We start from the raw sequence: 112,950 nt of genomic DNA on the forward strand, positions 1-112,950 counted from the left end.
GTGGCCGACGATGGTCATCCCGCCGACAAGCGCCTTGGTCAGGATGTCATAGGGCTGCCAGCCGCGTTCCAGAAGGATGTTCACACCTTCTTCGATCTCTTCTTTCAGACCATCATAAAGGTCGTCAAACATCTGCGCGACGAGGTCTTCGTCGTTCAGCTCAGAGAGGATGATGTCGTCTTCTTCGTCAGACATTGGCAAATCTCCTATAATCCTTAGTCATTTGCGCCGGATTGACGCAGGCGGTCTGAACCGATTGCGACAAGTGGTGCCGCACGGGCGACCCGTATGCAAATGAATACTTTGCGGGATCGTTGTGAGGCTTGTTTATTTGTTCTGCATTTGTTCTATATTTGACTCATGTCTGAACTTCATGATCTGAGGCGCGGAGACGCGCGGGGCCGCGGTGCGGGGACCAATATCGTTGGCCGGTTTGAACCCTATGCCCGGGTGGCCGTCGATGACGGATGGGACACGCCGGAGGAGGCGGTGTTGCGCACCGAAGTGGCCGAAGAAGTGCCGCGCACAGTTATCTCGCGCAACACCTCACCCGATGTGCCCTTTGATCGCAGCGTGAATCCCTATCGCGGGTGCGAACACGGGTGCGTCTATTGCTTTGCGCGGCCGGGGCATGCCTGGTTGGGGCTGTCGCCGGGGCAGGATTTTGAAAGCCGTCTGGTCGCGCGCCCAAAGGCGGCGGAGGTCTTGGATCAGGAGTTGCGCAGGCGCAGTTATCGCCCCGCAACGCTTGCGATCGGGACCTATACGGATCCCTATCAGCCTATCGAGACGGACTATCGCATCATGCGCGCGCTGTTGGGGGTGTTGCGCGATTTCCGGCATCCGGTGGGCATTGTGACAAAGGGCACGTTGATCGAACGCGACATCGACATTCTGCGCGACTTGGCGTCGGACGGTTTGGTGTCTGTGGGTCTTTCCGTGACCACGCTTGATCCGGCCATCGCGCGGGTGATGGAGCCACGGGTGCCGTCACCCGCGCGACGGCTGAAGGTGATCGAACGGCTGGCTGCGGCCGGTGTGCCGGTGAAGGTCGCGGCCTCGCCGATGGTGCCCGCGCTGACGGATCATGAACTCGAAGGCATCCTGACCGCTGCGCGCGATGCCGGGGCCCAGGCGGCCTCGGCCATTATGTTGCGCCTTCCGTCTGAGGTGGCACCTCTGTTTCAAGACTGGGCAGAGACGCATTTTCCCGACCGCGCCAAACGCATTCTGAACCGGGTGCGCGAATTACACGGCGGGCAGCTGTATGAGGCAAAGTTCGGAACGCGGATGACAGGGCAGGGGATCTGGGCCAACCAGATGCGTCTGCGCCTGCGGGTTGCGCGTGAGAGGTTGGGGTTGTCGGATCGGCTGCCCGCCTTGCGCACGGATTTGTTTGAGGCCCCCTTTGCCAAAGGCGACCAGTTGGCGCTGTTTTAGGCGCGATCAGGTGGTGATCCAGACGGCCATCTCGGTGCCACCCGGTTCGGTGAACTGAAAGCGTCGGCCACCGGGAAAATCGAAGGGTTCTACGGTAATGGTGGCACCGGCCTGTTTGACGCGGGTATACATCGCCTCCAGATCATCGGTTTCGATGACGGGCAGGGGTGCGCGCAATGCGCCACGTTCAATGCCGCCGCCGATGCCTGCGCCTTGGATGTCAGTGTAGTCGGGGCCGTAGTCCACAAACGTCCAGCCAAAGGCCGCGTCCATAAAGGCGCGGGTGTCCTCGGGTTTGGGGGAGGTCACTTCGACGTAATTGAGTGCGGCTTTGGGTTGGGTCAATGCGGCCTCCTGCGGTTGCGCATCAGCCTAGGCCGGAACTGGGACTGGGGGAAGCCCTCGTGCACACGTTCGGCACCCGCTCCCCCTACGCGCCTTCGGCCGTTTTTATCCAACACGCCTCCGGCCGCTTTTATCCTGCGCGCCTCCGGCCGCTTTTATCCTGCGCGCCTCCGGCCGCGACGGGCCGCGCGGACAGGGCCCGCCCCATCGGTGCCGTCCGACACGGATGAAAACCCACCCAATGCCGCAGCGATCGTGTCCAAGGACGGCGCAGCAGCCTTGGGCCGTGTTTCAAGGGCCGCGCGCATCGCCCGCAAGTGATCGGGCGTCGTACCACAGCAGCCACCGATGATCGTTGCGCCGCTGTCGCGGGCCAGACAGGCGTAATCGGCCATCAGCTCGGGCGTGCCATCGTAATGGATGTGGCCGTCGACGTATTTGGGGATGCCGGCATTGCCCTTGGCGATGATCGGCAGTGCTGGCGAGGCCGCGCGGAACCCTGCTACGGTGCGCAGCAGGTCCGATGCACCCACGCCGCAATTTGCCCCGAAGGCCAAGGGCGCGTTGGGCAGTTTTCCGACGAGTTTCACCAATTCGGCGCTGGTCAGGCCCATCATCGTGCGCCCGGCTGTGTCAAAGCTCATCGTGCCGCACCATGGCATGTCAGCCAGCGCAAAGGCCTCAGCCGCGGCTTTGAATTCTTCACCGGCAGAAATCGTCTCAACCCAGAGAACATCTGCGCCGCCCGCTTTAAGCCCCTCGGCCTGTTCGTGAAACATCTCAACCGCGATGGCGTGGGTGAGGGACCCCATGGGCTGCATGATCTCACCGGTTGGGCCGACAGAGCCCGCAACGACGACTGTGCGCCCCGCCTTGTCTGCCACGTCGCGGCCGATTTCAGCGGCGATTTTGTTGATCTCATGCACCTGAGTTTCGCCGCCATGCAGTTTTAGCCGTGAGGCATTGCCGCCAAAGGTGTTGGTGAGAAACATGTCTGATCCCGCGTCAATCGCCCCCTGATAAAGGGCGGTGATCCGGTCGCGGTGCTCAATGTTCCAGAATTCAGGTGCGTCACCCGATTGCAATCCCATGTTGAACAGGGTTGTGCCCGTCGCACCATCGGCCAACAGCCAGTCTTGTGTCGAGAGAAGATGGGACAGCGCGTTTGTCATCGGGGGACCTTTTCAGTTGGTCCCCAGCCCCTCGCACGCGCGCGATGTGGGCTCAAATGAAAAATCCTCATCAAGATGCTGAGGTGTATTTGGAAGGGCTGGCGGGTGATGAATGCGCAGCGCCAGCGCGAGCATGGTATAGCCCAGCCGGATCGGGCCGGATGCGGCAATATAGCGGGGGTGCCAGACAGGGGCGAATGCGGTTTTGAACCGGCGCAGGCCCGCGCTGTCGCGCAGGGCCTTACGTGCGAACGGCAAATGCTGCGCGGGCGCGGGTACGGCAGCGAGCGAGAGTTCTGTAAGCCCTGCGTCTTTGGCGGCGGTGATCGCGTGGGTCACCAGCGCGTGCATCGTGCCCTTGGGGCAATCCGCTTCGTGGCGCATCAGATCGAGGGTCCAATGGTCATTGCCTGCGTGCAGGCTGATAAAGGCGATGATCTGCCCCCGCTGGCGGGCCACAAAGACGTGTTGGTGGGCCAGATATGCCGGATCAAACCGGCCCATCGACAGGCCCCGTTCGCCGCCATGACGGCGCGCCCATACCTCTGCCACAGGCCGTAAGGCCTGCAGGTCTGTTGCACGGGACACCGTAATCCCCGCGGCCTCAGCGGAATTCAGGGCGCGGCGCAGCTGACGTTTATCTGGGCCGCCCAGCGACCATTTGGCCACATCGATCAGCGCGTCTTCGGCGCAGCGCAGCACAGTCCAGCCCGCACGGCGGGCGCGGGCCGCTTGGGTGTTGGAGCATTTGTAAAGAGGTGTGGAGATGTCGTGTGGCGACAAGCCCATCGGAAGATCGCCGAATACAGGCCGGACGCCGAAGGCGGGCAGGGTCAAAACCTCACGCTTTGCGATGGTGTCAACATGGGCGTTTTGCATGGCCAGCGTCCCCTCAGGATGGGCGGCAAATGGCCCTCCGGCGCGGCGCTTGGGGCGTGCCAGCAGGGCCAGTGCAATCGCGGCGGGCAAAAGATAATAGACGATGCGAAAGGCCAGAAGGGCGCATGTCGCGGGGGCGGCATCCGTCAGCGGCAAAAGCGCCAGCAACGTCAAATCGAATGCACCGATCCCGCCGGGCGAGTTTGACACCAATCCCGCCCCCAGCGCCACAAGGTAAGCGCCAAACAGCATGCCAAACGGGGTGCCATCAGGCCATAAAACCCACAAGGCCGCAGCAGCCGCCAATGTGTCGATCGCCGTGGCCAGCAACAAGGCGGCGATGACCTGAAACCTGAGCCGCTGTTCGATCCAGCCAATCCGGTGCGCCAAGCGGCCCAACACCACAAGCCCCAACAGGGCCGCCAAACCGCCAGCGACAGCCCCCGTTGACACGGGCAGCACCCCCGACAGAGGCACCACGACCGCTGAGACGGCTGCAAGGGCTGCAAGAAATGTCACGCTGACGATGGCAGACAGCCGCGCAATGGCCATGCCGCCCAACTCGGGCATGCAGCGCCAGCGCACCAATCCGCCAGACAGCGCGCCAAACCCCACGGTTTGCGCAATGGCGATGGCCAATATGCCTGCGGTGCGGGCCTGTGGTTCCGGCTGTCCGGTGTTCAGGATGCGGTGGACGAGGACATCGTAGGTGCCAACGGCGCGAAAACTCAGCGCGGTGAACCCTGCGGCCATCGCCCATTGGCCCCATGTGATTTTTTCAAATGCGGTGCGCAGGTCAGCGACATCAAGGCTGAGCATGTGACGCGCAAACAGCGTCCCAAAAATGGCGAGGGCTAATACAGGTACGGTGCGCCATACCATCGACGCCCAACGCGTTCGCTTTGCACCTGACGGAATGATCCGTTGCACGATGGTAGACCCCTACACCTTTGCCAGCCTGTCTCAGGCCCGCCCCCAGGCCGGACCCTGACCCTTAAACCTTCAGATAAAGTAAAGGTCAGGACGGGGGTGACCATCCTGACCTATTGTCGCGGCAAATATTGGACTGCGTTCTTACGCTTCGTCCATCAGTTGGGCTTTGGCCACGGCCATCAGTTCGGTCATTTTAGCGCGAATCGTCGCCTCATTTGCCAGATGGCCCACGTCCGCAAAAAGCTTGCGGTAGACGTCTTCGTCGCCTGCCTCTTCGAAATCGGCCTTAACGACCTCTTTGGCGTAGTCTGCGGCGGCGTCGGCGTCTTTGCCCATCAGATCCGCGGCCCAAAGGCCCAGCAATTTGTTGCGACGTGCTTCAGCTTTGAATTGCATTTCAGCTTCGTGGGCGAATTTGTTTTCAAACGCGTTTTCGCGATCGTCGAAAGATGACATTAAAGGCTCCCTTTTTAAGCACGGCGGGCCTGCCGCGCGTCTTTGCACCAGATATGGCCTTCGTGACGCTTGCCCGCAAGGGGGGCTTGGATTATGAGGCGCGCAAGGGGGCTGCGGGATCGCCTTTGATCCAATGCTGACGCCCCGGGGTGCAGGAGACAGCATGGCACGTCGCAAACTGGTGTATGAAGGCAAAGCGAAGATTTTGTACGAGGGCCCCGAGCCCGGCACATTGGTGCAATACTTCAAGGATGACGCCACCGCGTTCAATGCCGAAAAGAAAGACGTCATCGACGGCAAAGGTGTGTTGAACAACCGGTTGTCCGAGTTTTTCATGACAGGCCTGCAGCGCATCGGCGTGCCCACGCATTTCATCAAACGTCTGAACATGCGCGAACAGCTGATCCGCCAGGTTGAGATCGTGCCGCTTGAGGTGATCGTGCGCAATTTTGCGGCGGGCACCATGGCGCAACGTCTGGGGCTGGAAGAGGGCACAGCGCTGCCGCGCCCGATTGTCGAGTTTTCCTACAAGGACGACAGCTTGGGTGATCCTTTGGTGCCCGAAGAATACATCATCGCCTTTGGGTGGGCCACGCAGCAGGATCTGGACGACATCGTGGCGCTGGCGCTGCGGGTCAATGATTTTATGGCCGGTGTCATGCATGGCGTGGGGATCAAGCTGGTTGATTTCAAAATCGAGGTCGGCCGCGTTTGGGAAAACGATTTCATGCGGCTGATCGTGGCGGATGAAATCAGCCCCGACAGCTGCCGTTTGTGGGATATTGAAACCGACCGCAAGTTGGACAAGGACGTGTTCCGCCGCGATCTGGGCGATCTGAACGACGCCTACACAGAGGTCGCGCGGCGTCTGGGCGTGCTGCCCAAGTCCGGCCAGCCGATCACGAAGCCCACATTGATTAACTGAACCGCTTGAACTGAAGCGCCGGAATATTGAGTTTTTCTGGTCAGATGAATAAAGGACACGATGCGATGAAAGCCCGCGTGCATGTAATGTTGAAAAATGGCGTTCTGGACCCTCAGGGGGCGGCGGTGAAACACGCGCTGGGCGCTTTGGGGTTTGAGGGCGTCGAGGGCGTCCGCCAGGGCAAGGTGATCGAGCTGGATCTGGCCGACGGCGCCACGGAGGCGCAGGTGGGTGAGATGTGTGAAAAGCTGTTGGCCAATACTGTGATCGAAAGCTACCGGATTGAAATGCTATGAAGGCGGCTGTTGTTCAGTTTCCCGGATCTAACTGTGACCGCGACATGGCGGTGGCGCTGGAGGCATCGGGTGCGGATGTGCAGATTGTCTGGCACAAGGACAACGGTCTGCCGGATGGCATTGATCTGGTCGCCATTCCGGGCGGCTTTTCGTTTGGCGATTATCTGCGGTGTGGGGCCATTGCGGCCAATTCGCCAGTGTGTCGTGCGATTGTCGATCATGCCGAACGGGGCGGATATGTTCTAGGCGTCTGCAATGGCTTTCAGGTGCTGACGGAAACCGGTTTGTTGCCCGGTGCGCTGTTGCGCAATGCGGGGCTGAAATACATTTGCCGCACTGTGGGTTTGAAGGTCGAAACCTCGGCCTCTGCCTACACCGAAGGGTACACCGCCGGATCTGAGATCGGCGTGCCGATTGCCCACCATGATGGCAATTATTTTGCCGATGACGACGTGGTTACCCGTCTGCAAGGCGAGGACCGTGTGGCTTTTACCTACACCGACAATCCCAACGGCAGCCGTGCGGATATCGCAGGCATTCTGTCCGAAAACCGCCGTGTGCTGGGCATGATGCCCCACCCCGAACGCGCGTTTGAGGAGTCCCATGGCAACACGGACGGTCAGCGTCTTTTTGCCGGTTTGATGGGGCAGCTGGCCTCAGCCTAAGGGGTGAATGGACGGGTGCGCCCCGGGCCTGTAAGGTCGCGCCATGACTTGGGGTAACACACTGGCGGCTGGATGAAGCGGCGGCGCATCTCTCATGCGTGGTCAGCGCGTTTGATCGTGATGGCGTTGGTCTGCGTGGCCTGTGTGGTTGTTGTGATTTCAAACAGGCTGCTGACCGAACGCTTTACGGAACGGACCCGTGGCGCGGCTGAGGTCCGCTTGGCGCTGTATTCCGCCAACCTACTGAGTGAGTTGCAGCGCAATTCCATCGTGCCGCAGCTGTTGGCACGCGATCCTGCATTGATTGGTGCCCTCAATTCCGAGGATTATACCCAATCGACCGCGCGGCTGTTGTCTTTCGTTGACGAAATCGGGGCCGCGTCGCTGGTCTTGATGGACACCGAGGGTCGCATTGTGGCCGCCACCAACCGCGAACGGTTGGGGGAAAACCAGCGCAATCAGCAGTCGTTTGTGGATGCGATGCGGTCCAACATAACAACGTTCACCGTGGATGAACGGGACGAGGGCGGGTTTTCTTTTACCTATTCGCGCCGTGTGGATGATGGCGGCCTTGCGTTGGGCGTTGTGTCTGTCGGGGTTGATTTGGCCAAGTTGGAACGATCCTGGGCGGGGATTTCGGATGCTGTCATGGTGCTGGACAGCACGGGCCGCGCCATTTTGTCGACAGAGCCGCGGTGGCGGGGCCGGATGGAGGAAGAGGCCATTGCCTTGCAGGAACCCCAAACCGCCATTGAACGCGCGCTGAGGGCCACGCCGGATTGGTCCGCGCTGCCCATTGATGCCTATCTGCGCGGCGATGGTGTGATGCGCCAAGAGGTGCGCGTGCCGTTCCAGGGCTGGCGCGTCGTCAGCTTTACCACGTTCCAGTCGGTGCGCGAACGGGTGAACACCATTCTGGCGCTTGAAATCATGGGCTTTGCCATTTTGCTGGCGGGCCTGTTCTGGTTTTTGTCGCGCCGATCCAACATGGCCGCCCGCATGTTCCAACGGGAATCGGCAGAGCTTCGCCAGTTGAACGTCCGCCTCCAGCGGGAAATCGCCGAGAGGGAGAAGGTCGAAAAGGACCTTGAGGTCGCTGAACGGACCGTCGCCCAGACATCGAAACTGGCCGCCTTGGGGGAGATGTCGGCGGCTGTCAGCCATGAGCTGAACCAACCCCTTGCGGCCATGAAAACCTACCTTGCGGGCGCACGTCTTTTGATCACCCGTGACAGGCCTGATGAGGCTGTGGCCGCCGTCCACCGGATCGACAGTTTGATCGAACGGATGGGGGCCATCACCAAGCAGCTGAAATCCTACGCCCGAAAGGGGGGCGACAGCCTGCAACCCGTTGATGTTAAGGACGCGGTGCTGTCCGCACTGGCGATGATGGAGCCGCAGTTGCGCCAACGTCAGGTCGCCATTGGCCGCGTTTTGCCGGACCAGCCTGTCATGATCCACGCCGACCGGATGCGTCTGGAACAGGTCATCATCAACCTGCTGCGCAACGCCGTGGACGCCACAAAAACCACGTCCGAGCCGACGATCGAAATTTTGCTGGCACAGGGGGACGTGGCCCGTCTGTCCGTGAGGGACAATGGAACGGGGATCGAAGACCTGGATGAGTTGTTTGAGCCGTTCTACACGACCAAACAGCCCGGCGACGGCACGGGCTTGGGTCTTGCCATCTCATCCGGCATCGTGTCCGACTTTGGCGGCAGGCTGACGGCGCGCAACTCTGTGCGGGGTGGGGCTGTTTTTGAGGTGGAACTGCCTATCTTAGGTGCAGACATAGAAGCAGCGGAGTAATCCCAATGGCCCAAGCCATGAAAATCGCCATCGTCGACGACGAACAGGACATGCGTCAATCGATCAGCCAGTGGTTGGCCCTGTCGGGCTATGACACGGAAACCTTCGCCAGCGCCGAAGACGCGCTCAAGGGGGTGGGCACCGATTATCCGGGCATCGTGGTCAGTGACATCAAGATGCCTGGCATGGACGGGATGCAGTTCCTGAAAAAGCTGAAAGGTGTGGACAGCAGCCTGCCTGTAATCATGATCACAGGGCACGGCGATGTGCCCATGGCGGTTGAGGCGATGCGCATTGGTGCATTCGATTTTCTGGAAAAGCCGTTCAACCCCGACCGAATGACCGAATTGGCGAAAAAGGCCACGACCGCACGGCGACTGACGTTGGACAACCGTGAACTGCGCCGGGAGCTGTCGGACGGCGGCGCCTTGATGAAAAAGCTGATTGGCGCGTCGCCGGTGATGGAACGGCTGAAAGAGGACATCCTTGATCTGGGGCAGGCGGACGGTCACGTCCTGATTGAGGGCGAGACAGGCACCGGCAAAACGCTTGTCGCCCATGCGTTGCATGCGGTGGGGGCGCGGGCCAACAAGAAGTTCGTATTGATTTCCTGTGCCGCTTATGACGAAGACACGCTGGCCAAACGTCTGTTTGGCCCTGCGGGTCAGGATGATCCCATTCCGGCCATGGAAGAGGCGCGGGGCGGCACGCTTGTCCTCGAAGATATCGAGGCGCTGAGCACGGCCACGCAATCGCGTCTGCTGACGGCCATCAATGAACAAGGCACCCCGGCTGAGACGCGGATCGTGGCGATTTGTAACCTCAACGACGAAGGCAAGACCTGCGAAAGCGTGCTGCGCCCTGATTTGTTCTACCGCTTGGCCGCGTTGCGCATCACGGTTCCGCCCCTGCGCGCGCGGGGCGAAGACATCCTGACGTTGTTCACCCGATTGGGGGAACAGTTTGCCGAAGAATACGGCTGTGATGCCCCTCAGGTGAGCGCGCAGGAGGCCGCACAGCTGTTGCAGGCCCCGTGGCCCGGCAATGTGCGGCAGCTGTATAATGTGGCCGAACGGGCCGTGCTGCAGAACCGGCGCGGATCCGGCACCATTGCGTCGCTGTTGATGACGGAGGACGAAGACGTCCAGCCCGCCATGACGACCGAAGGAAAGCCGCTGAAAGAATTCGTCGAGGCGTTTGAGCGCATGTTGATCGACAACACCATGCGTCGCCACAAGGGCAGCATCGTCAATGTCATGGAAGAGCTGTGCCTGCCGCGCCGGACGCTGAACGAAAAGATGGCCAAATACGGCCTGCAACGGTCTGACTACCTTGGCTGAGACTTGCCTGCGCCTGTATGAGGCGCTGCTGTTTGACATGGACGGCTTGCTGCTGGACACCGAACGGCTGTTTATGGAGGCGTTGGTCAAGGTCGCCGCCCCGTTTGGATACGACGATGCCGCCGTGCGTGCGTTTTTCCTGACCCTGATCGGCACATCGGCGGAAAAGACCACCGCTGCGCTGGCGGATTTTGTGCCTGCCGGTGTGGATGTGGCCGCCTTTGATCGCACCTGGCGGGAGGCGAACCGGACCCAACGGCAGGGCCCCGTGCCCCTGCGCCCACAGGTGGGGCAGGTGATCCCCGCATTGGCGCAGGCGGGCCACCGAATGGCCGTGGTCACGTCAACCAAACGGGCCCCAGCGGTGGAGCATCTTCAGTCTGCCGGCCTTTTGCACCACTTCGAACTGGTCGTGGCGGGGGATGAGGTTGCAGCCAACAAACCCGACCCCGCGCCCTATCTGCAGGCCGCGCGCACCCTTGGTGTTGATCCGGCGCGTTGTGCGGCCTTTGAAGACAGCGATACGGGCACACAGGCGGCGGTCGCCGCCGGCTGTGTGACGACGCAAATCCCTGATTTGCGCCCTGACGTACCTCTGCCACAGTTGGGGCAACGTGTGGCGCATGATTTGGGGCAGGCGGTTCACAATCTTGGGCTCATGCCGCACCCTGCCTGAAGGCAACCGGGGGGGGCGCTTATGGGACTGGCCTATCTGATCATTTATGGCGGCTTTGCCCTGCTGGTGGCTCTCGTCGGGATCGCGATCCTTGTGGCCCTTGCCAAAGGGTATGCGAAAACCGGGCTTGCGATCCTGGCCGTGGCCCTTGCTGTGGGCATCTGGCCTGCGGTGCCGTCTTATTTTGACGCCCAGTCGCGCCGTGCCGGCGTGGAGGCGTTATCATTCGCGCCAGGCACCATCGATTTTGCGGGCAAGACGGTCATTTTTGTCGAAAGCGGGTCGACCATTTGTGGCGATAACGTCTGCGGCCATGCCCTGCGCCACGGTGGCTTGGCGCGTGCGTTCTGGACGGGCAGTGAAAACCTGTCTTACCATCACCCTGATATTGCCTGGCCATTCGATGCCATCGCGCAAGATCCCGTGATCCATGAGGTTGAGATGACCGCTCCGGCAGAAGATGCCAACGGGTTCACCTATGCGGATCCGGTGGCAGAGACGCGCCGCCTGCCGGACGTTGATTATACCGTGCTGGCCGACGAAAGTTTCATCGCGTTTGAATACGCGGATGCCTTCGGGTTGGCAGAAAAGCTGCCGCATACCGTGCGGTTTGCCTACATGGTGTTTGAGGGCTGGCCCACGGCGGGCCAAGCCCCCATCGCGCGGCTTTTGACGGTGCAGTTTCACCAAGAGCCGCCTTTCGTGTGGCCCGTTCACACGCAATTTCACTACCACCCGCCACTCTTTGAAAACCGCGACCGCGTGCGCGCGTGGTTCTGCGATGCCCCGCAAGATGACGCTTTTTTCCCGCCCGATCCCTGTGCGGCGGGCGGCAATTGATGTCTCAGGACACTTTCACGTTGTAAAGCGCCCACATTGTCACCTATGTATGAGGGACGGCAGGTTGACGTGATGGAACGTCAAAAGGCCGGTGAGATTTTCCGGATGTGACCGGAGTGGGCCTAGATTGGACATCTGTCTGACAGAGCGCCACCCCACGAACCGGACCGATGAATGTGATCCAGCCTTTGTTTTAAAGGGCAGGTCAGATGAACAGCCCAAGGGCCACGGCCTGAGACCGAAATGGACTTTGCCACCTTTGGGCCTGAAACGGACATCGCACATCGTGCAGATGTCGGAGAGCAAACGCGATGATGCGCGCGGAACAGATAACACACGGTGCGGCGAACCAATCGGTTCGTGCCCCATCTGTCGCGCCCATCGCCAATATTGGACACAGTGACAAACCGGCCGGACCCCCAGGGGTGCGGCCAATTGGGCTGTGCGAACGGAACTTATGGCTAAGAAAATGCTTATCGATGCCACCCACGCGGAGGAAACCCGCGTCGTGGTGGTGGATGGAAACAAGGTTGAGGAGTTCGACTTCGAAACCCAATCGCGCCGCCAACTTGCGGGCAACATCTATCTTGCAAAAGTAACTCGGGTTGAACCGTCGCTGCAGGCGGCGTTCGTGGACTATGGCGGCAACCGTCACGGGTTTCTGGCGTTCAATGAAATCCACCCCGACTATTACCAGATCCCTGTCGCGGACCGTGAGGCGCTGATCGCCGAAGAGCGCGCCTATGCGGACGCCATGCGGGCCGAAGCGGAGGCCGAGGCCGAAAAGCCCAAGCGCAGCCGTCGTCGCCGCAAACCCCAAAAAGACGTCGTGGCCGCTGAGGTCGAAGCGACTGATGAGGATGCGGTGACCACCGCAGACCCCGCCGAAACCTCCGCCGAAACCTCCGCTGAGACCCCCGCCGAGATGCCCGAAGAAGAAACCTCCGGCGATATCGCAGGGATGGAGACCATCGATCTCGAAGAGGGGGCCTCCCCCATGGAGACGGTCTCCGAAACACCTGTTGAGACCCCTGAAAGCGGGTCTGCCGAAGGGGATGAGGCCGACGACGAAGAAAAGCCCTATGTGGCCATGGATGATGCCGCCGAAAAAGACGACACCATCGAAAAAGTCGCCGATGATGACGACAGCGAAGACGTGCGCCCCGTGCGCAAACCGCGCCCGAAACGGTACAAGATTCAGGAAGTCATCAAGGTTCGCCAGATCCTGCTGATCCAGGTCGTCAAAGAAGAACGCGGCAACAAGGGTGCGGCCCTCACGACCTACCTGTCGCTGGCCGGGCGTTATTGCGTTCTGATGCCCAACACCGCGCGCGGTGGTGGCATTTCCCGCAAGATCACCAATGCCGCTGATCGCAAGAAGCTCAAGGCGATTGCAAATGAGATGGACGTGCCCGATGGGGCAGGCTTGATCATTCGCACCGCAGGCAGCCAGCGCACCAAGACCGAGATCAAACGCGACTATGAATACCTTCAACGTCTGTGGGAACAGATTCGCGAACTCACGCTGAAATCCATCGCGCCTGCGCAGATCTACGAAGAAGGCAACCTGATCAAACGGTCGATCCGCGATCTTTATTCCAAAGAAATCGACGAGGTGATCGTCGAAGGTGAGACCGGCTACCGTGTGGCCAAGGACTTCATGAAAATGATCATGCCGTCCCACGCCAAAAACGTGAAAAACTACACCGATCCCATGCCGCTTTATGCGCGTCATCAGGTCGAAAGCTATCTGGGCGGCATGTTCAACCCGACCGTGCAGCTGCCCTCAGGCGGCTACATCGTGATCGGCGTGACTGAGGCGCTGGTGGCCATTGACGTGAACTCTGGCCGCGCCACCAAGGAAGGCTCGATCGAACAAACGGCGACCAAGACCAACCTTGAGGCCGCCGATGAGGTCGCCCGCCAGCTCCGTCTGCGCGACCTTGCGGGGCTGATCGTGATCGACTTCATCGACATGGATGAGCGCAAGAACAACGCCGCCGTCGAAAAGCGGATGAAGGAAAAGCTCAAGACCGACCGCGCGCGCATTCAGGTGGGCCGGATTTCCGGCTTTGGCCTGATGGAAATGTCGCGTCAGCGGTTGCGTCCGGGCATGTTGGAATCGACCACCCAGATGTGTTCCCATTGTCATGGCACGGGCCTGTTGCGGTCCGATGACAACGTGGCCTTGGGCATCCTGCGTCAGCTGGAAGAAGAAGGCGTGCGGGGTCGCTCCAAGGAGGTGCTGGTCAAGGCGCCGATTGCGATTTCCAACTTCCTGATGAACCAGAAACGCGAACATGTCGCCCAGATCGAGGCCCGCTACGGCCTGAGCGTGCGCGTGGAAGGTGATCCGCACATGGTGTCGCCGGACTTCGCGTTGGAGAAGTTCAAGACCGCCAGCCGCATCGTGGCTGAGGTTGAGACCGCAGTGATTTCCTCTGACACAGCCGTCATGGCTGAGGTGGATGAGGCCCCGATGGAGGCACAAGCCGAGGCAGACGCAGCGCCCGCACCCGAACAGGGGGAAGGCGACGCGCCCACCAAAAAGCGGCGCCGTCGGCGTCGGCGTCGTCGCGGGGGCGGCGGTGAAAATGCCGAAGGGCACACCGGCGGCCAGACCGAAGCGCAAGACGATGCGCCGACCGATACGGATGACACGCCCAAGGATGTCGCTGAGGCAGATCAGCCCAAAGCGGATAATGCGCCGCAGGACGACAAGCCCAAAGCGCGCAAATCGCGCCGCAAAAAGGCCGACAGCGACGTCTCAGCCGCGACAGACGCCCCAGAGGCGGATGAGGGCACCGAAGACGCCCCCAAGCCCAAGCGTACGCGCAGCCGTCGCAAAAAGACGGAGGAGGTTGCAGTTGAGGCCCCAGTCGAAGCGCCTGTCGAGGACGCCCCTGCAGCTGAGGCCGCGCCAGCGGCAGAGACGCCTGAGGAGAAGCCGAAACGCAAGCGGACCCGCAAAAAGGCACCTGCCGCCGCTGAGACGTCATCTGAGATGGAGGCACCAGCTGCAGGCGATGCCCCAGCAGAGGCGCCCGCGCCCGAGGTTGTGGCCCCAACGCCTGAGGCAGAAGCCGCCGCGGAAAAGCCAAAGCGTCGTCGCAAGACCACATCCAAGCCGGCTGAGCCTGCCCCCCAGGCTGCACCCGAACCACAGGCAGCCGAGGATGCCGCGGACGAGGCCAAGCCGAAACGGCGGGGCTGGTGGTCTCTTAAACGTTAAGGTCGCCCCATAGGGGATTGATATAAAACGCCATCCTGTTTTCGGGGTGGCGTTTTACTTTGCCCGCACAACATAGATCTGGTGCGCGCCCGTATCCGATTGGGACATCAGGGCATGCCCAGCTTCGGCGCAGAAATGGGGGATATCGACCACGGCGATTGGGTCATCCGCCCAGATCGTCACAACCTCTCCCGATGCCACCGCGCGCAGGGCTTTCCCAAGGCGCAAGACAGGCAAGGGGCACATCAGGCCACGGGCGTCGATCACGTCTGTCATGGGCTGTCCTTCCATCATAAGGGCGGTGCTGCCCCCCATGTCGGACAAAATGAAACACCTTTCAACGGTCTTGTGACCACAGCCCCCGTGACGGCACCGATGATCCCCGCTAGATGAGGGTCATGTTTGAGACAGAAACCTTCCTCGCCGCGTCGCTGCTGCCAGCGCTGTTGATCGCCTTTTCGGCGGGCATTCTGTCGTTCCTCAGCCCCTGCGTGTTGCCCATCGTCCCGCCTTATCTGGCCTATATGGGGGGCGTCAGCGTCACGCAGATGGAAGACGACCAGATCGCACGCCGCCGCGCCGTGGTTGCATCGTTGTTCTTTATTCTTGGCCTTTCCACGGTGTTTTTGATCCTTGGTGCGGGCGCATCCGCCTTGGGGCGCACGTTGCTGGGTTATCAAAGCTATCTGCAGATGGGGGCAGGCACTGTCGTCATCATCTTTGGCCTGCATTTTCTGGGCGTGTTTCGGTTGAAGTTTCTGGATCAGGAAATGCGAGTGGATGCAGGCGATCAGGGTGGATCGGCCTTTGGGGCCTATTTTCTGGGCCTTGCCTTCGCCTTTGGCTGGACGCCGTGCCTTGGCCCGATCCTGTCGGCCATTTTGTCGCTGGCCACGGGCACAGGCGATGTGGGCAAGGGCGCTGTGATGTTGGGCGTCTATGCCATCGGCCTCGGCGTGCCGTTCTTGCTGGTGGCGGCCTTTTTCCCGCAGATGAAACGCCCCATGGCGTGGATGAAACGCAATCTCGGGATCATCGAAAAGATCTCGGGCGTGTTGTTGGTGATCGTCGGTCTTGCCATGGCGACGGGGTTTTTGACCGTCTTTGCCTATTGGATGCTTGAGGCGTTTCCAGCTTTGGCGATCTTTGGCTGACGACATCCTTATTTTTGTCGAAAAGCCCTGATAGGGTCATCCCAAAGGCAGATCGCAGCAGGCAGACCCCATGTCAGACAAGACCAAGTCGGACAAGACCAAGTCAGACAAGACACCGGCGGACCAGACCACACCACAGGTGAGGCGCCGCCGGGTGTTCTACATTCCGGGCTACGATCCGATTCACCCCCGTCGCTACCGTGAGCTTTATCGCACCGAGGGCTCCGCGCAGGCCGATATCTCAGGTTACGACATCGCACTGTCCCCACGGGCGGGCGAAAACTACGGCTGGCACGTGGACGCCACGATGGAGGGGCAGACCACGCAGGCAGAGGTTGAGGTTCTGGTGTGGTCCGACATCGTGCGTGGGTCCATGGCGTCGTCGATCCCGGCAACCTATCTGCAACTGATCCGCACGGCCTATACCTACATCGCCAGTGGGGCGCTTCGTCGGTTGATGTGGCTGCGCAAGGGGCCAGTAATTGCGGCGCTTTATCCGGTGGGGATGTTGCTGGTGCAACTCATGACCGCCATCGGCCTTGGCGTTCTCGCGGCAAAGGCCTTTGGCTGGCTATGGGTGGGGGGGGGCCAGATGATCATCGCGGCGCTCAGCAGCGGTGAAGGATCCGCGCTGGATGGTTCTGCCATAAGTGTTGGCCGCACGGTCCTGCAATGGGCCCTCGGGGGGGCTGTGGCGTGGTGGGTGTTGAATTGGTTCAAGGCCAAGGATGGCAAGTTTTTCGCCTATTATCTGATGCACGATTACGCCTATTCGGCCCACTACAAGGGTGCAAACCCGCCCGAGCTTGAGGCGCGGATGTCCCAGTTCAAAGAGACCATTGGTGCGGCGTTGCGCGATGATGTGGATGAGGTTCTGGTGGTCGGCCATTCGTCTGGCGCGCATCTGGCGGTGTCGATTTTGGCCGACCTGATCCGCGAGGGCGGGGTCGCGACGGGTGGCCCCGCGCTTGGATTTCTCAGCCTCGGGCAGGTCGTGCCTATGGTCAGTTTTCTGCCCGACGCACACCGGCTGCGCGGTGATCTGCAGTCCCTCAGCACACGTGGTGAACTGACCTGGGTGGATGTGACAGCCCCTGGCGATGGCTGCGCCTTTGCGCTGTGTGATCCGGTGGCCGTGTCGGGGGTGGCGCCTGCGGGGCAAAAGTGGCCGTTGGTTCTTTCAGCCGCGTTCACACAGACGTTGTCGCCCGCGCGGTGGAAAGCGTTGCGGTGGAAGTTCTTTCGCCTGCATTTTCAATATCTTTGCGCCTTTGACCGTGTGGGGGACTATGACTATTTCCGCATCACCGCGGGTCCAATGACCCTGCGTGATCGGTTCGCAGGGCGCAAACCGTCCAAGTCACGCATTGAGATTGCGGCGTCGAAATACACCTCCGTGGCGCCATGACACAGTCAACGCCCCCAAAACCCGCGTCTCGGCCTGAAAAGGTATCGCTCTGGCGGTATCTGCGTCTGTTCCGGCAGGACATTTTGTCGGCGCAGCCGGCCAAGCTTTACCGCGCTTGGATGGCGGAATTTAAGACGCCGTTCTTTCGCAGCTATCTGGCCAATGATCCGACGCTTGTGCAACGGGTCCTCAAAGAGCGGCCCATGGATTTTCCCAAGTCCGACCGCATCGGCGCAGGGCTGCGGCCGCTGTTGGGCAATTCGGTGTTCTTGACGAACGGAGAGGTTTGGAAACGTCAGCGGCGCATCATTGACCCCGCGTTTGAGGGGGGGCGTTTGCGCGACACCTACGGGGCCATGTATGCCGCAGGGCAGGCCGCTGTGGCCCGTCTTGGGGGTCGCCAGGGGACGTTGGATATTGAGCCTGAGACGTCCCATGTGGCCGCCGATGTGATCATCCGCACCCTGTTTTCCATTCCTATTGAGGATGAAACCGCAGCACAGGTTTTTGAGAAATTTCGCGACCACCAACGCACGCAACCCATTCTAAACCTTGCCGCTTTTGTGCGCGGGCCAAAATGGATGCCGCGTCTGTTCAAGCGCGAAACCCGCGACACGGCGGCGGACATTCGGCGGTTGATCATGGATCTGACCGAGAGGCGGATGTTTGAGATTGATGCAGGCACAGCCCCTGATGATCTGGCCACCAAGATCATGACGACCGAAGACCCTGAGACGGGGCAGACGTTCACCACCGAAGACATGGTCGATCAGGTCGCGATCTTCTTTTTGGCGGGGCATGAGACATCGGCCAGCGCGCTGGCATGGGCGCTCTATTTGATGGCGATGCACCCTGAATGGCAGGACAAAATCGCTGCAGAAGCCGCCGGGCTGACATCAGATTTTGCAAGCATTTCAACGCTGAAGCTTAGCCGTGATGTGTTTCGAGAGACGTTGCGCCTGTACCCGCCGGTGCCGATGATGGTGCGGGAGACCACGCAGGTAGAGGAGATGCGGGGCAGACGGGCGCCCAAAGGCAGCCAGGTGGTGCTCAGCCCGTGGCATCTGCATCGGCACAATCGGTTGTGGGACAACCCTGATGGGTTTGACCCGACGCGGTGGGAGACTGAGAACGGGAAAAGCTGCCAACGCACTGCTTTTATTCCCTTTTCTGCAGGGCCGCGGGTCTGCACAGGGGCGGGGTTCGCCATGGTGGAGGGCGTGTTGCTGCTGTCGATGTTGGTGCGCGCGTTCCGGTTTGAATTGACCGAGGATGTGCCCGTACCGGTGGCGCATCTGACGGTGCGGGCGAAGGACGGGATCCGGCTAAAGATCACCGCGCGCTAGATTTTTTGCAATGATTTCAGGATGTAGACGCGGATGGCGGAGGCAAGGCCCACGTCGCCACGGGCCTCGTCGATCTCAATAGCCAGACCGTTGATCGTCTTGTTCTGATCGGCGGCAATCGCGCGAAAGGCGTCCCAGAACTCAGGCTCCAGCGAGACGGAGGTACGGTGCCCGCGTAGGGTGAGGGAATGCTTTGCCGGGCGTGTGGTCATGGGCGATCCGCTGTGCGTCCATGAACGTATTTGGCCGATAAACCGCCAGAAACGTGCGAAAATCGCGATATGGCAGGCGTATGGCTGGCGTATGGCTGGCGTATGGCAGCGACAGCCAGCCGTGCCGATGGGGGGCTGTGCCACATCGCTGTCATTCGTCCTCAAACTTTTGCTGATCGAGGTGGCGTTTCAACTTCGCCTCGCGGGCGGCATCGGCCAGACGTTCGGCTTTGGTGCGGCCGAATTTGCGCGCGTTCTGATCTGCCTCGGCCTTGCGGGCGGTGCGGGCGCGATCCTTGCGCAGCTTGTTGAGGTTCACGATCTCCGACATGGCTGGCTACACCGCACCAAAACGCAGCTGCCACGAAATGCCGAAACGGTCTTCGACCCAAGCAAATCGCTGCGCGAAATCGTAGGCGTCGGCGGGCATCATCACGCGGCCCGCCTGTCCCAAGTTGTCTGCTGCGCGGTCCACGTCCTCTGCCGTGTCCAGATCCACCATGAACGACCACGACGGTGTCGGGCCAAAATCATGGATCGGAGGGCTGTCGAGCAGGGTGAACGTCTGATCGCCCAAGGCCAGCGCCCACATCCCGGAGGCATCGGGGCCGTTGGCGGCAAGCCCCGCAAAGGCCGATCGCCACAGGGCGACCGCATCGGGGGCCACACCGCCCTGCAGCATGATGTGCGGTCTGATCTTCACCCTTTGGGGCCGATCATGTCTTCTGGGCGCACGACGCGGTCAAAGGTCTCTTCGTCAACAAAGCCCAAGGCCACGGCCTCTTCGCGCAGGGTGGTGCCGTTTTTGTGGGCCGTCTTGGCGACCTTCGTCGCGTTGTCGTAGCCGATTTCGGGGGCGAGGGCTGTGACCAGCATCAGGCTTTCTTTCATCAGCTTGTCGATGCGTTCTTCGTTCGCGCACGTGTCTTTGAGCATCCGTTTGGTAAAGCTGTCCGCCGCATCGCCCAAAAGCTGCATGGATTGCAGCAGATTGTAGGCCATCATGGGGTTGTAGACGTTGAGTTCGAAGTGCCCCTGCGATCCGGCAAAGCCAATCGCTGCGTCGTTGCCAAGGATGTGGGCGCAGGCCTGGGTCATGGCTTCGGCCTGTGTGGGGTTCACCTTGCCGGGCATGATGGAGGAGCCGGGTTCGTTTTCGGGCAGGATCAATTCGCCCAAGCCCGAGCGGGGACCGGAACCGAGGAACCGCATGTCGTTGGCGATTTTGTAGGCGGCCATGGCGGTGGTTTTGATGGCGCCGGACATGAAGACCATGGCGTCGTGGGCGGCGAGGGCTTCAAACTTGTTGGGGGCGGTGACAAAGGGCAGGCCCGTGATGTCGGCCATGTGGGCGGCCACGGTTGTGTCCCAGCCCTTGGAGGTGTTGAGGCCGGTGCCCACAGCGGTGCCGCCTTGGGCGAGTTCGTAGATTTTGGGCAGGGCCTGTTCGATCCGTTCGATACCGTTGCGGATCTGCTGGGCGTAGCCGGAGAATTCCTGCCCCAAGGTGAGAGGGGTCGCATCCTGGGTGTGGGTGCGGCCGATCTTGATGATGTCTTTGAACTCGATCGCCTTGGCTTCGAGTTCAGCGGCGAAGGTGTTTAGCCCCGGCAGCAGCACGTCGCGGGCCGTCATGGCGGCGGCGATGTGCATGGCGGTGGGGAAGGTGTCGTTGGAGCTTTGCCCCATGTTGCAGTGATCGTTGGGGTGCACGGGATCTTTGGACCCAATGGTGCCGCCGAGGATTTCGATGGCGCGGTTTGAGATGACCTCGTTCGCGTTCATGTTGGATTGGGTGCCGGAGCCTGTTTGCCAGACCACCAGCGGGAAGTGATCGTCAAGCTTGCCGTCGATAACCTCACCCGCCGCTTCGATCATCGCCTCGGCCAGTTTGGCGTCCAGTTTGCCGCTGTCGCGGTTGGCCATGGCGCAGGCCTTTTTGATGACACCCAGCGCGCGGACGATGGCCACGGGCTGTTTTTCCCAGCCGATGGGGAAGTTCATCAGCGACCGTTGGGTCTGTGCGCCCCAGTAGCGGTCTGTGGGGACCTGAAGGGGGCCAAAGCTGTCGGTTTCGGTCCGTGTCTGTGGGCGGGTGTCGGTCATGTCGGCCTCGTGAGGTTGGCGGTATACGGTTGCATGCCGTTTATCGCCCACGGGGCCGTGGGGCAAGCGCCCAGATGACGCAGTTTACTTGCGGAATTGATCCAGCGAGACGACTTCGGCTTCTTTGGGGGCGGTGGGGGCTTCTGGTTCGACCATCTCGTCCATCGGGGCCTCTGGGCCTTGGTCTTCGGCCAATGGGACCGGGGCGAGGGCGTCGTCTTCGTCGTCCTGGTGTTCAAACCGCAGGCCGAATTCCACAGACGGGTCCACGAAGGTCTTGATCGCGTCGTAGGGGATATAGAGAGGTTCGGGGGTGTCCCCAAAGCTGAGGGTGATGGCAAAGCCGAGGTCTGTGACGTGCAGGTTTTCGTACTGGTGCTGGATGACGATTGTCATCTCACCGGGGTAGCGGTCGGACAGCCAGTCGGCGATTTCCACATCGGGGTGCATGGTGTCGAAGGTGACAAAGAAGTGGTGCGCGCCGGGCAGGCCTTTGGCGGCGATGTCTGTCAGGACCTCAAAGATCAACCCGCGCATCGCTTTGTGCATCAGATTGCCATAGTCGATGGTTTGATTGGTGATCGTCACAGCACGCCCCCGTTTGCAATTAGGGGTAGCATACGGGATTCGGGGGCGGATGAAAGGGCCTGTGGGGGCAGATCGCCGATGAGGGTTGAGGCCGCACCCAAGACGGCCATGAGGGCCAGCGTGGGCAGGAGGGGGACGTTGCGCCAGAGCATCAGGAGGGCGGCGACGATCGTCAGCGCCAGTGCGGTGAGGTTGAGGCTGGCGGGATCGGGGAGAAGCAGGGCGAAGGGCGCGGGCGCAGGGGTCAGCGTGTCAAAGAGGACGTGGGCCGCAAACCACAGCGACAGATTGGCGATGACGCCAACGACGGCGGCGGTGATCGCACAGAGGCCTGCGCGGATGCGCGGGTAGCCATCCAGCCAGTCAATCAGCGGCGCGCCCGCAAAGATCCAGATAAAGCAGGGCACGAAGGTCACCCAAAGCGCCATGAGGCCCGCAAGGGCGGCGGTGGTTGGCCCGCCTGCAGCTTGACCCGCCAGCAGCGCCACGAACTGGGTGACAAGGATCAGGGGGCCGGGGGTGGTCTCGGCCAGGCCCAAGGCGTCGATCATCTGGGCCGTGGTGATCCAGCCAAAGTCGGTGACGACCGCCTGGGTCATGTAGGCCAGCACCGCATAGGCCCCGCCGAAGGTCACGACGGCCAGCAGGGAGAAGAAGAGGCCGAGGGACAGAAGGAACGTGGCCCCCACAGCCCAAGCCAGCGCGAGGGGCGCGGCCCAAAAGACAGCCCCGATGCCAATGGGGGCGAGGGCGTGACGCCATGGCAGCGGCGCGCTGTGCGAGGTGGTGTCCGTGCAGGCCCAAGCGCCATAGGCGGCGGCCATGGCAATGACGAGGGGAAACGGCACGGCAAAAAGGAACAGCGCCACAAAGGCCAGTGCTGCAATGATCCGGTGGTCACGGCGCGACAGGGCTTTGGACAGCAAACGCAGGATGGCCTGCACGACGATGATGATGACGGTGGCCTTGATTCCCAAAAACGCGGCCTGCACCAACGGCACATCCCCAAAGGACACGTAAAGTGCTGCAAGGACTGCGATCACCACCGCGCCGGGCAGCACAAAAAGCCCGCCCGCGATCAGCCCGCCCGGCACGCCGCGCAGTTTCCAGCCCGCGTAGGTGGCCAGTTGCATCGCCTCTGGTCCGGGCAGCAACATGCAAAAAGACAGGGCTTTGAGAAAGGCGTCTTGGGTCAGATAGGCGCGGTCCTCGACCAGTTCTTTTTGCATCAATGCAATTTGGGCCGCAGGCCCGCCAAAGGACAGACAGCCGATACGGGCGAAGACGCGGGTGAGGTCCGCAAGGGAAGGAGAGACGATCACACCCGCACTTTCAAATCCGTCAGCCCGTGGAAGTGGAAGACGTCGGCGTAGGTGGGCGGGCTGGCCAGTGTGAGAGTGGGGCAACGTTCAAAAAGCACCTGTAGCGCCACGCGCAGTTCCAACCGTGCCAGCGGCGCGCCGACACAAAAGTGGATGCCCCCGCCAAAGGCCACATTCACCGGACCTTTGCGGGTGGGATCGAAGGTGTGGGGATCAGGGTAGGCGGCTGGGTCACGGTTGGCGGCGCCCAGCAGGCAATTCACCTTGTCGCCGCGTTTGAAGGTGTGACCGAACAACGTGACATCTTCGGTGGCCCAGCGTTCAAAGAGGTGCAGGGGGGGATCAAAGCGCAGCGCCTCTTCGACCGTGGCCTCATCGGCGTGGCGGATGTCGCGTTCCAGCAAGGTTTTCACGGTATTGCCAAGGGTGTGGACCGTGGCCTCATGCCCTGCATTGAGAAGCAGGATGCAGGTTGTGATCATCTCATCGGTGGAGAGCTTTTGGCCGTCCTCTTCAGCAGCAATCAGTTGGGTGATCAGATCATCGGCGGGGGCATGGCGGCGGTCATCAATATGGGCGCGCATGAAGGCCACGAAGTCTTCGGTGGCTTTGACGGCGCGGTCCTCAATGGCGCGGGTGCGGCCTGTCACATACATCGACACCATGGCGTTGGACCAGGCCAGCAAATCATCGGCGCGGTCCTCGGGCACGCCCAAAAGGCGCGCGATGATGATCACGGGGACGGTGCGGGCGTAGGCCGCCAGCAGATCAAATTCGCCCGTTGGGAACTGGTCGATCAGGTCGTGACTTAAGCTGCGGATTTCAGGCTCAAGCGCGGAGATCCGGCGGGAGGTGAAGGCGCGCAGCACCAGACCGCGCAAGCGGGTGTGGCGGGGCGGGTTCACCTCCAACATTGAATGGGCCTCGACCGCGTAGAAGGGCGCGAGGTGGTCGGGGATGGGGGTGCGGAACTCCTGGGGCACCTCACGGCCCAGACGTTTGTCCTTGAGGCAGGTGGAGACAGCAGCGTGGGAGACCGCGCAGATGGCGTCGTATTCGTCCCAATAGAACAGATCGCCCGTGGCCCGTGCGGCATCATAGAAGGGGTAGGGGTTTTGCACGAAGGCGGGATCGGTTGGGGATTGGGACAGGTGTTTCATAGGGGTGTCTTGGCCTATGAGCCCTAGCCATTGCAAGGCCAGCTTCGTACATTGGCGACATGTTGAATGCGTTGCAAACCCGGATCCTTGCCGTCGTTGCCTTTCTGGTGGCGGTGGCGGGCCTGTCTGCGGGGATTGGCTGGGTCGGGTATATGTCCGCGCTGGATCAGTTGGAGCAGCGCGGACGGTCCGATTTGGCCTTGGCGTCGGACCGCTTGACCGGAGAGTTGCAGCGGTATCGTGAGTTGGCGGTGTTGATGGCGGACCATCCCACGGTGGCCGCCACCGTGCAGGGGCGCGGAGCGGGGGCGCAGGATTTGTTGCGCCAGACCGCCGACAAGACCGGATCGCTGGATATCATCGTGGTGTCGGCAGCAGGGGGGGAGGTTGCCTCCGCCTCGGCCACCGGGGCGCAGCGTCATGGGGGCAAGCCCTATTTCGAACGGGCCATGGACGGGGCGCTGGGCACCTATCATCAGGTGAACGATCGGTATGGCCAGCGCACGTTTCAGTTTGCGGCCCCGATCTTTTCGCCAGATGGCCCCGTGGCGGGGGCTGTGATAGTTGTGGTGAATGTGGACGCGGTGGAGGCCGTGTGGCGGGGGGCGCGGCCTACGGTGTTCTTTACGGATGAATTGGGGGTCGCGTTCATCTCAAACCGGTCAGAGCTGGTGTTCATGGCGCGCCAGGAGGGGGCGGCGGTGCAGGGGGCCACGGCGGAATATGCGCCGGAGGTGTTGCAGCCGTTCATGACATATTCACCGATCGATCGGCGGGGCCGGACGCTTTGGACGGTGGAGGACCAACGGTATGTGCCCGCGCAGGCGTTGCATTTGTCGCTGCCTTTGCCGGTTATTCAGATGACGGGGGAGGCGCTGTTGGATGTGGCGCCTGCGCAGTTGTTGGCGCGGCTGCAGGCGGGGGTGGCTGCGGCGTTGTGTCTGGCGTTTGGGGCGATGCTGTTTCTGGCGACCGAGCGGCGGCGGACGCTGGCGGAGGCCAACGCGCGTCTGGAAAGTGCGGTGGAGCGGCGCACGGCGGAGTTGTCGCGCACCAACGCCGATTTGCGCCACGAGGTGGGAGAGAGGATCGCCACGGAGGCGCAGTTGAAAAAGGCGCAAAGTGATCTGGTGCAGGCCGGTAAGCTGAGCGCGCTGGGCCAGATGTCTGCTGGCATCAGCCACGAATTGAACCAGCCCTTGATGGCGATCCGGTCCTATGCGGAGAACGCTGAGACATTTCTGGAGAGGGGCAAGGCCGATGTGGCGGGGCAAAACCTGGGCCGCATTGCCGAATTGGCCCGCCGGATGGGGCGGATCATCAAAAACCTGCGCGCCTTTGCCAAACAGGAGAGCGAAGGTCTGACGGATGTGAACCTTGATGGTGTGGTGACGGCGGTGCTGGAGATCACGCAGGCCCGCGCCAAGGCAGATGAGGTCACGGTGCGCTGGGCGGCCCCCGATCAGCCGGTGATCGTGCGCGGCGGAGAGGTTCGGTTGCAGCAGGTCGTCCTGAACCTTGTGAGCAACGCGATGGATGCGATGGAGGGGCAGGAGGCCGCCAAGGAGATCGACATCGAGGTCGCGGCGTCCGGTGCGCGGGTGGATTTGCTGGTGCGTGACACGGGGCCGGGTTTGGATGAGCCGGACCGTATTTTTGATCCGTTCTACACCACCAAGCTGGTGGGGCAGGACGGGGCCGGACAAAACGGGATGGGCCAAGAAGGCATGGGCCAAGAGGGCATGGGCCAAGAAGGCATGGGGCTCGGGCTGTCGATTTCCTACGGGTTGGTGCAATCCTTCGGCGGCATGATCCGCGGACGCAATCACGCAGGCGGCGGGGCAGAGTTTACGGTGACGCTGGATGCGGCCCCCACACGAAAGGTGGCCGCATGACAGCCGAGACAACCCGCCGCGTGCTGATCGTGGACGACGAACGGGACGTGCGCGACGCGCTGGCCCAGACGATTGAGCTGGCCGATCTGGTGCCCACCCGCGCAGGGTCCTTTATTGAGGCGAAGGATCATATTGATCCCACGTTTGACGGTGTGATTGTCACCGACATCCGGATGCCGGGGCGGGACGGGTTTTACCTTTTGGACCATGTGTGCAGCGTTGATCCGGACCTGCCGGTCATCTTGCTGACCGGCGAGGGCGACATCCCCATGGCGGTGAAGGCCATGTCTGAAGGGGCCTATGGATTTCTGGAAAAACCCTGCGGGGCCAAGGAGTTGCTGGCCGTTGTTGAGAAAGCACTTAAGGCCCGCGCGCTGGTGGTTGAGAACCGCAGACTGAAACGGGAGCTCGATCGCGGGGATGCGGCGACGCGGATGTTGTTTGGGGTGTCGGAGGCGTCAGAAGCGTTGCGCGCCCGTGTGCGCGCCGTGGCCCGCGCCAGTGCCGAGGTGTTGATCACCGGAGAACGCGGCACCGGATCGCCCAAGATTGCCGAGGTGATCCACCTGATGTCGGGGGCCGCAAGCCGGCCCTTTGTCAAACGCCCTGCGGCACAGCTGACCCATGCGGATCTGGCGCAGGCCTTTGGTGAGGCCGAGGGCGGCACGCTGTATCTGGATGAGGTCACGGCGCTGGCCCCTGCGGTGCAATTTGCGCTTTTGGAGACGTTGGAGCAGGGAACGACGGTGCGGGTGGTGTCGGGCACGTCGTCCGACATCGCGGACGCGGTGGAGGCGGGGCAGTTCAGCACCGATTTGTTCTACCGGCTGGATTTAATGCGCGTGCATGTGCCTGCATTGCGCGAACGGCCCGAAGATATCCCCGTGCTGTTCCGCCATTATGTGGCGCAGGCCTGCGAACAGGCGAATTTGCCGGAACCCGCCATCACACCTGACACCATTGCAAGCCTGATGGGGCAGGATTGGCCCGGCAATGCGCGAGGGCTGATGAATGCGGCGATGCGCTTTGCCCTGATGGGCGGTGTTGGTCTGGGCGAGGAGGCGATTGCCGTGGGCCGTGCCGAGGGCTTGGGGCTGGCCGAACAGATGGCGCAGGTGGAGCGGTCGTTGCTGATCGATGCGTTGCAGCGCGCGCAGGGGCGATCAGGGCAGGCGGCGGAGGCGCTGAAGCTGCCGCGCAAGACGTTTTACGACAAACTGGCCCGCCATGGGCTGAAGCCGGACGCCTATCGGACCGATCAGACCTGACTGACCTGTGCGGATTTCCGCACAGTTGGCGATAACAGCCGTGTGACTTTCCGCCAGATGCGGCAGTGCGGCACGCAGGGTAGATCGGTAATGCGTTGTTATTGCGTGATTTAACGAAATATTAGGTGCGGCATTCGCAGGGGGCGGAAAACCACCCATGATTTTCGTGTGGCCGATCCGGGAGGGGTGGGCCGATTCTAATATTTTGGGAGGAAACCATGAAGGTTTTGATGAATGCCGCCTCTATCGCGGCCCTTACTTTGTCTGCGGGTGCGGCGATGGCTGATGGCCATGCGGGCTGTGACGATGGTGAAATCGTGGTCAAGTTCAGCCACGTGACCAACACCGACCGTCACCCCAAAGGCATCGCGGCCACGCTTTTGGCCGAACGTGTGAACGCTGAGATGAACGGCACCATGTGCATGGAAGTGTTCCCGCAGTCGTCGCTGTACAACGATGATCAGGTGCTTGAGGCGATGTTGCAGGGCGATGTTCAGCTGGCCGCCCCGTCGCTGTCCAAGTTTGAAGCCTTCACCCGCCAGTTCCGCATTTTCGATCTGCCGTTCATGTTCACCAACATCGAAGCGGTTGACGCGTTCCAGGCATCCGAGACCGGTCAGGCCATGCTGGACAGCATGCAGCGCCGTGGTCTTCAGGGCCTGTCTTACTGGCACAACGGCATGAAGCAGATGTCTGCGAATGTGGCGCTTGAGCTGCCGACGGATGCCGATGGCCTGAAATTCCGCGTCCAGAACTCTGACGTGCTGGTGGCACAGATGGAAGCCATGGGGGCCTCCCCCCAGCCGATGGCGTTCTCGGAGGTGTATGGCGCGCTGCAGACGGGTGTTGTGGACGGGCAGGAAAACACGTGGTCCAACATCTGGGGTCAGAAGTTCTTTGAGGTGCAGGACGGCATCACCGAGACCAACCACGGCATCATCGATTATCTGGTCGTGACGTCTGTTGATTTTCTCGACAGTCTGGATGCGGATGTGCGCGATCAGTTCCTGACGATCCTGGGCGAAGTGACCGAGACCCGCAACGCCGAAGCCTTTGCGGTGAACGAAGCGGCCAAGCAATCCATCGTGGATGCAGGCGGCACGATCCGTCAGCTGACCGACGAACAGCGCTCAGCTTGGGTTGAGACCATGCGCCCCGTGTGGGACCAGTTTGTGGACGATGTGGGCCAAGAGAACATCGACGCCGCACAAGAGATCAACGCAAGCCTGTAAGGGCCTGCGTGACGGGGCCGGCCCAGGGATGTGGGCCGGCCCCTTTCGCATGTATCAAAGACAATTGAGGGGGCGGGTTTATGTCCGGTGGCTATACGCCAAAGGGCCGCATGGGTGCGGTTGTTCATTCTTTGGAAGAGACAGTGATTGCGCTGCTGATGGGGTTGATGACCTTGGTGACATTCATCAACGTCGTGCTGCGCTACGGGTTCAACAGCCAGCTGATCTGGGGGTTGGAGCTGACGTTGGTGCTGTTTGCCTGGTTGGTGCTGTTTGGCATTGCCTACGGGTTCAAGGTGGTCAGCCATTTGGGCGTGGATGCTTTGATCAACCTTGGCGGCAAGGGCACGCGCAAGTGGCTAGGCGTTGCGGCGGCCAGTGTGTGCATCATCTACGCCAGCTTGCTGATGAAAGGCGCGTGGGATTACTGGGCGCCCTTTGCGGGCCTTGATGCCACCACGGGGCGGTGGTTCCCCACAGGGTTTGCCGACAGCCGCGATCAGGCCTGGTATGAGACCGAGCAGATCCCGATACCCTTTGCCCAAACCTGGCTGGAAAACACGTTCAACTTCGGGGAGGAGTACGAAAAGCTTCCCCGGTTTATTCCCTACGCCATGTTGCCCTTTGCTGTGGCCTTGATGCTGTACCGGCTGGTGCAACTGCTGGTGCGCATTCTGCGCGGAGAGATCGACACGATCATCGTCAGCCACGAGGCCGAGGATGCCGTGGACGAGGCGGGCGCTGAGATTGACACGTCGTTGGGGTACGGCGACGCGAAGAAGGACACGAACTGATGGATGTCGCACTTTTATTTGGCATGGTCATTGCCTTGCTGGCCATCGGTGTACCGATTGCTGTGGCGCTTGGCCTGTCGTCTACGTTGTTTTTGCTGGTCTTCTCGGACAGCTCATTGGGGTCCATTGCGCAGTCTCTCTATCAGGCGATGGCGGGGCATTATACGTTGCTGGCCATTCCGTTTTTCATTCTGGCGTCGTCGTTCATGTCAACGGGCGGTGTGGCGCGGCGGATCATTGATTTTGCCATTGCCATTATCGGCCATGTGCGCGGGGGATTGGCGATTGCGGGTGTTCTGGCCTGTATGTTGTTTGCCGCTCTCAGCGGGTCATCGCCTGCGACTGTTGTGGCTGTGGGGACGATCGTGATCGCCGGGATGGTCAAATCCGGCTATTCCAAGGATTTCGCCGCCGGTGTGATCTGTAATGCGGGCACGTTGGGCATCCTTATTCCGCCCAGCATTGTGATGGTCGTCTATGCGTCGGCCACGGATGTGTCCGTGGGGCGGATGTTCCTTGCGGGCGTGATCCCCGGGCTTTTAGCGGGTGTGATGCTGATGGTCACGATCTATGTGATCGCGCGGATCAAGAACCTGCCCAAAGGCGAATGGCTGGGCTTTGAACAGGTGTTTTCCACCATTCTGGACGCGTCTTGGGGCTTGTTCCTGATGGTTGTGATCCTTGGCGGGATTTATGGCGGGGTGTTTACGCCGACGGAAGCTGCCGCGATTGCATCGGTCTATGCCTTTATCGTGTCGATTTTCATCTACCGCGACATGGGACCGCTGAAGGGCCGCGGCTGGCTGCCGGAGGCAGAGGCCGACACGGGGCTGTTGGGCCTGCGCATCATCGGGTTCACGGTGGTGACCTTCCTGCTTTATGCGGTCGGAGCCTTTATGATGGGTGCGTCGGTGATGGTGGCGATCTATGCGGCGGCGGTGTTTCTGGCCGTGGCCTTGGTGCTGGGCTGGGCCATGGCGCGGGCGGTGCCTGCGGGGCAGGGCCTGCGGTTGGCCACGGGGGCGGTTGTCGTCTTTGGTGTGCTGCCGTTGCTTTATGCCATCTATTCGGTGCTGACGTCTGAGGTCACGGGGCTGTTTGCGGTGATCCAGATTATCGGGGCGGTGTTCGTGTTGCTGTTGCCGCCTGCGGTGTTCGTGTTCTCACTGGTGCGCGGCGCGCAGCGGTTGCAGGCGTCGGGCGCGGGCTTTGGCACATCGCTGGCGGTGGGGGGCAAGAACCTGATCCGCGCCAATGCGGAGAACGTGGTCTTCGCTGTGCCCGCGTTGTTTCACCGCGACACCAAGGCCACATTGCTGGAGGCGGGCAAGCTGACGATCATGTTGATGTTCATCATCGCCAACGCATTGATCCTGAAGCATGTTTTGACCGACGAGCAAATCCCCCAGCACATCACCGAGGCCATGTTGGCCGCGGGGCTGGGGCCTGTCACCTTCTTGATCATCGTCAACATCATCCTGTTGATTGGCGGGCAGTTCATGGAGCCGTCGGGCCTGATTGTCATCGTGGCCCCGTTGGTGTTCCCGATTGCGATTGAGCTGGGGATTGATCCCATTCACCTTGGCATCATCATGGTGGTGAACATGGAGATCGGGATGATCACGCCGCCGGTGGGGCTGAACCTGTTTGTGACGTCCGGGGTTGCGAATATGTCGATGATGCGGGTTGTGCGGGCGGCGCTGCCGTTTCTGGCCGTTCTCTTCGTGTTCCTGATCATGGTGACCTATATTCCGTGGCTGTCGACCATGCTGCCCACGGCCTATATGGGGCCGGAGATCATCACGAACTAGGGGAGGCTGCGCGCGGGTGCGCGGGGTTGACCCAGACAGAATTGAGAGGCGGCGCATCCGGTCTGGTGCGCCGCCTTTTGGTTGATTGGGGTTTCGAATTGGCTGCGCCAATCCGACCCATTTTTTATTTTCGAATTGGCTGCGCCAATCCGATCCGTTTTTATTTTCGAATTGGCTTTGCCAATCCGACCCGGGCCGCTGCGCGGCGGTTTTTTAGGTATTTTTGACCCAAAGAATTCAAGCCGTCTCGAAGCGGCCCCGATGTTGGGAGACTGGGGGCCGGTTAGGCGCAGAATGGTCGGAGACGCAAGCCGTCTCGAAGCGGCCCCGAAGTTGGGAGACTGGGGGCCGGTTCGGCGCAGATTGGTCGGAGACCGGCGCATCCGCGTAATTTCAGCTGTTTTCCAAGGCCGTGACGATGGGGGAGAAATCGGCGGCCTTGAGCGAAGCGCCACCCACCAGCGCGCCGTCGACGTTGTCCAGTGCGAAGATATCGGCGGCGTTGGAGGCTTTGACGGAGCCGCCGTAGAGGAGGCGCATTTGGGCGCCTTCGTCGCCGAAGCGGTCTGTCAGATAGGCGCGCAGGGCGGCGTGGACGTCTGCGATTTCTTGCGGCGTGGGGGTGAGGCCGGTGCCGATGGCCCAGACGGGTTCATAGGCGATGGTGGTGTTTTGGGCGGTGGCCGCATCGGGGATGGAGCCGTCCATCTGGGTGGTGAGGACATCGAGGGTGTCGCCCGCGCGGTACTGGGCCTCGGTCTCTCCGATACACAGGATGACGTGGAGGTTTGCAGCCCAGCCTGCGGTGGTTTTGGCGGTGACGTCGGCGTCGGTTTCGCCGTGGTCGGTGCGCCGTTCTGAGTGGCCGGTGATGACATGCGTGGCGCCTGCGTCGGCCAGCATGGGGGCGGAGATGTCTCCGGTGTGGGCACCCGAGGGGGCCGGGTGGCAGTCTTCGCCGCCCACGCTGAGCCCGGTTGCCGCCATACGCGTGAGCAAGGTGGCGGGGCCGCAGATCACGACATCGACGGAGGCGGCATGGTGGTCATTTGCCAAAGCCTCAAGCTGCGGGATGTCCGCGCTTGTGCCATTCATTTTCCAGTTTCCTGCGGCCAGTTTGCGCATCTCACTCTCCCATTCTGTGTAGGTGTGATGTAGCAAGCGCGCGAGACAGACGAAAGGGCGGGTTATGATCCCACGGATTGATGCGGAAAAACTGTTGGCGGGGGATGCGGGCGTTTTGGCCGAGGTGGCAGTGGCGGCCCGTGAGATCGGGTTTATGACCCTTTATAACAGCCCGATCCCCGCGTCGGAGATTGCAGAGGTTTTTGCCGCTTATGGTGCGTTTTTTGCCCTGCCTGCGTCCCAAAAGGAGGCGGTGAATATGGCGCGTACAGGGTCCAACCGCGGGTGGGGCGCGCCCGGGTCCGAACAGGTCGATCCGGACGCCAACCCCGATTACAAGCAGGTGTTTGATTGCGGGTTTGAGGTTGAGGGGTCAGATTTGGCCGCTTATGCGCCCAATCTTTGGCCTGATGCGCCGGACGGGTTTCAGACGATCATTGAGAATTATTATGCCCGCGCGCTGGCCTTTTCTGGCGATGTTCTGGCGGCGATTGCCCAGGCGATCGGGGAGGATCCCAGCTATTTTCGGGATCAGTTTGATGCGCCCATGGCGCTTTTGAGGGGCAATTATTATCCCACGCGGCCTGCGTGGGCGGGGGAGAAGGATTTCGGGATTGCCACGCACACCGACTACGGCTGTCTGACGTTGCTGGCCATGGACGGCACGCCGGGGCTGGAGGTGCGCAAGCGTGGGGGCGGGTGGATCCCTGTGTCGGCGCCCGTGGGCGAGTTCGTGATCAACTTTGGCGAGATGCTGGAGATTTGGACCGACCGACGTGTCATTGCCACGCCGCACCGTGTTGTGGGCGGGCGCGACGAACGGATGTCGATTCCGTTGTTTTACAACCCAAATGCGGACACAAACGTGGCTCCCATGGGGTCGGGTCAGGTGGTGCGGGCGGTGGATCATCTGCAGGCGCGGTTTGACGAAACCTATGTCCATTTGCAGGACAAAGGCTGACGTTTCAATGGCTTGCCTAGAGATGTTGAAGCGCGCGGCGGGCCAGATCCACGGCCTCGTCGGGGTCATCCATAGCGCTATCGGGCAGGTGCCAGTAGGGCATGTTCGTAGGGGAGCCGTCTTTGCGCAGGTAATGCCATTTTTCCAGCCCCATGGCGGTCAGCTCAGCGGCAAAAGGCCCAGCACCTTTGATCAGGATGCCGCCGTGGGGATGGATGATCGCGAAAATGGTGCCTTGGTGATAGATGCACAGGCCACCCATCATTTTGCGCGTGCTGAGATCGCCAAGACCGTCAAAGAGTTCAAGGGCTTGGGCTGCGTCAGCGTCGCTGAGACTCATGGTTTTGGGGTCAGCGCATCGTCAAACTTGATGGATTCGCCGCAGCCGCAGGCTTCGGTGACGTTGGGGTTGCGGAACTTGAAACCGGCCTCCAACAGGCTGATTTCATAGTCAATTTCGGTGCCGAACAGGAACATTTGCGCCATGGGGGCGATCATCACGCGGGCACCGTCTTGTTCAACGACTTCGTCGAGCGGATCAACTTCGGTCACGTAGTCCATGGTGTATTCCATGCCCGCGCAGCCGCCCTTTTTGACGCCAATGCGCAAGCCCTGATGGCCGTCCTTTTCCATCAGTTTGGCGATTTGGCTTGCGGCCTTGTCCGTTATCGTGACCGCCTGTTTTCCAGGTATTCCAAACATTTAGAGGCCTTTCTTAAACCACTGCGCCTACATGAAGCCCAGTTCAAGCCGCGCTTCGTCCGACATCATGTCCATGCCCCATTGGGGTTCCCACACCAGATCAACATCCACGGTTTTGACACCGGCCAGCGGTTCAACCGCATCGGCCACCCAGCCCGGCATTTCACCAGCCACGGGACATCCCGGGGCGGTGAGGGACATTTTGATGTGCACCTCATTTTCGCCGTTGATGTCGATCGTGTAAATCAGGCCGAGGTCGTAGATGTTCACCGGAATTTCGGGATCATAAACGGTGCGGCAAGCCTCAACGATATTGTCATAGAGGGGATGATCGGTGGTTGAGGGCTGAATAAGCGGCGTGCCCTCCATCGGGGTGGTGTGCGCGCTGTCTTGCGGGGGTGTTTGGTCGGTCATCTCAGAGCCTATCCTAATTCCTGACTGAACATATAGGGATTGGCCCCAGCGGCGTAAAGGGCAGCGCGCCCGTGCCGCCCGCATGTCGGGGCCCGTCGGCGGAGCAGCACGGGTCTAGAGTTTGCGTTTGGACTTGAGGGGGACAGGTTTGACGGAGGCTTCGATATGATCGAACACAAGTCCGGCCAAGTCCTTTTTGGTCGCTTTTTCAATACCTTCAAAGCCGGGGGATGAGTTAACCTCAAGGATTTTCGGCCCGTCTTTGGAGCGCAGCAGATCCACGCCGGCCAGCGAAAGATTGAACGCCTTGGCGGCTTTCACGGCAGTGCGCCGTTCTTCGGGGGTGATTTTCACGGCCTCAGCGGTGCCGCCGCGGTGCAGGTTTGATCGGAAATCATCGCCTGCCGATTTGCGGCGCATGGCGGCCACCACTTTGCCTGCGACGACGAAACAACGGATGTCCTCACCGGCGGCTTCCTTGACGAAATCCTGCACCAGAAAATTGGCCTTCAGCCCCCGAAAGGCGTCGATCACGGATTCGGCGGCCTTTTTCGTTTCCGCCAGAACGACCCCCTTGCCTTGGGTTGATTCCAGCAGTTTGACGATGAGGGGGGCGGTGCCGACCAGCCCCATCAGATTGGATGTGTCCTTTGGCGAGGCGGCGAAGGCCGTCGTAGGCATGCCGATCTTTTGGGCGGCCAGCACCTGATGGGCGTGCAGTTTGTCACGGCTGGCGGTGATCCCGTCCGAGCCGTTGACGCAATAGGTGCCAAGGGTTTCGAATTGTCGCAGGACAGCGCAGCCATAAGCCGTGACCGTGGCCCCAATGCGCGGCACGACCGCGTCATAGCGGGGCAGGCGTTTGCCATCGTAGTGAATTTCGGGGGCGAGGGCATTGATGGCCATGTAACAGCGGGTGGTGTCGATGACTTCAACCACATGGCCGCGTTCTTCGCCTGCATTCACAATGCGCCGGGTGGAATAATTGTTGGGCTCACGGCTGAGGACGGCGACGCGCAGGGCGCGTTTGGGTGTCACCGCCTTGATCTTTTTGGCGGAATAGACGTCGTAGCTGCGCTCGGGCCGAAGGAATTTGTCGTTGGGCTGGACGATGACGTCATCGCGCAGGGCCTGGCGGCCCAGCAACATCCGCGAGGCCATGCCGCCCCGGTCGGTGAGCGTCACTTCGATGGGCCAGCTGTGCCCGTCGCCTGCATCCAGCAAGGTTTCGATGACATAGCGCATCTCGGCCTCACCATTGGAGGATGTGACCTCCCGCCGGTCAACGACCGTGGCAGAACACGGGATTGTCAGGTCATCGCGTCCGGGCACCGGATGCACGGCAAAACGCACCTTAGGGCGGGCCGCGGGGCCGAAGGTTTCGATGTCGAAGGCATGCAGGGCGGATGTCCGCGCGCCCGTGTCCACCTTGGCCTTGATGGTCGGCAGGCCCAGTTGCGGAAGGCCCAGCCATTCTTCCCATCCAAGGCGAATTGCTGTGTCATCGATCATCGGTGGCCCTTTCCATTTGTGTCATTCTGTCCCAGAAGCGGGGTGAGACATGAGGATATCCATGAAGAACACGTTTTCGTTCGAGTTGCAAAAGACAGATGGCGCGGCCCGCACAGGCGTGATCCGCACCCCGCGGGGTGAGGTCCGCACACCTGCGTTTATGCCCGTGGGCACCGCCGCGACCGTCAAGGCGATGATGCCGGAAAGCGTGGCTGAGACCGGTGCGGATATCTTGCTCGGCAACACCTATCATTTGATGTTGCGCCCCACCGCAGAACGGATTGACCGTTTGGGCGGGCTGCATCGGTTTATGAATTGGGATCGGCCCATTTTGACCGATTCAGGTGGGTTTCAGGTGATGTCCCTGTCGGGCCTGCGCAAGCTGACCGAGGACGGCGTGACGTTCAAATCCCACATCGATGGGTCGAAACATGTCCTGTCCCCTGAGACGTCGATGGAGATTCAGCGCCTTTTGGGCTCCGACATCGTGATGTGCTTTGATGAATGCCCGGCGCTGCCTGCGGACAAGTCGCGGATCGCAGACAGCATGCGCCTGTCCATGCGGTGGGCAGACCGCAGCCGCGCGGCCTTTGGGGACAGGCCGGGACATGCGCTGTTCGGGATCCAGCAAGGCGGGCTTGAAGAAGACCTGCGCGCAGAAAGCGCAGAAGCCTTGCAACAGATCGGGTTTGAGGGCTACGCGGTGGGCGGCCTTGCTGTGGGGGAAGGACAGGAGGCCATGTTTGGCTGTCTTGATTTCGCACCCGGCCAGTTGCCCGTGGACAAGCCGCGCTACCTGATGGGCGTGGGCAAACCGGATGACATTGTGGGGGCCGTCAAACGTGGCATCGACATGATGGATTGTGTGTTGCCGTCGCGTTCAGGGCGCACGGGGCAGGTGTTCACCCGCCACGGCGTGGTCAACATCAAGAATGCGCGCCACGCCGATGACCCGCGCCCCTTGGATGACACCTGCCGCTGCCCGGCCTGCCGCAACTATTCGCGCGCCTATTTGCATCATGTGTTCCGCAGTCAGGAAATGATCTCCGGCATGCTGCTGACATGGCATAATCTGACTTATTTTCAGGACATTATGCAGGGCATGCGGGCGGCCATCGCCGCAGGCACGTTTGACGCGTGGGAGGCTGATTTTCACGCAGGTCGCGCAGCAGGGGATATTGAGCCGCTATGATCCGCGCCGCGATCTTATGTGTTGGCCTCAGCACTGCTGCCTCGGCCGAAAGCCTGTGTGGTGTCACTGACCCGCAGGTCATTCTGGGACATCTGTCGGGGGAGTGGTCCTTGACGGGTGCCCTCTCGGTTGAGCTTGAAACCCTGTCGGTGACGCAACCCGTCACAGGCACAGCCTCGGCGCAGGGCGCCGACCTGACCCTTCAGTTTCCCATGGAGACGGAGGCGCACACCATGAACCTGCGCCCCGCGCCAGACCGCCGCGATGTCGATTGGGTCGACGATATCCTGACAACAGTCGAACAGGACGGGATCGCGGATGATCTGTCGCTGACACCCTGCGGCCCCGAAAGCCTGATCCAATTCATCGGATCCGCTTCGACCGAGGACGGCCGCAGCCAAATCACCACCATTCTGCCCTATTTTTCCGATGCCATGCTCATGGTGCAAACCGGCGAATGGGCGGGCGAGTGGGGGCTGGCCTTTCTGACCGGGGCGGCCCTGATGCGGCCATCCAGCGCAGACATCCAAAACCCCTAAAGGCGCCACATCGCAGTCTGTCACGCGGGGGCCAAACAGGCTCCTTGTGTCGTTTCTTTGGGTCAAAAATACCTGAAATCTGCGCCGCGCAGCGGCGCGGATCGGATTGGCGCAGCCAATTCGAAACAAATTCATCCGCAATCTTATGGGTTTTTCACGGCTTATCCCCACAATTGTCGCCATTGCTGCCTTGCAGCGGGGCGGCCACACGGGCACTCTGTCTCCGACCTGGGCAGGATCCAGGTTGAAAGCGGGCGCAAGACCCCCATCTTTATAATCCAAGCCGGAGACGCGGGCGTTGCCTCAAAGAGGGACGGCGCGTTCTGCCAACAAAGGAACAGAGCATGCAAGAACCATTGAGTTCATCCTACCCCGTCCTGCCGCTGCGCGACATCGTGGTCTTCCCCCACATGGTCGTGCCGCTGTTCGTGGGACGCGAAAAGTCTGTCAGCGCCCTCGAAGAGGTGATGCAGGACGACAAGCAAATTCTTCTCAGCAGTCAGATTGACCCCGGTGAGGATGATCCTGAGACAACAGGCATCTACAAGGCCGGCGTGCTGGCCAATGTGCTGCAGCTGCTGAAATTGCCCGACGGCACGGTCAAAGTGCTGGTCGAAGGCATTGCGCGTGTGCGCATCACAGAATATCTTGAGAATGACAAATTCTTTGAAGCCCGCGCCGAATACCTCACCGAAATGCCCGGTGACATGTCCGCGATTGAGGCTTTGACGCGCACCGTGGCGCAGGAGTTTGAACGCTACGCCAAGGTCAAAAAGAACATCCCCGAAGAGGCATTGTCCGCCGTGTCCGAGGCCACCGAAGCCGCGACGCTGGCCGATCTGGTCGCAGGTCATCTGGGCATCGAGGTCAACCAACGACAGGAGTTGTTGGAAACGCTCAGCGTGTCCGAACGTCTCGAAAAGGTCTACGGGCTGATGCAGGGCGAATTGTCGGTGCTGAAGGTCGAGAAAAAGATCAAGACCCGCGTCAAAACCCAGATGGAGCGCACCCAGCGCGAGTACTATCTGAATGAGCAGATGAAGGCCATTCAGAAGGAATTGGGCGACGGCGAAGACGGCGAAGGCGAAGTGGCCGAACTTGAGGGCAAAATCGCTGAGGCGAAGCTGTCCAAAGAAGCCCGCGAAAAGGCCGAAGGTGAGCTGAAAAAGCTGAAAAACATGTCGCCCATGTCGGCCGAAGCCACGGTCGTGCGCAACTATCTGGATTGGATGTTGTCCATTCCGTGGGGCACAAAATCTCGCGTGAAAAAGGACCTTGGCCGCGCTGAAGCGATCCTCGATGCGGATCACTATGGTCTTGATAAGGTCAAGGAACGGATCGTTGAATATCTGGCGGTGCAGCAACGCTCCAAAAAGCTCAAAGGGCCGATCATGTGCCTTGTGGGCCCTCCGGGTGTGGGTAAGACCTCGCTTGGGAAATCTGTAGCCAAGGCCACGGGGCGTGAGTTTATCCGCATCTCCCTTGGGGGTGTGCGCGACGAATCTGAGATTCGCGGCCACCGCCGGACCTACATCGGGTCCATGCCCGGGAAGATCATTCAGGCGCTGAAAAAGGCCAAGACGACGAATCCTCTGATCTTGTTGGATGAGATCGACAAGATGGGGCAGGATTTCCGCGGAGATCCGGCGTCTGCGATGTTGGAAGTGTTGGATCCGGAACAGAACGGCACCTTCGTCGACCACTACCTTGAGGTTGAATACGATCTGTCGAATGTGATGTTCCTGACCACCTCGAACTCCTACAACATGCCGGGGCCGCTCTTGGACCGGATGGAGATCATCCCGCTGTCGGGCTACACCGAGGACGAAAAGCGCGAAATTGCCAAGCAGCATCTGCTGGGCAAGGTGATGAAGAACCACGGTCTCAAAGACAGTGAATTCACGCTTGAGGACAGCGCATTGACGGCCATCATCCGGCACTACACCCGCGAGGCGGGCGTGCGGAACCTGGAACGTGAGATTGCCAAGGTGGCGCGCAAGGCGGTGACCAAGATCGTCAAGAAAGAGGTCGAAGAGGTCGTCGTCACCGGCGACAACATCGATGACTTCCTTGGCGTGAAAAAGCACCGTTTCGGGCTGGCCGAGGAAACCGATCAGGTCGGCGTTGTGACCGGTCTTGCCTATACGTCTGTGGGGGGTGAGTTGCTCAACATCGAAGCCCTCAGTCTGCCGGGCAAGGGCCGGATGAAGACGACCGGTAAGCTGGGTGATGTGATGAAGGAATCCATTGATGCCGCTTCGTCCTACGTTCGCTCTATCAGCCCGCAAATCGGGGTGAAGCCGCCGAAGTTCGACAAGCTGGACATCCACGTGCACGTGCCCGACGGGGCCACGCCCAAGGATGGCCCGTCTGCCGGTCTGGCCATGACCACGGCGATTGTGTCCGTGCTGACGGGGATCCCCGTGCGAAAGGACATCGCCATGACGGGTGAGGTGTCCTTGCGCGGCAACGCGATGCCGATCGGGGGGCTGAAGGAAAAACTGCTGGCCGCCCTGCGTGGCGGGATCAGAACGGTTCTTATCCCTGAGGAAAACGTCAAGGATTTGGCCGATATCCCCGACAACGTGAAAGAGGGGCTTGAGATCATCGCGGTCAAACATGCCTCTGAGGTGTTGGAGCACGCACTTGTCGCGGCCCCCGAAGCGATCGAGTGGGACCAGGAGGCCGAAGAGGCCGCCGCTGCTGAGGCCGCGTTGCGCGGGCAGGGCGACGGGGCGGGTCTGACAGCCCACTAGGTGTCCGCAATAAATCAAAAAGGGGCGTCCGCTGATGCGGGCGCCCCTTTGCTTCTTGACCCTTAAAATGTTGGATCAGTCGACGACGTTCAGTGTCAGACCCAACATATCATAATTCACGGCCATGATACCCCGAGGGCCGACCTGCACAGCCTCAGGTGTGTGGGACAGGACGTCTTGCGCCATCACGCCTTCATACACGGTGCTGTCCCCAATATAGCGGTAATGATAAAGAGGCAGGCCATTGGCTGCGTGGCCTACGGGGTGAATATCGGTTTTCAGGCGCGCGTCGCTGATCCTGAACACCTCTTCTGCGCCTCCGCTGCTGCTGGACATCGCGGCGGCGATAAGGGCCACGAGGATCAGCGGGATCAGGATTTCGCCTGACAGGGATCCGCTTGGCGTGGTTTCTGCAATCACCACGGACGGTGGTGTTTCCATCACAGGTTCGACCAGCCCACCGGCCTGTACGGTTGATGTGATGCCGATCAAGACAGCGCAGGATGCGCCCAAAATGTGCGTTTTCATGTCAATTCCCCCAAGGTTGAACGAGGTTTACGCTGCGTTAATTCTTGCGCTCTGGCAAGTCGTCTTCTGGTTTTTTGGTCACGCCGGCTGCGAGATTGTGCAAACTAGGGCCTGTATTCGCCCGCGTTTTTAAGTATTGTTTACGAAACGAGGACAATAACAGGGATCAAATCCGATCCCGCCCACCGGAGCATTCCCCATGGCCGCGCGCAGCACCAAGACCACCAAAACCACAAAAACAGCCGCCAAACCCAAAACGGCCACGGTGAAGAAGACCGCCGCCAAACCGGCCAAGGCCACAGCGGCGAAGGTGTCTCAGACGGCGCAAGTCCATGCCCCGAAGGCGACTGTCGTTGAAACCGTAAAGCCCAAAGTGGCGAAGGCACCGGTGAAAAAGCCGGAATTGATTGACCGCATCGTGACCGAAACCGGCCTGAAAAAGAAGGACGTCAAACCCGTGGTTGAGGCCATGTTGGCCGTGATGGGGCGCGCGCTGTCCGACGGCGAGGACATGAACCTGCAGCCTTTGGGCAAGGTTATGATCAAAAACACCAAAGAGTTGTCGAATGCGACGGTTATGAACATCAAGATCCGTCAACCCAACAGTCAGGACGGGGGGCAAGATGGGACGGGCAAACAGCCTCTTGCAGAGGCGGCGGAGTAACGCTAAACCGCAGTTCGGATGGGTGATTAGCTCAGTGGTAGAGCGCTTCGTTCACATCGAAGATGTCAGGAGTTCAAATCTCTTATCACCCACCATTTTCCCACCGCCGGAATTTAAAAAGTCTGCGGGCGTGAGAATGTATGCGGGATGTTAATAGCCTGCGGAGTGTGAAAAGGCCGGATCGTTTGATCCGGCCTTTCGCGTTTTTATTCGGCGGCTGCGGCCACATGCAGGCGGGGTCCTGCATGGGCGAGCACATCGTCTGCCACCAGTTCGGCTGTGGCCGCTGACAATGTCCAGCCCAGATGGCCGTGCCCGGTGTTGTAAAAGACGCCCGGCTGTTTGCCCGCGCCCACGCGGGGCATCATGTTGGGCATCATCGGGCGCAAACCCGCCCAAGGCACCGCGTGTTCTGTGCTGACCTGCGGGAAAAGATGTTCCACCCATTTGACCAGCGGCTGAATGCGGTCGTCGCGGATGTCTTTGTTGTAGCCGTTGAATTCCGCCGTGCCCGCCACGCGGAACCGATCCGGGCCCAGCCGTGAGGTGACGATTTTGGCTTTGTCGTCCAGCAACGACACCCAAGGTGCTGCGGCGCGGCTGGCATCGTCGGACATGTTCACGGTGATTGAATAGCCTTTGACGGGATAGATGTTCACGCGGTCGCCCACCTGGCGCGCCAGATCGCGGGACCGGCAGCCGGCGCAAATCACAACGCCGTCGAAGTGGTCCGCATGACGCCCGCCCGTGTCGGCCCAGCCCAGATCGACGCCTTGGGTGCGCGACGTCAGCGTCGCGACCTCTGCGCCGTAGTGAAAGGCCACGCCGCGCCGCTTGCAGGCCTCGCCGAGGCCGCGGGCATAGGCGTGAATGTCGCCGGTAAAATCGCTTTCGGTGTAGTAGCCGCCGTAAAGATCGCCCTGCAACGCAGGTTCGATCTTGCGCATCTCATCCACCGTGACGGCATGGCGTTCCAGCCCGCCCTCAGCCAACAGGCCCGTGACCTTGGTGGCATGGTCAAAATCCGGTTTGCAGTTGTAGACGTGCAGGATGCCGCGCTGTTCACAATCAAACGCGAAGCCTTCGCGCGCGGCGTGCGCCTTGAGGTGGTCGCGCGCCTTGATCGCCAGCCGCACGGTTTCAACAGTGTTGGCGCGGTAGTTGGGGATGTTGCCCATAAACTCCGCCATCCACGAATATTTGTGCCACGACGGCTTGGGGTTCACCAACAGCGGCGCGCCGCGCTGGGTCATCCATTTGAGGCCCTTGAAGATGGTCGACCATTGGGTCCAGACCTCGGCGTTGGAGGCACTCAGCTGGCCGCCGTTGGCGAAAGATGTCTCCATCGCGGCGTAACGGTTTTTGTCAAAGACGGTGACGTCGAAGCCGCGGTTCAACAGGGCGTAGGCTGTGGTGATGCCGGTGATCCCGGCGCCGATGACGGCAATATGGCGCATGGGGTGGTCCTTTCGCGCAAAGATCCGGACGGTGGCCCGTCCATCCCCATCTGTCGCTTGGACCTGAGAGTGTAGCCGCAGGGGTTTGCCTGCAACGCCTCCTTCGGTGGGCAGGGGCTGCCTGCCGCTCTCCAGATTGTGGCTCCGGTCCGCGGTCCTTTTGCCTGAGAGTTTCCGGGTCGTTGCTCCTTCGGCGCGCACCGCTGCAACAGGGGCAGGCTGCGTCTCTCCCGCGGGGGAGGATATGGGACAGCTATGAGCGTTTCCGATCGGAAACTCAACTGAATTCTGTTACACATTTTCATGAGGTCCGTTCACACAACGCGCGGTCACATCTGGTGCAGGCCCGCGCGCTGGGGTAGGGCGGAGCATGCGCTATCCGGACCTTTATATTCTTCGCCACGGGCAGACCGAATGGAATGCCGAAAACCGTATGCAAGGCTGGCTGAATTCCCCGCTGACCCCCAAGGGTGAGATGGACGCCGCCCGTCAGGGAGAAATCTTGCGCAGCCGGGACCTTTCGGGGTTTGAGTTCTGGTCCAGCCCGTCGGGGCGTGCGGTGCAGACGGCAGCGATTGCTTGCGCGCGTTTGGCGGACAGCATTCACACCGACATCCGCCTGCGCGAGATCGGCGTGGGCGATTGGTCCGCGCGGCTGCGCGATGAATTGCCGATGCCTGACGGCCCCGACCCCTACATGCAGCAATATGCCATGGCCCCGAACGGGGAAGGGTTTGAGGCATTGCAGACCCGCGCACAGGCTTTCCTCGACGATCTGACGGGCCCCGCTGTGATCATCACTCACGGCATCACCAGCCGCGCGATCCGGTCGATCATCGTGGGCGAAGGCGCGCTGGCCAAACCGTCTGTCCATGGCGGTCAGGGCTGTGTGTTCCACATCAAGGATGGCGTGCAAACCCTGCTGGAATGAGGGGGCAGGGCCTTTTGCAGATTTCTTCAAAATTCCGCAGATTGATCCCTTGCACTGATGCCAGAGTGCGGCTACACCCCGCGCCATCGGGTCGTTAGCTCAGTTGGTAGAGCGCTTCGTTTACACCGAAGATGTCGGGAGTTCGAGCCTCTCACGACCCACCACCCCCCTTGATGTGTATGTGAGCCGAACCAGTGACGGTTGGCGCGTTTGACTGCGTCAAAGCACACCTGTGTCGGGAGTTCGAGCCTCTCACGACCCACCACTCCCCGTTGACAAAGCGCCTTGCACGCAAGGTGGATGTCAGGCCGCTGCGTAGCGCGCTACGGCCGCCTCTCCGCCCAATGCCTCACGTATTGATGTTCGGCTGTCTGGCCGTGCGGCCTCAAATGCCGCGAAACTGCGCGCGACCATTTCCTCTAGGTCAAAAGAGACCCCGCCCGATTTGGTGGCGGTGCGCCATTGCGCTGGTTCAGCAGGGATTCCCAGATGCTCTGCGATCTCGGCATAGATCGGGCAGATGATCCCCGTGCTCAAACCGTCTTTGAGATTTGCACGGGCCGTGGCGATTTCGGAGGCGGAACGCTAATCAGGGATCCCAAAATAGGCACATGTCGCTTGTGCGAGATCAAAAAGGACTTGGGGCAAAGGGTGATTGGGGGTGTGCATGAAACTCCCCCCTTCGACCACTCTTCGAAGGCTGCTGACATATCAATTCCACTCTGCGTGGCATATGTCTGAAGCAGACGTTTTTTTCTTGCTCATAGATGTCGAAAAAGCCCACCGCCTCGTAGTGTTTGGCGGTAAACAGCGCGACTGTCTCCGCTTGGCTCTTGCCGCACAGCCAGCCTGCAGCCGCCAAACGCGAATGGATGACGCCGCTCTCCATCGGGGAATTGATGCCGTTTATCCAAACGGTATCCGGGTGATACCCCCGAAAAAAACGCCCGGCATGGGCACACATTCCGTGTGCTTTTGAACGCGGCCTTCAAGTTCGGGCACGTTCGGTGAACCGAGCAAAAGGTCAGCCGCGTTCAGGAAGTCAAGAAAGGCAGTGTTCTCATCTTTGATCCAGCTGATCCCCGTGTCGCGGAACACACCGCGCACATCCCAATCAGGCTGTGCCCCCTGCAGGTAGGTTGTATAGGTCGTGTAAGAGCAGTTGGAATAGATGAGCGCGCGCATTCAGAACCCCATGCTTTTTTCGATTTCGACGTCGTCGCAAATGACATCATCGGGGATCGCGCCGGCCTCTATCACGGGCGTCGGTGCATCAGGCGCAGTCCGACCTTCAATAAAGGCACCGCGGAAGACCTCCATGATTGCGGCGACAATATCGGGGCGCACACTGCGGCGGTTCTCTTCGTACCCCGATGCGGTGCCGAAGGGATTGGCCACCATTTCGTAGGATGGGAAGTAGACAACATCATTGCGTGTTGCGGCGAGTTCACCCGCCACCGCCCGCAAAATGGATTTGGACAACATCGTGGCCGTCAGCACGTGATCGCCCGAGGCCGTCGCCGTCAACGGGACCGGGCTGACCGTGAGGATCACGCGCACGCCGGGGTTCACGTCTGCAAGTCGGTCAAGGAAACGCGTTGTATCGGCCAACGTCTCCGCAAATGAAAGATTGCAGAATATATAGGGCCGATCGGAATCGTCGGAATAGACACCAGGACACACCGGATATGCGCGGCCGGTTGTGCCGCCCTGATCAGCGCACCAGACTTCGGTCAGTCCTAGGGTGAACACGAAGATGCTCGCTTCTGTGAAAATAGGGCGGATCGCGGTGAGATGTTCAGCCCGTGCCGCCAGGACGGCCTCAGCGGTTTCAAAGCCGTCGGGCGCCATGAAGGGGCGAAAGACGTCCACGTAGCGATCATCTGATCGGCGGAGAATGGGCGCACTGGCATCTGGTGTCCCTTTCAGACATTCCTCCAGAAGCTCAGTCATTTGCCGGGGCGAATAGATGTTGCCGTATCGCCCAGAATAAACGGGATCGGAGTATTCGAGCGTTTCGGTCTCCATCAAAGTGACGTCCGGTGCCGCGCGCAGATATTTTGCAACATTTTGGGCAAAGCAGCTGCCTGCGGTCGCAATTCGGTCCCGCCTTGAGAAGGGGAAGATTTGGGCAGGCCACGGCAAGACCGCCTCCTCAGTCCCAGCCATCGAAAGTTTCCAGAACGCTTTTGGCTCAAGGGCGTCCCAAGGGTTAGTCATTGCAATTGCCTTGGACTGATTTAGAGGTCATGTCTTCATATTGGGATCTTGGGTGGAAATCCACCTCCGAAACTTCTGTCTGAGGTGGGCGTCTTGAGCCGCCCTGCACAGTCCACATGCAGGTCTTTATGAAATGCGAGGTCGCCCAGAGCATTTTGGCCGGTAACGGCGGAGAGTGTGCCGAACTGTTAATGTTTCGAAAGGCACTGACGGCCTTGGATATCCCGAGTTTTCTTGGGTTTTCTTGCGCCGCGACCCTCCGGAGGTGTCGCAACGCATTTCAGTGCTTTGTTTTCATCTGACCCGAAAAACTCCAGCCGGAGGCCCTAAAATTCCGGAATTTTAGGCCCCCTTGCCACGCGGTTTGCGCGGTGCGGCCATGCCGCCTTGCTTGGTTGCAGCAGCGCGGGCGCGGTTTTTCTTGCTGGAGGCTTTGCCCTTGGGGGGCGGTGGGCCCTTGCGGTCTGTGCCTTCAGGGGGACGCGCGCGTTTGGATGGGTCGCTGTTGCCCTTGCGGTGCGGCTTGCCGCCGGCGTCCTTGGATGGGCCGTCTTTGCCTTTGAAGGGTGGTTTGCCCCCCTTGTTTTTCCCGGTCGTGGGCTTTGCGCCTTTTGGCTTGCCCTCATAAGGCTTCCCGCGGGCCGGCTTGTCCCCACGGGGGGTGTCTCCGCGAGGTTTGTCGCCACGGGGTTTGTCGTCACGGGGCTTGCGCGGGCGGATGGGTTCGATCGTGTCATCCGAAGGCTTCGGGCCTTTGGCGCGGTGCGGTGCATCTTTTGGTTTGCCTTTGGGCTTTTTGGCCTTGGGGGCGGGGGCGTCGTTCCAATCGACCGGTGGGGTCGATGGTTTTTTCGGGCGTCCTGCGCCTGCCTTTGGCCTTGGGCCAGGCTTGGGCCGTGGGCCGGAGGCGATCTGCGGGGCGCTGTCCAATTCGGTCAGGGGCGCGCCATTTTCGAGTGTCATGTCCTGATCCAAAGCCGCCTTAAGTGTGGGCACGGCCTCTTTGCGGACCTCGATAAAGCTTTGATCGTCCTGAATGCGGATGGCGCCGATGTCGTCTTTTGTGATGTTGCCCATTTTGCAAAGCATCGGCAGCAGGCGGCGTGGCTCGGCCCCGGCGTCGCGCCCGCCGGGCAGGGAAAACCACACGCTGGGGCCAAAGGCCGTGCGGGGTTTGGGGGCCTCGTGGACGTCCGACAGCTCCTCCGGGGCGGTGTGCTTTTCACGCCAAAGACGGACGTAGGCCGCGGCGAGTTGTTCGGTCGTGAAGCGGTCTGCCAGCTGGGCCACGGTGTCGGCGCTCGATCCGTCGATATCGGCGGACCAGTCGGTGTCGGACAACATGCGGTCTTCGTCGCGGGCGATCACGGCCTCGGCTGAGGGGGCTTCGGCCCAGGTGGCGGTGAGTTTCGCCCAGCCCAGCAGGCGGTTTGCCTTCTTGTGCACCGCAGGCGGCACGATCAGCGCGGAGACGCCCTGGCGGCCCGCGCGGCCTGTCCGGCCGGAGCGGTGCAGCAGCGTTTCCTGGTTGGTGGGCAGTTCAGCGTGAATGACCAGATCCAGGTTGGGCAGGTCAATGCCGCGGGCGGCCACGTCTGTGGCCACGCAAACCCGTGCACGTCCGTCGCGCATGGCCTGAAGGGCATTGGTGCGTTCGGACTGCGTCAGCTCCCCCGAGAGGGCCACGACGGAAAAGCCCCGATTGCTGAGGCGGGTGGTCATGCGGTTGACGGTGGCGCGGGTGTTGCAGAACACGATGGCGTTCGGGGCCTCATAGAACCGCAGCACGTTGATGATGGCGTTTTCCACGTCGCGGGGGGCCACGCGGTAGGCCATATAGTCGATGTCGGCGTGTTGCTTTTCGCCCGTGGTTGTGGCGATGCGTTCGGCGTTGTTTTGGTAGCGCTGCGCCAGTTTGGCGATGGCATTGGGCACGGTGGCCGAGAACAGCAGGGTCTGGCGGTCACTTGGCGCTTCATCAAGGATGAATTCCAGATCTTCGCGAAAGCCCAGATCCAGCATTTCGTCCGCCTCATCCAGCACCACCGCCTGCAGGGCCGACAGATCAATCGTGCCGCGCATGATATGGTCGCGCAGGCGGCCCGGGGTGGCCACAACCACATGGGCGCCGCGCGCCAGCGCACGGCGTTCGTCACGCATGTCCATGCCGCCCACAGTGGAGGCGATGACGGCACCCGCCTGGGCATAAAGCCACGCCAGTTCGCGTTTGACTTGCAGGGCCAGTTCGCGGGTCGGTGCGATGACGAGGGCGAGGGGGGATGAGGCTGTGCCGAAGACCTCGGCCTGCCCAAAGAGGCGCGGGGCAATGGCCAGACCGAAGCCCAGTGTTTTGCCAGACCCGGTTTGCGCGGAGACCAGCATGTCGCGGCCCACAAGGTCGGGGGCGGTCACGGCCTCTTGCACGGGGGTGAGGGTGTCATAGCCTTTGGCGGCCAGCGCCTCGCTCAGGGCATGTTTCAAGGGAATTTCCAGTTCTTGAGGGATCGCGGGCCTTTTGCCACACGCGTTTGCAGGGGCCTTACGCCTTTGGGGGGGGCTTGTATAGGGGGCGGTGATGCGGGGCGCGTTTCTGTGCCTTGGCGCACATAATGTGATCAATGCTGCGGATTAGATGCGCGGGTGCACGGTGCTATATGGAAACCAAGCAAAAGGAGATGTCTGATGTCATGGAACCCCGCCCTTGATCCGGATTGTCCCAAAGGGGACGCCGTGGATGCCATTGAGACGGTGATTGTGCCCCGTGCGCGCGATTTGGGCGGGTTCGAAGTCCGCCGCGCCTTGCCTGCCCCGAAGCGCCAGATGGTGGGACCGTTCATTTTCTTTGATCAGATGGGCCCGGCGGAGTTTCTGAGCGGGCAGGGCATTGATGTGCGCCCGCATCCTCATATTGGTCTGGCGACGGTGACCTATTTGCATCGCGGGTCGATCCATCACCGCGACAGTCTGGGCACGGACAGCTGGATCAATCCAGGTGATGTGAACCTGATGATCGCGGGCCATGGCATCACCCATTCGGAACGGGTGGACGGCGCGGTGCGTGAGGCGCCTCATTCGCTGTTTGGCATTCAGTCGTGGATCGCGCTGCCCGAAGACAAGGAAGATGATCCGGCGGAGTTCATTCATGCCGCTGCCGGAGACTTGCCGATGATGGAGGGCGAGGGCAAAGAGGTGCGTTTGATCCTAGGGTCCGCTTACGGTGAGACCGCGCAGGTCGAGACCCCGTCGGAGATGTTTTATCTGGATGCGGTGTTGCAGGCGGGCGCGTCGATCCCGTTGCCCGATGATCATGAGGATCGCGGCGTCTATGTGCTGACGGGGTCGGTTGAGGTCGCGGGTGAGGTGTTTGACGCAGGCCGCATGATGGTGTTCCGACCAGGTGACCGGATCAGCCTGAAGGCGGGCGCTGGCGGTGCGCGGCTGATGATTTTGGGCGGGGCCACGTTGAATGGGCCACGGCATATCTGGTGGAATTTCGTGGCGTCCTCAAAAGACAAGATCGATGCGGCCAAGGAAGCCTGGCGTGCCGGGGATTGGGCCCATGGGCGGTTTCAGCTGCCGGTGGGGGATGCGGATGAATTCATTCCCTTGCCGGAAAAATAGCCGGTGTTGCGGGTGTTGTGACGTCGGAATTCAGGTATTTTTGACCCAAAGAAGCAGGGCGGTGCGTTTTGGCCGCCCTGTTTGTGTGTGGATCACCCGGATTGGGTCACGCGGCGGAAATTGCGGTTTTGCCAGAGTGGCCAGCCGATAATCTGGCTGACGGTGACAAAGTGCAGGCCGCGCGCGGTCAGGCCATCGAGGGTGGCGGGCATGGCGTCGATTGTGCCGCGGTGGATGTCGTGGCTGAGGATGATCGCGCCTTGGTGGGAGTGGCGCAGGATGCGGGAGGCCACGGTATTGGCGCCCGGCCTGCGCCAGTCCTGCGGGTCGACGGACCACAGGATTGTGGGCAGGCGACGGACGTCATTGAGCCAGCCGCGTTGGCGCCGGGTGAAGGACCCGTAGGGCGGACGAAAGGTGACGGGCGGGCGGCCTGTCACCTGATAGATGGCATCGGTGGTGCGGTCGATTTCACGGATCACGGTGGCGTCGGAATGACGATCCAGAAAGGGGTGGGACCAGCTGTGGTTGCCAATTTCATGGCCTTCGTCTGCAATGCGGCGGGTGAGGGCTGGGTAGGCTGCGACGCGGTTGCCGATCAAATAGAAGGTCGCGCGCAGGCCCCGGTCGCGCAGCATGTCCAAAAGGCGCGGCGTGTGCGTGGGATGGGGGCCGTCGTCGAAGGTCATTGCGACCACGGGGGAGGGGGTGCGCACCGCCGTGATTGTCGCCACATCGGACTGCACGATGTCATTGGGCAGGGCGATCAGCGGGCGCGCCTGCGCCGGTGTCACGATCATTGGGGCGGCCAAACCGCCCAAACCAGCCGCCAAAAGATGGCGGCGCGAAAGCTGTGTCATAGAACCCTCCCCCGAGGTGTGTCGCGTCGGTCCTAAGCGTTGGGGGGATTCCTGTTTGAAATCAAAGGTTTTTTAGAAAAACACTGTGTTCATAGGGGGAGCGTGGTGGCGGCCTACTGTATCTTGTGGGGACGTTGATGCGAAAAGCTGCATTTGTGCGATGTTCTTGTCTTGACGCCCTCGGCTTGCCTGCCTAGAAGCACCTCACGTTGATGCAAATCAGCGGACAGTGGGCGGTTGTAGCTCAGATGGTTAGAGTACCGGCCTGTCACGCCGGGGGTCGCGGGTTCGAGCCCCGTCAACCGCGCCACCGCTGTCCCCCGCCTGAGGTTCAGGCCCCTTGGTCCGGGCAGGACCACGATGCGCGGTTGTAGCTCAGTTGGTTAGAGTACCGGCCTGTCACGCCGGGGGTCGCGGGTTCGAGCCCCGTCAACCGCGCCATCTTCTCCTTTCAAATTTGGGGTTCCTTGCAGTTTTCGGGGTGCCGATCAGCTTTTGATGTCGGGCAGCTTTTGATGTCGGGCAGCATTTGATGGCGCGTGTTAGCGCAGGTGATCGAAGGCGCGTCGCAGGGTCATGTCTTGCCCCGCCATAAGGCTGTCTGTGTCCACGGGAACCGCGATGTCGGGCAAAAGGCCCACGCCTTCGGGGGATGTCCCGTCCAGTTGGCGGTAGGTTTGATGCGACAGGCCCAGCGACCAGCCGTTGGGCAAGACCACTTCAAGCACGTCAGAGAGCGCACCGGAGGTCGGGGTGCCCATGGTTGTGACCTGCGGCAGGTCCTGCATCGTCATGGTGAAGATTTCCGCCGCCGATCCGGTGAGTTCCGAGGTCAGGATCAGCACAGGTTGATCCAGTGGCGTGTTGTCGAAGGGGGCAAGGGCTGCGGTGAAGGGCGCGGTTTGGCCCGCGCCGCTGCGGGTCGATTTGGTAAAGACAGGCAGGGCGGTCGCGGTGAAGTGGCTGGCGATGCCGAAGGCCACGGTGTCGGAGCCGCCCGGATTGTAGCGCAGATCGAGGATGATTGCGCGGGCATCGGCAAAGGCGTCCGCGACCTCTTCGAACGCCAAGGCCATGGCGGGGCCGCTGGTGGTGGCGAAGGGGGTGTTGATGTCCATGTAGGGAATGATCGCGTAGCCGATGCCGTTGGACAGTAGAGTGTATTCGATGGCGGTTTGATCCACGCGGGTCAGATCCGTGCCGATGGTTTGGCGGGCGATGTCCGTGAGGGCGCTGCGGGTGAAGGTGGGGGAGGCCGTGAGCCAGCCTTCGCGCGTTTTGGGTGAGCTGTAGCCCCGCGGCGTGGCAAGGCCCACGTGGCCATCCTCAAGGCCTGCAAGGGTTGTCATGAGCAGTTCTTGGAGCGCGGCGTCGCCCATTGTGGCGACAGGCGGTGGGGCGAGGGTGCGGCGGGCGTCCCAATCCACGCCGTAGAGGTCAAAGAAGGCATAGTGGTCGTTCATGGCGTGCCAGAGAGTGTCGAAGACCTCACGCGGGGTGGCGGTGTCGGGCTGGGCTGGGCCGCAGCCTTCGGGGAGGGCGTCGATACGGGTGAAGGCCCACGTGTCCAACATGCCGTCGGCTGCCAGAGTGAGGGTGTCGCCTTGGGCCGTGAGCACTGCGCCTTCGGCCCATTCGACGAGTTTGAGGTGGGCGGGGAAGGTGAGCTGTTCGACACAGCTTTGCGAGGTTTCGGAATACAGCGTGGCCGTGAAGGGGGTTAGGCGAAGGAGGGCCGCGTTTTCGGGGGAGCGCCAGACGCCGCGCTGGGTGCTGTCGGGCATATACCAGACCCAGGAGGCCACGAAGGCGATCATGAGTACTGCAAGGGTGATCCAGAGCTGGCGCATCAGGCGCATGGGGGCCTCGTTTCGTGTTGTTTGATCTGCGGGGACGGCGCGACGACGCGGACCGCGGATTTAGGTATTTTTGACCCAAAGAAGCGGGGGGTGCGCCTGTTGGATCAGGGGGAGGGTTACGACAGGGTGTCCAATAACCGCGTCAAGGAACGGATGCCTTTGTGGAGTTAGGGCCGGTCCGCTGTTGCGGCAAACGGTCCGGTGGACCGTTTGAGGCCCGAACGGGCGGCGCCCCCGTAGGCGGTCCATGTGCTGCGATTGCGAGAGATCACGACAGGGCCTCCAGCACGCGGGCCCAGGAACGGATGCCTTTGTGGAGTTTGGGCCGGTCCGCTGTTGCGGCAAACGGTCCGGTGGACCGTTTGAGGCCCGAACGGGCGGAGCCCCCGTAGGCGGTCCATGTGCTGCGATTGCGAGAGATCACGACAGGGCCTCCAGCACGCGGGCCCAGGAACGGATGCCTTTGTGGAGTTTGGGCCGGTCCGCTGTTGCGGCAAACGGTCCGGTGGACCGTTTGAGGCCCGAACGGGCGGAGCCCCCGTAGGCGGTCCATGTGCTGCGATTGCGAGAGATCACGACAGGGCCTCCAGCACGCGGGCCCAGGAACGGATGCCTTTGTGGAGTTTGGGCCGGTCCGCTGTTGCGGCAAACGGTCCGGTGGACCGTTTGAGGCCCGAACGGGCGGAGCCCCCGTAGGCGGTCCATGTGCTGCGGTTGCGAGAGATCACGACAGGGCCTCCAGCACGCGGGCCCAGGAACGGATGCCTTTGTGGAACGCCTCCACATCGTATTTTTCGTTGGGCGAGTGGATGCGGTCGTCCTCAGACGCAAAGCCGATCAGCATGGCGTCCATGTCGAGCACCGTTTTGAAGTGGCCCGCGATGGGGATGGAGCCGCCCATGCCGACAAACACGGCCTCGCGGTTCCATTCGCCTGTCAGGGCTTGGCGGGCGGCCTCGAATTCCGGCCGGTCGGTGTTCATCACCGAAGCCGGCGCACCTTCGAGGTCGTTGTCCCAGGTAACGCGCGTGTCGGGGCGCAACTGAGCCTCAACATGGGCGCGCAGTTTGTCGCGGATGTCGTCGGGGTCCATGTCGCCCACCAGTCGGCAGGTGATTTTGCAGTGGGCCTCTGCTGGAATCACGGTTTTGGAGCCCGCGCCCTGATAGCCGCCCCAGAGGCCGTTGATTTCAAGCGTGGGGCGCGACCATTGCTGTTCGAGGATGGAATAGCCTGTCTCACCGGCGGGGGTCGTGAGGCCTGCGTTGTCCATATAATCCTTGGCGTCAAAGCCGCAGGTGTCCCATTGGGCTTTCAGATTGTCGCCGATCTCGATCACGTCATCGTAGAAGCCTGCAATCGTCACGCGGCCTTCGTCATCGTGAAACGAGGCGATGATGCGGCTGATTTCCTTGAGGGGGTTCACGGCGGGGCCGCCGTAGTGGCCTGAGTGCAGATCCATCGCGGGGCCGTGCAGGGTGAATTCGTCCTTGAGCATCCCGCGCAGCTGGCTGGCAATCGACGGCACGCCGGGGGCGACCATGCCGGTGTCGCAGATGAGGGCAAGGTCGGCTTTCAACTCGTCGGCGTTCTCTTGCATGAAGGGCACGAGGGAGGGGGAGCCGGTTTCTTCTTCGCCCTCAAACAGGAAGGTGATGCGGCAGGGCAGGGTGCCATGCACGGCCTTCCACGCGCGGCAGGCCTCCATGAAGGTCATCAGCTGGCCTTTGTCATCGGAGGTGCCGCGGCCGCGGATGACTTTCTTGGTGCTGCCGTCCGGGGTGGTGCGGTCTTCGATGAAGGGGTCAAACGGGTCGTGGTCCCACAAGGCGATCGGATCGACGGGTTGCACATCGTAGTGGCCGTAAAACAGCAGATGCGGCCCCGTGTCGCCCACATGGCCGACCACCATGGGGTGCATTGGTGTGGGGCGTTTGGAGGCGTCCACGCCCAGGGATTTGAGATCCTCGACCAGCCAATCGGCGGCTTTGTCGACCTCGGCCTTATAAGCGGGATCGGTGGAGACCGATTGCAGCCGCAAGAGGCCCATGAGCCGGTCCAGTGCGGCGTCAAGATCGGTGTCAATCTGGGTGAGGACGGCGTCGAGGGACATGGGGGATTCTCCGGTAACTTTGGCGTGGCAGGCAGAGTGGCAGATGTGGCCTGCGCGTCAACCGGATCCCTGATCTGGATCAAAGTTGCCGATATGCGTCGCGGATAGGCTGCGACAGAGGGTAACAGGCGGAGTTTAGAGACATTCCAAGTGTTGCCTGATCAAAACGGGGACTATATGTGCCTATGAAACCTCTGCTTTCGTGGTGAAAGCCCCAATATATGAGGACAGACGCTTGGATTTTGACGCAAAACTCGACCGTGCCCTGCAACGCCTGCATGACGAAGGCCGCTACCGGACGTTCATTGATATTGAACGTCAGAAAGGGCAGTACCCGCACGCGGTGTGGACGCGGCCCGATGGCGCCAAGCAGGACATCACGGTGTGGTGCGGCAACGATTACCTTGGGATGGGCCAGCATCCGGTTGTTCTGGATGCCATGCATGAGGCGATTGATGCGACGGGCGCGGGATCCGGTGGGACGCGGAATATTTCGGGCACGACGGTCTATCACAAACGTCTTGAGGCGGAGCTTGCGGATTTGCATGGCAAGGAAGAGGCGTTGTTGTTCACCTCTGCCTACATTGCCAATGATGCGACGTTGTCCACCTTGCCGCGCCTGTTTCCCGGCCTGATCATTTATTCGGACGAGCTGAACCACGCGTCGATGATTGAGGGCATTCGCCGCAACGGCGGAGAGAAACGTATTTTCAAGCACAACGATCTGGACGATTTGCGCGCCAAGCTGGCGGCAGATGATCCAGCGGCGCCGAAGTTGATCGCGTTCGAATCTGTTTATTCCATGGACGGTGATTTTGGCCCGCTGCGAGCGATGTGTGATCTGGCGGATGAATTTGGCGCGCTGACCTATCTGGATGAGGTGCATGCCGTGGGCATGTATGGCGCGCGGGGCGGCGGCATTGCAGAGCGTGATGGATTGTCCCAGCGGATCGACATCATCAACGGCACTTTGGCCAAGGCTTTTGGCGTGATGGGCGGCTATATCGCGGCCAGCGCCAAGATGTGCGATGCGGTGCGGTCTTATGCGCCGGGCTTTATCTTTACGACGTCTTTGCCGCCTGCGGTGGCTGCAGGGGCCGCTGCGTCTGTTGCACATCTGAAGGGCGATCAGGCGCTGCGCGATCAGCAACAGACCCAGGCCAAGATCCTCAAGACGCGTTTGCGAGGGCTTGGGTTGCCGATCATTGATCACGGCAGCCATATCGTGCCGCTGATTGTGGGCGACCCTGTTCACACCCAGAAACTGTCGGACATGTTGTTGCAAGATCACGGCATCTACGTGCAGCCCATCAACTTCCCCACCGTGCCGCGGGGCACGGAACGGCTGCGGTTTACGCCGTCGCCTGTGCATGGCCCCCGGGAGATGGACGCGCTTGTCCATGCCCTTGATGCGCTGTGGTCCCATTGTGCGCTGAATCGTGCCGAACTGGCCGGTTGATTTCTCTGCATGTGCAAAACAATTCGTGATGTGCTAAGGATCTGTTAAGGGATCGACCTATTAACGAATCGGGTCGGCCCTTTTGGGGCAGTGACGGAAAAGGGTACGGATGATCCGCAGGGGATTCAGACGCGCAAAGCACGAAGAGATCGTCGAGCCGACCGGCTTTGACGCTTTCGAATTGCGTCTGGGTGATCTGATGCGGGGGGAACGCGCCACCTTGGGCAAAAGCCTGTTGGATGTGCAGCGGGAACTGAAGATCAAAGCAGCCTATATTGCCGCCATCGAAAATTCCGACCCCACGGCGTTTGACACGCCCGGCTTTATCGCAGGCTACGTGCGGTCCTATGCGCGCTACCTGAACATGGATCCCGATTGGGCGTTTGATACGTTCTGCACCGAAAGCGGGTTCGCGACGGCCCACGGGATGTCCGAACAAGCCAGCGGCGCGAAACCCGTCAAGTCGGCACCTGCACCGTTTGAAAAAGATATCTTTGCGACACCGGCCACGCCTTTCGTGCCCGCCAATGACACGATGTTCGCCAGTGTTGAACCCCGCGCCGTGGGCTCCCTCATGGTGCTTTTGGCGCTGATCGGCGGGCTGGGCTATGGCGGCTGGACGGTTCTGCAAGAGGTCCAGAAGGTGCAACTGGCGCCCGTCGAAAACACACCGACCGTTATCGCGGATATTGACCCGCTGGCGGGCGGCGGCCTTGGGGCTGCGACCGCGGGGGTTGATGTGGTGGCCGGGTTTGATGCGCCGACGACCGAAGCTCTCGATCGTTTGTATCGCCCGCAGGCCCTTGATGCGCCGGTGTTGGTGCCCCGTGATGGTCCGATTGCAACGCTTGATCCCCGTCAGGGTGGTGTTTTGGCGCCAACCGCGCAAGAACGGCCCGGCCTGTTGGCTGAGGCCGCGGTGGATGGCGCCCCGTTGGTTGAGCCGACGTCGGTTCAAGTGACCGAACCGGCCCGCCCTGGTGTTCAACTGGTCGCGGTGCGCGATGCATGGGTGCGCGTGCGGTCTGCGGACGGGTCTGTGATCTACGAGGCGGTGATGACAGCCGGCGACACCTTTGATGTGCCGCAAACCGAAGAACCCGCCACCTTGCGGATTGGTGAGTCTGGTGCGGTTTATTTCGCAGTAAACGGCGACCACTACGGCCCTGTCGGCCCGCGTGGTCAGGTGACATCCAATGTTGCCCTGTCTGTCGAAAACCTGACGCAGGTCTATGCGCAGGCGGATCCGGCCGCCGACAGCGATTTCTGCGGATTGGCCCAACAGGGCGAAATTCAGGTTGCCGGGATCTCGTCCGAGTTTGTGTGCCCCTAATTCTGTAAATTTGACCGCGCAATCTGTCGCAGACCGTTGCCCCGCGCCTTTGCTGCGACTAGGTTGGCTGTAACGCAAACCTGACAGGTGGCCCATGTCCCTCAATCATATTCGTCCGTGGCGCAACATTTATCGCCGTGAAAGCCGCCAGATCATGGTGGGCAATGTGCCCGTGGGCGGCGGCGCACCGATCACGGTTCAGACGATGACGAACACGCTGACACCGGACGTCAAAGCGACGATTGCACAGGTGCAGGCCGCGGCGGAGGCTGGGGCTGATATCGTCCGGATCTCGGTGCCGGATGAAGACTCGTCACGCGCGTTGAAGGAAATCTGTGCGGAAAGCCCAGTGCCGATCGTGGCCGATATCCATTTCCACTATAAACGAGGGATCGAGGCCGCCGAGGCGGGCGCCGCATGTCTACGCATCAACCCTGGCAACATCGGGTCCGAGGACCGCGTGAAAGAGGTGATCAAAGCCGCCCGCGACCACAATTGCTCCATCCGGATTGGGGTGAACGCCGGATCGTTGGAAAAGCACCTTCTTGATAAATACGGAGAGCCCACGCCCGATGCGATGGTGGAAAGCGGGCTCGATCATATCAAGATTTTGCAGGACAATGATTTCCACGAGTTCAAGATCAGCTGTAAGGCGTCCGATGTGTTTATGGCCGCCGCCGCCTATCAACAGTTGGCGGAGCAAACGGACGCGCCCATTCACCTGGGCATCACAGAGGCTGGTGGTTTGACGTCAGGCACGATCAAATCAGCGATCGGGCTTGGTAATTTGCTGTGGATGGGGATTGGTGACACCATCCGTGTGAGCCTGTCCGCGGATCCGGTGGAAGAGGTCAAAGTCGGTTACGAGATCTTGAAGTCCCTCGGATTGCGCCACCGCGGCGTCAATATCATCTCATGCCCCAGCTGCGCGCGTCAGGGATTTGACGTGATTAAGACGGTCGAAAAGTTGGAAAAACGTCTGGAACACATCAAGACCCCGATGAGCCTGTCGATCATTGGCTGCGTTGTGAATGGTCCGGGTGAGGCACTGATGACCGATGTGGGCTTCACCGGCGGGGGCAACGGATCCGGTATGGTCTATTTGGCAGGCAAACAGAGCCATAAGCTGAACAACGATCAGATGGTGGATCACATCGTGGAACAGGTTGAAGCGAAAGCGGCTGAACTTGACGCTGCAGCGGAAGCTGCGGAGTAGGGATTTCGAATTTACTTCGTAAATCCGACCCAAGCGCGCTGTGCGCGCAAATATATAGTGAGGCTACTAAACAGCGGTGCGCACTTCAGCCGACGTAGAACATTAGGTATTTTTGACCCAAAGAAACGAAGTCGTTCCTCAAATGCCCCCGTCCAAGAGGGTCGCTTGGCGCCAGTAAGACGGGGGGCTTCTTCGGGTACGGCCATCGGCTCCTCAGCCTGTTCCGCACCCGCCACAGTAGATAGCCCTGGTTAATGAAGCGTAACCTTGGCTTCTTTGGGTCAAAAATACCTAAATGATCGCCGTCTCAATCAAGTGGGACAATTGCGTGTGGGAGACCGCCGCGACAAAGTCGCGGCGCGGGGCGACGGACAACGTCCGGCGCAAATCCTGTTTCCAAAGACAAACCTTATCCGTCTGCGCGTTCAGCTTCTACAATTTGGCGCATCTGGCTCAGGTTTATATACCCGCGCACCATTTGATCACCGAACACAAATGTTGGCGTGCCGGTGATTTGCATCCGGTCCCCAAGGGCGCGGTTGGCGGCCAAGATATCCCCCACGGCGGGGCTGTCCATTTCGTTGATGATCGCTTGCGCATTCAGACCGTAGGCTTCTGCCAGGGCCGTGAGGCTGGCGTCGGACACATCAGATCGCAGCGCTATCAGGGCGTCCGAGATGTCCTTATAGGCCTCATCGCCCTCGATCAGCTTTGTGGCGACAGCAAAGCGAGAGGCCAGAACGGATTGTTCGCCCAAGATCGGGAATTCTTTGGTGATGATGCGGATGTTGCCGTCGGTTTCGACCAGCTCTGCCACTTCTGGGTGGGCACGGCGGCAAAAACCGCAGCGGTAATCGATGAATTCAACGATTGTGATGTCGCCGTCCGGGTTGCCGCCCACATAGGAAAACCCGTCATCAAGAAGGGCGTTTGCGTTGATTTGTGCGAGTTGTTCGTCGCGCAGGGCCTCGGCCTGTTCCTGGCGCGCCTCGAGAACACCGATCGCCTCCATCAAGATCTCAGGATTTTCCAGCAGGTAGGCGCGCACTTCGGCGCGGAAGGCGTCGCGTTCATGCGCAGACATGCCCTCCAGATCGAGGGCGGCCAAGGATGTGGCCGACAGGGCAAGTGACACGGGCAGGGCGAGGGTGGTTAGGATTGGAAGCAGGCGCATGATTAAACTCTCAATATCTATTGGGCGGCAGAAAGCACGTCTTGTGCCCGCTGCCAAGAGGCGGAGCCGCGGGGCAGGCGGTCAGCCGCCCGTTGGGCGTGGACGACCGCATCACGAACACGTCCCGTGAGGGCATATCGTTCGGCGGTCGCCAGTGAGGCAAGGCCCGGACGTCCGCTGCGCGCATAGGCTTGCCCCAGATCGCGCAGGATTGATGCCGATTGGCCGTCCAGCGCGCGGGCGCGTTCCAGCACGCGCACGGCCTCTGCGTTGCCTTGGGCGCTGTCCAGCGCCAGAAGGGCGCGGCCATAGCCGCCGAGGATCAGGGGCTCGTCGTTGTTCAGGCTGACGGCGTTGCGATAGGACGTGACCGCCGGGCCCGGTTGGCGACTTTCGAGCAGGATCTGGCCAAACAATTCATGCCAATAGGCGTCGTTGGGATATTGCGCCAGCAAGGTTTGCATCGCGCGGATCGCTTCGTTGGCGTTGGCTTGTCTGTGGTGGGCCACGGCGCGGCGCATCAGCCCAATGGGGCTGTCGTCCCCGCGCACGCGGCGCAGGGTCCAGCCCGGGTTTTGACGAAACGCGCTGAGTTTGCCCTGCGCGCGGGCGAACCAGAAATCGGCCGCTGTGGTGTCGCGCGGCGTGCCGGGATTGGCGGCGACCAGCCCGCGCAGGGCGCGAATGCGGTCGGTGGTCAGCGGGTGGGTGCGTGTGTAGGGATCTTGCCGGGAGACGGACAGCGCCTCTTGTCCGCGAAAGACATCGAGCACGCGGGTCGCGGCCGCAGGGTCGACACCGGCGCGCAGCATGTAACGGATTGAGGATTGGTCGGCGGCGGCCTCTTCTGCGCGGGTGTGGGCGAAAAATTGCCGTTGGGCGGCGCCTGCGGCGCCTGCGGCCACGCCGCCTGCGGCCTGTGGGTTGTCGGAGGCAAGGGCGACGGCCAAGGCCAGCGCAATGCCGAAGCCCGCAGCCGAGCGGCTGCCGCGCAGATTGCTGAGACGGCGAGACAGGTGGCCGTTGGCGATGTGGGCCGCCTCATGGGCGATGACGGCCTGTACCTCATCCGCGGCACCGAGCCGTTGCAGGAGGCCTGCGTGGATGAAAATGGCGTTGTTGCCCAGCACGAAGGCGTTCAGGCTGCTGTCGTCCACGACTAGGATCCGCACGCGATTGGGGTTCAGACCGGCGGCGCGCAAAATCGGGGCGGCCAGTTGATCGAGGCTGTTTTCAATGTCGGCGTCGCGGATCAGGCTGACGGCTTGGGCGGGCGAGGCCAGCCCGATGAGCCCGAGCCACAGGCTGATCAAAACGGCGAGGATCGAATGGCGCATTGACGGGCTCCGACGGGACAGGGCAAAGAGGGCGATAAGGCAGCATAGGGCGGGCGAGATGCGAAACTCAAGACGTGGTGAGATCGATCCGTTTATTGTGATGGACGTGATGGAGGCCGCCCGCGCGGCGGAGGCGGCGGGGCGGCATATCATCCACATGGAAGTGGGCCAGCCGGGCACCGGCGCGCCTGCGGCTGCGCTGTCGCGGCTGGCGGCGGACATGCAGGATGAGCCTTTGGGCTATACCGTGGGGCTGGGCCTGCCGGAGTTGCGCGCGCGGATCGCCCAGCATTACCGCGATTGGTACGACATCGATGTGGATGCTGGCCGGATCGTGGTGACGGCGGGGGCGTCGGGCGCGTTCTTGCTGGCGTTTTCGGCGCTTTTTGATACGGGCGCGCGGGTTGGGCTGGGGGCGCCTTGTTATCCGTCTTATCGCCAGATCCTCAAGGCCATGGACATGGTGCCGGTGGACATGCCCACCACCTTGGCCGCACGGATGCAGCCTGTGGCGGCGGATGTCGCGGCCCATGATCTGAACGGGTTGATCGTTGCATCCCCTGCAAACCCCACGGGCACGATGTTGGGGCGGACTGAGATGGCGGATTTGGCGGCGGCCTGTGCTGCTGCCGATGCGGCCTTTATCAGTGACGAGATTTACCACGGGCTGGGGTATCATGGGCGCTGTGTCAGCGCGCTGGAGGTCACGGATGAGGTGATCGTTATCAATTCGTTTTCCAAGTATTTCTCGATGACTGGCTGGCGCGTGGGCTGGATGGTGGTGCCCGAAGATCAGGTGCGCCGGATCGAACGCTTGGCGCAGAATATGTTTATTTGCCCGTCCCATGCGTCCCAGCGGTTGGCCCTCTATGCGATGGACTGCGCGGAGACTTTGGACGCCCATGTCGACGTGTACCGCACCAACCGCGATTTGATGATGGAGGCGTTGCCCCAGATGGGGTTGGGCCAGTTCGCGCCGCCTGATGGGGCGTTTTATGTTTACGTCGATGTGGGAGATTATACGTCGGACAGTTTGGAGTTCTGTGCGCAAGTTCTTGAAAAGGCGGGTGTTGCGATCACGCCGGGTCTTGATTTTGACCCTGTTGAGGGGGGGCATTGGGTGCGGTTGTCCTATGCGCGATCGACGCAGGATATTCGCGAAGGTCTGGCCCGGTTGGCGGACTTCATGGCCGGTTTGAGGGCGGAGGATTGAGTTTTTTTGGTCAGATGAAGACAGGGGGGCTGTCGGTGGCGGTGTGCCTGTCGGCGGCGATGTGCGGTGGGCCTTTGGGGGCGCAGGAGCTTTCGGGGTTGGCGCGGGTGGACGGCGAAGGATCTGTTGTTGAAGATGTGCGTCGCCGAACCGAACTGACGTTGTTTTTGTCTCAGGTGGTGCCGTACCGCGTGTTCACCCTGGATGCGCCGCGCCGTTTGGTTGTTGATTTCCGCGAGGTCGATTTTCGCGGGCTGGACGCGGGGGCCTTTGATCAGAGCGACCATGTGAGCGAGGTTCGGTTTGGCGCGTTGCGCCCCGGTTGGAGCCGTATGGTTGTGGATCTGAGCGCGCCTTTGGCCGTCGAATTTGCGGGCATGCAGGTGGATGACGTAGACGGCACGGCCCTCGTTGAGATCGTGATGCGGCCCACGTCCGAGACCGCCTATGCCGCAGCCGCCGGTGCGCCGCAGGATCCCGAATGGGCGTTCTTGTTGGCAGACCCTGAGCCTGCGCCCGGCGTGGAAGAGGGCCCGGTGGTGGTGATGATTGACCCTGGTCATGGCGGGCTTGATCCCGGCGCTGAGCATGGTGGCACGCAAGAGGCGGATATCATGTTGGCCACGGCGTTGGAGTTGGCCGCAGCGTTGGAGCGGGTGGAGGGCGTGAGGCCCGCATTGACCCGCAGCGCGGATGTCTTTGTGCCGTTGCAGGAACGTCTGACGCTGGCGCGGCGGGCGGGCGCGGATTTGTTCATCTCATTGCACGCGGATGCGTTGGAGGGGGAGCAGGCCAGCGGGGCATCTGTCTACACGTTGACATCGCAAGCGGCCTCTGCGGCGTCCTTGCGCATGGCGGAGCGCCATGAGGCGGGCGATTTGCTGGCGGGCGTGGACCTGAGCGGGCAGGGCGATGAAGTCGCGTTGATCCTGCAGGATTTGGCGCGGGTGGAAACGGCGGCCTCTGGCGACAGATTTGCCGATCAGATGGTGCAGGCCATGGCCGATGTGGGCGCGCCTTTGAACACGCGGCCCCGCCGTATGGCGCCTTTGGCGGTGTTGAATGCGGCGGATTTTGCCTCTGTGTTGATCGAAGTGGGCTTTTTGTCCAACGCCGAGGATCGCGCGCGATTGTCCACTGCTGAGGGCCGGGCGCCGATTGTGGCCGCGGCGGCCCTGGCCATCCAAAGGTGGGCGGCTGAAGAGGCGGCGTTGGCCCCTTTGGTCCGGCAGTGATCAGCCAGAGAAGGGATCAGCCTGTAAAGCGGGCCAGCCAGATGGTGTGAAAATCGCAATTTGGGTCTTCGGGGCGGTATTCGATCACTTTGAACCCGTGTTCTGTCAGCAGATCGCGGTAGTCCTGCGGGTCAAGGCTGGCGTGATAGACGGGGGCGCCTGCGGCGTGACCGTAGGCTTCGCCCGCCGCGTGGCCGGTGGTGAACATCAGGGCGGCCTTGGGGGCGGCGTGGGCTGCGAAAACGGCAAACATCGCGCGTTGATCGTCAGGGCTCAGGTGAAAGAAGCTGTCCCAGGCCAGAATGGCGTCAAAGGTCTGGCCGAGGGTGAGGGTTCTCATATCTGCGTGCAGGGCGGTGGCCTGTGGCAGGGTTTGGGCAAACAGATCCACCATAGTCGCGGCCCCGTCCACGCCCGTGATCGCCATGCCGCGGTCGGCCAGATAGGTGGCCAGCGGCGCGCCTGGCCCGCACCCCAGATCCAGCAGCCTGCGGGGTGATTGGTTGCGGGGGGCGGCCCCTAACAACCTGTCGAGCATGGGTTTTTCGAACAGGATACGATTGCGCTGTCGGGCATAGTCCTGCGCCTGCGCGTCGTAGGTTTCAAGAATATCATCGGGGGAGGGCAGTGTGGTCATGGGGTGCACATGCGGTCCCGCAGCGCGTCGTGCAAGGGTGGCCCGTTGACAGGCCCAAGAACCGGCGGGGAATGGCCCAAGGGGGCACTTGGCCTTTTGACGCTGGGCTGCGTTGTCCCTATAAGCGGGGCATCTGATTTGGGGGCTGACGCAATGGTTTTGCGGTTCATCTTTTCGTTCTTTGGCGGCATCTTTTCGATGATCACGCTTGGCGCTGGTATGGCCGCGCTGACGCTTGGGGCGATCTTTTACATGTATGGCAAGAACCTGCCCGACAGTGAGGCCTTGGCGAACTATCAGCCCAAGACGATCAGCCGTGTCTATTCCGGCGAGGGCGTCGTGATCGACGAATTCGTCGAGGAACAGCGCCTGTTCACCGCGATTGAGGAAATCCCCGATCTTGTCGTGCATGCCTTCGTGTCTGCGGAGGACAAGGAATTCTATACACACGACGGCTATTCCATCCCCGCGATCCTGTCGGCGGCGCGGGATATTGTGTTGTCGCGCGGGCAGACGGTTCGGGGGGGCTCTACCATCACGCAGCAGGTGGCCAAGGGGCTGTTGCTGGACGGATCGCGCACGATTGAACGCAAGGTGCAAGAGATCATCCTTGCCCCGCGGCTTGAGGCTGTGGTGGGCAAAGACGGGGTGATGGAGATTTATCTCAACGAGATTTTTCTGGGCCAGAACTCTTACGGGGTGACGGCGGCCGCGCGGACATATTTCAACAAGACCTTGGCGGAACTGACACCGGGGGAGGCGGCGTACCTTGCGTCTGTGACACGCCGCCCGTCTGATATGCACCCTGTGCGCAACCGTGACATCGCCGTGTTCCGCCGCGACAACACCCTGCGTGAGATGTTCGAAAACGGCTACATCAGCGAGGCCGTTTATCAAAGCGAGATCACGCAGCCGCTGTTGTCGGTGCAGGGGGGCGATTATCCGTCGTTCCAAGAGACCCGCGAAGAACGTGATTATTTTACCGCCGCTATCCGATCCGAAGTGGAAGGGTTGTTCCCGGATATGGAAATGGACAGCGCCGGTTTGTCGATCCGCGCAACCGTGGATGAGGACATGCAGGCGGCTGCGCGGGATGCGTTGCAGCGGCAGCTGGAAAGCTATGACCGCAGTGCTGGCGTTTGGCGGGGCACGGGGCTGAGCATTCCGGTCGAGACGTTGAATGACGAAGAGGCGTGGCGCACGGCCTTGCGGCAAGCGCCTGCCATTCGCACGATCACCCTTGAGAACCCGTGGTTCCCTGCTGTGGTGCGTGAGGTGCAGGACCAGCAGCTGATTCTTGGCATTGAAGGCTGGCAGGAGGGCGATGAGGCCCCCGTGGTGCCGCGCCGTGACATCGAATGGATGCGTGGCGATTTCTTTGACAATTTCGAACCGGGCGATGTGGTGCATGTGCGCCGCATGATGACGGGCGACAACGGGGCAGGGGATTTCATCCGCTGGTCTCTGCGTCAAGTGCCTGAGGTGCAGGGCGCGTTTATGGCGATGGACGTGAACACGGGGCGCGTTTTGGCGATGCAGGGGGGCTTTGGCTACGAGATCCGGATCTCGGAGCTGAACCGCGCCTATTCCGAACGCCAGCCCGGGTCTGCGTTCAAGCCGTTTGTTTTCGCGGCCGCACTCGATTCCGGCTATACGCCTGCCACGATCGTGGTTGATGCGCCCATTGAGGTGCGCGCGGGCGGCGAGATTTGGCGCCCCCAGAACGCGTCTGACCGGTTTTACGGCCCCACGCCCCTGCGGACGGGCATTGAGCAATCGCGCAACGTGATGACCGTGCGTCTGGCGCAAGAGGTTGGCATGCGCACCATTGCGGAATACGCGGAACGGTTTGGCGTGTATGAGCGGATGAACGCGTTCTTGTCTGCCTCGCTGGGGTCTGAGGAAACCACGCTTTACAAGCTTGTCGCGGCCTATGCGATGTTTGCCAATGGCGGTGAGAGGGTGGAACCCACCTTGGTTGACCGTGTGCAGGACCGCTACGGCGAGACGATTTACCGCCATGATCAACGCACCTGCACCGAATGTACGGATGCCAATCTGCCCGCAGGGCAGGCGCCTGCAATCGTGTCAGACCGCGAACGTGTGATGAACGAGGTGACCGCCTATCAGCTGACATCGATGATGCGCGGCGTGGTGCAGCGCGGGACGGCGCGCCGGTCTGTGAACCTGCCTGTTCCGATTGCGGGCAAGACCGGCACGACGAACGACGCCAAGGATGTGTGGTTTGTGGGTTTCAGCTCAAACATTGTGGCGGGGTGCTATATCGGGTTCGATACGCCGCGGTCTTTGGGGCGGTCGGCGTCCGGTGGGGGCTTGTGTGGGCCAGTGTTCAACAGCTTTATGCAGACGGCCATTCAGCGGTATGGTGGTGGGGATTTCCGCGCGCCTGAGAACTGTATGTTCATCAACATCGACCGTTTCACAGGGGCCCGTTTGCCTGATGGGGCCAGCGGCGACAATGTCGTGCGTGAGTGTTTCCGTGAGGGTGAAGAGCCTGTCTTTGGCATCACATTTGACGGTGGGTTTGCCATGGCCGCCGATCTGCCTCTCTTTGATGAGGTGCGCCCGCCGTCGTCCGTGTCGGTGACCACATCCACGGGGGAAACGGCGACGATCAATTCCAATGCGTCGTTTGGGTCGTTGTCGTCGGGCGGGCTGTATTAAAGGGTCAGCCCATGCGCGTGGCCCGATTGCCCCTGCGGGGGCAATCGGTTAGACCCTGAGCAACCCAAGACAAGAGACATCCAAGATGCGCGCTGAAATCCAATCCATCGTGACCGAGATCGAAAACAGCCTGACGTTGTTGGCCCAGCGGATGGACTATGACACTGCGCCGCACCGGCTGGAAGAATTCAATGCCCGTGTCGAGGACCCCACGTTGTGGGATGATCCGGAGGCCGCGCAAAAGTTGATGCGGGATCGTCAGAATCTTGTGGATGCGATGAAGAGCTATGAGGACATCCGCCAAGAGCTGACCGACAGCCAGGAGCTGATCGAGCTGGGCGAGATGGAGGACGACGCCGAGGTGGTGACCGAAGCGGAGGACGCGCTGAAGGCGCTGAAGACGCGCGCTGCTGAAAAAGAGCTTGAGGCGTTGTTGGACGGTGAGGCCGATGGCAACGACACGTTCCTTGAGATCAATTCAGGTGCGGGGGGCACGGAAAGCTGTGACTGGGCGTCGATGTTGGCGCGGATGTATGTCCGCTGGGCCGAAAAGAAGGGCTATAAGGTCGAGCTGCAATCAGAGAGTGCGGGCGAAGAGGCGGGCATCAAATCCGCAGCCTACAAGATCAGCGGGCACAATGCCTATGGTTGGTTGAAATCCGAAAGCGGTGTGCACCGTCTGGTGCGCATTTCGCCCTTTGACAGTGCCGCCAAACGGCACACGTCGTTTACGTCCGTGAAGGTTTATCCGGTGGTGGATGATAACATCGAGATTGAGGTGAACCCTGCGGATATTCGCATCGACACCTATCGATCATCCGGCGCGGGCGGGCAGCACGTGAACACGACGGATTCGGCTGTGCGCATCACGCACCACCCCACGGGGATCGTTGTGACATCATCGGAGAAATCCCAGCACCAGAACCGCGATATTGCCATGAAAGCGTTGAAGTCGCGTCTGTATCAGATGGAATTGGACAAGCGGTCGGCGCTGGTCAATGAGGTTCATGAGAACGCGGGCGATGCGGGCTGGGGCAATCAGATCCGGTCTTATGTGTTGCAGCCCTATCAGATGGTGAAAGACCTGCGGACATCCCACGAGACATCGGACACCAAAGGCGTGTTGGACGGGGATCTGGATGGGTTTATGGCCGCCACACTGGCGATGAACGTCAGTGGCAAAAGCCGTGCGGAGGCGGGTGCCGACGATTGATCTGCCAGCGGTGGGACGATCTGACGATCGGGTCCTGCGGACGGCGGGGTGCAAAATCTCAAGGAGATTTTGTTCAAAGTCTTATGCAAGACTTTGGCCTGCGGCGCAGGTGTATTTGACCCAAAGAAGCCGAACCCCAGCGGAATTAATTAGGCGTTCAGGCGAGACGGGGCGGAGATCCGGCCAAAGAAAAAGCCCTCACCTGTCATAGGCGAGGGCTCATTTTGAGTGCCGTTGATACGGTCTGTTAAGCCTGATGCTTTGGCGCCGGTTTGGCTTTGCCACCGGCGTTCAGGGGATCGTCCTGACGCTGAACGGAGCCTTCGAAGTGGGCGCCGGATTCAATCGCGATGGTCTTGTGGATGATGTCACCCTCGACCCGTGCGGTGGATGTCAGACGGACCTTGAGGCCGCGCACGGTGCCCACGATCCGGCCGTTGACGACCACATCGTCCGCCACGCATTCACCATTGACTGTTGCGCCTTCGCCGATTGTCAGCAGGTGGGCGCGGATGTCGCCGTCCACGGTGCCTTCGATCTGGATATCACCGGTGGTCTTGAGATTACCGGTGATGTGCAGATCCGTGCTCAGCTGAGAGGCGGGTGGTTTCGCCTTGGGTGCTGCGGATTTGAAATCGCTTGCGGCAGGGGCAGGGGAGGAAGCAGGGCTCGCAGGTTTGGGCGCGTCAGAGGACGGCGTTGCGGGCGTGCCAGGCTCGTTGATTTTGCTTTTAGAAAACATCTTGTCCAGCTCTTATGTAAATCATTGGGTTTACGGGTCGACCGCCTACGCGGATTTCGTAGTGAAGGTGCGGGCCAGTGGACCGTCCAGAATTGCCAATATCACCAATTCTGTCCCCGCGCGAGACCCTTTGTCCCACATCGACGCGCATTCGGTTCAGGTGGGCGTAGCGGGTTTCAATGCCAAAGGCGTGTTGCACCTTGATCAGGCGGCCATAGCCGGACGACCAACCGGCAAAGGTCACCACGCCGTCCGCCGGCGCCACGATGGGCGTGCCGATGGGAGCTGCAAAGTCGGTGCCGTTGTGCATCCGGCCCCAGCGCATCCCAAAACCGGAGGTGAAGCGGAAGCCTGATGTGACAGGCATATCAAACGGGATGCGTTCGGCGGCGATCCGGTAGAGGTTCAGCCGGTCCATGGAGCCCAGGATGCCGTTGGCGCGGGCGGCGTCCGGGTCAATATCCCCCCCACGGGTGGAGAATTGCAGGGGCGTCAGGGGGCCACCGGTGCCTGAATAGCCACGCCGAATTTCTCCCAGCACGTTGTCGGGGTTCATGCCAGCCGCGCGGAACATGTTGTCGAGAGGTTCGACGGAGACCGTGAACGCCTCTTCCAACTGGCGGAAGATCTGGTCATTGCGTTCTTGCAGAAGACGCAGTTCCAGTTCCATTTCCGCCGCATGAGAAAGGGCGAATTCTGCGTCGGAGGCGATCTTGTCCCGTTCGGCTGCGGTTTCGGCCAAGGCGTCGGCCAGCAGATCGACGGTTCCTGCGGCGTCACCGGATTGAGCAAAGCCACCTGGTGCAGTGCCGTCACCGGCCAAGGCGGCCTCTAGGGCGGCGATCTGGTCTTCGGCGGCGCGGCGGGCGGTCATGGTGGTGCGCAGATTGGCCTGAATGACTTCGAGGCCGGTTTCAAGTTCACGGCGTCGATCTTCGGAGCGCAGCAATTCCGATTGCATCAAGGAAATCTGGTCGAGCGCAGAGGAAAACCGCTGTTGAGCGGCAACAGCCTCAGCCGCGCGGGTGTCGCGTTCAACGCTCAAGACGTTGAGGCGGTCCTCATAGGTGGCTTGATCGCGTTGGGCCTGCGCGCGGAAATTTCCGGCTCCGATGCTGTCCATCAAAAGGATGGCGGTGGCGATGATTGTCCAACTGACCACCACAACGCCCCCCGTCCACGCCACAAGCTGGGTTTCCGGTTTAAGGCGGATAAACCGCGTTTCTGTATCTGACCGCAAAAAGAGGCGTTTTTCCGGAAAACGCTTTTCGAGGGCCACATGCAATTTGTGTATCAATCTTGATTTCAAGGTGCTGTCCCGATCCGTCCCTACTCCTGACGAGAGCCCCCCAGCGTCCTGCGTCCCGCGATTGGTAGCGAATGGGGGATTCGCTGGCAAGGTTTTTGACCAATTCCACGCAGAAACAAAAGGATATGGGACAATTTAGGCAGCTTGTTGCCGACGATTTGCCCCGATTTATGGTTAACGCCTTGTGGGTTTGGGCGTGGCGTCGGACAGGGGCCAGTAGAAATCAGGTGGGATGCCGGCCTCGGCGCGCTTTTCTTCGTTGAACGGTGGCTTGAGCGGGCCGTGGAAATAGCGCCGGACCAGATCGTGAAACACCGGTGTCGGGTCAAGCCCATCGCGGCCACACAGCCAGTGAAACCACTTGGACCCATAGGCCACGTGGTGGACCTCTTCGGCGTAGATCACCTCAAGCGCGTCGATGGCCTGCCGGTCTTTGGCCTGTTTAAAAATCTTGATCATGCCAGGGGTTACGTCGAGGCCGCGGGCCTCAAGCACCATGGGCACCACGGCAAGGCGTCCCATGAAATCATCTGCGGTGTCCTCGGCAGCGCGCCACATGCCGGCGTGGGCGTCCAAGGCGCCGTAATGGCTGCCTTGCGCTTCAAGACAGTCGCATATCAGGTTGAAATGTTTAGATTCTTCGTCGGCGGATTTAACCCAATCATCATAAAATCCGATAGGCATGGGGGTGTCGGTGAAGCGCGCGATGATGTCCCAATGCAGATCGACCGCGTTGAGTTCGATGTGGGCTACCGCGTGCAAAATGGCGATGCGGCCCTCCGGTGTGCCCGGTTTGCGGCGCGGCACGTCGCGCGGGTCCAGCAGGGCTGGGGTCGTGGGACGTGCGGGTTGCAAGGGCGGTGTGGCGGTGCCGATGTGGGGCGTTAGGCCTGCCGTGCGCGCATCACGCCACATCTGCGCATAGCGCCGCGACAAAGCGGTCTTGGCGCGCCCGTCAGCCGTGCGCAGCACGTCGTCCGCCATTTGGGCCAGAGGTTTGGGCAGGGGCTGGGGGGCTGTCTGTGTCATGAGTGCGGCCTAGCGAATGACGGCGAAAGGGGCAAGCGAGAGCGGCGGTGTCCGCCCTCAATCGCCCACCAAAGGGCCCGTCAAAGTAATGACGGGCCTTTTGCCGGACTGCCACACATTGCGGTCTTTCGCGCGACAGGCCCAGAGGGGTCTGTCGCTGCGATGGATGTCAAAGCGCTTTGACGGCCTCCAGCACCTCATCCACGTGACCGGGCACTTTGACCTTGCGCCAGATCTGCGCCAGCGTGCCGTCGGCCATGATCAGGAATGTCGCGCGTTCGATGCCCATGTAGGTCTTGCCGTACATCTTTTTCTCAACCCAGGTGCCGTAGCGTTCGCAGACGTCGCCGTTTTCATCCGACAGCAGCATCAGGTTGAGGTTGTGTTTGGCGATGAATTTGTCGTGTTTGGCCACGGTGTCCTTGCTGACGCCGATGACCGTGGCGCCCAGGGCTGCGAAGGCATCGGCGGCGTCAGTAAAGCCGATCGCCTCCTTGGTGCAGCCGGGGGTGTCGTCTTTGGGGTAGAAATACAGAACCTTGGGGCCAGAGATATCGGCAAGGGTCACCGTGTCGCCGCCGTCGCGGGGCAAGGTTACGTCGGGGGCGGGCATGCCAGGGGTCAGTTCGGTCATATCGGGCCTTTTGTGTTGCAGCTTTCCCCTAGCGTTCTAGGGCGCAAGCGGCGAAGATAAAGCCCGATGGAGAATGTTGTGCCGGATGAAGACCAAACGCAGGGGGTGCGTGAGGCGGCTGCGCTTGCCGCAGCCCCGCGCAGATCGCGCGGGCGGCGTGTTTACCTGTGGGCGCGGGCTGTGGTGTTGGTGGCCTGCGCGCCGCTGGTGATGGCGCTGATTGCGGCGGTTCTTTTGGTGGGCCGTGAGGTCACCGCCCCAAGTTGGGTGGTGCGCGATGTTGAAACCCGCGCGGCTGAAGTCCTTGGGGGCGGAACCCTTGATTTCGGGGCGTTGACGGTGACGGTGGGCACGGATCTGCACCCCCGCTTGGTGGTGCGCAACGCGGTGCTGCGCGACGCAGAGGGCGGGATCCTGGCGCAGGTGCCGCGCATTGAGGGGTTGGTGTCCCCGCGCGGGGTGATGCAGGGCCGCATCCTTGCGCAAGAGATTATCGTGTCGGGCGCACAGGTCGAGGTCCGGCGCAACACCGATGGCCAGATCGCTTTTGCGTTCGATCAGGGTGCGGAAAGTGTTGCACAGGCAGATGGGTTCCTCGGGCTTCTGGATCAGATTGATCAGGCGTTTGAGGGGGCCGCCCTTGAGGCGTTGGAGGAGGTTCGCGCCACGGGCGTGATTATCAACTATGTCGATGCGCGGGCGGGCCAGTCTTTCGTAGTCGACAATGGTCGGATCGGGCTTGATCTGCGCGACGATGCCTTGGCGTTGCGGGCGGATGTGGCGGTTTTGACGGGGCGGTCTTATGTGACGCGGGCGGGGGTGAGCTATGATAGCCTGCGCGGGTCAAGGCAGGCCGAAATCGGGTTTGAGGTCACGGATGCGGCGGGCACGGACATCGCGGCGCAAGCGCCGGTGCTGTCCTTTCTGGGGGTTCTCGATGCGCCGATTTCCGGTGCGGTGCGCGGGCGGCTGGATGCAGATGGCGCGCTGTCGTCGCTGTCGGCCACGCTGCAGATCGGCGCGGGTGAGGTGCGGCCGACGGCGGCCACCACGCCGATCCCCTTTCGCAGCGGGCAGACCTATCTGACGTTTGATCCGCTTGAGGAAAAGCTGACGTTTGATTTGATTGAGGTCGACAGTGATCTGGGCCGTGTCGCTGGCACCGCAGAGGCCTATTTGCGTGATTATAACGAGGGGTGGCCTGCGTCCTTTCTGGGGCATGTCGATCTGACTGAGGTGTCGATTGCGGCCAATGCGGTCGTCCCGCGACCCTTGGAGGTGTCGCGCGCACGCATCGATTATCGGCTGCGGCTGGATCCGTTTACTTTGGATGTCGGGGAGGCTGCTGTGGCTGCCCTGGATGGTGAAACCCCCGTGTCTTTGCGTTTGGACGGGCAAGTGCGCGCGGGCAGCGACGGCTGGTCGGTTGCGCTGGATGCGGCCACGCAGGACATCCCGACGGATACGGTGCTGGCCTTTTGGCCCGCTGGGGCTGCGTTGAATTTGCGCAAATGGCTGGGGGACAATGTCTCAGCCGGTGCTTTGCGCGATGTGCAGATCGCCTATCGCGCATCCGCAGGCGGGGCCCCGCAGTTTGCCATGACATCGGAATTTGCCCAAGCGACGGTGAGGTTCTTGCGCACGTTGCCCCCGATAGAGGCGGGGCGCGGGGTGATGTCTGTGGTGGACGGACGGTTTGTGCTGTCGCTGGACGCGGGCCATGTCACCCCGCCCGAGGGCGGGCGGATCGACATGGGGGGCAGCACCATGGTCATTCCGCGCACGGGACGCCGCGCGCCCGCGCAGTTTGATCTGACGCTGGGGGGGCGGTTGACTGCGATGATGTCCTTGTTGCGCCTGCCACCGTTCAATGTGCTGGCGGACAGCGATTTGCAGCCCAGTTTCGCACAGGGCGCGGCAGAGGTTCGCGTCCGGCTCACGACCCCGTTGGGCCAAGGCGTGACCCCTGCGGAACGGGACTGGCAGGCGACGGCCCAGTTGCGCAATCTGCGATCGGAGGTTCTGGTGCCTGGGCAGGTGCTGACCGCTGCGCGGGCCGAGGTGCGCGTGGGGCCGGACAGTTTGACGGTTCAAGGCCCTGCGCGCGTGGGCGCGCTGGCGGGGCAAGCGACCTTCAGCCGCGCTTTGGGCGCGGGATCGGCGGGCACGGCGCGCCTTGAGGCTGATGTGACCATCGGGCCTGAGGTTTTGGCCCAATTCAACATCAACTTGCCGCGCGGCATGGTGACGGGCGAAGGGCCTGCGCGGCTGTCGCTGGATTTGACGGAGCCCACCGCGCCGGCCTTTACGCTGCGGTCCAATCTGGCGGGGATCGGGTTGTCTTTGCCTGCGGTTGGCTGGTCGAAATCTCGGAACGCGCAGGGCGAGTTGGTCGTGTCGGGCCAATTGGGCGCGCAGCCGCGTGTCGACCGTTTGGCGGTGTCGGCCCCGGGGCTGGAGACGGAAGGCACGATTGCGCTGTCGGCGGGTGGCGGGTTAGAGCGCGCGGCCTTTGAGCGGGTGCGATTGGGCGGATGGCTGGACGCGCCGGTGGTTTTGCGGGGACGGGGCCCGGGCCGGGCGGCGGAAATCCAGATCGCGGGGGGCAGCCTTGATCTGCGCAACGCTGGTTTTGCGCGCGGCAGTGGCGGGGGCCGTGGTGGAGGGGACACCGGCGGGCCGCTGGACATCGCGTTGGACCGTCTGCGGATCACAGACACGCTGTTTGTCGATAACTTTCGGGGGCAGTTTTCGCCCGCTGGTGGTCTGCAGGGTGAGTTTTTGGGTCAGATGAATGGGCAGGCCCCGATCAACGGCACCCTTGTGCCCAGCCCTGACGGGGCTGCGGTGCGCCTTGTCAGTGCCGATGCGGGCGCGGTGTTGCGGGCCACGGGGTTGTTGCGGGGTGCTTTGGGCGGGCAGTTGGAGCTGACGTTGATCCCCACAGGGGCTGCTGGCACATATGACGGGACGTTGGTGGCGCGCGATTTGCGGGTGCGTGATGCGCCTGCTTTGGCGTCGCTGCTGGATGCGGTGTCCGTTGTTGGATTGATCACGCAGCTGGATGGTCAGGGGTTGATGTTTTCGGATGTGGACGCGGCGTTTCGTCTGACGCCGGAGCAGGTGATTGTCACGCAATCTTCCGCCGTGGGGCCGAGCATTGGTCTGTCGCTGGACGGGTTTTACAATCAGGGGGCAGGGCAGATTGATTTTCAGGGGGTGGTGTCGCCTTTGTATCTGCTCAACGGGATTGGTGCGGTGTTCACGCGGCGGGGCGAAGGGCTTATCGGGTTCAATTTCAACCTGTCGGGGGCGGTTGACAGCCCGCGTGTTTCGGTCAATCCGCTGTCCGCGCTGACGCCTGGTATGTTTCGAGAGATTTTCCGGCGTCCGCCGCCGCAAGTCGGACAATAGGGCTGCTGGATTCAAGCCCGTTCTCAAGTAACGAAGTGGTAGGACATGAAACGGGCTGCGTCCTCAAGTAACGAAGTGGTAGGACATGAAACTAAGCGAATTTAATTTCGATCTGCCGGAGCGTTTGATCGCCACGCGGCCCGCGCGGCCCCGCACATCGGCCAAATTGTTGGTGGCTGAGGGGGCCGACACGCGCGATCTGACGGTGGCAGATCTGGGATCGGTGCTGCGGGCTGGCGACCGGCTGGTGCTGAATGACACCAAGGTGATCCCCGCGCGGCTTTTTGGCACCCGGACGCGGGTCAGCGCCCACGGCGACGGCGTGGCCAAGATTGAGGTGACGTTGTTGGAGCCGCGGGCGGGAGGCGCATGGGCGGCTTTGGTCAAGCCCTTGCGGAAGGTGCGGGAGGGGGAGGAGATCGTGTTCTCACCCGATCTGTCCGCCGTGTTTGAGGGGCGCGTCGAGGATCAGGCGCTGTTGCGGTTCAACTGCGCGGGGTCAGATTTTGATGCGGCGTTGAATGCCGCCGGGGCGATGCCCTTGCCGCCCTATATTGCGGCCAAACGGGCGGCCGACGCCCAAGACAAGGAAGACTATCAGACGATTTGGGCCGACAAATCTGGCGCGGTAGCCGCCCCCACAGCATCGCTGCATTTTGAGCAGTGGTTGCTGGATGATTTGGGGGCGATGGGCGTCGGCTTTACCCATGTGACCTTGCATGTGGGGGCGGGGACGTTTTTGCCTGTGAAGGTCGATGATGTGTCTGAGCACAAGATGCACGCGGAGTGGGGACAGATCACACAGGCGGCGGCGGACGAGATTATGGCGACCAAGGCCGCAGGGGGCCGTGTGATCCCCGTGGGCACAACGGCGCTGCGGTTGATTGAAAGCGCAGGCCGGTCCGGCGTGTTGCGTGCCTGGGAGGGCGAGACGGATATTTTCATCACCCCTGGTTTCGCGTTTCAGATCGCAGACGGATTGATGACGAATTTCCATCTGCCTAAATCCACATTGATGATGTTGGTCAGCGCGTTGATGGGGATAGAGCGCATCCGTGAGATTTACGCCCATGCGATTGAGAATGAGTACCGGTTCTTTAGCTACGGGGACAGTTCAATCCTGTTGCCGTGAGACCTGAGGCTGACCGGCGGATTTGAGTTTTTCTGGTCAGATGAAGGGGGAGGGCGGGTTGCGTCACGTCTGTGTCGTCTTTAGGGGCGACGGTGCTGCGCGTGTGGGTGCATGGAAGGTGATGGGCCGCCACAGGAAAGGTGAACGTGATGGTTAAAGTGTTTTTCGCGTCTTGGGCGCTGTTTTTGGGAATGTTCATGTTGATGGTCGGCAATGGCCTGCAGGGGACACTGCTTGGGGTGCGCGGCGGCCTTGAAGACTTTTCGACCTTTCAGATGTCGATTGTCATGTCGGCCTATTTTGCGGGGTTCCTTGGGGGGTCACGTTTGGCGCCGGAGATGATCCGGCGGGTGGGGCATGTGCGTGTCTTTGCGGCGTTGGGGTCGACCATTTCCGCCGTTTTGATCCTATACCCTGTGCTGGTTGAGGTGTGGGCCTGGACCTTGGGGCGCGTTGTGATCGGGTTTTGTTTCTCGGGCGTTTATGTGACCGCCGAAAGCTGGCTGAACAATGCGGCGACGAATGAAAACCGCGGGCAATCGCTGTCGCTGTATATGCTGGCGCAGATGTCGGGGATTGTGGTGGCGCAGGGCATTTTGAGCGTGGGCGACGTGGAAGGGTTCGTGTTGTTCATAATCCCGTCGGTGCTGGTGTCGTTGGCCTTTGCGCCGATTTTGCTGTCGGTGCAGCCGACGCCTGCGTTTGAGGCCACCAAGCCCATGTCGCTGAAAGATCTGATTGGCGCGTCGCCCCTGGCCTCTGTGGGCATGTTTTTGCTGGGCGGGGTGTTTGCCGCGCAGTTCGGTATGGTTGCGGTGTTTGGCACGCAAGCGGGGCTGAGCGTGGCGCAAATTTCGTTGTTGGTGTCGGTGATTTACATCGCGGCCCTTGGGGCGCAGTACCCCATCGGATGGCTGTCGGACCGCATGGATCGCCGCGTGCTGATCATCGGTGTGGCTGCCCTTGGGGCGGGCGGTGCGATGCTGGCTTGGGTGGGCGGCACCACCTTCGTGACGTTGTTGATTGGCGCGGCGTTGGTCGGGGGCACGTCGAACCCGCTGTATGCGCTTTATGTGGCCTATGCGAACGACTTTCTGGAGCATGAAGAGATGCCCGCAGCCTCTGCCGGGTTCATTTTCATCAACGGGGTTGGCGCGATTATGGGCCCGATCCTGATTGGCTGGATCATGGGCCGATTTGGCGCCTTTGCCTTTTGGTCTGTGGTGGCTGCATTGATGGCCGCGATGGCGGGCTATGGTTTGCTGCGGATGTTGCAGCGCCCGAGCGATACGGCGGTCGAAGATCAGGTGTCTTATACGCCGGTTATGGCCAACGCCTCGCCTGTCGCGATGGAGCTTGCGCAGGAAATCTACATCGAGACGGAGCTGGAGGATATGGCGGAGGAGGACTCTGAGCCGTCCTAACCCCTTGCGCGGAGGGCCTTGGTCTGTAACGGTTTTTGCATGACATTGCTTTGCGACAGGCTTGGGAGGGCCGCGTGATGGTGAGTGCGGAAGACGTGATCTCATTCTGGATGGAGGAGATCGGGCCCAAGGGGTGGTTTGCGGGCGGTGCGGCGCTGGATGGCCAGATCCGCGACCGGTTTGAGAGCGCGTGGCAAGAGGCGCGGGAGGGCGCGTGTGGGTTGTGGCTGACATCGCCCAAGGGCGTGCTGGGCTATCTGATCCTGACCGACCAGCTGCCGCGCAACATGCACCGCGGGACGGCGGATGCCTTTGCCACGGACACATCAGCCCGCGCTGCGGCCAAATTTGCCATTGAACGGGATTGGGATTTGCGGGAGGCCGAACCGGCGCGGCAGTTTTTCTATATGCCGCTTATGCATTCGGAGAACCTGATTGATCAGGACAGATGCGTGCGCCTGATGTCGACCCGCATGCATAAGGACGGCGGCAGTGGCGTGCGTCATGCCTGTGCGCACCGTCTGATCATCCGCCAATTCGGCCGCTTTCCCTTTCGCAACGCGGCCCTTGGCCGTCAGACGACACAGGCGGAACAAAGCTGGATGGACGGTGTTGGCTATGCGGGCGCATTGCGCGACGTGGATGCCAAACAGGCCAAGGGGCCTGCCTGATCTGCCAGCCGCGACGATGTTGCATAGCTGGGTTGACCTTTGGTCACTGGCGCGTCCGTCCGAGATAGTTTAATGCTAAACTAAATTTTGTTTCAGGAGGATCCGCAATGGCCCAGAACTTTGACATGATCGTAATCGGTGCAGGCCCCGGTGGCTATGTGGCGGCCATTCGCGGCGCACAGCTTGGTCTGAAGGTGGCCGTGGTCGAACGCGAACATCTGGGCGGGATCTGTTTGAACTGGGGCTGTATTCCAACGAAGGCGATGTTGCGCTCGGCTGAGGTGTTTCACCTGATGCACCGCGCCAAGGATTTTGGCCTGAAGGCCGATGGCATTGACTATGATCTGCCTGCAGTGGTGAAACGGTCTCGCGGGGTTGCGGGGCAGCTGTCTGGTGGCATCGGGCATCTGCTGAAGAAAAACAAAGTCACGGTTGTGATGGGGGAGGCCACAATTCCCGCAAAGGGCAAAGTCAGCGTGAAGACCGAAAAGGGCACCGAAGAGCTGACGGCAAAGAACATCGTGCTGGCCACAGGCGCCCGCGCGCGTGAGTTGCCCGGGCTTGAGGCGGATGGGGATCTGGTGTGGTTCTACAAGGATGCGTTGCAGCCCAAGCGGATGCCCAAGAAGTTGCTTGTCATCGGGTCAGGTGCCATTGGCATTGAATTTGCGAGCTTTTACAACACCTTGGGCGCAGACACGACTGTGGTTGAGGTGATGGACCGCGTTCTGCCGGTTGAGGACGAAGAGATCAGCGCCTTTGCCAAGAAGGCCTTTGTCAAACAGGGCATGAAGATCATGGAGAAATCCATGGTCAAGCAGTTGGACCGGGGCAAAGGAACCGTCACTGCCCATATTGAAAGCAACGGCAAGGTCGAGAAGATGGAGTTTGATACCGTCATTTCGGCTGTGGGGATCGTGGGCAATGTCGAGGGTCTTGGCCTTGAGGAGTTGGGCGTCAAGATCGACCGGACCCATGTGGTGACAGATGAATATTGCCGTACGGGTGTTGAGGGGCTTTTTGCCATTGGCGACATCGCAGGCGCGCCTTGGCTGGCGCATAAGGCCTCCCATGAGGGGGTGATGGTCGCGGATCTGATCGGTGGGCAGAACAATGTCCATCCGGTGAAACCCGAAAGCATTGCGGGCTGCACCTATTGTCACCCGCAGGTGGCCAGCGTTGGCTTCACCGAGGCGCAGGCCAAGGAAAAGGGGTTCAAGATCAAGGTGGGTCGTTTCCCCTTTATCGGCAACGGCAAGGCGATTGCCTTGGGGGAACCTGAGGGGATGGTGAAGACGATCTTTGACGAAAAGACGGGTGAGCTGTTGGGGGCCCATATGGTCGGCGCTGAAGTGACCGAAATGATCCAAGGCTATGTCATCGGTCGCAAGTTGGAGACGACCGAAGAGGACCTGATGGAAACGGTCTTCCCGCATCCGACCCTGTCCGAGATGATGCATGAAAGCGTGCTGGACGCCTATGACCGTGTCATCCATATGTGATGTGGGCAAAATTCCGGAATTTTGCCACGGGAAACAAAATTCCGGAATTTTGTTGATTGCCCCTTAACTGTTGCAGGCGTAGCGGTGGGGCATGACGCGCTCTTCCACACATTGGCCGCTGATTGCGCTGCTTTGGGCAACGGGTCTTTTGGCTGCGGCGCAATTTGCCAAACTGACCCTGACGATTGACACGTTGAACGGCCTTTACGCAGGCGCGCCGGTGCCTTTGGCGGTGTCGGCGGTGTCTGTCGTTGGGATCATCGGGGGGGCTGTGTCGGGCTTTCTTGTGGGGCGGTTCGGGGCGCGGCGTGTGGTGCTGTGGTCCGTGACACTGTCGGCGGTGCTGTCGTTGATCCAGGGGCTGCCCATGGGATTTGTGGCCTTTATGGTGACACGACTTCTTGAAGGGTTCGGCCACCTTATGTTGGTTGTTGCTTTGCCCACGATGATGGTGGTCCTGGCCAAACCAACCCATAAACCTGTGGTTATGGGGCTTTGGGGAACCTTTTTCGGCGTGGGGTATGCCATTCTCGGCCTCATTGTACCGCCGGTAGAGGCCTGGGGAGGCGTGGGGGCAGTTTACGTGGGGCATGGTCTTTTGCTGGCGGCGGTTTTGCCTGTTCTGATTTTGGCGCTGCCCCGCGTCATGGCCACCCGCACGCCGTTGCCCAAGTTGATCCCGTTGCACCGTGCAATTTATTCCACGCCCCGATATTTCGCGCCGGGCATCGGGCACGGCATCTACACGTCCATCTTTATTGCGGTGGTGGCGTTTTTACCGACTGCGCTGGATGCGATGTGGTTGGTGGTGGCTTTGCCACTGACCAACCTGAGCGGGACGTTTGTATCGGGGTTTGTGGCGCAGCGCGTCCCTGCGTCGCGGGTGTCGGTGGCGGGGTTCATCATCGCGGGCGTGCTGTTTGCGCTGATGGCGGTCACGGCTTCGCCGTGGGTCGCATTGGCTGCGTTGTTTTTCACCGGGCTGACGGCTGGGGCGAATTTTGCGGCGGTGCCGGAATTCAACACCGATCCGCAGGATCAGGCGCGGTCAAACGGGGCAATGGCGCAGGTGGGCAATATGGGCACCTTTGCGGGCACGCCTTTGTTCGCGCTTGTTGCGGGCAGCCTGTGGGGCATTGCTGGGATGGCCATTTCGATCTGTGTCTGTGGTGCCGTTATGGGGGGCTGGGCCTACCGTGCCGCACGGCGGGACGCCGTTTTGCACGCCGCCTGACGGGCGCCTCTTTTTACTGGAAAAACGTTGATGTGAGTGAATAGGGGGTGCCCCGTCACTTCGCTGCGAGAGGCGTAGATCTGGGCCGCATCGCCCGCCATCTTGATCTGCATGACACATACATTCACAAAACGCGCCGTTTTGGGCGCTCTGCTTTCGACCCCGTTTGTCAACCTGGCCCAGGCCGCGACACGGGATTTTCGTTTGGACACAAGCCGCAGCGAGGTGCGGTTTACCTATTATCTGGAAGGATCACCGGGCCATTGTTCGATTGACGTCTCAGACGCGCAGTTTCGCGTGGATTTGGCCGATCTGGGTCGGTCGTCCGTGCGGGTGGCGCTGAACCCGCGCACGATCCGCGCAGGGTTTTTACCCGCCACCGAAGCGTTGAAAGGGGCGAAGTTGCTGGACGCGCGTCGCTTTCCAAGCATCAGTTTTGAAAGCCAATCCATTCAGCCCAGCGGTGCAGGCGGGGCAATCAGCGGGGATCTGAACATCAAGGGAACCTCGCGGCGTGAAAACTTCCGCGCGCAATTCATCAATGCCGTGCCCACGCCGGATGCGACGTCCTTTGGCATTCAGATGTCCGGCATGGTGGACCGTCACGCCTATGGCGTTTCGGGGTTTTCCAGCTTCGTGGGGCCGCGCGTGGACTTTCGGATCAGGGCCTATTTGTCCGCTGTCTAAGGAGGCGGCTGCGATTTCACCCAGCGTAGGCGACAGAAATGTTTGCCAGTGGTGTTAATTCTTTCTTATGTTCTTTATATGTTCTAGCGCCCCACTGGTCACGGCCGGTGGGGTTGCTATGTGGTGACACAAGACATTTGGGGGCCCGAAATGGCAGAGCTGAAGAACATCGAAGTGCGCGGTGCGCGCGAACACAACCTCAAAGGCATCGACGTGGACATTCCGCGCGATCAGCTTGTGGTGATCACGGGTCTGTCGGGGTCGGGCAAATCGAGCCTCGCGTTTGATACGATCTATGCCGAAGGGCAACGCCGCTATGTGGAATCGCTGTCGGCCTATGCGCGGCAGTTCCTTGATATGATGGAAAAGCCCGATGTTGATCACATTGCGGGGCTGTCCCCGGCGATTTCCATTGAACAGAAAACCACCAGTAAAAACCCGCGGTCAACCGTGGGGACAGTGACGGAAATTTACGACTACATGCGTTTGCTGTTTGCCCGCGTGGGCACGCCGTATTCGCCCGCCACCGGTTTGCCGATTGAGGCGCAGCAGGTGCAAGACATGGTCGACCGTGTGATGGACATGGAAGAGGGCATGCGCGGCTATCTTCTGGCCCCGATCATCCGCGACCGCAAAGGGGAGTATCGCAAGGAATTTCTTGAACTGCGCAAGCAGGGCTTTCAGCGGGTGAAGGTCGACGGGGCGTTCTACGATCTTGATGAGCCACCGACCCTAGACAAGAAATTCCGCCATGACATCGACGTTGTGGTGGACCGCATCGTTGTGCGTGAGGGGTTGGAGACACGGTTGGCCGACAGTTTCCGCACGGCCCTCGATCTGGCCGATGGCATTGCGATCCTTGAGACTGCGCCAAAGGAAGGCGATCCTGAACGGTTTACGTTCTCGGAAAACTTCGCCTGTCCTGAATCCGGCTTTACCATTCCTGAGATTGAACCGCGTCTGTTTTCGTTCAACGCGCCTTTTGGGGCCTGTCCGTCCTGTGACGGTTTGGGGGTTGAGCTGTTTTTTGACGAACGGTTGGTGGTGCCCGACCAGACGTTGAAAATCTCTGACGGGGCGCTGGCGCCTTGGCGCAAAGGTAAAAGCCCGTATTTCTTACAAACGATTGAGGCCATCGCCAAACATTACGAGTTTGACAAGAACGCCCGGTGGAAGGATTTGCCGGCCTTTGTCCAACAGGTGTTTCTGTATGGGTCCGGCGATGAAGAGATCAAGTTTCGCTATGACGAAGGGGGCCGCGTCTATGAGGTGAAACGCGCGTTTGAGGGTGTCGTGCCCAACATGGAGCGCCGCTACCGCGAGACGGACAGCAACTGGATCCGCGAGGAATTCGAACGCTACCAAAACAACCGGTCCTGTGGGACGTGCGGCGGCTATCGTTTGCGAGAAGAGGCCTTGGCCGTCAAAATCGGGTCCAGTGATGCGCTGTTGCACGTGGGTCAGGTGGTGCAGATGTCCATCCGCGAAGCCTTCGATTGGTGCGAGGCCGTGCCCGCGGCGCTGACCAAACAAAAGAACGAAATTGCGCGGGCGATCCTGAAGGAAATTCGCGAACGTCTTGGGTTCCTGAACAACGTGGGGCTGGAATATCTGACGTTGTCGCGCAATGCGGGCACCTTGTCGGGGGGCGAAAGCCAGCGTATTAGGTTGGCCAGTCAGATCGGATCAGGCCTGACCGGGGTTTTGTATGTGTTGGACGAGCCGTCGATTGGCCTTCACCAGCGCGACAATGACCGGCTGTTGACCACCCTGAAAAACCTACGCGATCAGGGCAATACGGTGATTGTCGTTGAACACGACGAAGAGGCCGTGCGCGAGGCGGATTATGTCTTTGACATCGGGCCGGGGGCAGGGGTGCACGGGGGCCAGGTCGTCGCCAAGGGCACCCCGGCTGAGATTATCGCGAACCCTGACAGCATCACCGGCGATTATCTCGCTGGACGGCGCGAAATTTCGGTGCCGGCCAAGCGACGCAAGGGCAACAAGAAAAAGCTGACCGTGAAGAAGGCCACCGGCAACAACCTGCAAAACGTGACGGTGGATTTCCCGTTGGGCAAGTTTGTGTGCGTGACCGGCGTTTCGGGCGGCGGCAAGTCGACCCTCACGATTGAGACCTTGTTCAAGACGGCGTCGATGGCGCTGAACGGGGCACGGCAGACGCCTGCACCTTGTGAGACGATCAAAGGGTTGGAGCATCTGGATAAGGTGATCGATATCGACCAACGCCCCATCGGGCGCACGCCGCGGTCAAACCCTGCCACCTACACCGGTGCGTTCACGCCCATCCGCGATTGGTTCGCGGGCCTGCCGGAGGCCAAGGCGCGCGGCTATAAGCCGGGGCGGTTTTCATTCAACGTCAAAGGTGGGCGCTGTGAGGCCTGTCAGGGTGACGGTGTGATCAAGATCGAGATGCACTTCCTGCCTGACGTCTATGTGGAGTGCGAGACCTGCAAGGGCAAACGGTACAACCGCGAGACATTGGAGATTCAGTTCAAAGGCAAATCAATCGCTGATGTGCTGGATATGACCGTCGAAGACGCGCAAGCATTCTTTAAGGCCGTGCCGAGCATTCGTGAGAAGATGGACGCGCTGATGCGGGTCGGTCTGGGCTACATCAAGGTGGGCCAGCAGGCGACGACGCTGTCCGGTGGTGAGGCGCAGCGGGTGAAATTGTCAAAGGAACTGGCAAAAAGATCCACGGGGCGGACGCTGTATATTCTGGATGAACCGACGACCGGACTTCATTTTGAAGACGTGCGTAAGCTGTTGGAAGTGCTGCATGAATTGGTCGAGGGCGGCAATACTGTTGTGGTGATTGAACACAACTTGGACGTGGTCAAAACCGCCGATTGGATCATCGACGTCGGCCCCGAAGGCGGTGATGGCGGTGGCACGATTGTGGCGACCGGAACGCCGGAAAAAGTGGCTGACGTCGCGGAGAGCCACACAGGCCGCTATCTGAAACCGATGCTGTCCCCACGGGACGTGGCGGCAGAATAGGCGGGCCCTGCGGGGCGAGTTTTTTTGGTCAGATGAAGGGGGGTGTCAGTCCTTATCTGTCAGGAGGGTGAGCATGGCCGAGAAATCCATGCCGCCCATGCCGCTGAGTTCGACCATATCCGCATAAAGGTCTGTCGCGCGATCGCCCAGCGGGGTGGTGGCGCCTGAGGTTTGTGCGGCATGCTGTGCAAGTCGCAGATCTTTGAGCATAAGGGTCGCAGAAAACCCCGGGATATAGGAATTGTCGGCGGGGCTTTCGGGCCCCACGCCAGGGGCAGGGCAGTAGGTGTTCATGGACCAGCTTTGCCCCGATGACGTGCTGACCACGTCAAACATGGACTGGCGATCAAGGCCCAGTTTGTCGGCCAGGGCGAACGCTTCGCAGGTTGCGATCATTGTCGCGCCGAGGATCATGTTGTTGCAGATCTTGGCGGCCTGACCGGCGCCCGCTTCGCCGCAATGGACGGCTTTTTGGCCCATGATCTCAAACAGCGGTTTGGCCATGGCAAAAGCAGTGTCGCGGCCGCCAGCCATGAACGTGAGCGTGCCATTGGTGGCCCCGCCGATCCCGCCTGAGACAGGTGCATCCACGGCATGCAGGCCGAGGGTCTGCGCCGCAGTCGCCACGGCGCGGGCGCTGTCCACATCGATCGTTGAGCAATCCAGATGCAAGCTGCCTTGGCGCATAGCGGCGTGGATTTCGGCGGCCACGGCGCGCAGGATATCGCCGTTTGGCAACATGGTGATGGCAACATCGGCCTGTGCCACAGCCTCAGCCGCGGAGGAGGCGAGGGGGATGTCATCGGGGGTTGCGACAGGGTCATACCCCATGACGGAATGGCCCGCTGCGATCAGGCAGCGCGCCATGGGGGCGCCCATGTTTCCTAGTCCGATGAAAGCGATGGTCATGGGGCGGCTCCTGTCAGGTCAAGGTTGGGACGGATGGGATAGGTCATGCGCAGCACATCGGCGCCGGTCACATCACGCCAGCCGTTGTGGCGCCACTGGGGGCGGCGGTCACGGTCGATGATCGCGGCACGAATGCCTTCGAGGAAATCGCCATATTCCATTGCGCGGGCGGTGAAGCGGAATTCATGTTCCAAGGCGGTCTCGATCCGGTCGGCCAATCGGACCTTGTGGATCAACCCGACGGTCGCACAAAGCGCCAAGGGCGAATGGCGCTCCATCCGTTTTTGCGCATGAGCCAAGGCAGCAGGCAGGTCGGCTGGCATGGCCCGTTGGATATCGCCAAAGCTCTCTCCGCCGAATGTGGCGTCGATGTCGGGCTGCGATGCGGCCAAACGGCTGTCTGGGGCCTGCGTGGCCACCGCATCCACGGCCGCTGGATCACCGGAGGCACAGAGCGTGTCAACCAAGGCAGTCCATGCATCACACGGCACATAATAGTCAGCAAAGCCTGCGTGAATTGCATCGGCGGCATCCATCCGGTCCGCCGTAAGCCCCAGATATTCCCCCAAACGTCCCGGCGCACGGGCGAGGATCAGCGACCCACCGACGTCAGGCACGAGGCCGATGCTGACCTCTGGCAAAGCGATTTGACTGGTATCGCAGACCACGCGGTGGGATCCGTGACAGCCCACACCCACACCCCCGCCCATGGTGAACCCCTGCATGAGTGTCACCACAGGCTTTGGAAAGTGGAACATTTTGGCGTTCAGACGATATTCATCGCGCCAAAACGCCTCTCCATAGCGAAAATCGCCTATACGCCCGGTGTCGTACATCCGTTGGATATCGCCGCCTGCACAAAACGCTTTATCCCCTGCGGCATCGATGATGACCAGATCAATGTCGGCGTCGGTCCAAGCGTCCAAGGCCCGTTCAATCTGGTGGCACATCTCATGGGTGAGGGCATTCAGCGCGTCTTCGCGTGTCAGGGTTATTCGCCCCGCACGCCCTTGGGTTCGCGCGTTGATATGTGGCATTGGCCCCCCCCTTCATCTGACCAAAAAAACTCGCCCCGCAGGGCCGATAGGCCGCTTGAGATCGGACGTTAGAGGTCTTTGCTGAATTCGTCGATCAAATGATCGCCCGTGGCTGCCGTGCAGGCGCCCATCGTAATAACGGGCACTTGTGCTGATGCGTCAGGTAAGGGTCAGATCACAGCAGGCGAACTTGACAGCCCACTTCAACGCGGCCGAACAGATCTGCGATATGTTCGTTATAAAGACCGATGCATCCTGATGAGCTTTGACGGCCGATTTTGCGTGTGTCGTGGGTGCCGTGGATCAGATAGGCAGGCCATGTCAGATACATCGCATGGGTGCCCAGCGGGTTGCCTGGATCGCCGCCTTCGATGCGCTCGGGCAGGGTCGGATCGCGTTCGCGCATATTGGCGGTCGGGGTCCAGGATGGGCCGACCCGTTTGCGCACGATTTCGGAATAGCCGCGCCTTGTCAGTTCCTCGGTCAGCGGAACCGAAGACGGATATAGATGATAGGACCCATCCGGGTCCCAATAGTGCAAAGCCCGCGATGTGATGTCAGCCAGAATGGCGCCTTTGCCAAGGGACTGGAAATGGTCTTGCCAATCTTGCGTGACGAACGACGACACGTTGCGGTCAGGCGCTGTTTGCGCCCCGGCCGTCAGGGGTGCCGCAATCATCGGTGTGGCCAAGGCGGCGGACGCGGTCATAAGAAAACGACGTTTGGTCTGCATGATGTCCCTCATTCAGATTCTTTCATGTGATGTGTCATGGACAGGGCCAATTTTCAATGGAAGGGCTATAAAATGGGTGTGATCGGCAGAAAATACCCCACCGTGACGTCGGGCTGTGCATCCGCATTTGCCGAAAAGAAACCCGATTTGGTCCTGTCCGAACCGATCAGGCGGCAAGGCTGTCCACGTAGCTGTCTGGAAGCCCCAAAATGACGGCGGCGTGCGCGATATCTTCGACAGTGCGCAAATTGATGCCCGGCACTTCGGACCACATGTTTGTGGCCATTGCCGCCAACTGACGCGCGGCTGGCGTCGGGGCAAGGAAAACGCTGGTGCTTTCGTACCTATATTCGCCGTATTGCTCCAACAATCGGATTTGTGCCTCGATGAATTCCTTGTGGTCTGTCGTGAAGACGTGAATGCCGCTGAGATCAATGAGGTGAGGCATTTCAGCTACAAATTTCGGATTTTGAGAATATTCGGCGACCGCATCGAGGCTTGTCTGCATCGTGAATTGCCCGCTGTAGCGCAGATGGAGCACAGGCGGATGTTCAATAAATGTATATTGGATAGGCATTTGATGTCTCAAAAAGGTTTTGTCAAAAAGGGCGCCCCGAAATATGGGACGCCCTTTGCCTTAACGGATCAATCCATGGCTTTGAAGTTGAATTCGCCGCCTTCCTTAATCCCCGACGGCCAACGTGACGTCACGGTTTTGGTGCGGGTGTAGAATTTGAACGCATCGGGCCCGTGTTGGTTGAGATCGCCAAAGGCTGATTTTTTCCAGCCACCAAAGGTGTGATAGGCAAGCGGCACGGGGATGGGGACGTTGATGCCGACCATACCCACGTTGACGCGGTTGGCAAAATCACGCGCGGCGTCGCCGTCGCGGGTGAAGATTGCGGTGCCATTGCCGTATTCATGATCCATGGCAAGGCTCAGCGCCTCTTCATAGCTGCCGGCGCGTACGGTGCTGAGGACAGGGCCGAAGATCTCTTTTTTGTAGATGTCCATGTCGGGTGTGACACGGTCAAAGAGATGCGGGCCGACGAAAAAGCCGTCTTCATAGCCCTGAAGCGAGAAATCGCGCCCGTCCACGACAAGCTCCGCCCCTTGGTCGATGCCAGACTGAACAAGGCCAAGGATGTTCTGTTTGGCAGCGGCTGTGACAACAGGGCCGTAATCCACATCGTCGCCGGATGTGTAGGGGCCGACGCGCAGCTTTTCGATGCGCGGGATCAGCTCTTCGATCAGCCTGTCGGCTGTCTCATCGCCCACGGGGACGGCCACGGAAATGGCCATGCACCGTTCGCCCGCCGCACCGTAGCCCGCACCCACCAGCGCATCGGCGGCTTGGCCCATATCGGCGTCTGGCATGATGATCATGTGGTTTTTGGCCCCGCCAAAACACTGCACCCGCTTCCCGTTTTCGCAGCCGCGCGCGTAGATATATTCGGCGATGGGGGTGGAGCCGACGAAGCCCACGGATTGAATGGTGGGGTTGTCGAGGATCGCATCGACGCTCTCCTTGTCGCCATTGACGACCTGCAGGATGCCTGCCGGAAGGCCCGCTTCCTCCATCAACTCAGCCAGCATCAGCGGCACGGATGGGTCACGTTCGGAGGGTTTGAGGATGAAGGCATTGCCGCAAGCGATGGCGGGCGCGAACATCCACATGGGGATCATGGCGGGGAAGTTGAAGGGCGTAATGCCAGCGGTGACCCCAAGCGCCTGACGCATGGAATAGATGTCGATGCCGGGGCCTGCGCCATCGGTGTATTCACCTTTGAGCATTTGCGGCGCGCCGATGCAGTATTCGACGACCTCAAGCCCGCGTTGCACGTCGCCTTTGGCATCGGGGATGGTTTTGCCATGCTCACGGCTGAGCGCTTCGGAAAGTTTGTCCATGTCGCGGTTGAGCAGGCCCACAAAGGCCATCAGCACGCGGGCGCGACGTTGAGGGTTGGTGGCGGCCCATGCGGGCTGGGCCTGTGCGGCGACGTTCACGGCATGGTCGAGGTCTTCTTTCGAGGCAAGCGGTAGTTTGGCCTGAACCTCACCCGTGGCGGGGTTGTAGACGTCTGCAAAGCGCCCCGACGTGCCTTTGACATGTGCGCCGCCGATGTAGTGGGTCAATTCTGTGGTCATTTCGATCTCCATGATTTGGGGCGAGTTTAGTCTTGCATTATCGGGCGTAGTAGCGTGATTTTGACATGAGTATTTTGCATATTTGCAAGACAGCGAAACGAAATAGCATGATATCGGGCAGGGCGCGCATGGACAGATGGGATGATATGCGGGTGTTTCTGGCGGTGGCCCGCGCCGAGAGTTTGAGCCGAGCGGCACCGGTTTTGAAAATGGATGCGGCCACGGTGGGGCGACGCATTTCGCGGTTGGAACAGGGGATGGGGGCCGCGCTTTTTGCCAAGTCGCAGCAGGGGTATGCCCTGACCGATTTGGGCGCGCGGATGCTGGCTCATGTTGAGGCTGCAGAGGCGGCGATGTCGCAGGCCGCAGATGAGGTGCAAGGCACGCAGGGCGGGTTGACGGGACAGATCCGCATCGGGGCGCCGGACGGGGCGGCGAATTACCTGCTGCCTCAGGTGTGCGCGACTATTGCCGCACAGAACCCTGATCTGGAGATCCAGATCCTAGCCTTGCCGCGTGTGGTGAACCTGTCCAAACGGGAGGCGGACATGGCGGTGACGGTGTCGCCCCCTGATGCGGGCAGGTTGGTGGTGCAAAAGGTGACGGATTACCGACTGCATTTGGCTGCGCGTGCTGACATTGCGAACAAAATTGCGACGCGTGCGGATCTGCGGGATGTGCCGTTTGTGGGCTACATCCCGGACATGATTTTCGACAAGGAATTGGATTACTTGGGTAATCTGGCATCGTCGGGGGTGCAGGTGGCGTCCAATTCGGTGGCCGTGCAGGCCATGGCGCTGCGCGCGGGAGCCGGTGTTGGCATCGTACATGACTTTGCCTTGCCGATGATGCCTGAGGTGCGCCGCGTGCTGACACAGGAGGTGTCGCTGGTGCGGTCTTTCTATCTGGTGCGTCATCAAAGCGACCGCAGATCGGAGCGTTTGACGCGCTTTGCCGAGGCCGTCACGGCAGGTGTGCGCGCGCAGGTTGCGCAGCTGGAGGGGGCGGTCGCTTGACAGGTGAGGGGGGTGGGCGGCTAGGCTGGTGATACGTTCACGGTGCCAAACCCGAAAAGGAGACCCCCATGATTGTATCGCAAATCCTCAAATCGAAGGCTGTCGACGGGGTTTTGACCCTTGGATCTGATGCCAGCGTATCGGACGCGGCGGCCATTATGGCAGATCGACGGATCGGGACAATTGTGATCAGCGATGATGGCGGAAAGACGGCTGCGGGTATTTTGTCCGAACGCGATATCGTGCGCCATTTGGGCACGCGGGGGGCGTCTTGTATGGCGGACCGTGTCAGTGCCTTGATGACGGCCAAACTGGTGACCTGCGCAGGCGGCGACACGTCTGACAGCGTGTTGGGTCGCATGACGGAAGGCCGGTTCCGGCATATGCCTGTGGTGGAAGAGGGCCAACTTGTCGGGCTGATTTCGATCGGGGATGTGGTGAAGGCACGGCTGTCGGAATTGGCGATGGAACGTGACGCCCTCGAAGGGATGGTGATGGGTCATTAGGGTTGCGCTGTGGCGCGGAATAGGTTTGCTTTGCGCGCAACTGACGACGAAGACATGAAGTAGGCCCATTATGCGCATTGGACTTTACCCAGGCACTTTTGACCCTGTCACCTTGGGACATCTGGATATCATCAGGCGGGCCTGTTCGCTGGTGGACCGGTTGGTGATCGGGGTGGCCATCAACCGCGACAAGGGGCCGTTGTTTTCTCTGGAAGAACGGGTCGCCATGATTGAGGCGGAATGTGCGGGTTTGTCAGCGCAAACGGGCTGTGAAATCGTGGCCCATCCGTTTGAGAATCTGTTGATCGACTGCGCCAAAGATGTCGAGGCCGGCATTATCGTGCGCGGGCTGCGGGCTGTGGCCGATTTTGAGTATGAATATCAAATGGTTGGCATGAACCGCCAACTTGATGACAGCGTTGAGACTGTGTTTTTGATGGCCGAAGCCGAGCATCAAGCCATCGCCAGCAAGCTGGTCAAAGAAATCGCGCGGCTTGGGGGGGATGTGTCGAAATTTGTGACACCATCGGTGCGCGACGCGTTGAACGCACGGATGCATCCTTGAACAGACCTGTGTTGCGCACACCCACAAAATTCCGGAATTTTGTGGGTGCGGACCGTCGGTGCAGGCCGGAGGATCTTAGCCGTTACAGGTGAATTGCAGTGTCGTGGCTGACGCAGGAAATGTTCGGCGTTGGATCATGGTCCCGGTCTGGACCGTTTCTGACAACATGCGTGGTGGGGCTTGTTCAACATTGGTGATCGTAAATGCACCCTCACCACAGCGGTTTGCGGCGGCCACTTGGCAGTTGCCATAAAGCGGAATTGTCCCTGTGCCGAATAGGCCTTCTTGGCCCGCAGTCGACAAATCAACCGTACAGCTTGCCGCGTAAAGTGTTTTGCCGTTGAGGACGCCGACAGGTTCACCGTCCCCTGCAAGGGCAGCCGCAATGGCGCAACCGCCAAGAACAGGAAGGGCGAGGAGGGGGAGCAGTTTGGTCATGTCGGCCTCGTATAATTGATACTGAGCCCGTTGTGTCATGCGCCTGCCCCCGTCGCAATGTTAACCGTAGACTGCGCGGGCGGCGATTTCTTTGGCGTCACCGGGACAAAGGCCCAGATCCTCAACCGCGAGGTCGTGGGGCAGCCTGGCGATTTCGGCACGGGTCCGGTTGTAGGCGGCACGTTTGGCAAGGCGGTCACGCAGGGTGGTGAACATGGTCATGGGGGCATTCCTTTCGCACAAGGTTGTGTTCGTTCATCTTGCCCCAGATTTAAGCGGTGATGTTTGCGGTACCAGCCCCGGGTTTGGTCAACCGGCATTGCAGATTTTGCATGGGTTTTTTGTGATCCGCACAAAAAATGGGCCAACCTTTCGGTCAGCCCATCACATGTCGTTTGAAGTGCGATTACAGGAATTTGGCCATCGCAACGGCGGTGTCGGCCATGCGATTGGAGAAGCCCCATTCGTTGTCGTACCACGTCAGGATGCGGCACATGTTACCGTCCATGACTTTGGTCTGATCCGTTGCAAAGATCGAGCTGCGCGGGTCGTGGTTGAAATCCATCGAGACCAGTTTGGCATCGGTGACACCCAGCACACCTTTGAGCGGGCCGTCTGCGGCGGCGGCGCGGATCAGATCATTGATCTCTTCCACGGTGGTGTCGCGGGCGGCCTCGAACGTGAGGTCCACACACGAGACATTGGGCGTGGGCACGCGGATGGCGACGCCGTCCAGCTTGCCGTCAAGTTCCGGCAAGACCAGACCCACGGCCTTGGCGGCACCCGTGGACGTCGGGATCATGGACATGGCCGCAGCCCGCGCACGGTACAGATCTTTGTGCATCGTGTCCAAGGTGGGCTGGTCGCCGGTGTAGCTGTGCACCGTCGTCATGAAGCCCCGTTTGATGCCCAGCCCGTCGTTGAGGACTTTGGCCACAGGGGACAGGCAGTTTGTGGTGCAGGACGCGTTGGACACGACGATGTCGCCCGCTGTGAGGGCGCCGTCGTTCACGCCGAAGACGATCGTTTTGTCGGCATCTTTGCCGGGGGCCGAGATCAGCACCCGCGAGGAGCCGTTTTCGAGATGCGCCTGGCAGGCCTCTTTTGAGGTGAAGATACCGGTGCATTCCAGCACCACGTCAATATGGGACCATGGCAGATCGGCGGGGTTGCGAATGGCAGACACCGTGATCGGGCCGCGGCCCACGTCTATTGTGTCGCCGTCAACCTTGACCTCAACAGGGAAGCGGCCGTGCACGCTGTCGTATTGCAGCAAGTGGGCGTTGGTTTCCACGGGGCCAAGATCGTTGATGGCCACGACTTCGATGTCGGTGCGGCCGGATTCGATGATCGCGCGCAGCACGTTGCGCCCGATGCGGCCGAAGCCGTTGATTGCTACTTTTACGGTCATGGGAGCCTCCATAATTTCGGATGGACATAGCGTGGCCATAGGGCACGGCCACTGTTGGCGCTAACATCCCCATATATCAGGGAAGGTCAACCCTTTGGCGGGCAAAGATCCTTAGCGCCAGAACGCGATTGTCTGGATCAGGTCGATGCCCTTGCGGCTTAAGAAAACGAGGGCGTCCAGATGCAGGACATAATGGTCCAGCACGAAAAAGCCGATGATGGCGGCCATGAGGAAGATCGCAAGGCGGGTCGTCATGGGGTGTTTACGCCACGAAACGCGGCCCTTTGTCGAGGGGGCGCGCTGAATGAGCGGCTGCGCCGCGCATGATTTTTTGATTTTTGCGCCCCAACCGGCAGGGGATGGCGCTGGTCGGGGGCTTGGATTTGCATATTTTTGAAACAGCGAAACGAAGGCGTGGCGCTGGAGCCGTGGGTCAGTTGAGGCGGCCCATATGGGCTGCGACGTCAGCCATGCGCACCGAGAAGCCCCATTCATTGTCGTACCAGGCCAGCACGCGCACGGTCCGCCCGCCGATGACCTTGGTTTGGTCGGGGGCAAAGATTGAGGAATGCGGCGTATGGTTGAAATCGATGCTGACTTTGGGTTCGGGATCATAGGACATGACCATGCCCATGTGACCTGAACACGCCTCTGCCACGACGTCGTTGACGTCTTGCACAGTCACGTCTTTGCCGGCCTCAAACGTCAGATCCACGGCGGAGACATTGGGGGTGGGCACGCGCAGGGCTGTGCCGTCGAGGCGGCCTTCCATTTCGGGCAACACTTTTGAGAGCGCTTTGGCAGCCCCTGTGGAGGTGGGGATCATCGCCATGGCCGCGGCCCGCGCGCGGTACAGGTCTTTGTGACGCCGATCAAGGGTGGGTTGATCGCCGGTGTAGCTGTGGATGGTCGTCATCAGCCCGCGTTCAATGCCGATGGCGTCATTGAGGACCTTGGCCAAGGGGGCCAGGCAATTGGTGGTGCACGAGCCATTGGAGACCATGCGGTCTGCCATGGTCAGATCACGGTGGTTGACGCCGTAAACGATGGTGCGGTCAACGTTGCTGGCTGGTGCGGAGATCAGGACTTTGCCCGCGCCACGTTCAAGATGCACCGCCGATTTCTGGCCGTCGTTGAATTGACCTGTGCATTCGAGGACCACATCGACGCCGTCCCAATCAAGCTCGGTTGGATCGTAGGTGGACATCACATCAATCGGGCCGCGGCCCAGATCAAGGTTGCCACCATCTGTGCGGATATCGCCCGCAAACCGCCCGTGGACACTGTCGTAGCGCAGCAAGTGGGCATTGGTCTCCAGCGGGCCAGTGGCATTGATTTTGACGACATGGACGTCATTGCGCGCGGCCTCGGCGATATGGGCCAAAGTGCAGCGGCCGATCCGGCCAAATCCGTTGATGCCGATTGTGACGGTCATGGGGTGCCCTTTCGTGGTGCGTTGAGCGTTTTTTAGGCGGTATACCGTTGCAGACCAAGGGAATTAGTTGATTTACATCAGTATGTTAGCGGTAAACTTTCAGGTTTGCGCTAACGGTGGGCGGCGTTCGTGGTGTGATTGCGCTAACGTTGCGAAGGGACCGGATTGGAGGGCCAGAGATGAAGAATCGGATCGATGATGCTGTGCTTTTGGCCGCACGGGCGCTGTTGGCCCTGCTATTCTTGGGGGGGGCTGTCCAAAAAAGCATCGATCCGCACCCTGCGATCGATCTCTTGGCCCAATGGGGGCTGCCTTCTTTCCTGGTTTGGCCTGCGTTGGTGCTCAATGGGGTGGTGGGCTTTGGGTTGCTTTTGGGATGGCAGGTGCGCGCCATGGCCTTCGGTGCCGCCGTCTATTGCGCTGTGACAAGCCTGTTTCATGTGCAGCCCGAAGACCCTTGGCAGATGACGATCTTCGTCAAGAACTGGGCGATTGCTGGCGGCTGTCTGGCCTTGGCTGTTGCGGGGGGCGGTCGCTGGGCCTTGCAGGTCCCGTCGCGCCCGCTAGATTGACGCGCAACGAGATGACACCAAGAAAGACAATACAATGAGCGGATTAATTGCCCTGCTGGACGACGTTGTGGCGTTGACGCGGGTCGCGGCGGCCTCGGTCGATGATGTGGCTGCGATGGCGGCCAAGGCGGGGACCAAAACGGCCGGTGTGGTGATCGACGATGCGGCGGTGACACCGAAGTATGTGACGGGCCTCGATCCTCAGCGAGAATTGCCGATCATTTGGAAAATCGCGCGCGCGTCGTTTTTCAACAAGCTGGTGATTTTGCTGCCGATCGCCATGCTGCTGAAGGCCTTTGCGCCTGTTGTTCTGATCTTCCTGCTGATGCTGGGCGGGCTGTATTTGTGTTTTGAGGGTGCAGAGAAGGTTTGGCATGTGCTGGCGCCGCATAAAGACAACCACGTGGGCAAAGACGAGGTCGTTGATCCCGCCAAGTTGGAAGAGACCCGCGTGCGCGGTGCGATCAAGACGGATTTCATTCTGTCGGCTGAGATCATGACGATCACCCTGAATGAAATCACGACGAATTTCCCAGATGCGAGCCTTTGGATGCAGGGGGCGGTGCTTGCCGTGATCGCGATTGCGGTGACGGTGGTCGTTTACGGGTCCGTCGCGTTGATCGTGAAGGCCGATGACACGGGGCTGTGGATGGTTGCCAATGGGCGGACGGGCCTGACGCGGGGGCTGGGATCCGCACTTGTCAAAGGCATGCCGTATTTCCTGATTGCACTGTCGTTTATCGGCACTTTGGCCATGTTGTGGGTCGGTGGGTCGATCCTTGTAAATGAACTGCATCATCTGGGCTTCGATGTCCCCTATGACATTGTGAAAGCCGCAGCAGCTGGGTTCACGGGCTTTGTCGCTTGGGCGATTACGGCGGGCTTGGATGGGGTCTTTGGCTTGGCCGTTGGTTTGCTGACCATTCCGGTGGTGACCAAGGTGTTCAAGCCCCTTTTCGGGGGCAAAAAGGCCGCGCATTAAGACGCGCCTGCCTTTAGAAAACACCCTGACGGCGCTGCAAATCCGGTAGGGTGTAGGCGGGGCGGATGCTGGCATCGCCCGTGTCTTGATAAAGTGGGTCGCTGATGACGCAGCCGCGGCCACACAGCTGACGAGTGGTGCGGGTTTGTACGTCGACAAGCCAAACCCGCCCCCCTGGGGTAGAGACATAACCATCCATCCCGAACTGAAAATCCGACCGCAAATCAAGGGTCGACGGAACCTCGTTGTCATAGCCTTGGTCAAAGGCGCCATGGGTGTGGTAGCTGGCAATGATGCCTTGCCCGGCCCGAGGGGCGGGCATTTCGCAGCCTGCAAACGTACCGCGAATGGGTTGGGTCGCCTCAAGCTGGCCTGTCGCACTCAGGCGGATATAGCCGCAATATTCAGATCGGTCTCGGATGGATTGGGCCTGGATGGAATTCAGGAAACGCCGCGCAAAATTATCAACGACAGGGCCAGAGGGCGCATTCGGCGCCACAACGGAAAATCCTGTTGCGGCGGGCTGGGCCTGCACGCCCGCTTTGGGCATGGTCGGCACGCCGGCCGTGGGCGCGCCGCAGGCGGTCAAAAACAGGGCGGCAAGAAGGGCTGCGGTTTGGCGTTTCACGACATCTCTCCATCACAGATTACCGTGACCCTACCAGAATATACGCGCCCCACAACGCAAGGCGCTTAAACGCACTCAGGGCGGCCCGTTTGCACAAGGCCGCCCCTTCATCTGACCAGAAAAACTCCCCCCGGAGGGCCGATCTCAGCCCAGCGAAGCGGGTTTGAATTTATCCCAGCAGTTCACGCACTTTTTGCGCTGTGGCCTCCGCTGTGATGCCAAACTGTTCAAAGAGTTCTGGCGCAGGTGCGGAGGCGCCGAAGTCATGCATGCCGACGAAACCCGATTTTTCGCGTTTACCGCGCTCACCGAACAGCCAACGGTCCCAGCCAAAGCGAATGCCAGCCTCAATTGCGACGCGGACGGGGCCGCCGGGTAGCACGCGCTTGCGGATTTTTTCGTCTTGTTGTTCGAAAAGCTCCCAGCAGGGCATGGAGACGACACGGGTGCCGATGCCTTCGGCCTCAAGGATCGCGCGGGCCTCCATTGCGACGGACACTTCCGATCCGGTGGCCATCAGGATTGCCTGACGCTTGCCAGCCTCGGCGTCGGCCAGAACGTAGGCGCCTTGGGCCGACATGTTCTTGGTCTTGTGCTCTGTGCGGACCAGCGGCAGGCCTTGACGGCTGAGCGCCAGCACGGACGGCGTTTCTTTCTCGGTCAGTGCCAATTCCCAGGCTTCGGCCACTTCGACGCTGTCGGCGGGGCGGAAGACGTTGGTGTTGGGTGTGGCGCGCAGCATGGCCAGATGTTCCACCGGTTGGTGCGTTGGTCCATCTTCGCCCAGACCGATACTGTCATGGGTCATGACATAGACTGTCGGCACCTTCATCAGCGCAGACAGGCGCATGGCGCCGCGGGCATAATCGGTGAAACACATGAACGTGCCGCCATAAGGGCGGATGCCGCCGTGCAGGACCATGCCGTTCATCGCCGCGGCCATCCCGTGTTCGCGGATGCCGTAATGAATATAGCGGCCTTCGCGGTTGTCTGGGGTATGCACGCCCAGATCGGCAGTTTTGGTGTTGTTGGACCCCGTCAGGTCCGCAGATCCGCCGACGGTCTCAGCCATGATGGGGTTGATCACCTCTAGCACGGATTCCGACGACGCACGGGTGGCCACCTTTTTGCCTGCCTCACTGGCCTGTTTTTTGAAGGCTTTGATCGTCGCAGACAGCTTTTTGGGCGCGTCGAGCGCAAAGGCGCGGTTGAACTCGTCCTGCTTGGATTTGCTCAGTTTCGCGAACCGCGCGTCCCAGTCGGCGCGCGCCGCGGCGCCACGGTCGCCAAAGGCTTCCCATTGGGATTTCACGTCTGCGGGGATTTCAAACGGGCCATAGTCCCAGCCGTAGGCCTCTTTGGCGGCCTGCAGCTGATCGGCGTTCGTCAAAGCGCCGTGCCCTTTGGACGTGTCTTGTGCTGCATGGCCCAATGCGATGTGGGTCTTGCAGTTGATCATCGTGGGGCGCCCGGTTTCGGCCTTGGCCGCGACGATGGCCTTATCAATGGCCTTTGGATCATGGCCGTCGATTTCCAGCACATGCCAGCCTGACGCGGCAAACCGTGCGGATTGATCAGTGATGTCTGCCATGTCGACTGTGCCGTCGATGGTGATGTTGTTGTTGTCAAAGAAGACAATCAGGTGGCCCAGCTTTTGCATACCGGCCAGACCGATCGCCTCTTGGCTGACGCCTTCCATCAAGCAGCCGTCGCCTGCGATGACATAGGTGTGGTGGTTGATGACGTTTTTGCCGTAGCGCGCACGCAGGATTTCTTCGGCCAGCGCGAAGCCCACGGAATTGGCGATGCCTTGGCCCAAGGGGCCTGTTGTCGTTTCGACGCCTTCAAGGTGGCCATATTCAGGGTGGCCCGCCGTGCGCGCGCCCCATTGGCGGAAATCCTTAAGTTGTTGCAGCGTGGCCTGTTCATAGCCTGTGAGGTGCAACAGCGCATAGATCAGCATGGAGCCGTGGCCCGCAGACAGGATAAAGCGGTCGCGGTCGGGCCAGTGAGGGGCTTTGGGGTCGAACTTCAGGTGCTTTTCGAACAGCACGGTCGCAACGTCGGCCATCCCCATGGGCATGCCGGAGTGACCCGAATTGGCGGCTGCCACGGCGTCCAGTGTCAAGGTGCGGATGGCGGCGGCGCGCATCCAATGCTCTGGGTGGGCGGTGCGGAGGGCTTGGATGTCCACGGGGAAGTCCTTTTGCAAAAGGTTAAACAGGTTCGGGAGGGTCATATCAGGGCAGGGGCCAAGATCAAGCGCGGGATGCAGTTTACATGAAGGCCGTCTGCTAGACCGCTGACAGGGCTTTGTTTTCAACCTTTGATGGTGGCGGGGTCATGGCTTAGGCTTAACCAAAGTGCGCGCGATTCGATTAAGGCGTGTGCGGGGCTGTGGGTGGATTGGTGCGCGATGGGCGGCCGATCGGTGAGGAAAGGACAGGCGATGAGTGAACTTGCGCAATTGGAGAGCCGTCTTTCGGAGGCGCTTGCGCGGATCCGCGCAGGTGTCGACAAGATGGACGCGGCGGAGACGTCGGAGGCGCCGCAAGAGGTGACGCCGGACGGAACCGCAGAGGTCGCTGAAGCCGAGGCCAAGGTGGCGGAGCTGACAGCCAAGCTGAACGACGAAGTGACGGCAAACGCCCAGCTTGAAGAACGGGTGAAGCTGTTGAAGGAACGCCAGGATGGCAAACTGGCGGAGCTTGAGGCCGCAGTGGAAGCCGCGCGGGGCCGTGCCGCCCGCATGGACCGTGAACTGCAACGTTTGCGGCAGGTCAACGCCGAGCTGCGCGACAACAACAGCCAATTGCGGGAGGCCGTGACCCAAGGGGTGAGCGAGCCGCATTTGGTCAACAAGGCCATGATGGCCGAACTGGACGCATTGCGGGCTACGCGGGCTGCTGATGCGGCTGAAATGGACGCGATCCTTGAGGAACTGCGACCGATCGTCGAAAAGGAGGCCAGCGATGCCTGAGGTTGAGATCAAAATCGGGGGGCGGTCGTTTTCCGTGGCCTGTCAGGATGGCGAAGAGCAATTCTTGATGACAGCGGCTGCAATGCTGGATGTCGAGGCGTCGTCGTTGTCGACCCAAGTGGGGCGGATGCCTGAATCGCGCATGTTGCTGATGGCGGGCCTGTTGTTGGCGGACCGTACGGCGGGCCTCGAAGACAAGGTACGCGAGGCCGAAGGCAAGCTCGCGCAGGTTCAGGCGCAGTTGGATGTGGCCCAGACGGGCGGTGGGGCGGCTGCGGCCACACCAGAGCCGGTTGAGGTGGAGGTGGCCGTTTTGCCCCAAGACACCGTGGCCACGCTGGAGGCTTTGGCCGCCGAGGCCGAGGCCGTCGCTGATCATGTTGAGGCGCGCGCTGGATAACGCGTCAGACCTGCGTGACAGACAAAAAAGGCGGGGCATTGCCCCGCCTTTTGCTGTCCAGATGGGCGGCCTTGATCAGGCGTTCGCTTCGCGGATCTTGTCTGCGGCGTCCTTGTCATAAGTCACGCCATTTTCGTCCAGAAGCGTGTCAAGCTCACCCGACAAGGTCATCTCAGTGATGATGTCACAGCCGCCGACGAATTCGCCTTTGACGTAGAGCTGGGGGATCGTGGGCCAGTCGGAAAAATCCTTGATGCCTTGGCGGATGTCTTCATCTGCCAGCACATTTACATCGGCAAATTCAACGCCCATGAAATTGAGCACGCCCGCCACGCGTGACGAAAACCCGCACTGGGGCATGGATTTCGTGCCTTTCATGAAAAGAACGACGTCGTTGGTGGAAATGGTGTCTTTGATCTGCGTTTCAGCGGTCATGGTGGTGTCCTGTTCTTCGGGTTGGTCCAGATATGAGGGCGCAAACCTGTGATGTCTAGGGGGTGCGTTGGTGCGGTGTCTTCACGTCTTGTCGTGCGTGCCGGATTTGCGATGTTTCTGGGGCATCATGGCCCGAGCCTGCACCTGTGGGTCGCGACTGACACGATAGGGGCGGGAGGCATCGAAGTTGCCCGGCCCGAAAACATGACGCTCACCGGCGTAGAGGATCGTTTCGTCCTGTGATGGGGGGCTGCCGCGCTTTGCCAAGAGGCCCGCGTGTTTTCTGCGTTCGTGACGGATCAAACCCCAGATGCCGACGGCCAATGTGACGACTGCGATGAACGGCAAGGCCAACTGGATTTCTTGCGCGGTGATGCAGCTGAGAAGGGCCGGGTCGCAGCCTGTTTGGGTGTCGACATCCGCCATGGTTTACCGGCTGTTGCGGTCGATCAAGCGGCGCAGGCCGCTGAGGTCGGTTTCTTCCATCCCGAGCTTTTTCAAGTCCGCCGGTTTGGGCCGCATATGGCTGAGAGGGCGACGGTAGCGGTTGGCCAGCCAATCATCGGCCAGTAGTCCCGCCACCAGCATAAGTCCCCCAAGCGTCAGCCAGCCCAGCATCAGCGGCGGGTCCGTGGTGGGCCTTTGCGTTTGTTCGTGATGCGGACGGGAACGGTGGCGTTGTCGTGGCGCATCCGCACTACGGCCGCAAGGGTGACGGCGGAGAGGAACAGAAGGGCAGCAATCATCATCAATCTGGCGCTTTCGTTGTCAGGGCGAGGGCGTGAAGTTCGCCGTGGGAGCCATCCATCTTGCCTTTAAGGGCTGTATAGACGGCACGTTGTTGTTGCACGCGGTTTTTGCCTTTGAAGCTGGCATCCACCACGGAGGCTGCGAAATGCTGTCCGTCGTCGCCCTGAACCTCAATCTGGGCCTCAGGAAAACTGTCGCGGAGCAAGGTTTCGATGTCGTGGGCAGTGATAGGCATATCGGCCTCCGGTCTTTGGTCTTGGTATGAATGTAGGGGGGGCGGGATCAAATTTCTAGAAATTTGATGAGGTGAAGGGGTGAGTTTATTGACGCAGGCAGGTTTCGTGGGCGGCTAAAATTCGTCGAATTTTAGGGGGCCGTGTTTTTAGAGGGCCGTGTTTCTAGAGGGCCGTGTTCTGGAGGGGTATATCCGGAGGGCGGCGCGTTTGAGGGGGCTGGCCCTCCGGGGGGAGTTTGTCTGGTCAGATGAAACGCGAGGGTCTTTTAGGCGAAAGTGTCGGCAAATGTCCCACGGTAGAGGGCGGCGAGGTCTGTGAGCGGGGCGGAGATGCCGCCCATGGTGATATCGCTGCCGCCAAACTTGCCCACGGCCTGAATGGGGACGCCAGCTTGGCCCGCTGCCGCCATCAGGGCCTCGGCCTTGTCGAAGTTGCAGGCCACCAGATAGCGGGCTTGATCCTCTGCAAAGAGGGTTTGGGTGTCTGCGGCGTCGAGTGTAACCCCGGTGTTTGCAGCCTCGGCCATCTCAAACGCGGCAAGCGCAAGGCCGCCATCGCTGAGATCCGTACAGGCGTCAATCCACTGACGGTTTTGTCTGATGAAGTCGCCGTGGCGCTTTTCGGCGTCTAGATCCACAGCGGGGGCGTCCCCATCTTCGCGGTTGAACACCTCCGCCAGCAGAGCGGATTGGCCGAGGTGACCGGCTGTCTCGCCGATCAGCAAGGCAACATGGCCGTCGCGTGCGGTGCCGAGGATCATTTCATCGTGGGATTTCAGGAGGCCCACCGCGCCGATGGTGGGGGTGGGTAGGATGCCTTGACCGTCGGTTTCGTTGTAAAGCGACACGTTGCCCGACACGATGGGCATGTCGAGGGCTGCGACCGCTTCGCCGATGCCTTTGATCGCACCCACGAATTGCCCCATGATTTCAGGCTTTTCGGGGTTGCCGAAGTTCATGTTGTCGGTTGTGGCCAAGGGGGTGGCACCCACAGAGGTGAGGTTGCGGTACGCCTCGGCCACGGCCTGTTTGCCGCCCTCGACGGGGTTGGCTTTGACATAACGGGGCGTCACGTCTGACGTGAAGGCGATGGCCTTTGCGGTGCCGTGAACGCGCACGATGCCTGCGCCTTGACCAGGTTGGCGGATCGTGTCGGCCATGACTTGGCTGTCGTATTGGTCATACACCCACTGTTTGGCCGCGTAATTGGGGCTACTGAGCAGAGCCTTCAGGCCATCGATGGGGTCGATGTTGGGCACGTCGGCCAAGTCTTCCGCCGGGGGCGTCTCAACCCACGGGCGGTCGTATTCAGGGGCGGAGCCTGAAAGCGTTGCCAGCGGCAGATCGGCCTTCACTTCGCCATTGTGGAGGATCAGGAAGCGGTCTTCGGGGATGGTCTCGCCGACGATGGCGAAGTCGAGGTCCCATTTTTCGAAGACGGCCCGGGCCTCGGCCTCAAGCTCCGGTTTCAGGACCATGAGCATACGTTCCTGGCTTTCCGACAGCATCATCTCATACGCGGTCATGTTGTCTTCGCGCTGCGGCACCGCTTCGAGGTTGAGCTTGACGCCCAAGCCGCCTTTGTCGCCCATTTCCACGGCAGAACAGGTGAGGCCGGCGGCCCCCATATCCTGGATAGAGATCACGGCACCGGTGGCCATGAGTTCCAACGTCGCCTCCATCAGTCGTTTCTCGGTGAAGGGGTCGCCGACTTGCACGGTGGGACGTTTGTCCTCGATCGTGTCGTCAAATTCAGCAGAGGCCATGGTGGCGCCACCGACGCCGTCACGGCCCGTTTTGGCCCCAAGGTAGACGACGGGCATGCCCACGCCAGAGGCGGCGGAGTAGAAGATTTTGTCGGTGTCGGCGAGGCCCGCAGCAAAGGCGTTCACAAGGCAGTTGCCGTTGTAGGCGGGATGAAAGCGGACTTCGCCGCCTACGGTGGGCACGCCAAAGCAGTTGCCGTAGCCGCCGACGCCTTCGACGACGCCGTGGACCAGTTGGCGGGTTTTGGGGTGGCCCGGTTCACCAAAGGACAGTGAGTTCATGGCCGCGATGGGGCGCGCGCCCATGGTGAACACATCGCGCAGGATGCCGCCCACGCCGGTGGCAGCCCCTTGATAGGGTTCGATATAGCTGGGGTGGTTGTGGCTTTCCATCTTGAAAACAATGCACTGGCCATCGCCGATATCAACGATGCCTGCGTTTTCACCGGGACCGCAGATGACCTGCGGGCCTTCGGTGGGCAGGGTGCGCAGCCACTTTTTGGAGGATTTGTAGGAACAATGTTCGTTCCACATGGCAGAGAAGATGCCAAGTTCGGTGAACGTTGGCTCGCGTCCGATGATCTCAAGGATCCGGTCGTATTCGGATGGGGACAGGCCGTGGGCTGAGATCAGGTCTTGGGTGATGGCTGGTTCTTGCATGACGGTCCCCTCAAATGTGTTGCGGGACGTGTATGCCAAGGGCGCGCGGGGTTCAACGGGGGAGGTGGCGTTGCGCACATTCCTATTTGGTGGTGTTTGAAAATGGGTGAGGGCAGTGAGGATGAGGGTTTATCCAAAGGTAGGTCGGGGCGAGACAAGTGCTGCGCGAATGAACGGGTTATCTTTGCAATCTGACTGTGTTCAATCTCGCCTTTCGAAAACGCGCGACCTTCCCCCATGGGGCGATGGTCGAAGCTGGGGTGTTGCACCGCTTTGTATGGTGGACCGTCCACTTCGTTTCGTCTTGAAATGTTCAGCGTCAACCTCAGTCCAGGGCTTACGGGCGCGATTGATTGATCATTCTCGGGTCCGCCCATGGCGTAGGGCCCATCAAACCGAGCGACAGGTTATTTCGCCAGTTCAGGATGCAGATACGCGTCGGGGTAGGTCATCGGCGCATGGGGGCCAAGCGGGATGACGCCGTTCCATGACCGACCGAAATACCCCTGACGGCAATGCACCAATGATCCTGCTTCGGCCACGCCGCTTATGCCGTAAACCCGACAAAGCCAGCGCCAAAGATGGGGGTAATCCAGAATGCGCGCACCGTTGAGCTTCATGCGGAGGTAGTAGACCGGATCATGCCGATAGAGCGTCGGAAAGAGACGCAGATCGGCCTCGGTGAAGTTGTCGCCCGTCAGGAATGCCCGCCCGTCGGACAGCAGATCGTCCAGCCATGCAAGCGTTTGGAAATAGGCGTCGAAGGCTTTCGCATAGACCGCCTGATCCGAGGAGAAGCCGGCCTTGTATGCGCCGTTGTTGATCGTGGTGTAGATACGATCGTTCAAAGTGGCGATTTGCGTCTGCGTGTCGTGATCATCGGGCGTCAATATTGGGCGGTCAGATGACGTGCCCCCCAGGGCCTCGGCATGGGCATCGAGCATGCGGACGATTTCGGCGCTTTCGTTGTTGACGATGCGGCCCGCACCCTTGTCGTACAAGATCGGGACCGATTGTTCGTCTGATCCTTCGCGCTGATAGATCTCTTTGGCCAGCCGCAAACCTGCGCCTGTTCCTGTCTCGCGCGTACAGTCTGGCAGGGGCGCACCTGTCAGTGTCGCAATCCGGTTCGGGGAAAATTCCCATAGGTTTGGTCCGGCTGGATCTGCCTCATCCGTGCGGTTCGGAAAGGCCACATCGATCGTGATGCTGTCCTGCAGCCCCAGAACCGCCCGCGCGAGGGTCACCCGGTGACACCAGGGGCAGTTGAGGGCGACGAAAAGATGATAGCGGCCCGGCTCTGGTGGAAAGTCCGCGTCACCGATTGCGTGGCGAAAGCCGCTGACGCCGCGCACGAACTCGCCTCGTGCGCGGCGTCCCTTTGCATCTTTCTGGTCTTCTTGGGTCGATATATCTTTGTTCATGTTATCCTCGCAGGCGGTGATGCAGGATGATCGGCACGGCCAACTCTTCCTCGTCGCTGAGGTGGCGTTTGAGGAACGCCTCAATCGCCTCAGCTGCGGGCAGAACGGCGTTTGCCTCCTCATGGGCTTGGCCTTCATCCAATGTTGCTAGCTTGATGACACGGTTTGCCTTCTGGGTCATGTCCTCCAGCACCACGTCCAAATCGGCGTGATCCTTTTCAAGGAGGTCCAATCCCGTGTCAAACCGTGGATCGGCGGCCGAAAGCTCCGGGAAATAGCTGTGATCCTCCCAGCCGTGGTGTCCGTGAAGGTTGCCGATGAGGTTGCCCCCGAAATATGACAGCCGCCCGACATAGTCGCCAAGGGCAATGTCTTTATTGAGCACAGCCTCGGTATCGCGCCGCACGCGTTCTGCCACGCGACGAAACATCTGATGGGCGCCCAGCCAATGGCGGGTCTTTTCCTTGAAGCCGGGATGGGCCTCCCATGTGTCGCGGGGGTGGCTATGCAGAAGAAACCGCAACTCCTCCGGCATGTCGTGATCGCGCATTGTGTAGGTGTTCAGCATTGGACGTCTCCTCTTTGACAGGATGTGGGGGGCAATCGCCCCCCGTAACAGTGCGCGTGGCGGTCGGTCGGCTATGCGACCCCTGCAAAGCGGATGCCCCTCAGATCTGCGACCTCGCGTTTCCAACTGGTGATGTCGCGCGGGGTAAACCCTGACAGGCTGTCGTGGCCGCATGCGCGCGCAAGAACCTGCATCAGCTCCACCGACGCGCCAAAATAACGGGCCAACTTTTCAGCACCAAGTTGAATATCTAGCCGCCGTCTCAATTCCGGCTTTTGGGTTGCCACGCCGACGGGGCAGTTGTTGGAATTGCACATGCGCGCGGCGATGCAGCCTACGGCCTGCATGGCAGAGTTCGACACGGCAACCGCGTCTGCCCCAAGCGCCATGGCTTTGGCAAAGTCCTCGGCCACTCGCAAACCACCCGTGATCACCAGCGTCACGTCGCGTCCGGTCTTGCTGTCTAGATGCCTGCGTGCCCGCGCCAAGGCAGGGATCGTCGGCACCGAGATGTGATCGCGGAAGATGAGCGGCGCCGCCCCTGTGCCGCCACCGCGACCGTCAAGGATGATGTAGTCCGCCGAGGCGTCGAGCGCGAAGTCGATATCGTCTTCGATGTGGTTGGCCGAGAGTTTGAACCCTATGGGAATACCGCCGGAGCGTTCGCGCACCTGATCGGCGATGCGTTTGAAATCGGCAGGTGTGTGCAGCTCTGGGAAGGTGGACGGAGAGATGGCCGATTGCCCCGGCTCAAGCCCGCGTACCTTGGCGATTTTGCCCTGCACCTTGTCGCCGGGCAGATGCCCCCCCGTCCCAGTCTTCGCGCCTTGTCCGCCCTTGAAGTGGAAGGCCTGCACCTTTGCCACATGATCAAGGGACCAACCAAACTGCGCCGAAGCCAGCTCGTAGAAATAGCGGCTGTTCTCGGCCTGCTCTTCGGGTAGCATTCCGCCTTCGCCGGAACAGATGCCCGTTCCAGCCATTTCGGCCCCCCGCGCGAGTGCGGTCTTGGCCTCTTCTGACAGCGCGCCATAACTCATGTCTGATACAAAAAGTGGGATCGATAGGCGAAGCGGCTTTGCCGCCCGCGGCCCGATGACAACTTCGGTTGCCACGGCAGCCTCGTCGAGCAGCGGCTTGCGCGCCATCTGTGCGGGCAGGATCTGAATATCGTCCCAATGCGGCAGGTCTTTGCGTGGGACCCCCATCGCGCCCATCTCGCCGTGATGACCAAGCTTGGACAGCCCGTCTTTGGCCAGCGCGTGAATGCGGGCGACAGTCGGTTCTTCGGGTGTGGGCGCCGCTTGCGGAACGTCCGACTTCGGCGCGGGCGACGGGTCACCTGTGGCAAGATCACCCAAACGCGTGTGCGATCCGTCGCAGAAGGGCGCATTGGCGCTGGACTTGCATTGACACAGTGTCGCTGCGCCATCCTTTTCTGCGGTGAACGTGAGCGGTTGCAATCCTGTGCCCGCATGGGAGCCATCGCAGAACGGCTGGTTCTTTGAGCGGCCACAGCGGCACCAATAATACTCTTTGCCCGCTTCCAATTCGACTTTCGTGGGAACCTTAGCGGCGATGATGGGAACGTCTTGGCTCATACGAAAGCCTCCTTGCTGGACTTGGTGTGGTAATGGGGTGCGGCAAAATCGATCCTTGGCCATATCGGGACAACTCGGGTCGGGGTCACGCGTTCGGTGCGACGATATCGGCGCGCTCCGTCTCGGGATCATAGTCGTCGGGGGGGGCAGGGGCATGCAATCGAGAGATAGTAGTCATGGCGTGCGGCCTTTGTCTTGAAACTACCTTGCCCCGTTGGTCGGGGCGACCAGGTGGCAACGATCCAGTTGCAAATGGGCGATGTCTTACGGACAGATCTGGCATCGCCAACTTTCGTGTCATGCCATTTGTCGACCCGTTGGTCGGTTTGCAGCAAGCTCATGTCTTTGCCTCCAAGTCTTGTGTGTTACGCGCTGATCTGGACCGTCACGGTCACCGGCTCTTGCCGGGTGCCGATGGTGCCGGCGGGTGCATCGAATGCCTGTCCGATCGCGTTGCCGGAAATATCCTCCAGGGCAGGGTTGATTGTGATTGTGAATGTCTGTGTGCCGCTGGGCCACGGGTGAAGCGGGGGCAGACTCCATCCACCGCCGTCGGTTTCGATGACGCCGATCACGGTTTGATCGGCGCTGTCACGCACCGAGATCATTCTTCGGGCCGTGCCTGTGTCGGTGATCCGGTCAAATGCCAGCGTCAGTGGCGCGCGGCTTCCCGCAGGGGGAGCAAGGATGTGCCAATCGTCCGGATCAATCGGGTCGCTCTCTGGTTCACCCACACTGAACAGAATCTGGGCCGGGCGTCCAAGAGGTACGCCTGTTGCGCTTTTCATATGCGCATCAACGACGAGCCGGTATTGCTGTCCTTCGACAAGCGGAGCACCATGAGACCGGTTGGGACCCACGCCTTGCTTGATCGGACCCGGATCGAGAAGCAGCGTGAGGTGGGTCTGCGTTGTGTCCCAAAGTTCCGGAGCCAGTGTCAGGAACGGGCTTGGGACGTCTGATCCGTCGGAACGCTGCAAGATCACGGCATCGCGCACGTGGCCTCGCGCCATCGGCTTTGAAAAGGTCAGGTAAAGGCGCAGCGTGTTGGCCGGAGTCACCGCTTGTGACGGCGCGAAGCCAACGATGGTCGGAGCTTCGACGTCAGCGGTTGGCAATGTGATGTCAAAGGTGGTCCGGCCGCCGTCCAGATTGAGCGTCAATTCGTATGTGCGCCCCTCCAAAAGCGCGAAATGCGGCGCAATGGTCAAAGCGTCGGCCGTTGCAAGACTGGCAAGCGCTCCTGCGGATTGCAGGTCGATATCTTGCGCATAAACAACGCCCGCCGACGCCGATGCGAGAAGGCTTGCGGCCGTCGCTGGTCTCAAAAATGACATCCTCATCTCCGTAGGGTGGTGGTTCAATGGCGACCCTAGAGGTTGCCAAAATATCCGCATAGGCGCAGAATTGAGAACGAGAGGGTCACAAAAAGAGAACGTAAGCCATGGGGCAAATTGAAGATTTGAAACTGTTCGTCACCGTTGTCGACCAAGGCAGCATCGCGAAAGCGGCGGATGTGATGAGCATCGCCAAATCCGCCGTCAGTCGGCGTCTGGCACAGCTTGAGGGGCGCTACGATGTGCGCCTGATTGACCGCCAACCGGGCAAGTGGTGGGTGACAGATGCGGGCCGTGAACTTTATCAGCGTGCCAACCCGATGCTTGCGGATGCCGACGATCTCGATCGAGATTTTATGCAACCTACGCGGAACCTGAGCGGTCCCCTCCGTGTCACCATCGCCCACGAGTTCGGGATGACGTTTCTCAAGCCGATGCTGTTTCGCTTTGCGAAAGACTTCCCTGAAATTGAGCTTGCCGTTGATTTTGATGACCGCACGATAGATCTGGACCGTGAAAACTACGACCTGGCCATCCGTATCACATCAAAAGGCCCTGGCGGTGACAGCGACATAACGATTGGGCAAACCAGGCATGGCTTGTTTGCCAGCCCGGACTATCTGCGCGACCATGGGATGCCGTGCGAGCCCCGCGATCTAAGAGATCATGCCCTTTTGCAATACGGACCAAGTCGCCGCGCAATCTGGAAATTCGAATTCGATGGGAAGCCCTGCAAGCTTGAGTTTAAGCCCTATTTGAATTCCCGCACCGGCGCATTTTTGAAAGACGCCGCGGTAGATGGAATGGGGATTGTTCGCATGCTCGACTTCGTTGTCCGTCAGGATGTCGAAGCGAAACGTCTGATACCCGTCTTGCCGCGTGCAGACTTCGAGAACTTTGGCGTTCATCTTATCCACGCACCGAACCGCCGGTTGAACAAGCGCATGCGCGCCTTTTCTCAGGCGGTTCTGAACCGTTGTGCGGACTTTCAGCCGTGAGAAAAACGACCGATTGCGTGGGTGCAGATTTCTGAGTTGGGCACCCTTAGCCTTGAGGCTTTGCAACAAAAGTCTGGGCAGACTGCTGGCAACCGAACAGGTTTTCAGTCACCGGTTGCCCCTCGCAGCAAAGGCGCGCTTTTCGAGACAGGCTTAGGTGCAGATTGTCAGAACGACAGCTTCGCCGACCTGCGCTTCGTTGCGACGAAAAGGGCGTTGCGACTGCGCCGTCATGCTGCAACAGCGAAGGTCGAAAATCCAAAGTTCCGTTCGCCCCGCACTGCGCACCGTCGTCATTCTGCAAAAAGAAAAGCCGGGCACGAGGCCCGGCGAAGTCCAACAGGGAGGTATGAAACGATCATCTCGCCTCACGAATGATCAATTAAGTCGCTGTCTTGAGTCGATCAAGGTTAAACCACCACATCTTGTGCAAACCCGCCATGCGTGTGGCACATGGGTCACGACTTTGGGTTGCGCCAGTGCGACATAAATCGTGCGTAGCGGGACAAACGTGTGCGCTGTCATTTTCTTGCCGCGCGGACCGCAACGCTGTACGTTCCCAGCACACAACACGATCGTCAAGATCGGACAATTTACGCATATTGGGGCATATCATGGCGAAACTTGACCTTAATGACGGGACGATCCTGTCAAACCTGTCGCAAGACGCGGCCTTGCTGGATGATCAGACCCCGAACCTGTTCTATTTTTGGGACAATTTGGACACCTTGTCGGATCAGTTTCATGAAAACATCCGGTTTGCGATGGACGCATATCCCGACTGGACGTTCGCGTTGATGACCGATGACTTCGGGCGTGATCTTTTGGCGCGGGATTGGCCGCAGATCGCTGAGGTGTATGACGATATCTGGATTCCGGCCTGCCGGTCCGACATCGTGCGGATGGCCGCGCTTTATGCTTATGGCGGTTGGTATATTGACGCCGATACCTTGCCCATCGGGGATCTTCGCCCGCTGACAGGGGACAAGCCGGTGATTGTGTTTCGCGACAACCGCCGACGGTTGATCAAACGGGGCGATGTGATGAACGGGTTCTTGTATATGCCGCCCAAATCCCCCCTTGCAAAAGCCATGATGGAGGGCACCGTCGACAACCTCGTGAACCGCAAGGATGTCTATCAGGTGATGGAATTTGCGGGCCCTTACATGTTGGCGCGTCTGATCAAGGAAATGGGGGAGGACAGCGTCGTCAAACTTTGGCAAAGCCGCGTCTACAAACGCTACAACACCGAACTGGTCGGGGATGCGCCGCTGTTTGAACATACGATCGACGACACGGCGTCGTCGTGGCGGATTGTGCAGAATTTCGGCGTGATGCGCGGGTTGGAACCCAATTGGGACGGCTTTCCGGATGAATTGCGTCCGCGCTTTGTGCATGTCTTGCGCCGGTTCGTGGATGCCCACGGGCTTCATGCGGAGTTGATCGAACTGGGCCGCCAAAAGCCCGCCTATATGGACCGCAAAGGGTTCGTTCAGCTGGTGGAAGACTGCAAGGTCAAGGTGGCTGCGGCGGGCTAGCCTGTTCTGGCGTCGCGAATGCTTTTGCGGTGGGCGATGATTTCGTCTTGCACAAAATCGCGGAAGGCCATGATCCGTTTGGATTGGCGCAATTCTTCGGGGTAGGCCAGGAATGTTGGCACTTCGCCGCTTTCGATGTCGGGCAAGACGCGGACGAGGCCGGGGAAATCTTCGATCACGTAATCGGGCAACACCCCGATGCCGAGGTTTGACAAGACCCCCTGCAGTACGCCGAAGTAGTTGTTCATGTGCAAAAGACGGGGCTTGTCGTAGCTGAGAAGATGTTGCGTCAGCGTGGCCCCCGCGGAGACCTGAAACGCGGAGGGGGCCTGACAGATCAGGCGGTGGCGCCCGATCTCTTCGATTTCATCCAGCGTGCCTTCTTTGTCCAGATACTCCTGACTGGCATAAAGGCGCATGCGCACGGACATCAATTTCTTGCGGATCAGATCGGCCTGAGACGGTTCTTTCATGCGAATGGCCACATCGGCTTCGCGCATGGGCAGATCGAGAACACGTTCTTCCAGCATCAGATCGATGTTCAGATCAGGATATTTTTCATAAAGCGCGGGCAGCCGGGGGGCCAGCCATAGGGTCCCGAAGCCGGTGGTTGTTGTGACTTTCAGTTCGCCGAACACCTCTTCTGCGCTGTCCTTGATGCGGGCTGAGGCGGCATCAAGCCTGCGGGACATGGATTTCGTGGCGTCGAACAGCAGCTCGCCTTGTTCGGTGAGGATCAGACCGCGGGCGTGGCGGTGAAACAGCACGGTGCTCAGCGATTCTTCGAGGGCGCGGATCTGGCGAGAGACCGCAGATTGG

The 112,950-nt window shown here is 60.7% G+C and carries 108 protein-coding genes, 4 tRNA genes and 1 riboswitch (2 of these 113 running past the window's edge); of the genes, 52 read left to right on the plus strand and 60 right to left on the minus strand.

Features of this window, described 5'->3' with window-relative positions:
* Positions 1–195: the 5' portion of a corrinoid protein gene (locus PSJ8397_RS00285; RefSeq protein WP_085862568.1), read on the minus strand. Its footprint begins 510 nt before the window's first position; 195 of the gene's 705 nt are visible here — the first part of the coding sequence; the start codon lies at positions 193–195; its stop codon lies off the left edge, out of view.
* Between the two features lie 165 nt (positions 196–360).
* Between PSJ8397_RS00285 and PSJ8397_RS00290 the strand changes: the two genes are divergently transcribed.
* Entirely contained in the window at positions 361–1,440 is a 1,080-nt protein-coding gene (locus PSJ8397_RS00290; protein ID WP_085862569.1) for a PA0069 family radical SAM protein, read from the plus strand.
* 6 nt (positions 1,441–1,446) lie between these two features.
* Here the strand turns inward: PSJ8397_RS00290 and PSJ8397_RS00295 are convergent, their stop codons facing one another.
* The 4 genes from PSJ8397_RS00295 to PSJ8397_RS00310 all read right to left on the minus strand — a co-directional run bounded on the left by PSJ8397_RS00295 (position 1,447) and on the right by PSJ8397_RS00310 (position 5,225).
* The gene (locus PSJ8397_RS00295; RefSeq protein ID WP_200811268.1) at positions 1,447–1,785 is read right to left on the minus strand and encodes a VOC family protein; all 339 of its coding nucleotides are present in this window, start codon (positions 1,783–1,785) and stop codon (positions 1,447–1,449) included.
* 155 nt (positions 1,786–1,940) lie between these two features.
* Positions 1,941–2,957, minus strand: coding sequence for a betaine--homocysteine S-methyltransferase (gene bmt / locus PSJ8397_RS00300; protein WP_085862570.1), 1,017 nt, complete (start codon positions 2,955–2,957; stop codon positions 1,941–1,943).
* Positions 2,958–2,969: 12 nt separating this feature from the next.
* Positions 2,970–4,655, minus strand: a complete 1,686-nt coding sequence (locus PSJ8397_RS00305; RefSeq protein ID WP_159453069.1) for a phosphatidylglycerol lysyltransferase domain-containing protein — start codon at positions 4,653–4,655, stop codon at positions 2,970–2,972.
* Positions 4,656–4,910: 255 nt separating this feature from the next.
* A complete protein-coding gene (locus PSJ8397_RS00310; RefSeq protein WP_085862572.1) occupies positions 4,911–5,225 on the minus strand; it encodes a DUF1476 domain-containing protein in 315 nt (104 codons plus the stop codon).
* Positions 5,226–5,388: 163 nt separating this feature from the next.
* Between PSJ8397_RS00310 and purC the strand changes: the two genes are divergently transcribed.
* The 8 genes from purC to PSJ8397_RS00350 all read left to right on the plus strand — a co-directional run bounded on the left by purC (position 5,389) and on the right by PSJ8397_RS00350 (position 15,008).
* A complete protein-coding gene (gene purC, locus PSJ8397_RS00315; RefSeq protein WP_085862573.1) occupies positions 5,389–6,150 on the plus strand; it encodes a phosphoribosylaminoimidazolesuccinocarboxamide synthase in 762 nt (253 codons plus the stop codon).
* Positions 6,151–6,215: 65 nt separating this feature from the next.
* The gene (gene purS / locus PSJ8397_RS00320) at positions 6,216–6,446 is read left to right on the plus strand and encodes a phosphoribosylformylglycinamidine synthase subunit PurS (protein WP_085862574.1); all 231 of its coding nucleotides are present in this window, start codon (positions 6,216–6,218) and stop codon (positions 6,444–6,446) included.
* A complete protein-coding gene (purQ, locus tag PSJ8397_RS00325) occupies positions 6,443–7,111 on the plus strand; it encodes a phosphoribosylformylglycinamidine synthase subunit PurQ (RefSeq protein ID WP_085862575.1) in 669 nt (222 codons plus the stop codon). Before purS ends, purQ begins: the two co-directional genes overlap by 4 nt.
* Positions 7,112–7,183: 72 nt before the next feature.
* Positions 7,184–8,920: an ATP-binding protein gene (locus PSJ8397_RS00330; RefSeq protein ID WP_143515304.1), complete on the plus strand. Its 1,737-nt coding sequence runs from the start codon at positions 7,184–7,186 to the stop codon at positions 8,918–8,920.
* A gap of 5 nt (positions 8,921–8,925) precedes the next feature.
* Positions 8,926–10,260: a sigma-54-dependent transcriptional regulator gene (locus tag PSJ8397_RS00335; protein WP_085862576.1), complete on the plus strand. Its 1,335-nt coding sequence runs from the start codon at positions 8,926–8,928 to the stop codon at positions 10,258–10,260.
* Positions 10,253–10,936: an HAD family hydrolase gene (locus PSJ8397_RS00340; RefSeq protein WP_235000526.1), complete on the plus strand. Its 684-nt coding sequence runs from the start codon at positions 10,253–10,255 to the stop codon at positions 10,934–10,936. Before PSJ8397_RS00335 ends, PSJ8397_RS00340 begins: the two co-directional genes overlap by 8 nt.
* A 21-nt stretch (positions 10,937–10,957) precedes the next feature.
* On the plus strand, positions 10,958–11,776 hold the full coding sequence (locus PSJ8397_RS00345; RefSeq protein ID WP_085862577.1) for a hypothetical protein: 819 nt from the start codon (positions 10,958–10,960) through the stop codon (positions 11,774–11,776).
* Positions 11,777–12,233: 457 nt separating this feature from the next.
* Positions 12,234–15,008, plus strand: a complete 2,775-nt coding sequence (locus tag PSJ8397_RS00350) for an Rne/Rng family ribonuclease (RefSeq protein WP_085862578.1) — start codon at positions 12,234–12,236, stop codon at positions 15,006–15,008.
* A 54-nt stretch (positions 15,009–15,062) separates the two neighbouring features.
* Here PSJ8397_RS00350 and PSJ8397_RS00355 read toward each other — a convergent pair whose 3' ends face one another.
* Positions 15,063–15,284 carry a sulfurtransferase TusA family protein gene (locus PSJ8397_RS00355; RefSeq protein ID WP_085863422.1) on the minus strand — a complete coding sequence of 74 codons (222 nt, stop codon included), beginning with the start codon at positions 15,282–15,284 and terminating at the stop codon, positions 15,063–15,065.
* A 122-nt stretch (positions 15,285–15,406) separates the two neighbouring features.
* Here PSJ8397_RS00355 and PSJ8397_RS00360 point away from each other — a divergent pair, with 122 nt between their 5' ends.
* The 3 genes from PSJ8397_RS00360 (at position 15,407) to PSJ8397_RS00370 (ending at position 18,916) form a co-directional block, all read left to right on the plus strand.
* Positions 15,407–16,162 carry a cytochrome c biogenesis CcdA family protein gene (locus PSJ8397_RS00360; protein ID WP_085862579.1) on the plus strand — a complete coding sequence of 252 codons (756 nt, stop codon included), beginning with the start codon at positions 15,407–15,409 and terminating at the stop codon, positions 16,160–16,162.
* Positions 16,163–16,232: 70 nt separating this feature from the next.
* The gene (locus PSJ8397_RS00365; protein WP_235000527.1) at positions 16,233–17,570 is read left to right on the plus strand and encodes a hypothetical protein; all 1,338 of its coding nucleotides are present in this window, start codon (positions 16,233–16,235) and stop codon (positions 17,568–17,570) included.
* Positions 17,567–18,916 (plus strand): cytochrome P450, encoded by a 1,350-nt coding sequence (locus PSJ8397_RS00370; protein ID WP_085862580.1) that lies wholly within the window; start codon positions 17,567–17,569, stop codon positions 18,914–18,916. The genes PSJ8397_RS00365 and PSJ8397_RS00370 overlap by 4 nt, the downstream gene beginning before the upstream one ends.
* On the opposite strand, the gene PSJ8397_RS00375 is transcribed toward PSJ8397_RS00370, so the two are convergent.
* From PSJ8397_RS00375 to PSJ8397_RS00405, 7 genes are all read right to left on the minus strand, one after another.
* Positions 18,913–19,128, minus strand: a complete 216-nt coding sequence (locus tag PSJ8397_RS00375; protein WP_085862581.1) for a ribbon-helix-helix domain-containing protein — start codon at positions 19,126–19,128, stop codon at positions 18,913–18,915. The genes PSJ8397_RS00370 and PSJ8397_RS00375 overlap by 4 nt on opposite strands.
* Positions 19,129–19,279: 151 nt before the next feature.
* A complete protein-coding gene (locus PSJ8397_RS00380) occupies positions 19,280–19,459 on the minus strand; it encodes a DUF4169 family protein (protein ID WP_085862582.1) in 180 nt (59 codons plus the stop codon).
* Between the two features lie 6 nt (positions 19,460–19,465).
* Positions 19,466–19,831, minus strand: a complete 366-nt coding sequence (locus tag PSJ8397_RS00385) for a VOC family protein (protein ID WP_143515305.1) — start codon at positions 19,829–19,831, stop codon at positions 19,466–19,468.
* Positions 19,828–21,234 (minus strand): class II fumarate hydratase, encoded by a 1,407-nt coding sequence (fumC, locus tag PSJ8397_RS00390; RefSeq protein WP_085862584.1) that lies wholly within the window; start codon positions 21,232–21,234, stop codon positions 19,828–19,830. The genes PSJ8397_RS00385 and fumC overlap by 4 nt, the downstream gene beginning before the upstream one ends.
* Positions 21,235–21,318: 84 nt before the next feature.
* The gene (locus PSJ8397_RS00395; protein WP_085863424.1) at positions 21,319–21,783 is read right to left on the minus strand and encodes an SspB family protein; all 465 of its coding nucleotides are present in this window, start codon (positions 21,781–21,783) and stop codon (positions 21,319–21,321) included.
* A gap of 35 nt (positions 21,784–21,818) precedes the next feature.
* The gene (gene chrA / locus PSJ8397_RS00400) at positions 21,819–23,141 is read right to left on the minus strand and encodes a chromate efflux transporter (RefSeq protein ID WP_085863425.1); all 1,323 of its coding nucleotides are present in this window, start codon (positions 23,139–23,141) and stop codon (positions 21,819–21,821) included.
* A complete protein-coding gene (locus tag PSJ8397_RS00405; RefSeq protein WP_085862585.1) occupies positions 23,141–24,304 on the minus strand; it encodes a cytochrome P450 in 1,164 nt (387 codons plus the stop codon). The genes chrA and PSJ8397_RS00405 overlap by 1 nt, the downstream gene beginning before the upstream one ends.
* A gap of 59 nt (positions 24,305–24,363) precedes the next feature.
* Here PSJ8397_RS00405 and PSJ8397_RS00410 point away from each other — a divergent pair, with 59 nt between their 5' ends.
* The 5 genes from PSJ8397_RS00410 to PSJ8397_RS00430 all read left to right on the plus strand — a co-directional run bounded on the left by PSJ8397_RS00410 (position 24,364) and on the right by PSJ8397_RS00430 (position 31,304).
* The gene (locus tag PSJ8397_RS00410) at positions 24,364–26,199 is read left to right on the plus strand and encodes an ATP-binding protein (protein ID WP_085862586.1); all 1,836 of its coding nucleotides are present in this window, start codon (positions 24,364–24,366) and stop codon (positions 26,197–26,199) included.
* Complete coding sequence (locus PSJ8397_RS00415) at positions 26,196–27,467, plus strand: sigma-54-dependent transcriptional regulator (RefSeq protein ID WP_085862587.1); 1,272 nt, start codon at positions 26,196–26,198, stop codon at positions 27,465–27,467. Before PSJ8397_RS00410 ends, PSJ8397_RS00415 begins: the two co-directional genes overlap by 4 nt.
* A gap of 218 nt (positions 27,468–27,685) precedes the next feature.
* Positions 27,686–28,699, plus strand: coding sequence for a DctP family TRAP transporter solute-binding subunit (locus tag PSJ8397_RS00420; RefSeq protein ID WP_085862589.1), 1,014 nt, complete (start codon positions 27,686–27,688; stop codon positions 28,697–28,699).
* A gap of 80 nt (positions 28,700–28,779) precedes the next feature.
* Positions 28,780–29,493 carry a TRAP transporter small permease gene (locus tag PSJ8397_RS00425; protein ID WP_085862590.1) on the plus strand — a complete coding sequence of 238 codons (714 nt, stop codon included), beginning with the start codon at positions 28,780–28,782 and terminating at the stop codon, positions 29,491–29,493.
* Positions 29,493–31,304 (plus strand): TRAP transporter large permease, encoded by a 1,812-nt coding sequence (locus tag PSJ8397_RS00430; RefSeq protein WP_085862592.1) that lies wholly within the window; start codon positions 29,493–29,495, stop codon positions 31,302–31,304. Before PSJ8397_RS00425 ends, PSJ8397_RS00430 begins: the two co-directional genes overlap by 1 nt.
* A gap of 393 nt (positions 31,305–31,697) precedes the next feature.
* Here the strand turns inward: PSJ8397_RS00430 and tpiA are convergent, their stop codons facing one another.
* Positions 31,698–32,429 (minus strand): triose-phosphate isomerase, encoded by a 732-nt coding sequence (tpiA, locus tag PSJ8397_RS00435; RefSeq protein ID WP_085862593.1) that lies wholly within the window; start codon positions 32,427–32,429, stop codon positions 31,698–31,700.
* 64 nt (positions 32,430–32,493) lie between these two features.
* On the opposite strand from tpiA, the gene PSJ8397_RS00440 reads away from it, so the two are divergent.
* A complete protein-coding gene (locus tag PSJ8397_RS00440) occupies positions 32,494–33,390 on the plus strand; it encodes an isopenicillin N synthase family dioxygenase (RefSeq protein WP_085862594.1) in 897 nt (298 codons plus the stop codon).
* A 16-nt stretch (positions 33,391–33,406) separates the two neighbouring features.
* Here the strand turns inward: PSJ8397_RS00440 and PSJ8397_RS00445 are convergent, their stop codons facing one another.
* The 4 genes from PSJ8397_RS00445 to rimK form a co-directional block, all read right to left on the minus strand.
* Complete coding sequence (locus PSJ8397_RS00445; RefSeq protein ID WP_085862595.1) at positions 33,407–33,730, minus strand: TfoX/Sxy family protein; 324 nt, start codon at positions 33,728–33,730, stop codon at positions 33,407–33,409.
* Positions 33,727–34,092 carry a HesB/IscA family protein gene (locus PSJ8397_RS00450; protein WP_085862596.1) on the minus strand — a complete coding sequence of 122 codons (366 nt, stop codon included), beginning with the start codon at positions 34,090–34,092 and terminating at the stop codon, positions 33,727–33,729. The genes PSJ8397_RS00445 and PSJ8397_RS00450 overlap by 4 nt, the downstream gene beginning before the upstream one ends.
* A 27-nt stretch (positions 34,093–34,119) precedes the next feature.
* Complete coding sequence (locus PSJ8397_RS00455; RefSeq protein ID WP_085862598.1) at positions 34,120–34,506, minus strand: SUF system Fe-S cluster assembly protein; 387 nt, start codon at positions 34,504–34,506, stop codon at positions 34,120–34,122.
* A gap of 114 nt (positions 34,507–34,620) precedes the next feature.
* Entirely contained in the window at positions 34,621–36,018 is a 1,398-nt protein-coding gene (gene rimK / locus PSJ8397_RS00460; protein WP_085862599.1) for a 30S ribosomal protein S6--L-glutamate ligase, read from the minus strand.
* Between the two features lie 61 nt (positions 36,019–36,079).
* On the opposite strand from rimK, the gene tgt reads away from it, so the two are divergent.
* From tgt to lon, 3 genes are all read left to right on the plus strand, one after another.
* Positions 36,080–37,210, plus strand: a complete 1,131-nt coding sequence (gene tgt, locus PSJ8397_RS00465) for a tRNA guanosine(34) transglycosylase Tgt (protein ID WP_085862600.1) — start codon at positions 36,080–36,082, stop codon at positions 37,208–37,210.
* On the plus strand, positions 37,207–37,749 hold the full coding sequence (locus tag PSJ8397_RS00470) for a hypothetical protein (RefSeq protein WP_085862601.1): 543 nt from the start codon (positions 37,207–37,209) through the stop codon (positions 37,747–37,749). Before tgt ends, PSJ8397_RS00470 begins: the two co-directional genes overlap by 4 nt.
* A 344-nt stretch (positions 37,750–38,093) precedes the next feature.
* A complete protein-coding gene (lon, locus tag PSJ8397_RS00475; protein ID WP_085862602.1) occupies positions 38,094–40,505 on the plus strand; it encodes an endopeptidase La in 2,412 nt (803 codons plus the stop codon).
* 75 nt (positions 40,506–40,580) lie between these two features.
* On the opposite strand, the gene PSJ8397_RS00480 is transcribed toward lon, so the two are convergent.
* Entirely contained in the window at positions 40,581–41,033 is a 453-nt protein-coding gene (locus PSJ8397_RS00480) for a tail fiber domain-containing protein (RefSeq protein WP_085862604.1), read from the minus strand.
* Between the two features lie 199 nt (positions 41,034–41,232).
* Between PSJ8397_RS00480 and PSJ8397_RS00485 the strand changes: the two genes are divergently transcribed.
* Both PSJ8397_RS00485 and PSJ8397_RS00490 read left to right on the plus strand, forming a co-directional pair.
* Positions 41,233–41,697, plus strand: coding sequence for an HU family DNA-binding protein (locus tag PSJ8397_RS00485; RefSeq protein WP_085862605.1), 465 nt, complete (start codon positions 41,233–41,235; stop codon positions 41,695–41,697).
* 20 nt (positions 41,698–41,717) lie between these two features.
* Positions 41,718–41,792 (plus strand) — tRNA-Val (locus PSJ8397_RS00490).
* Between the two features lie 111 nt (positions 41,793–41,903).
* Here the strand turns inward: PSJ8397_RS00490 and PSJ8397_RS00495 are convergent.
* Positions 41,904–43,154, minus strand: a complete 1,251-nt coding sequence (locus tag PSJ8397_RS00495; protein ID WP_085862607.1) for a D-amino acid dehydrogenase — start codon at positions 43,152–43,154, stop codon at positions 41,904–41,906.
* A gap of 142 nt (positions 43,155–43,296) precedes the next feature.
* Positions 43,297–43,397: riboswitch (glycine riboswitch) on the minus strand.
* A gap of 127 nt (positions 43,398–43,524) precedes the next feature.
* On the opposite strand from PSJ8397_RS00495, the gene PSJ8397_RS00500 reads away from it, so the two are divergent.
* Together PSJ8397_RS00500 and PSJ8397_RS00505 are read left to right on the plus strand one after the other, a co-directional pair.
* Positions 43,525–44,085 carry a histidine phosphatase family protein gene (locus tag PSJ8397_RS00500; RefSeq protein WP_085862608.1) on the plus strand — a complete coding sequence of 187 codons (561 nt, stop codon included), beginning with the start codon at positions 43,525–43,527 and terminating at the stop codon, positions 44,083–44,085.
* Between the two features lie 88 nt (positions 44,086–44,173).
* Positions 44,174–44,249, plus strand: a tRNA-Val gene (locus PSJ8397_RS00505).
* A gap of 139 nt (positions 44,250–44,388) precedes the next feature.
* Here PSJ8397_RS00505 and PSJ8397_RS00510 read toward each other — a convergent pair.
* The 4 genes from PSJ8397_RS00510 to PSJ8397_RS00530 form a co-directional block, all read right to left on the minus strand.
* A complete protein-coding gene (locus PSJ8397_RS00510) occupies positions 44,389–44,622 on the minus strand; it encodes a hypothetical protein (RefSeq protein WP_085862609.1) in 234 nt (77 codons plus the stop codon).
* A gap of 369 nt (positions 44,623–44,991) precedes the next feature.
* Entirely contained in the window at positions 44,992–45,270 is a 279-nt protein-coding gene (locus PSJ8397_RS00515) for a hypothetical protein (RefSeq protein WP_085862611.1), read from the minus strand.
* The gene (locus PSJ8397_RS00520; protein WP_085862613.1) at positions 45,271–46,305 is read right to left on the minus strand and encodes a GSCFA domain-containing protein; all 1,035 of its coding nucleotides are present in this window, start codon (positions 46,303–46,305) and stop codon (positions 45,271–45,273) included.
* A gap of 342 nt (positions 46,306–46,647) precedes the next feature.
* Positions 46,648–48,786: a DEAD/DEAH box helicase gene (locus PSJ8397_RS00530; protein ID WP_085862617.1), complete on the minus strand. Its 2,139-nt coding sequence runs from the start codon at positions 48,784–48,786 to the stop codon at positions 46,648–46,650.
* A gap of 201 nt (positions 48,787–48,987) precedes the next feature.
* Here PSJ8397_RS00530 and PSJ8397_RS00535 point away from each other — a divergent pair, with 201 nt between their 5' ends.
* A complete protein-coding gene (locus PSJ8397_RS00535) occupies positions 48,988–49,926 on the plus strand; it encodes a pirin family protein (RefSeq protein WP_085862619.1) in 939 nt (312 codons plus the stop codon).
* A gap of 92 nt (positions 49,927–50,018) precedes the next feature.
* On the opposite strand, the gene PSJ8397_RS00540 is transcribed toward PSJ8397_RS00535, so the two are convergent.
* On the minus strand, positions 50,019–50,786 hold the full coding sequence (locus PSJ8397_RS00540) for a polysaccharide deacetylase family protein (RefSeq protein WP_085862621.1): 768 nt from the start codon (positions 50,784–50,786) through the stop codon (positions 50,019–50,021).
* Positions 50,787–51,019: 233 nt separating this feature from the next.
* Between PSJ8397_RS00540 and PSJ8397_RS00545 the strand changes: the two genes are divergently transcribed.
* Together PSJ8397_RS00545 and PSJ8397_RS00550 are read left to right on the plus strand one after the other, a co-directional pair.
* Positions 51,020–51,096 (plus strand) — tRNA-Asp (locus tag PSJ8397_RS00545).
* A 54-nt stretch (positions 51,097–51,150) separates the two neighbouring features.
* Positions 51,151–51,227 (plus strand) — tRNA-Asp (locus tag PSJ8397_RS00550).
* A 101-nt stretch (positions 51,228–51,328) separates the two neighbouring features.
* Here the strand turns inward: PSJ8397_RS00550 and PSJ8397_RS00555 are convergent.
* The 5 genes from PSJ8397_RS00555 to PSJ8397_RS00560 all read right to left on the minus strand — a co-directional run bounded on the left by PSJ8397_RS00555 (position 51,329) and on the right by PSJ8397_RS00560 (position 54,758).
* The gene (locus tag PSJ8397_RS00555; RefSeq protein WP_085862623.1) at positions 51,329–52,645 is read right to left on the minus strand and encodes a S41 family peptidase; all 1,317 of its coding nucleotides are present in this window, start codon (positions 52,643–52,645) and stop codon (positions 51,329–51,331) included.
* 268 nt (positions 52,646–52,913) lie between these two features.
* Positions 52,914–53,069: a hypothetical protein gene (locus PSJ8397_RS16955; RefSeq protein WP_159453071.1), complete on the minus strand. Its 156-nt coding sequence runs from the start codon at positions 53,067–53,069 to the stop codon at positions 52,914–52,916.
* A complete protein-coding gene (locus PSJ8397_RS16960; RefSeq protein WP_159453071.1) occupies positions 53,066–53,221 on the minus strand; it encodes a hypothetical protein in 156 nt (51 codons plus the stop codon). The genes PSJ8397_RS16955 and PSJ8397_RS16960 overlap by 4 nt, the downstream gene beginning before the upstream one ends.
* Positions 53,218–53,373: a hypothetical protein gene (locus PSJ8397_RS16965; RefSeq protein WP_159453071.1), complete on the minus strand. Its 156-nt coding sequence runs from the start codon at positions 53,371–53,373 to the stop codon at positions 53,218–53,220. Before PSJ8397_RS16965 ends, PSJ8397_RS16960 begins: the two co-directional genes overlap by 4 nt.
* A complete protein-coding gene (locus PSJ8397_RS00560; RefSeq protein WP_085862625.1) occupies positions 53,370–54,758 on the minus strand; it encodes a M20/M25/M40 family metallo-hydrolase in 1,389 nt (462 codons plus the stop codon). The genes PSJ8397_RS16965 and PSJ8397_RS00560 overlap by 4 nt, the downstream gene beginning before the upstream one ends.
* 235 nt (positions 54,759–54,993) lie before the next feature.
* Between PSJ8397_RS00560 and hemA the strand changes: the two genes are divergently transcribed.
* The 3 genes from hemA (at position 54,994) to ispG (ending at position 58,766) form a co-directional block, all read left to right on the plus strand.
* Complete coding sequence (gene hemA, locus PSJ8397_RS00565; RefSeq protein WP_085862627.1) at positions 54,994–56,217, plus strand: 5-aminolevulinate synthase; 1,224 nt, start codon at positions 54,994–54,996, stop codon at positions 56,215–56,217.
* Positions 56,218–56,326: 109 nt separating this feature from the next.
* Positions 56,327–57,550, plus strand: a complete 1,224-nt coding sequence (locus PSJ8397_RS00570) for a helix-turn-helix domain-containing protein (RefSeq protein WP_085862628.1) — start codon at positions 56,327–56,329, stop codon at positions 57,548–57,550.
* A 94-nt stretch (positions 57,551–57,644) separates the two neighbouring features.
* On the plus strand, positions 57,645–58,766 hold the full coding sequence (ispG, locus tag PSJ8397_RS00575; protein WP_085862629.1) for a flavodoxin-dependent (E)-4-hydroxy-3-methylbut-2-enyl-diphosphate synthase: 1,122 nt from the start codon (positions 57,645–57,647) through the stop codon (positions 58,764–58,766).
* A 409-nt stretch (positions 58,767–59,175) separates the two neighbouring features.
* Here the strand turns inward: ispG and PSJ8397_RS00580 are convergent, their stop codons facing one another.
* Both PSJ8397_RS00580 and PSJ8397_RS00585 read right to left on the minus strand, forming a co-directional pair.
* The gene (locus tag PSJ8397_RS00580; protein ID WP_085862630.1) at positions 59,176–59,940 is read right to left on the minus strand and encodes a DsbA family protein; all 765 of its coding nucleotides are present in this window, start codon (positions 59,938–59,940) and stop codon (positions 59,176–59,178) included.
* Positions 59,941–59,957: 17 nt separating this feature from the next.
* Positions 59,958–61,277 (minus strand): M48 family metalloprotease, encoded by a 1,320-nt coding sequence (locus PSJ8397_RS00585; RefSeq protein ID WP_085862631.1) that lies wholly within the window; start codon positions 61,275–61,277, stop codon positions 59,958–59,960.
* A 58-nt stretch (positions 61,278–61,335) separates the two neighbouring features.
* On the opposite strand from PSJ8397_RS00585, the gene PSJ8397_RS00590 reads away from it, so the two are divergent.
* Entirely contained in the window at positions 61,336–62,490 is a 1,155-nt protein-coding gene (locus PSJ8397_RS00590; protein ID WP_085862632.1) for a pyridoxal phosphate-dependent aminotransferase, read from the plus strand.
* A complete protein-coding gene (locus PSJ8397_RS00595) occupies positions 62,487–63,725 on the plus strand; it encodes an N-acetylmuramoyl-L-alanine amidase (protein WP_235000528.1) in 1,239 nt (412 codons plus the stop codon). The genes PSJ8397_RS00590 and PSJ8397_RS00595 overlap by 4 nt, the downstream gene beginning before the upstream one ends.
* A gap of 16 nt (positions 63,726–63,741) precedes the next feature.
* On the opposite strand, the gene PSJ8397_RS00600 is transcribed toward PSJ8397_RS00595, so the two are convergent.
* Positions 63,742–64,362 (minus strand): class I SAM-dependent methyltransferase, encoded by a 621-nt coding sequence (locus PSJ8397_RS00600; RefSeq protein ID WP_085862633.1) that lies wholly within the window; start codon positions 64,360–64,362, stop codon positions 63,742–63,744.
* A 153-nt stretch (positions 64,363–64,515) separates the two neighbouring features.
* Here PSJ8397_RS00600 and PSJ8397_RS00605 point away from each other — a divergent pair, with 153 nt between their 5' ends.
* Together PSJ8397_RS00605 and prfB are read left to right on the plus strand one after the other, a co-directional pair.
* Complete coding sequence (locus PSJ8397_RS00605; protein ID WP_085863427.1) at positions 64,516–67,047, plus strand: penicillin-binding protein 1A; 2,532 nt, start codon at positions 64,516–64,518, stop codon at positions 67,045–67,047.
* Between the two features lie 85 nt (positions 67,048–67,132).
* On the plus strand, positions 67,133–68,260 hold the full coding sequence (prfB, locus tag PSJ8397_RS00610; RefSeq protein ID WP_085862634.1) for a peptide chain release factor 2: 1,128 nt from the start codon (positions 67,133–67,135) through the stop codon (positions 68,258–68,260).
* Between the two features lie 247 nt (positions 68,261–68,507).
* Here prfB and PSJ8397_RS00615 read toward each other — a convergent pair whose 3' ends face one another.
* From PSJ8397_RS00615 to bcp, 4 genes are all read right to left on the minus strand, one after another.
* Positions 68,508–69,002 (minus strand): bactofilin family protein, encoded by a 495-nt coding sequence (locus PSJ8397_RS00615; protein ID WP_085862635.1) that lies wholly within the window; start codon positions 69,000–69,002, stop codon positions 68,508–68,510.
* Positions 68,992–70,311 carry a M23 family metallopeptidase gene (locus PSJ8397_RS00620; protein WP_085862636.1) on the minus strand — a complete coding sequence of 440 codons (1,320 nt, stop codon included), beginning with the start codon at positions 70,309–70,311 and terminating at the stop codon, positions 68,992–68,994. The genes PSJ8397_RS00615 and PSJ8397_RS00620 overlap by 11 nt, the downstream gene beginning before the upstream one ends.
* A 174-nt stretch (positions 70,312–70,485) precedes the next feature.
* Complete coding sequence (locus PSJ8397_RS00625; RefSeq protein WP_085862637.1) at positions 70,486–71,340, minus strand: ferritin-like domain-containing protein; 855 nt, start codon at positions 71,338–71,340, stop codon at positions 70,486–70,488.
* Positions 71,341–71,509: 169 nt separating this feature from the next.
* A complete protein-coding gene (gene bcp / locus PSJ8397_RS00630; RefSeq protein ID WP_085862638.1) occupies positions 71,510–71,974 on the minus strand; it encodes a thioredoxin-dependent thiol peroxidase in 465 nt (154 codons plus the stop codon).
* 78 nt (positions 71,975–72,052) lie between these two features.
* Between bcp and PSJ8397_RS00635 the strand changes: the two genes are divergently transcribed.
* The 8 genes from PSJ8397_RS00635 to uvrA all read left to right on the plus strand — a co-directional run bounded on the left by PSJ8397_RS00635 (position 72,053) and on the right by uvrA (position 85,059).
* Entirely contained in the window at positions 72,053–75,388 is a 3,336-nt protein-coding gene (locus PSJ8397_RS00635; RefSeq protein WP_235000529.1) for a DUF3971 domain-containing protein, read from the plus strand.
* A gap of 85 nt (positions 75,389–75,473) precedes the next feature.
* Positions 75,474–76,520 (plus strand): tRNA preQ1(34) S-adenosylmethionine ribosyltransferase-isomerase QueA, encoded by a 1,047-nt coding sequence (queA, locus tag PSJ8397_RS00640; protein ID WP_085862639.1) that lies wholly within the window; start codon positions 75,474–75,476, stop codon positions 76,518–76,520.
* Positions 76,521–76,669: 149 nt separating this feature from the next.
* Positions 76,670–77,944, plus strand: coding sequence for an MFS transporter (locus PSJ8397_RS00645; RefSeq protein ID WP_085862640.1), 1,275 nt, complete (start codon positions 76,670–76,672; stop codon positions 77,942–77,944).
* Between the two features lie 77 nt (positions 77,945–78,021).
* Positions 78,022–78,615 carry a DUF924 family protein gene (locus PSJ8397_RS00650; RefSeq protein ID WP_085862641.1) on the plus strand — a complete coding sequence of 198 codons (594 nt, stop codon included), beginning with the start codon at positions 78,022–78,024 and terminating at the stop codon, positions 78,613–78,615.
* Positions 78,616–78,722: 107 nt separating this feature from the next.
* Entirely contained in the window at positions 78,723–80,117 is a 1,395-nt protein-coding gene (gene lpdA, locus PSJ8397_RS00655) for a dihydrolipoyl dehydrogenase (RefSeq protein ID WP_085862642.1), read from the plus strand.
* 91 nt (positions 80,118–80,208) lie between these two features.
* Entirely contained in the window at positions 80,209–81,351 is a 1,143-nt protein-coding gene (locus PSJ8397_RS00660) for an MFS transporter (RefSeq protein WP_085862643.1), read from the plus strand.
* Between the two features lie 111 nt (positions 81,352–81,462).
* Positions 81,463–82,038, plus strand: coding sequence for a YceI family protein (locus PSJ8397_RS00665; RefSeq protein ID WP_143515307.1), 576 nt, complete (start codon positions 81,463–81,465; stop codon positions 82,036–82,038).
* Between the two features lie 150 nt (positions 82,039–82,188).
* Entirely contained in the window at positions 82,189–85,059 is a 2,871-nt protein-coding gene (gene uvrA / locus PSJ8397_RS00670) for an excinuclease ABC subunit UvrA (protein WP_085862645.1), read from the plus strand.
* 45 nt (positions 85,060–85,104) lie between these two features.
* On the opposite strand, the gene mmsB is transcribed toward uvrA, so the two are convergent.
* From mmsB to PSJ8397_RS00695, 5 genes are all read right to left on the minus strand, one after another.
* Positions 85,105–85,968 carry a 3-hydroxyisobutyrate dehydrogenase gene (gene mmsB / locus PSJ8397_RS00675; RefSeq protein WP_085862646.1) on the minus strand — a complete coding sequence of 288 codons (864 nt, stop codon included), beginning with the start codon at positions 85,966–85,968 and terminating at the stop codon, positions 85,105–85,107.
* Complete coding sequence (locus tag PSJ8397_RS00680; RefSeq protein ID WP_085862647.1) at positions 85,965–87,005, minus strand: enoyl-CoA hydratase/isomerase family protein; 1,041 nt, start codon at positions 87,003–87,005, stop codon at positions 85,965–85,967. The genes mmsB and PSJ8397_RS00680 overlap by 4 nt, the downstream gene beginning before the upstream one ends.
* A 175-nt stretch (positions 87,006–87,180) precedes the next feature.
* A complete protein-coding gene (locus tag PSJ8397_RS00685; protein WP_085862648.1) occupies positions 87,181–87,750 on the minus strand; it encodes a L,D-transpeptidase in 570 nt (189 codons plus the stop codon).
* 154 nt (positions 87,751–87,904) lie between these two features.
* On the minus strand, positions 87,905–88,315 hold the full coding sequence (locus tag PSJ8397_RS00690; protein ID WP_085862649.1) for a hypothetical protein: 411 nt from the start codon (positions 88,313–88,315) through the stop codon (positions 87,905–87,907).
* Positions 88,316–88,383: 68 nt separating this feature from the next.
* On the minus strand, positions 88,384–89,898 hold the full coding sequence (locus tag PSJ8397_RS00695) for a CoA-acylating methylmalonate-semialdehyde dehydrogenase (RefSeq protein ID WP_306372125.1): 1,515 nt from the start codon (positions 89,896–89,898) through the stop codon (positions 88,384–88,386).
* Positions 89,899–90,014: 116 nt separating this feature from the next.
* On the opposite strand from PSJ8397_RS00695, the gene PSJ8397_RS00700 reads away from it, so the two are divergent.
* From PSJ8397_RS00700 to coaD, 3 genes are all read left to right on the plus strand, one after another.
* Entirely contained in the window at positions 90,015–90,902 is an 888-nt protein-coding gene (locus PSJ8397_RS00700) for a LysR family transcriptional regulator (RefSeq protein ID WP_085862650.1), read from the plus strand.
* Positions 90,903–90,970: 68 nt separating this feature from the next.
* A complete protein-coding gene (locus PSJ8397_RS00705) occupies positions 90,971–91,408 on the plus strand; it encodes a CBS domain-containing protein (protein WP_085862651.1) in 438 nt (145 codons plus the stop codon).
* Positions 91,409–91,478: 70 nt separating this feature from the next.
* Entirely contained in the window at positions 91,479–91,973 is a 495-nt protein-coding gene (gene coaD / locus PSJ8397_RS00710) for a pantetheine-phosphate adenylyltransferase (RefSeq protein ID WP_085862652.1), read from the plus strand.
* 75 nt (positions 91,974–92,048) lie between these two features.
* Here coaD and PSJ8397_RS00715 read toward each other — a convergent pair whose 3' ends face one another.
* The 5 genes from PSJ8397_RS00715 to gap (PSJ8397_RS00725) all read right to left on the minus strand — a co-directional run bounded on the left by PSJ8397_RS00715 (position 92,049) and on the right by gap (PSJ8397_RS00725) (position 95,257).
* Positions 92,049–92,411, minus strand: a complete 363-nt coding sequence (locus PSJ8397_RS00715) for a hypothetical protein (RefSeq protein WP_085862653.1) — start codon at positions 92,409–92,411, stop codon at positions 92,049–92,051.
* A gap of 60 nt (positions 92,412–92,471) precedes the next feature.
* Entirely contained in the window at positions 92,472–92,633 is a 162-nt protein-coding gene (locus PSJ8397_RS17075; RefSeq protein ID WP_200811269.1) for a hypothetical protein, read from the minus strand.
* A gap of 184 nt (positions 92,634–92,817) precedes the next feature.
* On the minus strand, positions 92,818–93,822 hold the full coding sequence (gene gap, locus PSJ8397_RS00720) for a type I glyceraldehyde-3-phosphate dehydrogenase (protein ID WP_085862654.1): 1,005 nt from the start codon (positions 93,820–93,822) through the stop codon (positions 92,818–92,820).
* Positions 93,823–93,933: 111 nt separating this feature from the next.
* Complete coding sequence (locus PSJ8397_RS17080) at positions 93,934–94,077, minus strand: hypothetical protein (protein WP_200811270.1); 144 nt, start codon at positions 94,075–94,077, stop codon at positions 93,934–93,936.
* Between the two features lie 178 nt (positions 94,078–94,255).
* Positions 94,256–95,257, minus strand: coding sequence for a type I glyceraldehyde-3-phosphate dehydrogenase (gap, locus tag PSJ8397_RS00725; protein ID WP_085862655.1), 1,002 nt, complete (start codon positions 95,255–95,257; stop codon positions 94,256–94,258).
* A gap of 179 nt (positions 95,258–95,436) precedes the next feature.
* Here gap (PSJ8397_RS00725) and PSJ8397_RS00730 point away from each other — a divergent pair, with 179 nt between their 5' ends.
* On the plus strand, positions 95,437–95,829 hold the full coding sequence (locus PSJ8397_RS00730; protein ID WP_085862656.1) for a DoxX family protein: 393 nt from the start codon (positions 95,437–95,439) through the stop codon (positions 95,827–95,829).
* Between the two features lie 34 nt (positions 95,830–95,863).
* The gene (locus PSJ8397_RS00735) at positions 95,864–96,811 is read left to right on the plus strand and encodes a DUF808 domain-containing protein (protein ID WP_085862657.1); all 948 of its coding nucleotides are present in this window, start codon (positions 95,864–95,866) and stop codon (positions 96,809–96,811) included.
* Between the two features lie 13 nt (positions 96,812–96,824).
* Here PSJ8397_RS00735 and PSJ8397_RS00740 read toward each other — a convergent pair whose 3' ends face one another.
* Both PSJ8397_RS00740 and tkt read right to left on the minus strand, forming a co-directional pair.
* Entirely contained in the window at positions 96,825–97,439 is a 615-nt protein-coding gene (locus PSJ8397_RS00740; RefSeq protein ID WP_085862658.1) for a DUF4329 domain-containing protein, read from the minus strand.
* A 169-nt stretch (positions 97,440–97,608) separates the two neighbouring features.
* On the minus strand, positions 97,609–99,633 hold the full coding sequence (tkt, locus tag PSJ8397_RS00745) for a transketolase (protein WP_085862659.1): 2,025 nt from the start codon (positions 99,631–99,633) through the stop codon (positions 97,609–97,611).
* A 255-nt stretch (positions 99,634–99,888) separates the two neighbouring features.
* On the opposite strand from tkt, the gene PSJ8397_RS00750 reads away from it, so the two are divergent.
* On the plus strand, positions 99,889–100,419 hold the full coding sequence (locus tag PSJ8397_RS00750) for a hypothetical protein (RefSeq protein ID WP_085862660.1): 531 nt from the start codon (positions 99,889–99,891) through the stop codon (positions 100,417–100,419).
* Positions 100,412–100,819, plus strand: coding sequence for a cell division protein ZapA (locus tag PSJ8397_RS00755; RefSeq protein ID WP_085862661.1), 408 nt, complete (start codon positions 100,412–100,414; stop codon positions 100,817–100,819). Before PSJ8397_RS00750 ends, PSJ8397_RS00755 begins: the two co-directional genes overlap by 8 nt.
* 75 nt (positions 100,820–100,894) lie before the next feature.
* Here the strand turns inward: PSJ8397_RS00755 and grxD are convergent, their stop codons facing one another.
* The 10 genes from grxD to PSJ8397_RS00800 form a co-directional block, all read right to left on the minus strand.
* Positions 100,895–101,254, minus strand: coding sequence for a Grx4 family monothiol glutaredoxin (gene grxD / locus PSJ8397_RS00760; protein WP_085862662.1), 360 nt, complete (start codon positions 101,252–101,254; stop codon positions 100,895–100,897).
* A gap of 81 nt (positions 101,255–101,335) precedes the next feature.
* A complete protein-coding gene (locus PSJ8397_RS00765; RefSeq protein ID WP_085862663.1) occupies positions 101,336–101,680 on the minus strand; it encodes a hypothetical protein in 345 nt (114 codons plus the stop codon).
* A 3-nt stretch (positions 101,681–101,683) separates the two neighbouring features.
* A complete protein-coding gene (locus PSJ8397_RS00770) occupies positions 101,684–101,872 on the minus strand; it encodes a hypothetical protein (RefSeq protein ID WP_085862664.1) in 189 nt (62 codons plus the stop codon).
* Complete coding sequence (locus PSJ8397_RS17305; RefSeq protein ID WP_268794651.1) at positions 101,872–102,003, minus strand: hypothetical protein; 132 nt, start codon at positions 102,001–102,003, stop codon at positions 101,872–101,874. Before PSJ8397_RS17305 ends, PSJ8397_RS00770 begins: the two co-directional genes overlap by 1 nt.
* A complete protein-coding gene (locus PSJ8397_RS00775) occupies positions 102,003–102,239 on the minus strand; it encodes a BolA/IbaG family iron-sulfur metabolism protein (protein ID WP_085862665.1) in 237 nt (78 codons plus the stop codon). Before PSJ8397_RS00775 ends, PSJ8397_RS17305 begins: the two co-directional genes overlap by 1 nt.
* Positions 102,240–102,505: 266 nt before the next feature.
* Positions 102,506–104,665, minus strand: coding sequence for a phosphoribosylformylglycinamidine synthase subunit PurL (gene purL, locus PSJ8397_RS00780; protein ID WP_085863430.1), 2,160 nt, complete (start codon positions 104,663–104,665; stop codon positions 102,506–102,508).
* 407 nt (positions 104,666–105,072) lie between these two features.
* On the minus strand, positions 105,073–106,089 hold the full coding sequence (locus PSJ8397_RS00785) for a glutathione S-transferase C-terminal domain-containing protein (RefSeq protein WP_085862666.1): 1,017 nt from the start codon (positions 106,087–106,089) through the stop codon (positions 105,073–105,075).
* A gap of 1 nt (position 106,090) precedes the next feature.
* Complete coding sequence (locus PSJ8397_RS00790; protein ID WP_085862667.1) at positions 106,091–106,657, minus strand: hemerythrin domain-containing protein; 567 nt, start codon at positions 106,655–106,657, stop codon at positions 106,091–106,093.
* Positions 106,658–106,728: 71 nt separating this feature from the next.
* Positions 106,729–108,258, minus strand: coding sequence for a glutamate synthase-related protein (locus PSJ8397_RS00795; protein ID WP_085862668.1), 1,530 nt, complete (start codon positions 108,256–108,258; stop codon positions 106,729–106,731).
* 365 nt (positions 108,259–108,623) lie between these two features.
* Complete coding sequence (locus PSJ8397_RS00800) at positions 108,624–109,586, minus strand: Ig-like domain-containing protein (RefSeq protein ID WP_143515308.1); 963 nt, start codon at positions 109,584–109,586, stop codon at positions 108,624–108,626.
* A 134-nt stretch (positions 109,587–109,720) separates the two neighbouring features.
* On the opposite strand from PSJ8397_RS00800, the gene PSJ8397_RS00805 reads away from it, so the two are divergent.
* Entirely contained in the window at positions 109,721–110,593 is an 873-nt protein-coding gene (locus PSJ8397_RS00805; protein WP_235000530.1) for a LysR family transcriptional regulator, read from the plus strand.
* Between the two features lie 614 nt (positions 110,594–111,207).
* A complete protein-coding gene (locus tag PSJ8397_RS00810; RefSeq protein WP_159453072.1) occupies positions 111,208–112,131 on the plus strand; it encodes a glycosyltransferase family 32 protein in 924 nt (307 codons plus the stop codon).
* Here the strand turns inward: PSJ8397_RS00810 and PSJ8397_RS00815 are convergent.
* A protein-coding gene (locus PSJ8397_RS00815) for a LysR family transcriptional regulator (RefSeq protein ID WP_085863431.1) crosses the window boundary here: on the minus strand, positions 112,128–112,950 show its 3' portion. 83 nt of this gene lie beyond the right edge of the window; 823 of the gene's 906 nt are visible here — the last part of the coding sequence; its start codon lies beyond the right edge, outside the window; the stop codon is at positions 112,128–112,130. The genes PSJ8397_RS00810 and PSJ8397_RS00815 overlap by 4 nt on opposite strands.

The organism is Pseudooctadecabacter jejudonensis (assembly GCF_900172275.1).
Taxonomy (GTDB): Bacteria; Pseudomonadota; Alphaproteobacteria; order Rhodobacterales; family Rhodobacteraceae; genus Octadecabacter; species Octadecabacter jejudonensis.

Bases quoted from the DNA above. Each gene is read 5' to 3' on its own strand.
- PSJ8397_RS00480 (WP_085862604.1), bottom strand. From the start codon at position 41,033: ATGAAAACGCACATTTTGGGCGCATCCTGCGCTGTCTTGATCGGCATC.
- bcp (WP_085862638.1), bottom strand. From the start codon at position 71,974: ATGACCGAACTGACCCCTGGCATGCCCGCCCCCGACGTAACCTTGCCC.
- PSJ8397_RS17080 (WP_200811270.1), bottom strand. From the start codon at position 94,077: ATGACGACCCGCCTTGCGATCTTCCTCATGGCCGCCATCATCGGCTTT.
- PSJ8397_RS00690 (WP_085862649.1), bottom strand. From the start codon at position 88,315: ATGCCTATCCAATATACATTTATTGAACATCCGCCTGTGCTCCATCTG.
- PSJ8397_RS00750 (WP_085862660.1), top strand. From the start codon at position 99,889: ATGAGTGAACTTGCGCAATTGGAGAGCCGTCTTTCGGAGGCGCTTGCG.
- PSJ8397_RS00790 (WP_085862667.1), bottom strand. From the start codon at position 106,657: ATGCTGAACACCTACACAATGCGCGATCACGACATGCCGGAGGAGTTG.
- PSJ8397_RS00455 (WP_085862598.1), bottom strand. From the start codon at position 34,506: ATGACCGACCAAACACCCCCGCAAGACAGCGCGCACACCACCCCGATG.
- PSJ8397_RS00645 (WP_085862640.1), top strand. From the start codon at position 76,670: ATGGTTAAAGTGTTTTTCGCGTCTTGGGCGCTGTTTTTGGGAATGTTC.
- PSJ8397_RS00375 (WP_085862581.1), bottom strand. From the start codon at position 19,128: ATGACCACACGCCCGGCAAAGCATTCCCTCACCCTACGCGGGCACCGT.
- PSJ8397_RS00515 (WP_085862611.1), bottom strand. From the start codon at position 45,270: ATGCGCGCGCTCATCTATTCCAACTGCTCTTACACGACCTATACAACC.
- PSJ8397_RS00370 (WP_085862580.1), top strand. From the start codon at position 17,567: ATGACACAGTCAACGCCCCCAAAACCCGCGTCTCGGCCTGAAAAGGTA.
- PSJ8397_RS00650 (WP_085862641.1), top strand. From the start codon at position 78,022: ATGGTGAGTGCGGAAGACGTGATCTCATTCTGGATGGAGGAGATCGGG.
- PSJ8397_RS00715 (WP_085862653.1), bottom strand. From the start codon at position 92,411: ATGACCAAACTGCTCCCCCTCCTCGCCCTTCCTGTTCTTGGCGGTTGC.
- PSJ8397_RS00680 (WP_085862647.1), bottom strand. From the start codon at position 87,005: ATGCCACATATCAACGCGCGAACCCAAGGGCGTGCGGGGCGAATAACC.
- PSJ8397_RS00445 (WP_085862595.1), bottom strand. From the start codon at position 33,730: ATGAGTCTCAGCGACGCTGACGCAGCCCAAGCCCTTGAACTCTTTGAC.
- PSJ8397_RS00795 (WP_085862668.1), bottom strand. From the start codon at position 108,258: ATGAGCCAAGACGTTCCCATCATCGCCGCTAAGGTTCCCACGAAAGTC.
- PSJ8397_RS00440 (WP_085862594.1), top strand. From the start codon at position 32,494: ATGATCCCACGGATTGATGCGGAAAAACTGTTGGCGGGGGATGCGGGC.
- PSJ8397_RS00785 (WP_085862666.1), bottom strand. From the start codon at position 106,089: ATGAACAAAGATATATCGACCCAAGAAGACCAGAAAGATGCAAAGGGA.
- PSJ8397_RS00605 (WP_085863427.1), top strand. From the start codon at position 64,516: ATGGTTTTGCGGTTCATCTTTTCGTTCTTTGGCGGCATCTTTTCGATG.
- PSJ8397_RS00350 (WP_085862578.1), top strand. From the start codon at position 12,234: ATGGCTAAGAAAATGCTTATCGATGCCACCCACGCGGAGGAAACCCGC.
- PSJ8397_RS00420 (WP_085862589.1), top strand. From the start codon at position 27,686: ATGAAGGTTTTGATGAATGCCGCCTCTATCGCGGCCCTTACTTTGTCT.
- gap (WP_085862654.1), bottom strand. From the start codon at position 93,822: ATGACCGTAAAAGTAGCAATCAACGGCTTCGGCCGCATCGGGCGCAAC.
- PSJ8397_RS00470 (WP_085862601.1), top strand. From the start codon at position 37,207: ATGATCCGCGCCGCGATCTTATGTGTTGGCCTCAGCACTGCTGCCTCG.
- PSJ8397_RS00735 (WP_085862657.1), top strand. From the start codon at position 95,864: ATGAGCGGATTAATTGCCCTGCTGGACGACGTTGTGGCGTTGACGCGG.
- PSJ8397_RS00695 (WP_306372125.1), bottom strand. From the start codon at position 89,898: ATGGAGATCGAAATGACCACAGAATTGACCCACTACATCGGCGGCGCA.
- PSJ8397_RS00810 (WP_159453072.1), top strand. From the start codon at position 111,208: ATGGCGAAACTTGACCTTAATGACGGGACGATCCTGTCAAACCTGTCG.
- PSJ8397_RS00600 (WP_085862633.1), bottom strand. From the start codon at position 64,362: ATGACCACACTGCCCTCCCCCGATGATATTCTTGAAACCTACGACGCG.
- prfB (WP_085862634.1), top strand. From the start codon at position 67,133: ATGCGCGCTGAAATCCAATCCATCGTGACCGAGATCGAAAACAGCCTG.
- lon (WP_085862602.1), top strand. From the start codon at position 38,094: ATGCAAGAACCATTGAGTTCATCCTACCCCGTCCTGCCGCTGCGCGAC.
- PSJ8397_RS00410 (WP_085862586.1), top strand. From the start codon at position 24,364: ATGTTGAATGCGTTGCAAACCCGGATCCTTGCCGTCGTTGCCTTTCTG.
- PSJ8397_RS00395 (WP_085863424.1), bottom strand. From the start codon at position 21,783: ATGCACAAAGCGATGCGCGGGTTGATCTTTGAGGTCCTGACAGACATC.
- PSJ8397_RS00345 (WP_085862577.1), top strand. From the start codon at position 10,958: ATGGGACTGGCCTATCTGATCATTTATGGCGGCTTTGCCCTGCTGGTG.
- PSJ8397_RS00660 (WP_085862643.1), top strand. From the start codon at position 80,209: ATGACGCGCTCTTCCACACATTGGCCGCTGATTGCGCTGCTTTGGGCA.
- PSJ8397_RS00305 (WP_159453069.1), bottom strand. From the start codon at position 4,655: ATGCTCAGCCTTGATGTCGCTGACCTGCGCACCGCATTTGAAAAAATC.
- PSJ8397_RS00700 (WP_085862650.1), top strand. From the start codon at position 90,015: ATGGACAGATGGGATGATATGCGGGTGTTTCTGGCGGTGGCCCGCGCC.
- PSJ8397_RS00405 (WP_085862585.1), bottom strand. From the start codon at position 24,304: ATGAAACACCTGTCCCAATCCCCAACCGATCCCGCCTTCGTGCAAAAC.
- PSJ8397_RS00585 (WP_085862631.1), bottom strand. From the start codon at position 61,277: ATGCGCCATTCGATCCTCGCCGTTTTGATCAGCCTGTGGCTCGGGCTC.
- lpdA (WP_085862642.1), top strand. From the start codon at position 78,723: ATGGCCCAGAACTTTGACATGATCGTAATCGGTGCAGGCCCCGGTGGC.
- grxD (WP_085862662.1), bottom strand. From the start codon at position 101,254: ATGACCGCTGAAACGCAGATCAAAGACACCATTTCCACCAACGACGTC.
- PSJ8397_RS00360 (WP_085862579.1), top strand. From the start codon at position 15,407: ATGTTTGAGACAGAAACCTTCCTCGCCGCGTCGCTGCTGCCAGCGCTG.
- queA (WP_085862639.1), top strand. From the start codon at position 75,474: ATGAAACTAAGCGAATTTAATTTCGATCTGCCGGAGCGTTTGATCGCC.
- PSJ8397_RS00730 (WP_085862656.1), top strand. From the start codon at position 95,437: ATGAAGAATCGGATCGATGATGCTGTGCTTTTGGCCGCACGGGCGCTG.
- mmsB (WP_085862646.1), bottom strand. From the start codon at position 85,968: ATGACCATCGCTTTCATCGGACTAGGAAACATGGGCGCCCCCATGGCG.
- PSJ8397_RS00520 (WP_085862613.1), bottom strand. From the start codon at position 46,305: ATGACTAACCCTTGGGACGCCCTTGAGCCAAAAGCGTTCTGGAAACTT.
- PSJ8397_RS00495 (WP_085862607.1), bottom strand. From the start codon at position 43,154: ATGCGCCATATTGCCGTCATCGGCGCCGGGATCACCGGCATCACCACA.
- PSJ8397_RS00310 (WP_085862572.1), bottom strand. From the start codon at position 5,225: ATGTCATCTTTCGACGATCGCGAAAACGCGTTTGAAAACAAATTCGCC.
- coaD (WP_085862652.1), top strand. From the start codon at position 91,479: ATGCGCATTGGACTTTACCCAGGCACTTTTGACCCTGTCACCTTGGGA.
- PSJ8397_RS00570 (WP_085862628.1), top strand. From the start codon at position 56,327: ATGATCCGCAGGGGATTCAGACGCGCAAAGCACGAAGAGATCGTCGAG.
- PSJ8397_RS00380 (WP_085862582.1), bottom strand. From the start codon at position 19,459: ATGTCGGAGATCGTGAACCTCAACAAGCTGCGCAAGGATCGCGCCCGC.
- PSJ8397_RS00430 (WP_085862592.1), top strand. From the start codon at position 29,493: ATGGATGTCGCACTTTTATTTGGCATGGTCATTGCCTTGCTGGCCATC.
- PSJ8397_RS17305 (WP_268794651.1), bottom strand. From the start codon at position 102,003: ATGATGATTGCTGCCCTTCTGTTCCTCTCCGCCGTCACCCTTGCGGCC.
- PSJ8397_RS00535 (WP_085862619.1), top strand. From the start codon at position 48,988: ATGTCATGGAACCCCGCCCTTGATCCGGATTGTCCCAAAGGGGACGCC.
- PSJ8397_RS00500 (WP_085862608.1), top strand. From the start codon at position 43,525: ATGCGCTATCCGGACCTTTATATTCTTCGCCACGGGCAGACCGAATGG.
- uvrA (WP_085862645.1), top strand. From the start codon at position 82,189: ATGGCAGAGCTGAAGAACATCGAAGTGCGCGGTGCGCGCGAACACAAC.
- purS (WP_085862574.1), top strand. From the start codon at position 6,216: ATGAAAGCCCGCGTGCATGTAATGTTGAAAAATGGCGTTCTGGACCCT.
- PSJ8397_RS00355 (WP_085863422.1), bottom strand. From the start codon at position 15,284: ATGACAGACGTGATCGACGCCCGTGGCCTGATGTGCCCCTTGCCTGTC.
- PSJ8397_RS00665 (WP_143515307.1), top strand. From the start codon at position 81,463: ATGACACATACATTCACAAAACGCGCCGTTTTGGGCGCTCTGCTTTCG.
- rimK (WP_085862599.1), bottom strand. From the start codon at position 36,018: ATGATCGATGACACAGCAATTCGCCTTGGATGGGAAGAATGGCTGGGC.
- PSJ8397_RS00290 (WP_085862569.1), top strand. From the start codon at position 361: ATGTCTGAACTTCATGATCTGAGGCGCGGAGACGCGCGGGGCCGCGGT.
- PSJ8397_RS00765 (WP_085862663.1), bottom strand. From the start codon at position 101,680: ATGGCGGATGTCGACACCCAAACAGGCTGCGACCCGGCCCTTCTCAGC.
- fumC (WP_085862584.1), bottom strand. From the start codon at position 21,234: ATGACCGACACCCGCCCACAGACACGGACCGAAACCGACAGCTTTGGC.
- PSJ8397_RS00560 (WP_085862625.1), bottom strand. From the start codon at position 54,758: ATGTCCCTCGACGCCGTCCTCACCCAGATTGACACCGATCTTGACGCC.
- PSJ8397_RS00365 (WP_235000527.1), top strand. From the start codon at position 16,233: ATGTCAGACAAGACCAAGTCGGACAAGACCAAGTCAGACAAGACACCG.
- PSJ8397_RS00755 (WP_085862661.1), top strand. From the start codon at position 100,412: ATGCCTGAGGTTGAGATCAAAATCGGGGGGCGGTCGTTTTCCGTGGCC.
- purC (WP_085862573.1), top strand. From the start codon at position 5,389: ATGGCACGTCGCAAACTGGTGTATGAAGGCAAAGCGAAGATTTTGTAC.
- PSJ8397_RS00450 (WP_085862596.1), bottom strand. From the start codon at position 34,092: ATGTTTGGAATACCTGGAAAACAGGCGGTCACGATAACGGACAAGGCC.
- PSJ8397_RS00580 (WP_085862630.1), bottom strand. From the start codon at position 59,940: ATGCGCCTGCTTCCAATCCTAACCACCCTCGCCCTGCCCGTGTCACTT.
- tpiA (WP_085862593.1), bottom strand. From the start codon at position 32,429: ATGCGCAAACTGGCCGCAGGAAACTGGAAAATGAATGGCACAAGCGCG.
- PSJ8397_RS00705 (WP_085862651.1), top strand. From the start codon at position 90,971: ATGATTGTATCGCAAATCCTCAAATCGAAGGCTGTCGACGGGGTTTTG.
- PSJ8397_RS00590 (WP_085862632.1), top strand. From the start codon at position 61,336: ATGCGAAACTCAAGACGTGGTGAGATCGATCCGTTTATTGTGATGGAC.
- gap (WP_085862655.1), bottom strand. From the start codon at position 95,257: ATGACCGTCACAATCGGCATCAACGGATTTGGCCGGATCGGCCGCTGC.
- purL (WP_085863430.1), bottom strand. From the start codon at position 104,665: ATGCAAGAACCAGCCATCACCCAAGACCTGATCTCAGCCCACGGCCTG.
- PSJ8397_RS00615 (WP_085862635.1), bottom strand. From the start codon at position 69,002: ATGTTTTCTAAAAGCAAAATCAACGAGCCTGGCACGCCCGCAACGCCG.
- PSJ8397_RS00335 (WP_085862576.1), top strand. From the start codon at position 8,926: ATGGCCCAAGCCATGAAAATCGCCATCGTCGACGACGAACAGGACATG.
- PSJ8397_RS00775 (WP_085862665.1), bottom strand. From the start codon at position 102,239: ATGCCTATCACTGCCCACGACATCGAAACCTTGCTCCGCGACAGTTTT.
- PSJ8397_RS00425 (WP_085862590.1), top strand. From the start codon at position 28,780: ATGTCCGGTGGCTATACGCCAAAGGGCCGCATGGGTGCGGTTGTTCAT.
- PSJ8397_RS17075 (WP_200811269.1), bottom strand. From the start codon at position 92,633: ATGACCATGTTCACCACCCTGCGTGACCGCCTTGCCAAACGTGCCGCC.
- PSJ8397_RS00555 (WP_085862623.1), bottom strand. From the start codon at position 52,645: ATGCGCCTGATGCGCCAGCTCTGGATCACCCTTGCAGTACTCATGATC.
- PSJ8397_RS00625 (WP_085862637.1), bottom strand. From the start codon at position 71,340: ATGACACAGACAGCCCCCCAGCCCCTGCCCAAACCTCTGGCCCAAATG.
- PSJ8397_RS00485 (WP_085862605.1), top strand. From the start codon at position 41,233: ATGGCCGCGCGCAGCACCAAGACCACCAAAACCACAAAAACAGCCGCC.
- bmt (WP_085862570.1), bottom strand. From the start codon at position 2,957: ATGACAAACGCGCTGTCCCATCTTCTCTCGACACAAGACTGGCTGTTG.
- PSJ8397_RS00685 (WP_085862648.1), bottom strand. From the start codon at position 87,750: ATGAGGGACATCATGCAGACCAAACGTCGTTTTCTTATGACCGCGTCC.
- PSJ8397_RS00540 (WP_085862621.1), bottom strand. From the start codon at position 50,786: ATGACACAGCTTTCGCGCCGCCATCTTTTGGCGGCTGGTTTGGGCGGT.
- PSJ8397_RS00415 (WP_085862587.1), top strand. From the start codon at position 26,196: ATGACAGCCGAGACAACCCGCCGCGTGCTGATCGTGGACGACGAACGG.
- ispG (WP_085862629.1), top strand. From the start codon at position 57,645: ATGTCCCTCAATCATATTCGTCCGTGGCGCAACATTTATCGCCGTGAA.
- PSJ8397_RS00770 (WP_085862664.1), bottom strand. From the start codon at position 101,872: ATGCTGGGCTGGCTGACGCTTGGGGGACTTATGCTGGTGGCGGGACTA.
- tgt (WP_085862600.1), top strand. From the start codon at position 36,080: ATGAAGAACACGTTTTCGTTCGAGTTGCAAAAGACAGATGGCGCGGCC.
- PSJ8397_RS00330 (WP_143515304.1), top strand. From the start codon at position 7,184: ATGAAGCGGCGGCGCATCTCTCATGCGTGGTCAGCGCGTTTGATCGTG.
- purQ (WP_085862575.1), top strand. From the start codon at position 6,443: ATGAAGGCGGCTGTTGTTCAGTTTCCCGGATCTAACTGTGACCGCGAC.